Origin of the sequence: Pseudomonas sp. NFACC46-3, from assembly GCF_900114515.1 — a bacterium.
Taxonomy (GTDB): domain Bacteria; phylum Pseudomonadota; class Gammaproteobacteria; order Pseudomonadales; family Pseudomonadaceae; genus Aquipseudomonas; species Aquipseudomonas fluorescens_Q.
The window spans coordinates 1-115,343 of record NZ_FOTH01000007.1; the positions used below are offsets into that span (position 1 = coordinate 1).

At 59.2% G+C, this 115,343-nt stretch carries 106 protein-coding genes; 54 read left to right on the forward strand and 52 right to left on the reverse strand.

The genetic code is table 11. The features are described from left to right. Nucleotides 1-99: 99 nt before the first annotated feature. The 6 genes from BM300_RS09910 to BM300_RS09935 all read left to right on the forward strand — a co-directional run bounded on the left by BM300_RS09910 (nt 100) and on the right by BM300_RS09935 (nt 7,237). Nucleotides 100-1,269 (forward strand): IS4 family transposase, encoded by a 1,170-nt coding sequence (locus BM300_RS09910; protein WP_092462707.1) that lies wholly within the window; start codon nt 100-102, stop codon nt 1,267-1,269. Between the two features lie 397 nt (nt 1,270-1,666). Further along, nucleotides 1,667-3,331, forward strand: coding sequence for an AMP-binding protein (locus BM300_RS09915; protein ID WP_092224627.1), 1,665 nt, complete (start codon nt 1,667-1,669; stop codon nt 3,329-3,331). Between the two features lie 16 nt (nt 3,332-3,347). Further along, a complete protein-coding gene (locus BM300_RS09920) occupies nt 3,348-4,109 on the forward strand; it encodes an SDR family NAD(P)-dependent oxidoreductase (protein ID WP_092224457.1) in 762 nt (253 codons plus the stop codon). A 16-nt stretch (nt 4,110-4,125) separates the two neighbouring features. Next, nucleotides 4,126-5,313, forward strand: coding sequence for an acetyl-CoA C-acyltransferase (locus BM300_RS09925; RefSeq protein WP_092462833.1), 1,188 nt, complete (start codon nt 4,126-4,128; stop codon nt 5,311-5,313). A gap of 9 nt (nt 5,314-5,322) precedes the next feature. Then, nucleotides 5,323-6,450 (forward strand): acyl-CoA dehydrogenase, encoded by a 1,128-nt coding sequence (locus BM300_RS09930; RefSeq protein WP_063321224.1) that lies wholly within the window; start codon nt 5,323-5,325, stop codon nt 6,448-6,450. Nucleotides 6,451-6,463: 13 nt separating this feature from the next. Further along, nucleotides 6,464-7,237, forward strand: a complete 774-nt coding sequence (locus tag BM300_RS09935; protein ID WP_063321225.1) for an enoyl-CoA hydratase — start codon at nt 6,464-6,466, stop codon at nt 7,235-7,237. 433 nt (nt 7,238-7,670) lie between these two features. Here the strand turns inward: BM300_RS09935 and BM300_RS09940 are convergent, their stop codons facing one another. The 11 genes from BM300_RS09940 to BM300_RS09990 all read right to left on the reverse strand — a co-directional run bounded on the left by BM300_RS09940 (nt 7,671) and on the right by BM300_RS09990 (nt 18,321). Next, nucleotides 7,671-8,822, reverse strand: a complete 1,152-nt coding sequence (locus BM300_RS09940) for an acyl-CoA dehydrogenase family protein (protein WP_092224459.1) — start codon at nt 8,820-8,822, stop codon at nt 7,671-7,673. 3 nt (nt 8,823-8,825) lie between these two features. Beyond that, nucleotides 8,826-9,932, reverse strand: a complete 1,107-nt coding sequence (locus tag BM300_RS09945; RefSeq protein WP_092462709.1) for an enoyl-CoA hydratase/isomerase family protein — start codon at nt 9,930-9,932, stop codon at nt 8,826-8,828. A gap of 134 nt (nt 9,933-10,066) precedes the next feature. Beyond that, nucleotides 10,067-10,774 (reverse strand): HPP family protein, encoded by a 708-nt coding sequence (locus BM300_RS09950; RefSeq protein ID WP_092346437.1) that lies wholly within the window; start codon nt 10,772-10,774, stop codon nt 10,067-10,069. Nucleotides 10,775-10,951: 177 nt separating this feature from the next. Next, nucleotides 10,952-12,331 (reverse strand): UDP-glucose dehydrogenase family protein, encoded by a 1,380-nt coding sequence (locus BM300_RS09955; RefSeq protein ID WP_092462711.1) that lies wholly within the window; start codon nt 12,329-12,331, stop codon nt 10,952-10,954. 93 nt (nt 12,332-12,424) lie between these two features. After that, a complete protein-coding gene (locus BM300_RS09960; protein ID WP_092462713.1) occupies nt 12,425-13,159 on the reverse strand; it encodes a metal-dependent hydrolase in 735 nt (244 codons plus the stop codon). 3 nt (nt 13,160-13,162) lie between these two features. Beyond that, nucleotides 13,163-13,978 carry a fatty acid desaturase family protein gene (locus BM300_RS09965; protein WP_256575820.1) on the reverse strand — a complete coding sequence of 272 codons (816 nt, stop codon included), beginning with the start codon at nt 13,976-13,978 and terminating at the stop codon, nt 13,163-13,165. Nucleotides 13,979-14,055: 77 nt separating this feature from the next. Then, nucleotides 14,056-14,844, reverse strand: a complete 789-nt coding sequence (locus BM300_RS09970; protein ID WP_092462717.1) for a hypothetical protein — start codon at nt 14,842-14,844, stop codon at nt 14,056-14,058. Nucleotides 14,845-14,937: 93 nt separating this feature from the next. Next, a complete protein-coding gene (locus tag BM300_RS09975) occupies nt 14,938-15,858 on the reverse strand; it encodes a LysR family transcriptional regulator (RefSeq protein ID WP_092462719.1) in 921 nt (306 codons plus the stop codon). Between the two features lie 58 nt (nt 15,859-15,916). Then, entirely contained in the window at nt 15,917-16,450 is a 534-nt protein-coding gene (locus BM300_RS09980) for a hypothetical protein (protein WP_092462721.1), read from the reverse strand. 39 nt (nt 16,451-16,489) lie between these two features. Further along, the gene (locus tag BM300_RS09985; RefSeq protein ID WP_092462723.1) at nt 16,490-17,281 is read right to left on the reverse strand and encodes a putative hydro-lyase; all 792 of its coding nucleotides are present in this window, start codon (nt 17,279-17,281) and stop codon (nt 16,490-16,492) included. A gap of 92 nt (nt 17,282-17,373) precedes the next feature. After that, the gene (locus BM300_RS09990; protein ID WP_092346427.1) at nt 17,374-18,321 is read right to left on the reverse strand and encodes a LysR family transcriptional regulator; all 948 of its coding nucleotides are present in this window, start codon (nt 18,319-18,321) and stop codon (nt 17,374-17,376) included. Between the two features lie 262 nt (nt 18,322-18,583). On the opposite strand from BM300_RS09990, the gene BM300_RS09995 reads away from it, so the two are divergent. From BM300_RS09995 to BM300_RS10005, 3 genes are all read left to right on the forward strand, one after another. Continuing rightward, nucleotides 18,584-19,867 (forward strand): MFS transporter, encoded by a 1,284-nt coding sequence (locus tag BM300_RS09995; RefSeq protein ID WP_170862041.1) that lies wholly within the window; start codon nt 18,584-18,586, stop codon nt 19,865-19,867. Nucleotides 19,868-19,986: 119 nt separating this feature from the next. After that, on the forward strand, nt 19,987-21,225 hold the full coding sequence (locus BM300_RS10000; protein WP_092412967.1) for an OprD family porin: 1,239 nt from the start codon (nt 19,987-19,989) through the stop codon (nt 21,223-21,225). Nucleotides 21,226-21,391: 166 nt separating this feature from the next. Next, on the forward strand, nt 21,392-21,964 hold the full coding sequence (locus BM300_RS10005) for a phosphoglycerate mutase family protein (RefSeq protein WP_092346425.1): 573 nt from the start codon (nt 21,392-21,394) through the stop codon (nt 21,962-21,964). Here the strand turns inward: BM300_RS10005 and BM300_RS10010 are convergent. Next, nucleotides 21,953-22,633: a class I SAM-dependent methyltransferase gene (locus BM300_RS10010; RefSeq protein WP_092224478.1), complete on the reverse strand. Its 681-nt coding sequence runs from the start codon at nt 22,631-22,633 to the stop codon at nt 21,953-21,955. The genes BM300_RS10005 and BM300_RS10010 overlap by 12 nt on opposite strands. Before the next feature lie 63 nt (nt 22,634-22,696). Then, nucleotides 22,697-23,326 carry a LysE family translocator gene (locus tag BM300_RS10015; RefSeq protein WP_072345288.1) on the reverse strand — a complete coding sequence of 210 codons (630 nt, stop codon included), beginning with the start codon at nt 23,324-23,326 and terminating at the stop codon, nt 22,697-22,699. Between the two features lie 155 nt (nt 23,327-23,481). Between BM300_RS10015 and BM300_RS10020 the strand changes: the two genes are divergently transcribed. The 9 genes from BM300_RS10020 (at nt 23,482) to BM300_RS10060 (ending at nt 32,911) form a co-directional block, all read left to right on the forward strand. Continuing rightward, nucleotides 23,482-24,858, forward strand: a complete 1,377-nt coding sequence (locus BM300_RS10020; protein ID WP_092346419.1) for an XAC2610-related protein — start codon at nt 23,482-23,484, stop codon at nt 24,856-24,858. Between the two features lie 200 nt (nt 24,859-25,058). Further along, nucleotides 25,059-25,913: a MurR/RpiR family transcriptional regulator gene (locus BM300_RS10025; protein ID WP_092143349.1), complete on the forward strand. Its 855-nt coding sequence runs from the start codon at nt 25,059-25,061 to the stop codon at nt 25,911-25,913. Nucleotides 25,914-25,951: 38 nt separating this feature from the next. Then, nucleotides 25,952-26,491, forward strand: a complete 540-nt coding sequence (ddpX, locus tag BM300_RS10030) for a D-alanyl-D-alanine dipeptidase (protein WP_092143352.1) — start codon at nt 25,952-25,954, stop codon at nt 26,489-26,491. 162 nt (nt 26,492-26,653) lie between these two features. Continuing rightward, nucleotides 26,654-28,234, forward strand: coding sequence for an ABC transporter substrate-binding protein (locus tag BM300_RS10035; protein WP_092346417.1), 1,581 nt, complete (start codon nt 26,654-26,656; stop codon nt 28,232-28,234). A 76-nt stretch (nt 28,235-28,310) separates the two neighbouring features. Beyond that, nucleotides 28,311-29,327, forward strand: a complete 1,017-nt coding sequence (locus BM300_RS10040) for an ABC transporter permease (RefSeq protein WP_003201952.1) — start codon at nt 28,311-28,313, stop codon at nt 29,325-29,327. A 1-nt stretch (nt 29,328) separates the two neighbouring features. Further along, on the forward strand, nt 29,329-30,210 hold the full coding sequence (ddpC, locus tag BM300_RS10045) for a D,D-dipeptide ABC transporter permease (protein ID WP_092143359.1): 882 nt from the start codon (nt 29,329-29,331) through the stop codon (nt 30,208-30,210). A gap of 2 nt (nt 30,211-30,212) precedes the next feature. Beyond that, nucleotides 30,213-31,202, forward strand: a complete 990-nt coding sequence (locus tag BM300_RS10050; protein WP_092143362.1) for an ABC transporter ATP-binding protein — start codon at nt 30,213-30,215, stop codon at nt 31,200-31,202. Beyond that, the gene (locus BM300_RS10055; protein WP_092462725.1) at nt 31,202-32,170 is read left to right on the forward strand and encodes an ABC transporter ATP-binding protein; all 969 of its coding nucleotides are present in this window, start codon (nt 31,202-31,204) and stop codon (nt 32,168-32,170) included. Before BM300_RS10050 ends, BM300_RS10055 begins: the two co-directional genes overlap by 1 nt. A gap of 207 nt (nt 32,171-32,377) precedes the next feature. Continuing rightward, nucleotides 32,378-32,911 carry a carboxypeptidase-like regulatory domain-containing protein gene (locus BM300_RS10060; protein WP_139232353.1) on the forward strand — a complete coding sequence of 178 codons (534 nt, stop codon included), beginning with the start codon at nt 32,378-32,380 and terminating at the stop codon, nt 32,909-32,911. Here BM300_RS10060 and BM300_RS10065 read toward each other — a convergent pair. Next, a complete protein-coding gene (locus BM300_RS10065; RefSeq protein WP_092462729.1) occupies nt 32,906-34,819 on the reverse strand; it encodes an HNH endonuclease family protein in 1,914 nt (637 codons plus the stop codon). The two genes, BM300_RS10060 and BM300_RS10065, sit on opposite strands and share 6 nt — an antisense overlap. Beyond that, nucleotides 34,816-35,496 (reverse strand): peptidoglycan-binding domain-containing protein, encoded by a 681-nt coding sequence (locus BM300_RS10070; RefSeq protein WP_092143374.1) that lies wholly within the window; start codon nt 35,494-35,496, stop codon nt 34,816-34,818. The genes BM300_RS10065 and BM300_RS10070 overlap by 4 nt, the downstream gene beginning before the upstream one ends. Nucleotides 35,497-36,068: 572 nt before the next feature. Between BM300_RS10070 and BM300_RS10075 the strand changes: the two genes are divergently transcribed. Both BM300_RS10075 and BM300_RS10080 read left to right on the forward strand, forming a co-directional pair. Beyond that, a complete protein-coding gene (locus BM300_RS10075; RefSeq protein WP_092462731.1) occupies nt 36,069-36,479 on the forward strand; it encodes a hypothetical protein in 411 nt (136 codons plus the stop codon). Nucleotides 36,480-36,673: 194 nt separating this feature from the next. After that, complete coding sequence (locus BM300_RS10080; protein ID WP_092346405.1) at nt 36,674-37,429, forward strand: hypothetical protein; 756 nt, start codon at nt 36,674-36,676, stop codon at nt 37,427-37,429. A gap of 119 nt (nt 37,430-37,548) precedes the next feature. Here the strand turns inward: BM300_RS10080 and BM300_RS31675 are convergent, their stop codons facing one another. Then, complete coding sequence (locus BM300_RS31675) at nt 37,549-37,845, reverse strand: HNH endonuclease (RefSeq protein ID WP_092346403.1); 297 nt, start codon at nt 37,843-37,845, stop codon at nt 37,549-37,551. A gap of 419 nt (nt 37,846-38,264) precedes the next feature. On the opposite strand from BM300_RS31675, the gene BM300_RS10090 reads away from it, so the two are divergent. Next, nucleotides 38,265-38,672, forward strand: a complete 408-nt coding sequence (locus tag BM300_RS10090) for an ACT domain-containing protein (RefSeq protein ID WP_092346401.1) — start codon at nt 38,265-38,267, stop codon at nt 38,670-38,672. A 102-nt stretch (nt 38,673-38,774) separates the two neighbouring features. After that, nucleotides 38,775-39,368: a hypothetical protein gene (locus BM300_RS10095; RefSeq protein WP_092346399.1), complete on the forward strand. Its 594-nt coding sequence runs from the start codon at nt 38,775-38,777 to the stop codon at nt 39,366-39,368. Nucleotides 39,369-39,428: 60 nt separating this feature from the next. Here the strand turns inward: BM300_RS10095 and BM300_RS31350 are convergent, their stop codons facing one another. Next, on the reverse strand, nt 39,429-39,563 hold the full coding sequence (locus BM300_RS31350) for a hypothetical protein (protein WP_256571890.1): 135 nt from the start codon (nt 39,561-39,563) through the stop codon (nt 39,429-39,431). A gap of 968 nt (nt 39,564-40,531) precedes the next feature. Beyond that, nucleotides 40,532-41,032, reverse strand: coding sequence for an Lrp/AsnC family transcriptional regulator (locus BM300_RS10100; RefSeq protein WP_092346397.1), 501 nt, complete (start codon nt 41,030-41,032; stop codon nt 40,532-40,534). 118 nt (nt 41,033-41,150) lie between these two features. Between BM300_RS10100 and BM300_RS10105 the strand changes: the two genes are divergently transcribed. The 3 genes from BM300_RS10105 (at nt 41,151) to BM300_RS10115 (ending at nt 44,882) form a co-directional block, all read left to right on the forward strand. After that, nucleotides 41,151-42,185, forward strand: a complete 1,035-nt coding sequence (locus tag BM300_RS10105; protein WP_092462733.1) for a histone deacetylase family protein — start codon at nt 41,151-41,153, stop codon at nt 42,183-42,185. A 50-nt stretch (nt 42,186-42,235) separates the two neighbouring features. Continuing rightward, nucleotides 42,236-43,291, forward strand: coding sequence for an ornithine cyclodeaminase (locus BM300_RS10110; protein ID WP_092346393.1), 1,056 nt, complete (start codon nt 42,236-42,238; stop codon nt 43,289-43,291). A gap of 175 nt (nt 43,292-43,466) precedes the next feature. Continuing rightward, on the forward strand, nt 43,467-44,882 hold the full coding sequence (locus BM300_RS10115; RefSeq protein ID WP_092346391.1) for an amino acid permease: 1,416 nt from the start codon (nt 43,467-43,469) through the stop codon (nt 44,880-44,882). Between the two features lie 106 nt (nt 44,883-44,988). Here the strand turns inward: BM300_RS10115 and BM300_RS10120 are convergent, their stop codons facing one another. Further along, nucleotides 44,989-45,783, reverse strand: a complete 795-nt coding sequence (locus BM300_RS10120; RefSeq protein WP_092462735.1) for a DUF4238 domain-containing protein — start codon at nt 45,781-45,783, stop codon at nt 44,989-44,991. A gap of 100 nt (nt 45,784-45,883) precedes the next feature. Then, nucleotides 45,884-47,872, reverse strand: coding sequence for a hypothetical protein (locus BM300_RS10125; protein ID WP_092462737.1), 1,989 nt, complete (start codon nt 47,870-47,872; stop codon nt 45,884-45,886). Between the two features lie 327 nt (nt 47,873-48,199). On the opposite strand from BM300_RS10125, the gene BM300_RS10130 reads away from it, so the two are divergent. Continuing rightward, entirely contained in the window at nt 48,200-48,745 is a 546-nt protein-coding gene (locus BM300_RS10130; RefSeq protein ID WP_092224509.1) for a hypothetical protein, read from the forward strand. A gap of 42 nt (nt 48,746-48,787) precedes the next feature. Here BM300_RS10130 and BM300_RS10135 read toward each other — a convergent pair whose 3' ends face one another. From BM300_RS10135 to BM300_RS10165, 7 genes are all read right to left on the reverse strand, one after another. Beyond that, nucleotides 48,788-49,423 (reverse strand): hypothetical protein, encoded by a 636-nt coding sequence (locus BM300_RS10135; protein WP_092224511.1) that lies wholly within the window; start codon nt 49,421-49,423, stop codon nt 48,788-48,790. A gap of 170 nt (nt 49,424-49,593) precedes the next feature. Then, nucleotides 49,594-50,094: a lipocalin-like domain-containing protein gene (locus BM300_RS10140; RefSeq protein ID WP_092462739.1), complete on the reverse strand. Its 501-nt coding sequence runs from the start codon at nt 50,092-50,094 to the stop codon at nt 49,594-49,596. Between the two features lie 71 nt (nt 50,095-50,165). Continuing rightward, nucleotides 50,166-51,488: an NTP/NDP exchange transporter gene (locus BM300_RS10145; protein ID WP_092462741.1), complete on the reverse strand. Its 1,323-nt coding sequence runs from the start codon at nt 51,486-51,488 to the stop codon at nt 50,166-50,168. Between the two features lie 67 nt (nt 51,489-51,555). Further along, nucleotides 51,556-52,548, reverse strand: a complete 993-nt coding sequence (locus BM300_RS10150) for an oxidoreductase (protein ID WP_256575824.1) — start codon at nt 52,546-52,548, stop codon at nt 51,556-51,558. 105 nt (nt 52,549-52,653) lie between these two features. Then, the gene (locus tag BM300_RS10155) at nt 52,654-52,914 is read right to left on the reverse strand and encodes a DUF2790 domain-containing protein (protein ID WP_092143427.1); all 261 of its coding nucleotides are present in this window, start codon (nt 52,912-52,914) and stop codon (nt 52,654-52,656) included. 130 nt (nt 52,915-53,044) lie between these two features. Continuing rightward, complete coding sequence (locus BM300_RS10160) at nt 53,045-54,418, reverse strand: heavy metal sensor histidine kinase (RefSeq protein ID WP_092224521.1); 1,374 nt, start codon at nt 54,416-54,418, stop codon at nt 53,045-53,047. Beyond that, nucleotides 54,418-55,122, reverse strand: coding sequence for a heavy metal response regulator transcription factor (locus BM300_RS10165; RefSeq protein WP_092143433.1), 705 nt, complete (start codon nt 55,120-55,122; stop codon nt 54,418-54,420). The genes BM300_RS10160 and BM300_RS10165 overlap by 1 nt, the downstream gene beginning before the upstream one ends. A 549-nt stretch (nt 55,123-55,671) precedes the next feature. Here BM300_RS10165 and BM300_RS10170 point away from each other — a divergent pair. The 8 genes from BM300_RS10170 to BM300_RS10205 are packed head-to-tail and all read left to right on the forward strand — an operon-like array spanning nt 55,672 to nt 64,477. Continuing rightward, on the forward strand, nt 55,672-57,897 hold the full coding sequence (locus BM300_RS10170; protein WP_092143436.1) for a type VI secretion system Vgr family protein: 2,226 nt from the start codon (nt 55,672-55,674) through the stop codon (nt 57,895-57,897). Between the two features lie 16 nt (nt 57,898-57,913). Continuing rightward, entirely contained in the window at nt 57,914-58,369 is a 456-nt protein-coding gene (locus BM300_RS10175; RefSeq protein ID WP_092224523.1) for a DUF6484 domain-containing protein, read from the forward strand. 12 nt (nt 58,370-58,381) lie between these two features. Beyond that, nucleotides 58,382-59,524 (forward strand): DUF2169 family type VI secretion system accessory protein, encoded by a 1,143-nt coding sequence (locus BM300_RS10180; protein ID WP_092462745.1) that lies wholly within the window; start codon nt 58,382-58,384, stop codon nt 59,522-59,524. Further along, nucleotides 59,521-60,585, forward strand: a complete 1,065-nt coding sequence (locus BM300_RS10185) for a 3-oxoacyl-ACP synthase (RefSeq protein ID WP_256571885.1) — start codon at nt 59,521-59,523, stop codon at nt 60,583-60,585. The genes BM300_RS10180 and BM300_RS10185 overlap by 4 nt, the downstream gene beginning before the upstream one ends. Next, nucleotides 60,582-61,496, forward strand: a complete 915-nt coding sequence (locus BM300_RS31530; protein ID WP_072345251.1) for a DUF4150 domain-containing protein — start codon at nt 60,582-60,584, stop codon at nt 61,494-61,496. Before BM300_RS10185 ends, BM300_RS31530 begins: the two co-directional genes overlap by 4 nt. Continuing rightward, a complete protein-coding gene (locus BM300_RS10195; RefSeq protein ID WP_170862042.1) occupies nt 61,496-62,362 on the forward strand; it encodes a hypothetical protein in 867 nt (288 codons plus the stop codon). The genes BM300_RS31530 and BM300_RS10195 overlap by 1 nt, the downstream gene beginning before the upstream one ends. Nucleotides 62,363-62,377: 15 nt before the next feature. Then, nucleotides 62,378-63,637, forward strand: coding sequence for a TIGR02270 family protein (locus BM300_RS10200; protein ID WP_092462750.1), 1,260 nt, complete (start codon nt 62,378-62,380; stop codon nt 63,635-63,637). A 60-nt stretch (nt 63,638-63,697) separates the two neighbouring features. Beyond that, nucleotides 63,698-64,477, forward strand: a complete 780-nt coding sequence (locus BM300_RS10205) for an SDR family NAD(P)-dependent oxidoreductase (protein ID WP_092462752.1) — start codon at nt 63,698-63,700, stop codon at nt 64,475-64,477. A gap of 69 nt (nt 64,478-64,546) precedes the next feature. Here BM300_RS10205 and BM300_RS10210 read toward each other — a convergent pair whose 3' ends face one another. Then, complete coding sequence (locus BM300_RS10210; RefSeq protein WP_092346369.1) at nt 64,547-65,428, reverse strand: LysR family transcriptional regulator; 882 nt, start codon at nt 65,426-65,428, stop codon at nt 64,547-64,549. Between the two features lie 152 nt (nt 65,429-65,580). Between BM300_RS10210 and BM300_RS10215 the strand changes: the two genes are divergently transcribed. Further along, nucleotides 65,581-66,789, forward strand: coding sequence for an MFS transporter (locus tag BM300_RS10215; RefSeq protein ID WP_092462755.1), 1,209 nt, complete (start codon nt 65,581-65,583; stop codon nt 66,787-66,789). A gap of 20 nt (nt 66,790-66,809) precedes the next feature. On the opposite strand, the gene BM300_RS10220 is transcribed toward BM300_RS10215, so the two are convergent. From BM300_RS10220 to BM300_RS10255, 8 genes are read right to left on the reverse strand one after another with little or no spacing between them, the layout of a single operon-like run. Further along, entirely contained in the window at nt 66,810-68,129 is a 1,320-nt protein-coding gene (locus BM300_RS10220; RefSeq protein ID WP_092462758.1) for an MFS transporter, read from the reverse strand. Continuing rightward, nucleotides 68,126-69,367: an acetylornithine deacetylase gene (argE, locus tag BM300_RS10225; protein ID WP_092143494.1), complete on the reverse strand. Its 1,242-nt coding sequence runs from the start codon at nt 69,365-69,367 to the stop codon at nt 68,126-68,128. The genes BM300_RS10220 and argE overlap by 4 nt, the downstream gene beginning before the upstream one ends. Nucleotides 69,368-69,390: 23 nt before the next feature. After that, nucleotides 69,391-70,338, reverse strand: coding sequence for an EamA family transporter (locus tag BM300_RS10230; RefSeq protein WP_092462760.1), 948 nt, complete (start codon nt 70,336-70,338; stop codon nt 69,391-69,393). A 46-nt stretch (nt 70,339-70,384) separates the two neighbouring features. Next, nucleotides 70,385-71,668, reverse strand: a complete 1,284-nt coding sequence (locus BM300_RS10235; RefSeq protein ID WP_092462762.1) for an ATP-grasp domain-containing protein — start codon at nt 71,666-71,668, stop codon at nt 70,385-70,387. Between the two features lie 9 nt (nt 71,669-71,677). Then, nucleotides 71,678-72,535, reverse strand: a complete 858-nt coding sequence (locus tag BM300_RS10240; RefSeq protein ID WP_092462764.1) for a TauD/TfdA dioxygenase family protein — start codon at nt 72,533-72,535, stop codon at nt 71,678-71,680. After that, on the reverse strand, nt 72,526-73,683 hold the full coding sequence (locus tag BM300_RS10245; RefSeq protein ID WP_170845950.1) for an NAD(P)/FAD-dependent oxidoreductase: 1,158 nt from the start codon (nt 73,681-73,683) through the stop codon (nt 72,526-72,528). The genes BM300_RS10240 and BM300_RS10245 overlap by 10 nt, the downstream gene beginning before the upstream one ends. A gap of 13 nt (nt 73,684-73,696) precedes the next feature. Beyond that, nucleotides 73,697-74,818: a pyridoxal phosphate-dependent aminotransferase gene (locus BM300_RS10250; RefSeq protein ID WP_092462766.1), complete on the reverse strand. Its 1,122-nt coding sequence runs from the start codon at nt 74,816-74,818 to the stop codon at nt 73,697-73,699. Between the two features lie 27 nt (nt 74,819-74,845). Continuing rightward, entirely contained in the window at nt 74,846-75,490 is a 645-nt protein-coding gene (locus tag BM300_RS10255; RefSeq protein ID WP_238992595.1) for an iron-containing redox enzyme family protein, read from the reverse strand. A gap of 366 nt (nt 75,491-75,856) precedes the next feature. Here BM300_RS10255 and BM300_RS10260 point away from each other — a divergent pair, with 366 nt between their 5' ends. From BM300_RS10260 to BM300_RS10315, 12 genes are all read left to right on the forward strand, one after another. After that, on the forward strand, nt 75,857-76,414 hold the full coding sequence (locus BM300_RS10260; protein ID WP_092462768.1) for a helix-turn-helix domain-containing protein: 558 nt from the start codon (nt 75,857-75,859) through the stop codon (nt 76,412-76,414). 314 nt (nt 76,415-76,728) lie between these two features. Beyond that, on the forward strand, nt 76,729-77,670 hold the full coding sequence (locus BM300_RS10265; RefSeq protein WP_092143515.1) for a hypothetical protein: 942 nt from the start codon (nt 76,729-76,731) through the stop codon (nt 77,668-77,670). 29 nt (nt 77,671-77,699) lie between these two features. Then, nucleotides 77,700-78,095 (forward strand): hypothetical protein, encoded by a 396-nt coding sequence (locus BM300_RS10270; RefSeq protein ID WP_092143518.1) that lies wholly within the window; start codon nt 77,700-77,702, stop codon nt 78,093-78,095. A 22-nt stretch (nt 78,096-78,117) separates the two neighbouring features. Next, entirely contained in the window at nt 78,118-79,440 is a 1,323-nt protein-coding gene (locus tag BM300_RS10275; RefSeq protein WP_092143521.1) for a hypothetical protein, read from the forward strand. Continuing rightward, nucleotides 79,440-80,504: a polyprenyl synthetase family protein gene (locus tag BM300_RS10280; protein ID WP_106215856.1), complete on the forward strand. Its 1,065-nt coding sequence runs from the start codon at nt 79,440-79,442 to the stop codon at nt 80,502-80,504. The genes BM300_RS10275 and BM300_RS10280 overlap by 1 nt, the downstream gene beginning before the upstream one ends. Before the next feature lie 22 nt (nt 80,505-80,526). After that, nucleotides 80,527-82,161: a hypothetical protein gene (locus BM300_RS10285; RefSeq protein ID WP_092462770.1), complete on the forward strand. Its 1,635-nt coding sequence runs from the start codon at nt 80,527-80,529 to the stop codon at nt 82,159-82,161. A gap of 9 nt (nt 82,162-82,170) precedes the next feature. After that, nucleotides 82,171-82,881 (forward strand): hypothetical protein, encoded by a 711-nt coding sequence (locus BM300_RS10290; RefSeq protein WP_092462772.1) that lies wholly within the window; start codon nt 82,171-82,173, stop codon nt 82,879-82,881. Between the two features lie 20 nt (nt 82,882-82,901). Beyond that, nucleotides 82,902-84,017: a hypothetical protein gene (locus BM300_RS10295; RefSeq protein WP_092462773.1), complete on the forward strand. Its 1,116-nt coding sequence runs from the start codon at nt 82,902-82,904 to the stop codon at nt 84,015-84,017. Nucleotides 84,018-84,088: 71 nt separating this feature from the next. Then, entirely contained in the window at nt 84,089-85,030 is a 942-nt protein-coding gene (locus BM300_RS10300; protein WP_092143533.1) for an exonuclease/endonuclease/phosphatase family protein, read from the forward strand. Nucleotides 85,031-85,066: 36 nt separating this feature from the next. Further along, a complete protein-coding gene (locus BM300_RS10305; protein ID WP_092462775.1) occupies nt 85,067-88,975 on the forward strand; it encodes a hypothetical protein in 3,909 nt (1,302 codons plus the stop codon). A 149-nt stretch (nt 88,976-89,124) separates the two neighbouring features. After that, nucleotides 89,125-89,598: a (2Fe-2S)-binding protein gene (locus BM300_RS10310; RefSeq protein ID WP_072345188.1), complete on the forward strand. Its 474-nt coding sequence runs from the start codon at nt 89,125-89,127 to the stop codon at nt 89,596-89,598. A gap of 12 nt (nt 89,599-89,610) precedes the next feature. Next, nucleotides 89,611-91,848 (forward strand): xanthine dehydrogenase family protein molybdopterin-binding subunit, encoded by a 2,238-nt coding sequence (locus tag BM300_RS10315; protein ID WP_092462777.1) that lies wholly within the window; start codon nt 89,611-89,613, stop codon nt 91,846-91,848. A gap of 46 nt (nt 91,849-91,894) precedes the next feature. Here the strand turns inward: BM300_RS10315 and BM300_RS10320 are convergent, their stop codons facing one another. The 6 genes from BM300_RS10320 to BM300_RS10345 form a co-directional block, all read right to left on the reverse strand. After that, a complete protein-coding gene (locus BM300_RS10320) occupies nt 91,895-92,803 on the reverse strand; it encodes an AraC family transcriptional regulator (RefSeq protein WP_072345184.1) in 909 nt (302 codons plus the stop codon). Between the two features lie 240 nt (nt 92,804-93,043). Further along, on the reverse strand, nt 93,044-93,790 hold the full coding sequence (locus BM300_RS10325) for a YkgJ family cysteine cluster protein (protein ID WP_072345182.1): 747 nt from the start codon (nt 93,788-93,790) through the stop codon (nt 93,044-93,046). Between the two features lie 227 nt (nt 93,791-94,017). Further along, on the reverse strand, nt 94,018-95,091 hold the full coding sequence (locus tag BM300_RS10330) for an alpha/beta fold hydrolase (protein WP_092462779.1): 1,074 nt from the start codon (nt 95,089-95,091) through the stop codon (nt 94,018-94,020). Between the two features lie 60 nt (nt 95,092-95,151). Beyond that, nucleotides 95,152-96,522 (reverse strand): epoxide hydrolase family protein, encoded by a 1,371-nt coding sequence (locus BM300_RS10335; RefSeq protein ID WP_092462781.1) that lies wholly within the window; start codon nt 96,520-96,522, stop codon nt 95,152-95,154. 37 nt (nt 96,523-96,559) lie between these two features. After that, entirely contained in the window at nt 96,560-96,817 is a 258-nt protein-coding gene (locus tag BM300_RS10340; protein ID WP_092462783.1) for a DUF2790 domain-containing protein, read from the reverse strand. A 179-nt stretch (nt 96,818-96,996) separates the two neighbouring features. Beyond that, complete coding sequence (locus tag BM300_RS10345; RefSeq protein ID WP_092224631.1) at nt 96,997-97,959, reverse strand: AraC family transcriptional regulator ligand-binding domain-containing protein; 963 nt, start codon at nt 97,957-97,959, stop codon at nt 96,997-96,999. 67 nt (nt 97,960-98,026) lie between these two features. Between BM300_RS10345 and BM300_RS10350 the strand changes: the two genes are divergently transcribed. Further along, nucleotides 98,027-98,881 (forward strand): sterol desaturase family protein, encoded by an 855-nt coding sequence (locus BM300_RS10350; RefSeq protein ID WP_092143551.1) that lies wholly within the window; start codon nt 98,027-98,029, stop codon nt 98,879-98,881. Further along, entirely contained in the window at nt 98,878-99,471 is a 594-nt protein-coding gene (locus BM300_RS10355) for an NADPH-dependent FMN reductase (protein ID WP_092412982.1), read from the forward strand. Before BM300_RS10350 ends, BM300_RS10355 begins: the two co-directional genes overlap by 4 nt. A gap of 28 nt (nt 99,472-99,499) precedes the next feature. Here BM300_RS10355 and BM300_RS10360 read toward each other — a convergent pair whose 3' ends face one another. Continuing rightward, nucleotides 99,500-101,011, reverse strand: coding sequence for a methyl-accepting chemotaxis protein (locus BM300_RS10360; protein WP_092462786.1), 1,512 nt, complete (start codon nt 101,009-101,011; stop codon nt 99,500-99,502). A gap of 180 nt (nt 101,012-101,191) precedes the next feature. On the opposite strand from BM300_RS10360, the gene BM300_RS10365 reads away from it, so the two are divergent. Further along, entirely contained in the window at nt 101,192-102,340 is a 1,149-nt protein-coding gene (locus BM300_RS10365) for a MalY/PatB family protein (protein WP_092462788.1), read from the forward strand. Nucleotides 102,341-102,465: 125 nt separating this feature from the next. Here the strand turns inward: BM300_RS10365 and BM300_RS10370 are convergent, their stop codons facing one another. Beyond that, complete coding sequence (locus BM300_RS10370) at nt 102,466-102,870, reverse strand: VOC family protein (protein WP_063321290.1); 405 nt, start codon at nt 102,868-102,870, stop codon at nt 102,466-102,468. A 187-nt stretch (nt 102,871-103,057) separates the two neighbouring features. Here BM300_RS10370 and BM300_RS10375 point away from each other — a divergent pair, with 187 nt between their 5' ends. Continuing rightward, nucleotides 103,058-103,915, forward strand: coding sequence for an SDR family oxidoreductase (locus BM300_RS10375; RefSeq protein ID WP_092462790.1), 858 nt, complete (start codon nt 103,058-103,060; stop codon nt 103,913-103,915). A gap of 171 nt (nt 103,916-104,086) precedes the next feature. Here BM300_RS10375 and BM300_RS10380 read toward each other — a convergent pair whose 3' ends face one another. From BM300_RS10380 to BM300_RS10390, 3 genes are read right to left on the reverse strand one after another with little or no spacing between them, the layout of a single operon-like run. After that, complete coding sequence (locus BM300_RS10380) at nt 104,087-104,530, reverse strand: DUF421 domain-containing protein (protein ID WP_092224573.1); 444 nt, start codon at nt 104,528-104,530, stop codon at nt 104,087-104,089. Between the two features lie 7 nt (nt 104,531-104,537). Then, the gene (locus BM300_RS10385; protein ID WP_092143570.1) at nt 104,538-105,056 is read right to left on the reverse strand and encodes a hypothetical protein; all 519 of its coding nucleotides are present in this window, start codon (nt 105,054-105,056) and stop codon (nt 104,538-104,540) included. Between the two features lie 11 nt (nt 105,057-105,067). Continuing rightward, nucleotides 105,068-105,568, reverse strand: coding sequence for a CinA family protein (locus BM300_RS10390; RefSeq protein ID WP_092224576.1), 501 nt, complete (start codon nt 105,566-105,568; stop codon nt 105,068-105,070). 168 nt (nt 105,569-105,736) lie between these two features. Between BM300_RS10390 and BM300_RS10395 the strand changes: the two genes are divergently transcribed. Then, nucleotides 105,737-106,348, forward strand: coding sequence for a Yip1 family protein (locus tag BM300_RS10395; protein ID WP_092462791.1), 612 nt, complete (start codon nt 105,737-105,739; stop codon nt 106,346-106,348). Between the two features lie 51 nt (nt 106,349-106,399). On the opposite strand, the gene ligD is transcribed toward BM300_RS10395, so the two are convergent. From ligD to BM300_RS10415, 4 genes are read right to left on the reverse strand one after another with little or no spacing between them, the layout of a single operon-like run. Then, entirely contained in the window at nt 106,400-109,006 is a 2,607-nt protein-coding gene (gene ligD, locus BM300_RS10400; RefSeq protein ID WP_092462793.1) for a DNA ligase D, read from the reverse strand. Continuing rightward, nucleotides 109,003-110,166 carry a carboxylate-amine ligase gene (locus tag BM300_RS10405; RefSeq protein ID WP_092462795.1) on the reverse strand — a complete coding sequence of 388 codons (1,164 nt, stop codon included), beginning with the start codon at nt 110,164-110,166 and terminating at the stop codon, nt 109,003-109,005. The genes ligD and BM300_RS10405 overlap by 4 nt, the downstream gene beginning before the upstream one ends. Continuing rightward, nucleotides 110,138-111,148: a methyltransferase gene (locus tag BM300_RS10410; protein WP_092462797.1), complete on the reverse strand. Its 1,011-nt coding sequence runs from the start codon at nt 111,146-111,148 to the stop codon at nt 110,138-110,140. Before BM300_RS10410 ends, BM300_RS10405 begins: the two co-directional genes overlap by 29 nt. Nucleotides 111,149-111,158: 10 nt before the next feature. Beyond that, nucleotides 111,159-112,544: an iron-containing redox enzyme family protein gene (locus BM300_RS10415; protein WP_092462835.1), complete on the reverse strand. Its 1,386-nt coding sequence runs from the start codon at nt 112,542-112,544 to the stop codon at nt 111,159-111,161. 354 nt (nt 112,545-112,898) lie between these two features. On the opposite strand from BM300_RS10415, the gene BM300_RS10420 reads away from it, so the two are divergent. Then, a complete protein-coding gene (locus BM300_RS10420) occupies nt 112,899-114,236 on the forward strand; it encodes a cation:proton antiporter (RefSeq protein WP_092462799.1) in 1,338 nt (445 codons plus the stop codon). Nucleotides 114,237-114,384: 148 nt separating this feature from the next. On the opposite strand, the gene BM300_RS10425 is transcribed toward BM300_RS10420, so the two are convergent. Next, nucleotides 114,385-114,921 carry a hypothetical protein gene (locus BM300_RS10425; protein WP_092224588.1) on the reverse strand — a complete coding sequence of 179 codons (537 nt, stop codon included), beginning with the start codon at nt 114,919-114,921 and terminating at the stop codon, nt 114,385-114,387. A gap of 153 nt (nt 114,922-115,074) precedes the next feature. Here BM300_RS10425 and BM300_RS10430 point away from each other — a divergent pair, with 153 nt between their 5' ends. Continuing rightward, nucleotides 115,075-115,305 carry a hypothetical protein gene (locus BM300_RS10430; RefSeq protein WP_063321299.1) on the forward strand — a complete coding sequence of 77 codons (231 nt, stop codon included), beginning with the start codon at nt 115,075-115,077 and terminating at the stop codon, nt 115,303-115,305. Nucleotides 115,306-115,343: the final 38 nt, after the last annotated feature.

Consider the following 115,343-nt stretch of genomic DNA (forward strand, 5'->3'; position numbering starts at 1 on the left):
GTCACTAGTGTCCGGTAAAAACTGAAGGGGGAGCTTGCTCCCCCTTGCTGTGCCTGCGTCTTAAGCAATAATCAGGTTTTTCAGACTCGATTTTCGCCCATGTTCAGCAGCACGCGATTTGCACAAATGCTCCAGGCCCTTCCTCATCAGCTCTTCAAGGCAGCCGTCAAACGCTGTGGTGCTGATCGTTACGCTAAGCAGTTCACTTCCTGGGATCTACTTATCACGCTGATTTACGGTCAGCTTGTCCAAGCTAAAAGCTTGCGCACGTTGGCGACAGCTTCACAGTCGCTGGAACCCCATCGTTATCACCTAAACGCCAAGAACATGGTGCGTTCAACCCTTTGCGATGCCTTGAGTAAGCGCAGCTCTGAACCGTTTCGCCTGGCCTGCGAGCACCTGCTTCAAGGTGTTGGTCGCAAACAGCGCAAGTCGCTCGAAGCGATGATCACCTTGATCGATTCGACCTCAATCAGCCTGCGTGGACCCGGTTTTGACGAATGGACCACCGCGACGAAAACCCGCATAACTCAAGGCCTGAAGGTGCATGTGGCAATCGATCCACGGCAAACAGCCCCGACTTACGTGAACATCACCGCCGCCAACGTCAACGATCTGAGCGATGCCCTGACCATGCCTCTTGAAGCGGGTATGACATACGTTTTCGATAAGGGTTACTGCGACTACAACTGGTGGTACCAGATCGATCAGTTGGGCTCTTTCTTCGTCACACGGCTGAAAAAAAACGCCAACCTGAAGCAGGTAGAAAGCTTGAGAAAAGACGATGCACCGGAATTCATTGAGGCAGACGAATCGGTGCTGTTCGGTAAGAAATACCTGAACACTCGACGTCCGAATCACTATCAGGATCAGGCTGTGCGCCGGATTCAGGTTCGTCGAGACGACCATGAAACGCCACTGGTGCTGGTTACCAATGACTTCTCTCGCTCAGCTGAGGAGGTCGCTGATCTGTACAAACAACGTTGGCAGATCGAGTTGTTTTTCAAGTGGATCAAGCAAAACCTCAAGTTAAAACGATATTTCGGCTTCTCCGAAAATGCCGTTCGTCTGCAGATCTACAGCGCCTTGATTACCTACCTTTTGCTGCACCTTTATCAGCACCGCTCAGGATGTTCGGGGCCTATTTCAGACTTTGCTATTAGGCTGACCCACAGCTTGTTCGAACGCCCATTGAGCATCGAACGCCTTGAAGACCGAAGGCAGAAGCAAACAGAGCTGAAGGCTACCCAAGGTAACCTTCAGCTCTGAAAAGATTTTACCGGACACTAGTGACGCTCCTGGGTGGGAATGTCGCCAGGGACGCCGGAAAAGGTTTACTCATTCACATGGACGCATCCTTTGTAGTGGCTGAAAACTGCCCTGTGGCGAGGGATCTTGCTCCCGCTGGGGCGCGGAGCGGCCCCAAAACCGGACAACCGGGTGTGTCAGGCTGATTGAGTTGACTGCTTTGGGGCGGCTGCGCAGCCCAGCGGGAGCAAGCTCCCTCGCCACAGGGGGGGCGACAGGCAACACACCCCTGAACCATGGCCAAACCAGTCAAGCAACTTGAAAGCTTTGACCATTGCCGCCACAGCCCTTCGGCGCGAGTATTTGCCTGCTATCCACGGTTCCCCCAACCAATAAAAAACACAGAGGGATGCTGGTCATGCGCGATTATTCGTCCGCCACTTCGCAATTCGATTACCTGCAAACCGTCAACGCCGCGCTGCACGGCTCGCTCGAGGCGCTCAATGCCTGTGTCGAGTGTTGCGACCGGCATGCGTTGCCGGGGCGCATCGCCTTGTTCTGGGAGGGCCGTGACGGCAGCGATGCGACTTGGACTTACCGTGACCTGCAGGACAACGCCGCGCGGTTCGCCAATTTCCTCCGCGCCCAAGGCGTCGGCAAGGGCGACAAAGTGGCCGGCCTGCTGCCGCGCACCGCGGAACTCTTGATCGTTGTACTCGCCACCTGGCGTATCGGAGCGGTGTATCAACCGCTGTTCACCGCATTCGGGCCAAAGGCCATCGAGCACCGCGTCGGCAGCTCGGGCGCACGGATCGTCGTGACCGACGCCGTCAACCGTCCCAAGCTCAATGAAGTCGCCGGTTGCCCCACCATCGTCACGGTCGGTGGTGAAAAGGGCCAGGGCATCGTGCGCGGCGACTACAGTTTCTGGGCCGAAGTGGCGAACCACTCCAGCCAGTGCGAACCGCTGATGCTCACCGGCGAAGACCCGTTCCTGCTGATGTTCACCTCCGGCACCACAGGGCCTGCCAAGGCGCTGTCGGTGCCACTCAAGGCCATCGTTGCGTTCCAGAGCTACACCCGTGACGCGGTGGACCTGCGACCTGAAGACGCCTTCTGGAACGTCGCCGACCCCGGTTGGGCCTACGGCATTTATTTCGGCGTGACCGGGCCGCTGGCCATGGGACATCCGATTACTTTCTACGATGGCCCGTTCACCCTGGAAAGCACCTGCCGGGTCATCAACAAATACGGCATCACCAACCTGACCGGCTCGCCCACTGCCTATCGGCTGTTGATCGCCGGGGGCGAGCAGTTTGCCCGCTCGATCAAGGGCAAGCTGCGCATCGTCAGCAGCGCTGGTGAGCCGTTGAACCCGGAGGTGATCCGTTGGTTCGCCGATAATCTGAACGTGGTGATCCACGACCATTATGGCCAGACCGAACTAGGCATGGTGCTGTGCAACCACCATGGGCTGGAACATCCGGTACATCTGGGGGCGGCCGGTTTTGCCTCGCCGGGCCATCGGATCGTGGTGCTGGATGAAAACCAGCGCGAGCTGGGCGTGGGCCAGCCGGGCATTCTCGCGGTGGACCGCAGCCAGTCGCCCATGTGCTGGTTCGCCGGTTACGAAGGTGCGCCGACCAAGGCCTTCGTTGGCGACTACTACTTGAGCGGCGACACCGTGGAGCTTAACCCCGACGGCAGCATCAGCTTCGTCGGCCGTAGCGATGACGTGATCACTACCTCCGGCTACCGGGTCGGTCCGTTCGACGTGGAAAGTGCGCTGATCGAACACCCGGCCGTGGTGGAAGCGGCGGTGATCGGCAAGCCCGATCCGGAACGCACCGAGCTGGTGAAGGCCTTCGTGGTGCTCAGCACCCAATATCGCGCCTCACCGGAGCTGGCCGAGGAATTGCGCCTGCATGTGCGCAAGCGCCTGGCGGCCCATGCGTATCCCCGTGAAATCGAATTTGTCAGCGACTTGCCGAAAACCCCAAGCGGCAAGTTGCAGCGCTTTATCTTGCGCAACCAGGAAATCGCCAAGGCTCAAGAGGCCGCGGCGCAGAACGTTTCAGCTTGAACCCAAGGAAACCATGATGCAGATCGACAACAAGATTTTCCTCGTCAGCGGCGGCGCGTCCGGCCTCGGCGCGGCCACCGCTGAAATGCTGGTCAAGGCCGGCGCCAAGGTGATGCTGGTGGACCTCAACGCCGACGCCGTGGCCGCCCAGGCGCAAAAACTGGGCTGCCAGAGCGTGGTGGCCGATATCAGCAACGAAGCGGCGGCTGAAGCGGCGGTCCAGGCCACGGTCGATGCGTTCGGTGGTCTGAATGGCCTGGTGAATTGCGCCGGTATCGTGCGCGGCGAGAAGATCCTCGGCAAGAACGGCCCCCACGGGCTGGACAGCTTCAGCCAGGTGATCAACGTCAACCTGATCGGCAGCTTCAACTTGCTGCGCCTGGCGGCTGCGGCCATTGCCGAAACCGAGGCAGACGCCGATGGCGAACGTGGCGTGATCATCAACACCGCTTCGGTAGCGGCCTTCGACGGCCAGATCGGCCAGGCCGCCTACGCGGCCTCCAAAGGCGCCATCGCCAGCCTGACGTTGCCAGCCGCCCGTGAACTGGCGCGCTTCGGTATCCGGGTGATGACCATTGCCCCGGGGATTTTCGAAACCCCGATGATGGCCGGCATGACACCCGAGGTGCGGGATTCCCTGGCCGCTGGCGTGCCGTTTCCGCCACGCCTTGGGAAACCGTCCGAGTACGCGGCGCTGGCCAGGCATATCATTGAGAACAGCATGCTCAACGGCGAGGTGATCCGTCTCGACGGTGCCTTGCGTATGGCAGCCAAATAAGTAAGGAGGATTCATGATGTCCAACGATCCTATTGTCATCGTCAGTGCCGTCCGTACCCCCATGGGCGGTTTCCAGGGCGAACTGAAAAGCCTCACCGCCCCGCAACTCGGTGCCGCCGCCATCAAGGCCGCCGTGGAGCGGGCCGGTATCGCGCCGGGTGCGGTTGAAGAAGTGCTGTTCGGTTGCGTGCTCGCCGCCGGCCAGGGCCAGGCACCGGCACGTCAGGCCGCACTGGGCGCCGGGCTCGACAAGTCGACCCGCTGCACCACGCTCAACAAGATGTGCGGTTCGGGCATGGAAGCGACGATCCTGGCCCACGACATGCTCATCGCCGGCAGCGCCGAGGTGGTGGTGGCCGGCGGCATGGAGAGCATGTCCAACGCGCCGTACCTGCTCGATCGCGCCCGCGGCGGTTATCGCATGGGCCATGGCCGGGTGCTTGACCACATGTTCCTCGATGGCCTGGAAGACGCCTACGACAAAGGTCGGCTGATGGGCACTTTCGCCGAAGATTGCGCCGAGGCCAATGGTTTGAGTCGCGAGGCCCAGGATGCCTTCGCCATTGCGTCCACCACCCGCGCCCAGCAGGCGATCAAGGACGGCAGTTTCGATGCCGAGATCGTGCCGTTGCAGGTCATGGTCGGCAAGGAACAAGTGACCATTCGCCACGACGAGCAGCCGCCGAAAGCGCGGATCGACAAGATCGCCTCGCTCAAACCGGCGTTCCGCGAGGGCGGCACGGTGACGGCGGCCAACGCCAGTTCCATTTCCGATGGTGCCGCAGCCCTGGTGCTGATGCGCCAGAGCCAGGCTGCCCAGCGTGGCCTCAAGCCCCTGGCGGTGATCCACGGTCACGCGGCGTTTGCCGATACTCCGAGCCTGTTTCCCACCGCACCGATTGGCGCCGTGAAGAAGCTGATGCAGAAAACCAGTTGGTCGCTGGATCAAGTCGACCTGTTCGAAGTCAACGAAGCCTTTGCCGTGGTCGGGCTGGTGACCATGGACAAGCTGGAGATTGCCCATGACAAGGTCAACGTCCACGGCGGCGCCTGTGCGCTGGGCCACCCGATTGGCGCGTCTGGCGCACGGATCCTGGTGACCCTGCTGTCAGCCCTGCGCCAGAAGGGTCTCAAGCGCGGCGTCGCGGCGATCTGCATTGGTGGCGGCGAAGCCACGGCCATGGCCGTCGAATGCCTGTATTAAGGAATTACCATGCTTGCGACTGAAGAACAGACTCAAATCCGCGACATGGCCCGGCAGTTCGCCGAGGAACGCTTGAAACCGTTCGCCGCCGAATGGGACCGCGAGCACCGTTTTCCCCGGGAAGCCATCGATGAAATGGCCGAGCTGGGCTTCTTCGGCATGCTGGTGCCGGAGCAGTGGGGCGGTTGCGACACCGGTTACCTGGCGTATGCCATGACCCTGGAAGAAATCGCCGCCGGCGACGGCGCGTGCTCGACCATCATGAGTGTGCACAATTCGGTGGGCTGCGTGCCGATCCTCAAGTTCGGCAACGATGAGCAGAAGGCGAAATTCCTCACGCCCCTGGCCAGTGGCGCGATGCTTGGTGCCTTCGCCCTGACCGAGCCCCAGGCCGGTTCGGACGCCAGCAGCCTCAAGACGCGGGCGCGGCTGGAGGGGGATCATTACGTGCTCAACGGTTGCAAGCAGTTCATCACCTCCGGGCAGAACGCCGGGGTGGTGATTGTGTTTGCGGTGACCGATCCGAGCGCAGGCAAGCGTGGCATCAGTGCGTTCATCGTGCCGACCGATTCGCCGGGCTACAGCGTCGCGCGGGTCGAAGACAAACTCGGCCAGCATGCCTCCGACACTTGCCAGATCCTCTTCGAGGATTTGAAGGTGCCGGTGGGCAATCGCCTGGGGGAGGAGGGCGAGGGCTACAAGATCGCCTTGGCGAACCTGGAAGGCGGGCGCGTGGGCATCGCGGCGCAAGCGGTGGGCATGGCCCGCGCGGCGTTCGAAGCGGCCCGGGACTATGCCCGGGAACGCTCCAGTTTCGGCAAGCCGATCATCGAACACCAGGCCGTGGCGTTCCGCCTGGCCGACATGGCGACCCAGATCGCCGTGGCCCGGCAAATGGTGCACTACGCCGCTGCCCTGCGAGACAGCGGCCAGCCAGCGCTGGTGGAGGCCTCCATGGCCAAGCTGTTCGCCTCGGAAATGGCTGAAAAAGTCTGCTCCATGGCATTGCAAACCCTGGGCGGCTACGGTTACCTGAACGACTTCCCGCTGGAGCGCATCTACCGCGACGTGCGGGTCTGCCAGATCTACGAAGGCACCAGCGACATTCAGCGCATGGTCATTTCGCGCAATCTTTGAACAGGAGTCCTGCATGAGCTACGAAACGATTTTATTGGAGATCAAGGACCGCGTCGGCCTGATCACCCTCAACCGTCCCCAGGCCTTGAACGCCTTGAACGCGCAGATCGTCAGCGAACTGAACCAGGCGCTGGATAGCCTGGAGGCTGATCCGAAGATTGGCTGCATCGTGCTGACCGGCTCGAAAAAAGCCTTTGCCGCCGGTGCCGATATCAAGGAAATGGCCGAGCTGACCTACCCGCAGATCTACCTGGACGACCTGTTCAGCGACAGCGACCGCGTGGCCAACCGTCGCAAGCCGATCATCGCGGCGGTGAACGGTTTTGCCTTGGGCGGTGGCTGTGAGCTGGCGTTGATGTGCGACTTCATCCTGGCCGGCGACAACGCCAAGTTCGGCCAGCCGGAAGTCAACCTCGGCGTGCTGCCAGGCATGGGCGGCACCCAGCGCCTGACCCGGGCGGTGGGCAAGGCCAAGGCCATGGAAATGTGCCTGACCGGGCGCTTCATCGATGCCGTGGAGGCAGAGCGTTGCGGTATCGTGGCGCGGATCGTACCGGCCGATGAGCTGCTGGATGACGCACTGAAAACCGCCGCGTTGATCGCCTCCAAGTCGGTGCCCATCAGCATGATGGTCAAGGAAAGCGTCAACCGTGCGTTTGAAGTCAGCCTGTCCGAAGGCGTGCGTTTTGAGCGGCGTGTATTCCACGCCGCGTTTGCGACGCAAGATCAGAAAGAAGGCATGGCGGCATTCGTGGCCAAGCGCGCGGCGGAGTTCCAGGACAAGTAAGGCGGCCACCCCATAACCCGTGGCGAGGGAGCTTGCTCCCGCTCGGCTGCGCAGCAGTCGCAAACCGGATCATGTGGTTCGGCTGAAAAAATGCAGAGGCCTGCTTCGCAGACCAGCGGGAGCAAGCTCCCTCGCCACATTGGGTTTGTGTAGAGCCGAAATTGGAGCTCGACCAAAGTCCCTGTGGGAGCCGGGCTGCTCGCGATGGCGTCAGCCCAGACACCCCATAACCCGTGGCGAGGGAGCTTGCTCCCGCTCGGCTGCGTAGCAGTCGCAAACCGGATCATGTGGTTCGGCTGAAAAAATGCAGAGGCCTGCTTCGCAGACCAGCGGGAGCAAGCTCCCTCGCCACATTGGGTTTGTGTGGAGCCGAAATTGGAGCTCGACCAAAGTCCCTGTGGGAGCGAGCCTGCTCGCGATGCTTTCCCAGCCATCACACCAGGTAGTGTTTCAACTCCCGAGCGATGACCATCCGCTGTATCTCGCTCGACCCTTCATAAATCTGGGTAATCCGCGCATCGCGGTAGTAGCGTTCCACCGGATAATCCTCGAGATACCCATAACCACCATGAATCTGTATGGCCGAGGAGCAGACTTTCTCGGCCATTTCCGAGGCAAACAGCTTGGCCTGGGAGGCTTCTGACAGGCAAGGTTGGCCCGCGCTGCGCAGGCGGGCGGCGTGGAGGATGAGCAGGCGGGTGGCGTTGATGCGGGTGTGCATGTCGGCCAGCAGGTTGGCGATGCTCTGGTGCTCGATGATCGGCTTGTCGAACTGGACGCGATCACGCGCGTAAGCCAGCGCCGCTTCGAACGCCGCGCGGGCGATGCCCAAGGCTTGCGCCGCGATGCCGATGCGGCCGCCTTCCAGGTTGGACAGGGCGATGGCCAGGCCTTTACCGCGAGCCCCCAGCAGGTTGGCTTCGGGGATGGTGCAATTGCTCAAGGTGACCGCGCAGGTGTCCGAGGCGCGGATGCCCATTTTGTGTTCGGTGCGATCAACGATGAAGCCCGGCGTATCGGTGGGCACCAGGAACGCTGAAATGCCTTTCTTGCCCAGTTCCGGGTCCGTCACGGCAAACACGATCGCCAGTTTCGCTCGCTTGCCATTGCTGACGAACTGCTTGGCGCCGTTGATGACCCATTGGCCATCGCGCAATTCGGCCCGGGTGCGCAGGTTGTGGGCTTCGGAGCCGGCCTGGGGCTCGGTCAGGCAGAAGCAGCCAATGGCCTGGCCACTGGCGAGGTCGGCCAACCATGTCTGTTTTTGTTCGTCGGTGCCGAAATTCAGCACCGGCCCGCAACCCACCGAATTGTGGATGCTCATCAGTGCGCCGGTAGCACCGTCGCCTGCGGAGATTTCCTCCACGGCCAGGGCATAGGCGACGTAATCGACGTAGGTACCGCCCCATTCTTCCGGCACTACCATTCCCAGCAGGCCCAGCTCACCCATCTTCGCCACTAGGCCGTCGTCAATCCAGCCGGCCTTTTCCCACGCCTGGGCATGGGGGGCGATTTCACCACGGGCGAAGTCCCGGGCCATGTCGCGGATCATCACTTGTTCTTCGGTCAGTTCGAGGTCATGCATGGCTCAGTTCCCGTGGTCGTCGAAGCCCTCGAAGAAACTCGTCACATGGTCGGCGTCCAGCGCCTCCAGGGTCGGCGGGTTCCAACGCGGGTTCTTGTCTTTGTCGATCAGCAAGGCGCGTACACCTTCGATCAGGTCACCGCGTTCGAACCATTGCTGATCCAGATGCAGTTCCAGGGCAAAACAGTCTTCCAGGCTCAAATGCCGACCGCGCCGCAGCATTTCCAGGGTCACGGCCATGGCCAGGGGAGAGCGGCTGTCCAGCAGGTCAGCGGTCTTTATTGCCCATTCATGGCTGTTGGCGACGGTGACCTGGCGCAACTGCTCGACCATGCTCGGCACGTCGGGCAGGCCAAAGAAATGATCGATGGCTGGCCGCAGATCGGCCAGGGGCGGGGCAGGCAGCTGTTGCACACCGAGTTTGGCCAGCAGGCTCTGCAGGTCCTTGAGTGGCGTATCACCCCACTCCAGGCGATCGAGGCGCGCATCGAGCTGTTCAAGCTTGCGACTGTCCAGATACCAGTCGGCCAGCCCGCAATACAAGGCGTCGGCCGCGCGGATCTGCGCGCCGCTGACGCCCAGGTAGATCCCCAGTTCGCCAGGAATGCGCGGCAGGAAGTAGCTGCCGCCTACGTCCGGGAAATACCCGATGCCGACTTCCGGCATGCCCAGGCGGCTGCGCTCGGTCACCACCCGCAGGTCGGCACCTTGTGCCAGCCCCATGCCGCCGCCCAGCACGAAGCCATCCATCAAGGCGACGATTGGTTTACGGTAGTGATGAATCGTCAGGTCGAGGGCGTATTCCTCGACGAAGAAATCTTCATGCAGGGTGTCACCCTGCTTGTGGCTGTCGTACAACGAACGGATATCGCCGCCGGCGCAAAACGCCTTCTCGCCCGCGCCCCGCAGCACCACGGCGCGGATCTGTGGGTCCAGGGCCCAGGTATCGAGTTGTTGCTGCAAGCTGCGCACCATGCCCAGGGTGAGGGCATTGAGGCCGGCGGGGCGGTTCAGGGTCAAATGGCCAATGTGATTGCGAACGTCGACCAGCACCTCATAGGCCGCGGTGTCGAGGGTTCCCGCAGCGTGTGATGAAACCTGAGCTGTCATCGCTAACTCCCTGCTTTTATTCTTCTTTATGAATTGTGTCGCGCGTACCTATTCAGGATCGTAACAGTGCAAATTTGCATTGCACAACCGGGATACGTGCAGGTCCTTTCTGCATATTTATAGCAGCCGCAGGCTCAGCCGCGACTAGAGAGAACCTCCGCGATGCTGCGGCGCTTGGCATTTCGCTCGCTGGCGTGGATCAACTGCTCAAGATCTTCCGGCGTGACGTCAAAGAATGCTTCCATTTCCGCCAAGGCCAGTTTCAGGTCTTCGGCTGTGATCGCCTGGCGGTCGACGGGAGGGTGGTCAGCCGGTATGACGGCCACCGGTTCGCTGGCACGCTTGGGATAGCGCACCCGCGTCAGGTTGTTATAGGCCAGCGCAAAGGCCAGCAACCCGGAACCGGCCAGCATCGCCGCACCAACGGCTTGCCAGTCCAAGGCAATGATAGACGGGGCGGCCAGCACCAGCGTCGCCGCCAGGGCGCCTGCCGGCGGATGCAAGCAACGCAGCCAGCACATCAACACCAGCGCCATGCCCGCCGCCAGGCAGGCGCTACCCAGCGTACGGCCCAGTACATGGGCCACCAGCAGCGCGACGACCGACGCACACAGGTAACCGCCGACAATCGACCAGGGCTGGGCGAGGGCGCCCGATGACACCGCAAACAACAGCACCGCCGAGGCGCCGAGGGGGCCGATCAGGTGTTGCGCCACCTCGAGGCCGAATACCTGGCCACAAAGCCAGACACTGAACATCGTCCCCAGCGCCATGCCGATGGCGGCGCGGCTCCACTCGGTGGGACGGGTATTGATAGCGGCGGGGAACCAGCGAGAAAGCATTAAGCGAAAATCCAAAAAACGAACAAAAAAAGGGGCTTACGGGAGAGTCCCAGAAAGCCCTTTAAGTGTTCCAACAGTTGGGGGAGGAACGGTGCACAGTGTGCCGCTCACAACTCTTGCTTACAAATTCATATTAATGCTGGTTGAGTGCATTAATTTTGAGGTAACGCCCACAGGTCACGCGCTTCTCGAAGCCGGGAACCACGTTTGCTGGGCGATAGGCAGGTTGCGCGACTGCCCGCGACCCATCGGGAAATAGGTGAAACCCTTGTCGGCCATGCGCTCCGGATCGAAAAGGTTACGACCGTCAAAAATCACCGGGGCCTTGAGCCGTTGTTGGATCAGGTCGAAGTCCGGCGCCTTGAAGGGTTGCCATTCGGTACAGATGACCAATGCGTCGGCCCCCGGCAACACCGATTCCGGCGTGCCCATCAGCATGAGTCGGGGCTCGTCGGGGTAGAGCAATTGCGTCTGCTGCATCGCCTCTGGGTCAAAGGCTCGGACACTGGCTCCCGCGGCCCAGAGCGACTCCAGCAGGGTACGGCTCGGAGCATCGCGCATGTCGTCGGTGTTGGGCTTGAAGGCCAGGCCCCAGAGGGCGAAGGTCTTGCCGCGCAGGTCGCCCTGGTAGAACGCGTTGATCCGCTCGAACAGCTTGTGTTTCTGCCGCCCGTTGATGGCTTCCACCGCTTGCAGCAGGTCGCTGGAGCAATGAGCCTGCTCGGCCGTGTGGATCAGGGCACGCATGTCCTTGGGAAAGCACGAACCGCCGTAGCCGCATCCCGGGTAGATGAAGTGATAGCCGATGCGCGAGTCGGCGCCGATGCCCAGGCGCACGGACTCGATGTCGGCCCCCAGGTGTTCGGCCAGTTCGGCGATCTGGTTGATAAAACTGATCTTGGTCGCCAGCATGCCGTTGGCGGCATATTTGGTCAGCTCGGCGCTGCGCAGGTCCATGAACAAGACCCGATCGTGGTTGCGGTTGAACGGGGCGTACAGGTCGCGCATGGTTTCGCGCACTTCATCGCGCTCGCAGCCGATCACGATGCGATCCGGACGACGGCAATCGGCGACCGCCGAGCCTTCCTTGAGGAATTCGGGGTTGGAAACAATATCGAACTGCAGCAGGCGACTGGCCTTGAGCAGGCATTTGTCGATGTGCCCCCGCAGAACGTCGCCGGTGCCCACCGGCACGGTGGACTTCTCCACCACAATGAGCGGTTGCTCGCGGTAGCGGGCGACGGCCTCGCCGACGGCCAGGACCTGGCTCAGATCGGCACTGCCATCTTCCCGGGAAGGCGTGCCCACGGCGATAAACAGCACCTGGCCGTGCTGCACGGCGAGCTGTTCGTCGCAGGTGAAATGCAAGCGGCCAGCTTCCAGGCCTTCACGCACCAGCGCGGCCAGGCCAGGTTCGTAAATGCTCACCTGGCCTTGGCGCAAGCTGTCGACCTTGCGCTCGTCGATGTCCATGCACACCACGTCATGGCCCACTTCGGCCAACACGGCAGCTTGCACCAAGCCTACGTAACCACTTCCGAATACGCTGATTTTCATGGCGAACTCCCTGGAACTTTCCGAGCGGGCGACATGCACAACCAGCGTTCGCCGCAGTGCGCTTGGTCCAGAATAAATCGGGGATATTGCAGTTCACTTACAGCCTGCCACCGCAGTCGTTTTCAGCGGAAGAAAGTAGGCGCCCCATCCGCTTGCCAGCAGCACCAAGTTCGCACCATCGCGCAGTAGCAGGCGCCCCGTGGCCCATCCCAGCTGCCTGGCGCTGACGCGGCCGCGGGCCATGTCCCAGCGAGCAAAACCATGCAGATGCCGCAGGACATCGAAGCTCATCAGCGCCGATGCGGCCAAAAAATAGACAATCCGCTGCCAATAAGGGACACCCAACGCCTGGAGTAGATCGGTGGTGACGTGCTGATGAGCCACTTCTTCGGCGCAGTGCCAGCGCCACAGGCGTGTTTGCGGGGAGGTGCTGGTAGACAGCAGCCCACCACTGCGCAAGGCGATCCGCGAGGTGACGGCCGTCACATGCTCGAACGCCGCGGCCAGGGACAGCTGCGCATGGAGTGACAGTTTGGCACGCAGGGCATCGAGGTCCTTTTCGATCTCGCGTTCGTATTTCTTGACGTCAAAACCCTGCCTTTCCAGTTGTTGGTTGTAGAGACGATGGGCTCGCTGGTGGGCGCGTTCCTCGGCCACGAAGTCGCGCGACTGGTTAGCCAGTGGCGAGTTTGGCGGCAACTGCAAAGCGGATGATTGCACCACTGAAATCACAAATTGTTCGCCGGCAGGGAGCAGCACCGAAAAGGCATCGAACAGGTAGGTCCTGATCGGTGTGTCGTTCCAGAAGGGCTCGCAGTTGTTTTTCATGGCTTATTTCCAGAGTCGGGGACCGAGTCGCATCCATGTCGCAACGAACGCGGGCAGCCCTGTCGTGCCACCGGGATTGTCTTTGGCGAGTACCCTCGATTGCGCGTAGGCGTGGAACCAACGGGTTGCCGGCGCATGATGGTGGGTGCGATGCAGCGAACGATGCAGGATCAGCCAGGAGAGGATCTTTGGCAGGCGCACGTCCGTGGTGATCTCACAGGGCGCGCGTCGCGGGCCTTGGGCCGAGATCCGTACGCCATAGTGCTCGGCCTGCGTCAGCCAGAAATCCATCCAGGCAAACAGGCAATAAGGGAGCAGATAGATGCAGACGACCAGTCGAGGCGCCTCATAGAGACCGAACGCCAGCGCAGCCGCAAAAACGCCGATCACGGCGTTGTTCCAGCGCCAGCGCCAGACCGCGTTCGGCGGCAGGTAGCGGCGGGAGATCCTGTTGGTGGAAATCGCCACCCAGAGTTGCTCCGCGGCACCCAGCAGGCTGATCCAGCGGGTCGGCCAGGTCTGTTCGTACATCAAGCCTTCGGGATCATCGGCCTGGCAGGTCTTGCGGTGGTGTTCGAGGTGGAAGTAGCGGTAGCCCACGAAGTTTGCCGCAAAAATGCCCGCCGCGAACACACCCACCGCCTCATTGAGAGGTGTGCCCACAAGGAACTGGCGATGCACGCCTTGATGCTTGATCTCCTGGACACCGATCATCAGGATCGCCTGCAGCACGATCAGCGGTGCGACAGCCAGCCATGTGAATGCCTCCTGCGTCGCCAGCCAGCCGATCGCGGCGGTATTGAGGACGCACAGCAGCATGAATAGGTAGCTGGGAAGATTGCTGCTCGATGAAGGAAAAGCCACTGCACGGGCAACGGCTAGAGCCCGGGAGGTACTCACAGGCACACGAAGACCAGTTTTTTCATGCGTTGCAACCAGGGCAACGGAACTCTCTTCCAGATGAACGAAAGGCCCGACAGCGGCACTTTGCCTTGGAGCAGCACGCCGACATCCAGCGAAGGCTCATGGGGGAAGTAGTTGTCTTTGATGGCGACAATCTTGCGAAAGCCTTTCTTGAAGTAGTACCGCAGCTGTGGGTCCAACGGCACTCCCTGGCGTTTACTCAGGATGTAGTGCGCCTCTGTGAAGCCGGGGTTTTTCGAGCGCCAATCCCTTAGGCCCGGGACAGGAGATCCCAGGTAGATGACCGACCAGCCTTGTTTCAGCGCGTAGGGCCAGAAGAACTCGAAAATCGCATTGGCCGCTTTCGGGTCGACGCTGCTCAGGCTAATGCCAAACAACGCATCCGTTCTGGCCGATTCGTCACCGTGCTGCTTCCTCGCGCAATCTGCCCAGGTCGGACACTGGCGAATATGGTCGTGCCGGGTCGGTTTCATGAACAGCGATGCCCGCGCGGTGCCGCTGCGTGTGCAAAACGCACCGACACTCAGGGCCGGGAATGCGGCGATTCGGGAGGCCAGCATGGCGGCATCGGCCCGCTGGTCGTCCGTCCATTTCCGTTGTTCGAGCTCAAGCAGCGAGGGGATGTCTGCACACGACAGGAACCGGACACAGATCTCTCCTTCACGGGACCTGTCGCTGTTCTGCGCGTCATGCCTGTGTTCCCTATGATTTGGCGTTGTAGCCGGCGCTTCGGGCGTTCTGTTTTTCAGGAATGCTTGCATCAGGCAGATAGCTCACCGATCGAGGGACGGGATCAATCGGTGCCCACGGTATGTCACCGGTGTGAATATCTGATGACGAAATGAATGGGCGGCTCAATTCATATCGAGTCGATACCCGGGCGGTAACTGTGCGACGAATTCGCCGACCACTTCCCGGGTCAGGCTGACGATGTCTTCTACCCGTTCCATTCCCGCGCCGGTCCGCCAACTGGCGACGATGTCCATGACCGATGGCAGCGGCACGCCGTCCACCAAGGTCAATGTGCCTTGGGCCAGTTCGCCGACGACCAGCGCCGCGGGCATGGCGCCAATGCCAAAGCCGTCGCGAACCAGGCGGGTAATGGCCGAGGCCGAGTTCACGCAGTTGATGCGGGGCGAGACGATGTTGGCCGAATGCAACAGGTTGAGAATGTCCTGGTGGGGGCGAGAGTTGCGCGAGAAGGTCACTATGCGTTCCTGGGACAAGTCCTCCAGCGACGCATAGGGCCGGTCATAGGCGGAGCCGGTGCGCACCACCCAGTGCATCGGGTAACGGGTCAGCAGCGCGTTGCGTACACTGTCCAGGCGCAGGATGTCGGTCTGGAAAATGATGTCCTGGTAGCCTTTTTTCAGTTGCGAGCACAGGTTGCTCGCGGTGTCGGCCGACAGTTCGATTTCCAGGGCCGGGTAACATTCCATCAGGCGCGTCACCAAGGGGCTGAGCCAGGTGTGGATCACCGTATCCATCGCACCGATGCGGATTCGGCCACGCACCTGGCGTGGATCCTTGATCACGGCTTTCATGCTTTGCATGGTGTCCATGATGCGCTCGGCGTATTCCAGCACGCGCTGGCCTTCGGAGGTCAGCGATACACCTTTGGAATCGCGCACGAACAGGCGCACGCCCATTTCGTCCTCCAGGGCGGCGATCCGACTGGAGATGGACGCCTGGGTGGTGAACAGCTTTTCCGCGGTGAGGCGAAAGCTCTTCAGGCGGGCGACCCAGACGAAGGTTTCGAGAAACTTGATGTTCACTTGGGGCGATTCCTTGAAACAGTCATGCAAGACTCCTGAAAGCGCACGGGCGGCCTGATCAAAGATCTTCCAGGTAGCGGATAACATCCTGGAGCGCGCCTGAATCCGGGACGTTATCGAGAACCGCTTCAGGCTGGCACCATGGGTACTCCAGTCGCGATACCCAGGCCATGATCATCGGCAGATCGGTTGCCGGCAGCGTCTTCATGTGTTCGATGGTGATGGTCAGTCGCTCGACCAGGCTCGACGCCGGATCGAACTGCCAGTCATACAGGCCACAACCGACGCGTGCCTCGCCACTGTTCTTGTCGGACATTGCCACCAGCCACTTGCACTGGAACGCCTCGGCGTTTGCCGGCGGCGGGGCGGCCAGGCAGAACGTGTAGACGTTTTCGAAGGTCTGGCCAAAGCGACTGACCAACACGTCGCCAATGGCGGTACGGCCTTCGACGTGGTCGGGAAACGTGATGGAACCGGTGCGCACGTTCATGTGCAGCGTAGCAGTCGGCGTAAAAGCCTGATCCAGCAGGTGCGGGCGATTGCCGTCCTTGGCGCTGATGTACTGTTGAATCGATTGCTGAGCGGTGTTCATCGTGTGTCCCTTCAAGTTGAAAACGGCCTCGTCCGAGGTTTACAAATCACTGTTCCATAAGTCCGTCACCAGCATGCAGCCAGGGGCGTGGGTGATGCACAACGGTGGACGTGAGGCCTGGACCACCGATTGAGGCGTTACGCCGCAGGCCCAGAATACCGGGATCTCGTCCGCTTCCACCGGCACGGCATCGCCGTAATCCGGCGAGTCCAGGGATTGAATGCCGATCAGTGACGGATCGCCGATGTGTACCGGGGCGCCGTGAACGTTGGGCATGCGCCCGGTAATCTGGATCGCCTGGATCGCCGCGGCGGCTTTCATCGGCCGCATGGTCACCACCATCTTGCCAGACAGGCGGGCGGTGGGGCGTGTGTCGATGTTGGTCTGGAACATCGCGACATTGCGCCCCAACGCAATGTGCCGCAAACGGATGCCGGCCTCCAGCAGGGGTTGTTCGAACGAGAACGAGCAACCGAGGGCGAAGGCCACCAGGTCGTCCTGCCACAGGTGTTCGATGTCCAGCGGCGCTTCGCTCAACTCGCCGTGGCGGTAGACCCGGTATTGAGGTACCTCGTGGCGGATATCGATGGCGGCGCCCAGGTTACGGAAGAACGGATCGCCTGGCTCGGTCACGTCAAGCACCGGGCAAGCCTGGCGATTGAGGGTGCAGTAGCGCAGGAATTCATTGGCCCAGTCGCCGGGCAGGATCACGATATTGGCTTGCACGCGGCCCTGGCCCAGGCCGCTGGTATGGCCCTGGTACTGACCGGCGGCGATGTTTTGGCGCAGGGCCAGGGGTGTGCATTGCTGCAGTTGTTCGAAGGACATCATTACGGGGCTCTCCAAGCGTTCGTTCGCTACTTTGAGAACACCGTGGCGATGACGTCCAACAAGGAATATTGCTACCCCGTGACAACTAAAAGTTATTCAAGAGGTGGTTGGCCGTTCAGCCCGGGAGCCGCCACCATGCGTTGCGGCCCGACATCAACGGCGTATTGGCTGACTACCTGGCGACTCATCTGGACGATGTTCTCGACCAGTTCCAGGCCGACACCCGCCCGCCACGAGGCGACGACGTCGAGTTGGGGCAGGGCGGTGCCGGGTTCGAGCTGGATCAATTCGCCGCTGGCCAGGGGCTTGGCCACCAGCGCGGCGGGCAGGGCGCCGATGCCGAATCCGTCGCGAATCAATCGGGTCATGGCCGACACCGAGTTGACGCAACTGACCCGTGGCGCATTCACGCCATGGGCGTACAACAGGTTGAGTACATCCTGATGCGGCCGCGAATGCTTGACGAAGGTGATGATGCGCTCGCCGGCCATTTCCACCAGTGACGCGTAGGGGCGGGCATAGATCGACTGGCTGGCGGCGATCCAGTGCATGGGGTAGTGACCCAATTCCAGGTTGCGCACGCTTTCGTGGCGGACCAGATCGGTCTGGAACACGATGTCCAGGTAGCCTTTTTGCAATTGGTCACAGAGATTGCGCGCGGCATCGGCGGTGATTTCGATTTCCACGGCGGGGAAGGCTTGCATCAGCATCGACATCAACGGGCTGAGCCAGGTGTGGATCACCGTATCCATCACGCCGATGCGCACCAGGCCTTGCTGCGCAATGGTGGTGTCCAGTGACTGCTTCAACGCCCGCTGCACTTCGAGCATCTGCTCGGCGTAGTCGAGCACCTTGAGGCCTTCGGGGGTCAGCGAAACCCCGCGCGAATCCCGTACGAACAGGCGCAGGCCCAACTCCTCTTCCAGCGAAGCGATTCGGCTGGAGATCGCCGCCTGGGTGCTGAACATCTTCTCGGCGGTGAGGCTGAAACTCTGTAGCCGGGCGACCCAGACAAAGGTTTCGAGGAATTTGAGGTTCATGAGGGCTCTCTGGGTGCGGGTGGTTCTTATGTTGCAATTGTTTTGCAATTGTCACTCCAGATCGGGCCGTTGGGGCATCAAATTTTCTTATGTCCCATCTGGTGTTTTTCCCGTTTGACGCTGTGCCGATCCGCCACCAAGAATCCGCTCCACGACGCAGCCACTGCGTCCGCATCCCCAACGACAACGCCTTCACAAAAAAATAACGAGGCGTGTCCGTCATCTTCGCTTGCTGCCGCAGGAACCTCCCATGGAAAAGACCATGACTGACTGCGTAACCACCGGGACAGGGCGCACGGGCCCGTTCAGTTGGTACGGCCCCCTGTCGAAAAATGAAAAACGTACATTCTGGAGCTGCAAGATCGGCTATGCCCTGGACGGCATGGATACACAGATGCTGAGCTTCGTCATCCCGACCCTGATCGCGACCTGGGGGATTTCCAAGGGCGACGCCGGCTTGATTGGCACCTGCACGCTGCTGGCCTCGGCGGCCGGCGGTTGGATCGCCGGGATCCTGTCCGACCGAATCGGCCGGGTACGGACCCTGCAATTGACGGTCCTGTGGTTCGCATTCTTCACCTTCCTGTGTGGGCTGGCGCAGAATTACGAGCAATTACTGGTGGCCCGGACCTTGATGGGCTTTGGCTTCGGCGGTGAATGGACCGCAGGGGCGGTATTGATCGGCGAGGTGATCCGCTCCAAGGACCGTGGCAAAGCGGTGGGCATGGTGCAGGCCGGATGGGCGCTGGGCTGGGGGTTGACGGCGCTGTTGTATGCCGGGCTGTTCAGTTTCCTGCCGCCGGAAGACGCCTGGCGGGCGTTGTTCCTGATTGGCCTGGTGCCGGCGCTGTTTGTGCTGGTGATCCGTCGACTGGTCAAGGAGTCGGACACCTTCGAACATGCGGTGCGGCAGCGCCAGGCCAAGCCGGAACTGGGCTCTCGCTGGGCCTTCTTCGAGATCTTTTCCCCCCGGATGCTCAGCACGACGTTGCGCGCCTCGCTGTTGACCACCGGTGCGCTGGGCGGCTACTACGCCATCACCACGTGGTTGCCGACGTACCTGAAAACCGAGCGCGGCCTGAGTGTGCTCGGTACGGGCGGCTACCTGGCGATGGTCATCGTCGGTTCCTACATCGGCTACGTGACCAGTGCGCTGCTGACCGATGCCATCGGCCGCAAGAAGAACTTCATCCTGTTCGCCGTCGGGTCCATGGCCATCGTCCTGGCCTACACCCAATTGCCAATCGATAACACCTGGATGCTCTGGTTGGGCTTTCCACTGGGTTTCTTCGCCTCGGGCATCTTCGCCGGCATGGGCGCATTCCTGACCGAGCTGTTTCCCACCCGCATGCGCGGGTCGGGGCAGGGCTTCTGCTACAACGCCGGGCGTTCCATCGCGGCGCTATTCCCATTGTTCATCGGCGCGTTGAGCAACACCTTGCCCATCGGCACCGGGATCGGCGTGTTTGCGGCCGGCGCCTATGGTGTGGTGATCCTGGCGGCGTTGAGCCTGCCGGAAACCCGCGGCAGGCAGCTCGAGTCCTGACCACCCGTGACGTCCGCGCACAGCGCGGACGCCGCTACACCCCTTAAAACAACAACCATCGGACGCGATTGCAACGCCCCCGAGAGGGTTCGCTCGCGTCCTAAAAAAAGGAGCATGCCATGGGGCATTTCACATCCACCTGGTTTTATACCCCCGCCGGTACGTTGCTGGGCCTGAGCCTGATCGGCGTGCCGAACGCCCAGGCCGACTTCATCGCCGACAGCAAAGGCAGCCTGGAGGCCCGCAACTTCTACTTCAACCGCGACTTCCGCCACGAAGGGGCACGGGACAAGGCTGAAGAATGGGCGCAGGGCTTTCTGCTGCGGATGGAGTCGGGATACACCGCCGGGACCGTGGGTTTCGGCCTCGATGCCTTGGGCATGGCCGGTTTCAAACTGGATTCCGGGGGCGGTACGGCGGGCACCAACCTGCTGCCAGCGGATCGGTCCGGCGGCTCGCAAGACCGCTATGGCGAACTGGGCCTGACCGCCAAAGTCCGTGTGTCCAACAGCACCTTGAAGTTGGGAACGTTGCAGATCAAGGACCCTGCGGTAAGTTCCAACGACACGCGCCTGTTGCCGGGAACCTTCAAGGGCGGCTTGTTGAGCGTGCAGGAAATCGATCGTTTGAAGCTGACCGCCGGGCAACTCACGCAGATCAATTTTGTCGACTCCACCGATTACCAGGACATGACCGCCAACCGCATCGGCGGCAGCAGCGACAAGTTCCAGTTCGCCGGAGCCGACTATCAGTTCCTGCCGAACCTCACGGCGCAATACCGCTATAGCCTGTTGGAAGACATCTACCAGCAGAACTACCTCGGCTTCGTCCACACCGTGGACCTGGGCGCAGGCCAGTCGTTCAAGAGCGACGTGCGCTATTCGCGCAGCACCGAAGACGGCAGTTTTCGCGAACTCGACAACCAGGCTTTCGGCGCCATGTTCACCTACAGCCTGGCGGGGCATGCGTTGGGCCTGGGCTACCAGCGCATGAGCGGCGACGATCCGTTCCCGTACATCGGACGCAGCGATCCCTACCTGGTCAACTTTGTGCAGATCGGCGACTTCGCCAACATCGACGAGCGTTCCTGGCAAGCGCGCTATGACTATAACTTTGCGGCTATTGGCGTACCCGGGTTGACCTTCATGACTCGCTACATCACCGGCGACAACGTCCAGCGCAGCGCACCGGGCGAAGGCAAGGAATGGGAGCGCAACATGGATATCGCCTATGTGGTACAGGATGGAACCTTGAAGGGCCTCGGCTTGAAATGGCGCAACGCAACGGTGCGCTCGAATTTTGGCAACGACCTGGATGAGAACCGGTTGATCGTCAGCTACACGATGGCGCTTTGGTAAAGAGATCGCTGGTAAAACCGATCCTGTGGCACAAGAACTGGCTCCCTCGCCACAGGGTCATCACTCCTTGGATAAAAGGAGCATTGCACTCGATCAATGGCGCCGTTGCCTGTATACAGGTGCGCTTCGAAAGGGATTTTCAAGGCAAAACAAGGGAGCTGTCGCTGTGATTTACCTGATACGCCATGCCACGCCGCTGATCGATTACAAGCCCTGCAATGCGCATTCAGCCAAGTTGCTGCTGGATGAATACAATCAGACCTCGTCCATCGATGAGGGTGAAATTGCCGCATTTCTGAGCCAACCGGATTTGTCCCAAGCGCTTTTGGCGACCGAAGCCAACATCATTTCCTCGCCCGTCAACAGAGCCTACGCGACGGCATGCCGGCTATTCGAAGCCACACGTATCCAACAGGATGCTCGACTACGTGAATACGACCTGCGGTTAAGCAGCATTCCTGTCTTGAAAATGGGCGTGAGGCATTGGTTCGCCTTGCACAGGATCCTGTGGTTGCTGGGGATTTCACTTGGGGCCGCCAGCTGGAAAGCCGAACACCAGCGGGCGCTCGGTGTCGCCGATGAGCTTTACAACAGTTGCGGCGAACCGGGGAAGACCACGATCGTGGTGTCTCACGGCATGTTTCTCAGAACCGTCAGGAAAACCCTGCAAAAGCGCGGATTGCAGGCGCGCAGGGTGTATCGCTCGGGGTGTTTTACCGTCGAGTCGCTAACGCCATGACGAGGATTGCTCGGCCACCAGCAGTAACGACTGCGGCACCGGGCTTTGTGGATGCTGAGGTTCCTGCAGGAGCACCAATCGGAAACCGGCCATGTCCAGGGCATTGAGCCAACTGGACAAGGTGCGGAAGTACCACGGCATACGTTGCCATTGGCCTTTGAACCCATCGAAGGTTTCTTCTCGCCAACCGTCCTGATAATCGCCCGCCGCCACGGTCCATGGATGCAGCGTCTGAACCACCAGCGCGCCACCTGGGCTGAGCAGGGCATTCATCGCAGCGAGCAATGGGATGATGTCCTGGTGCAGCAGGGCGAAGTTGGCGCAGATCAGGTCGTAGCCGCTGCCAACGTCCACCTTCTCCTGCACCAGTGCGTCATAGCTTGCCAGATGCACCGGCGAGGAACCCGCCGCCCGGGCCGCTTCGACCAGCGTCGCGTCGCCATCCACACCGACCGCTTCGATGCCCCTGTCAGCCAGCGCCCGCAACAGCCAGCCTTCGCCGCAGCCCAGATCGAGCACGCGCTCGGGCTGGCGGCTCTGCACCACCAGTAGCATGGCCTGGTCCGTGACCGTCAGCCGGCTTTCGATGGCCCCCGTGCGGATGGCTTCGATCCAGGATTGGGCATTGTGGTGCCAGCTTTGAAGGAGGGTGGTTTCCGAGGACGACATTGATCCAGCTCCGCAATGGATTGGGTAAGCATAGGCCAATCGCTGGCGCAGCGAAGCCAGTGGTCAAAGCGGGCGGTCAAGAAACAACAGGCGTGCGGCCAGCGCTGCCATGACCCCGGCAAAACCATACGTGCCCAGGCGCCTTGAAATCCCGCCGCTTGCCAGCTTCGCCCTGAGCTGAGCGGCGCAAACACCCAACAGCGTATGAAAGACGAGTGCAATCAGCGCCAGCAACGCGCCCAGGAAGATCAACTGCACACTGACGCCTCCAGCCTTGACGTTGACGAACTGGGGCAGGAACACCATGAAGAACAGCAGCGCCTTGGGATTCAAGAGGCTGTTGAGGGCGCCCCGGCAGAAGATTTTCCACAGCGAAGCCACCTGGAGCTGGCTATCCTGAGTCGCTGCTGGCGTTCTCAGTGCTTGCCAGGCAAGCCACAGCAGATAACCAGCCCCGGCCAGGCGCAGGATGTCGAACGCCGGCGCCCAGCTCATCACCAGCGCACCAATGCCCGCGCTGACCATCATCGTCATCAGCACGTCCGAAAAGGAAATGCCAAGGGCGGCGGCAATACCGGCACGCCAGCCGTGGGCCAGCGCATGACTGGTGACAAAGGCCATGTTGGGCCCTGGGACGATCAGCAGAAGCACAACAGCAACCACGAACAGGTAGAGATTGGCGGTATCCGGCATGGGGATCACTCCGTGGGGTGAGCCACGACAGTAAGCGAATGACGAGGAGGGCGTCAGTTACAGTCCGGGCCAATCTGATAGCAACAGTCGTTTCTCGCGATGCATCAAGGCAATCGCTAAACTGCTGGCCCGAATTTCAGCAAGGAAGTGGGTGGATGCGTTCGCTCGTCAGCAGTGTGCTTCTTTCCATGACGCTGGTATCCCCGGTCATGGCCGAGCCAAGGGCGTTTTCGGTGAATGATCGCAGCGGCCAATACCTGGTCGACGTGTTGTTCCCGGAGCCGCCGGAAGACCCGCATCAACTGGCGCACGCCTTTATCACCATTCGCGACAACACCACCCACCAAGCCCTGCAGCAATTGCAGACGCCCGCCGGCAATGTGCCCGTGGACCGCAACGGCAAGGTCGATAACTGGTTACTCGGCCCCCAGAGCCTGTTGTACTTCGATGACTTCAACTTCGATGGCCGCCTGGACTTGGCGATTCGTAACGGCAACGATCCCGATGCGAGTTACAAACCGGCGTTCGATGTCTACCTGCAAGACCCGCAGAAAACCCAATGGGTCCTCAATCCTGCGCTGACGGGTTTGGCAAAGGAGGACAGCAAAGGCATGTTCTCCGTCAGCCCGCTGGACGGTGTCCTGCTTTCGCAAACCGACCGCGACTGCTGCTGGACTCGCGCCACCCACTGGAAAATGCGCGGCGACGAGTTGGTCCTGCTTCACTCAGACACCGAGGAGCAAATCCAGCCGACCGAGGAGGGCGAAAATACCAGCATGCCCAGCGGCTACACGCGACGCACCACCGGTGAATTGAAAGATGGCCAGTGGCTCGAACAATCGAGCCTGGAAGGTCCGGAAAAGGAGGATCCAGTGATTCTTGCCGGAACCCTCGACGCCAGGACCCCGGTAGAGCTCTGGTACCAGGTACAGGGAACCGTGATCATTGGCGAGGTGCGCTACACCCAGGCTGGCACAGGCGAAGCGATCAAGCTGCTGGGAACCCGGGAAGACGCCGACGACGATCTCATCAGCCTCCACGAATACGCCGATGACGGTCGTCAAACCGGTACCTGGCGGATCTCCCGGGAAACAGTCGAACCCTACAATCACACCGGCACCTGGGTCAGCGGCATTCAGGGCGACGACAGCAAGTTGGCGATCCTGCTGCACGATGAAGAACGGGAATTGGATGGCGACAAAATCGACGACGTCGACGCTGACCAGCGCAGCGGCCATTACCAGATGCGCCAGGACGCCCTGGGGCGCGACGCCGACCTGGACTTGAAGATCCTGCCGGACCGCGACGCCAACGGAAAAGAAATCGCGGAATTGAGCGTGACCTTGAAGGGCGGCGTGACCGAGCATCACATCGTACCGATGGAAAGCGAAAACCTGATCATCGTGCGCGAGCCGCAAGTCTCCGAGAAAAACGCTCCGTATCACATTCAATTGGTGAAAGGCTTCGCGGTCATTGGGAACAACGCTGGGCCGGATTCGCAGGAGGGGCTGGGGGTGTATTTGAAGCAGTGAACGCAGCCTCCGTTAGGACGCACCGAAACCGCACTTGCCTCCACCTGTACCCAGCTTATTCATCGAGACCCAGCACAATCACCCGCAGGACGTCTGCTGAAAATAGTCATTGTATTGCTTCGAAATCGAATGTTATTGTTTTAACACGATAGAAATTAATGTCATCGCGGTAACATTTTGCGTTCGGGAGCTCTGAAACCATGGAAAAGAACAGCTTCCTGCAGTTGCTGGAGCGAGAGTTCTCCAACCTGACCCCGACTGGCAAGCGGATCGCCAGTTATCTGTTGGGTAACCCAGAACAGCTTCCGTTCGAGTCGGCCGATAGCATCGCGCAGCAGACCTCCACCACTGGGATTTCCGTAGGGCGTTTTTTTCGATCCCTTGGTTACCAGAACATCGATGAAATCAAACAGAGCCTGCGCGTTGAAACACCCACGTCGTGGCTTATCACTGATCGCATCGGCGCCTTTCGTGCCGAAAGCAATCAGCAAGATGCTCTTGATCGTTCCCTGAGTCGTGAGATCGAGGCCATTCGGTATGTCTACGGTCTAGCGCGCAGCGACGCCTTCGCCGATATCGTGCAACGTATCTACGAAGCCGATGCAGTGTTCATCCTCGGTATTCAGTCCACTCGAGGGATTCTCACAGCGTTCCATAGCCATCTTGAGTACATCCGGCCCAAGGTCTACTACGTCGATGGTCTGTCCGGCATCTACGCAGAAACCCTGAACTCCGGCTTTGCCAATCCCTACGCAATCATTGCGGATTTCCGCGCTTATTCCAGCGTGACTCAGACTTTCTGCGACGCGGCCATAGATAACAACCTCCCATTGGCCCTGATCACCGACCTGCAATGCCCCTGGGCCAGGGACTACCCACTTGACCTCTTGCAACTGAAAACCGATGTCGGGCAGTTCTGGGATTCGCCTGCGCCATTGGCCTGCCTGTTAAATCTCATCGTGTCGGCCGTCGCTGAGAAATACGGGGATCGGCTCGATGAGCGCTTGGCCAAGAACCGTCAATTGCAAAAAGCTTTCGGTCAGTTCGAAGGCTGATCCTCATCGTCCCACCGAATCCCAACTGGAGTATTGGCGTGAACAACAGCCCCCTTGTAGAGATCGATGCCCAGCGCTACCAGCTGCAAATCGATTTGATCTACGCCGGTGCAGACAACCTGGCAGGAAGAGTGATTTATCCAAATGCGCGTTGCCTGTTACATCACCAGGCTGCCGACTGTTTGTCCAAGGCCAGTCAGCTCGCGCGTCAGGCCGGCCTTACCCTTCGCATCTATGACGCCTATCGGCCGCCTTACGCTCAGTACCTGTTGTGGGACGCACTGCCAAACAACGACTACGTGCGTGACCCACATTTGGGCTCCCATCACAGCCGTGGTGTGGCGGTGGATCTGACACTGGTCGGTGCTGATGGCGAACCGCTGGATATGGGCACTGAATTCGACGCAATGGAAGAGAAATCCCACCAGTTCCATCCCGGCTTGCCAGTAGACGTGCAACGCAATCGATTGCTGCTGGTGGGGATCATGCTCGCCGCCGGCTTCCAGGCGATTGCTACCGAGTGGTGGCATTACGAACTTCCGAATGCCGACGATTACCCCTTGCTGGAAGACGTTTAAAACCACTGATTCACCAACAGATAGCACCGCGCAGCCCACGCTCAGTGCGGCTGATAACAATAACAAGACAGCGTTACTTACGTTTCACCTGCAACTGCCCGGTTATAGCTTTTATAAAAAACCTGACGTACTTCCCTCTATCGAATGATCAAGGAAACCGGCATGAACCCAATGAACACCGTGACCAGCAAAACCTTTCCCGGCGCCGGCAAGCTATTGCTGAGCATTTTGTGCAGTGCATTGAGCCTTGGCGCCTGGCAGGCCGCGACAGCGGCTGTACCACAAGACACCCTGGTCATCGGCAAACCCGCTGACCCCCAGACCCTCGACCCGGCCGTGACCTTCGATAACAACGACTGGACCATTACCTACCCGTCGTACCAGCGCCTGGTCGGCTACAAGGTCGAAGGCGACAAAAGCAGCACCGAAGTTCAGGGTGACCTGGCCGAGAGTTGGACCGTTTCTCCGGACAATCTGGTCTGGGAATTCAAAATCAAACCTGGTAACAAATTTGACGACGGCGCCCCTGTAGATGCCGCCGCGGTGAAGTTTTCCTTTGATCGCTTGATGACGCTCAAGCAGGGACCTTCCGGTGCATTTCCGGAGGACATGGTGGTCGCGGTCGTCGACCCGCAGACTATCCGGTTCACCCTGAAGACGCCTTTCTCGCCGTTCCTGTTTACCCTGGCCCACAATGGCGCGTCGATCATCAACCCCGCTGTGGTCAATAAAAGCGCGGACGTCAATGCCTGGCTGTCGAGCCACACCGCAGGCTCCGGTCCCTTCCGCTTGAGCAACTGGCAAAAAGGCCAGTCGTTGACCATGGAGCCCAACACCTACTTCGCCGGCCCCAAACCTGCGCTGAAAACCGTGGTCATCAAAATCATCGGTGAGCCCTCCGTGCGTCGTCTGCAATTGGAGCGGGGTGACCTGGACATCATCGAAGACATGCCCGAAGACCAGCTCGGCGTTCTTGCCAGCAAGCCCGGCGTGGCGGTGAAGGAGTTCCCGTCGCTACGGGTCACCTATCTCTACCTGAACAACAAAAAAGGCCCACTGACCAGCGTCGATGCACGTCGCGCGATCACCGAAGCGGTGGACTACAACGGCATCGTCAAAGGCATTCTCAGGGACAAGGCCAAGCTCCTGAACGGGCCAATCCCGGACGGCATGTGGGCGTATGACAGCTCGTTGCCGCCGATGAAGCAGGACATGGCAGCCGCCAAGGAAAGCCTCGCGAAAACGTCGCAGAAAATCACCAACCTCAGCTACATGTATTCGGACAAGGATCCTAACTGGGAACCGATCGGCCTGACCCTGCAAGCTGCATTGGCGCCACTGGGCATCAACCTCAAGCTGGAAAAGCTAGCCAACGCCACGCTGCGTGAGCGCGTCGGCCAGGCGGACTACGACATCGCGGTCGGTGCCTGGAGCCCGGACTTTGCCGACCCGTACATGTTCATGAACTTCTGGTTCGACTCCAAGATGCAGGGCCTGCAGGGCAACCGCTCGTTCTATAGCAACCCGCAAGTCGACAAATTGATTCGAGAAGCCGCCGCTAATAGCGACACCACGAAGCGCGTCGAGCTGTACCAGAGCGCGCAGAAAATGGTGCTCAAGGACAGCGTCTACGCCTACCTCTACCAGAAGAGCTACACCTTGCCGATGCGTGATTCGGTCAAGGGTTACGTGTTCAACCCCATGCTCGAACAGGTGTTCAACTTGGGCAGTATGAGCAAGTAAACCGACTCCCTCGCGCTGGCCATTCGTGGCTGGCGCGGCTTCTGATTTTCGTCGCGGGTGTTACCGAGGTGCCAAAATGGCCTTCCTGACTTTGTTGCGCAAGCGCCTGCTCGGCCTGTTGCTGGTCGTGTTCGGCGTTTCGCTGATTACCTTTGCAATTTCGCATCTGATCCCGGGTGATCCTGCTCGATTGATCGCTGGCGACCGGGCCAGTGATGCATTGGTGGCCGGTATACGTCATCAACTGGGATTGGATCTGCCGCTGTATCAACAATACGGTCGTTACCTGATGGACCTGGTGCAGGGAGACCTGGGAACCTCGATACGCACCAGCCGTCCCGTTCTGGAAGACCTGCAGACGTTCTTCCCGGCGACACTGGAGCTGGCGCTGGTAGCGCTGGTGCTTGCGATCCTGGCCGGCGTGCCGCTTGGCGTGCTGTCAGCGGTTTATCACAATCGGGCGATTGACCAGATCGCCCGCACGCTTGCAGTCACCGGAATTTCAACGCCGGCCTTTTGGCTCGGCCTGGGCGCAATCGTTCTGTTCTACGGGCATCTGGGCTGGTTGCCGGGAGGAGGGCGGCTGTCCGAAGGGCTTGCTCCGCCGCCGACAATCAGTGGTTTTTATCTGCTCGACTCGCTGCTCGCCGGTGAGGGCGCGCTGTTTCTCGATGCCGTCGAGCATCTGATTCTGCCGGCGGCGACCCTGGGATTCGTGACCTTGGGCGTCGTCGCCCGGCAGATTCGTTCAGCCATGCTTGATCAACTCGGCGAAGACTATATCCGCACCGCCCGCGCCTACGGCTTGTCGCGATGGACTGTGATCCTGCGCCACGCACTGCCTAACGCGCTCATTCCTTCGGTGACAGTCCTGGGGCTGACCCTCGGAGATTTGCTGTATGGCGCGGTGCTGACCGAAACGGTCTTCGCCTGGCCCGGCATGGGCGCCTATGTCGTCAAGTCGATCCAGTCGCTGGACTTCCCGGCGGTGATGGGCTTCGCCATTCTGGTTTCGTTCATCTATGTGCTGCTGAACATGGCCATCGACATTGTGTACCGCGTGATCGACCCACGCATCGGCGAGGTAAGTTGAAATGTCCGCTACCCTGATGGCCACGCGCCGCCCGCGCTGGAACGAAAAAATCGCCTATCTGACCTACCGCGTCCGCCGCAGTCCGCTGACCATGGCGGGCCTGGCGATCACCTGTGTCGTCTTGCTGTGCATGATCTTCGCCCCTTGGCTCGCCAGTCACGACCCCAACGCGCTGAACTTGGCCGAACGCCTGACGCCGCCATCCAGCACCCATTGGTTCGGCACCGACGAAGTCGGCCGCGACCTGTTCAGCCGCGTGCTGTTCGGTAGCCAGCAGTCGGTGGGTGTCGGTCTGTTCGTGGCTTTTGCATCCTGTTTTATCGGCGGGTTGCTGGGGTGCTTTTCCGGGGTCATCGGTGGTCGTTTCGACGCATTGATCATGCGCCTGATGGACATCATGCTGTCGGTGCCCTCGCTGGTGCTGATCATGGCCTTGGCGGCTGCGTTGGGGGCGAGCCTGTTCAACGCGATGCTGGCGATTACGCTTGTACGAATTCCGTCCTATGTCCGGCTAGCCCGCGGCCAAGCCTTGAGCATCCGCGAGATGGGTTATGTCAAGGCCGCCCAAACCTTCGGGGCAGGGCGCTGGCACCTGGTGCACTGGCACGTGGCGCGCAACGCAATGCCGCCATTGCTGGTGCAACTGAGCCTGGATATCGGCAGCGCGATCCTCATGGCTTCGGCCCTGGGCTTTATCGGCCTGGGAGCGCAGCAACCTACGGCCGAGTGGGGTGCGATGGTCGCCACCGGGCGCAACTACATCCTCGATAACTGGTGGTATTCGACCTTTCCAGGCCTGGCGATTCTGATCACGGCCACCGGGTTCAACTTGCTGGGCGATGGCGTACGCGATCTGCTCGATCCACGGCAACAGGGGAAGTGACCATGCAGACGTCGAGTCCAGTATTGTCCATCGACAACCTGAGCCTGGAATTCCCGGCTTACAAAAACAACGTCAAAGCGCTGAACGGCGTGTCGCTGCATGTCAATCCCGGGGAAATCGTCGGCGTCGTCGGCGAGTCCGGATCGGGCAAGTCGGTCACGGCCATGCTCAGCATGCGGTTGTTGCCCGAGCGCAGCTATCGCATCACCGCCGGCAGCTTGAGCATGCTCGGTCGTGACATGCTGGCAGCGCCTGAAAAAGAGTTACTGACGATTCGTGGGCGCGATGCCGCGATGATTTTCCAGGAGCCGATGACCGCCTTGAACCCGACCCGGCGCATCGGTAGGCAAATGCTCGATGTGATCATTCATCACCAGAAGATCAGCGTCGCCCAAGCCCGTCTCAAGGCGATCGCACTGTTGCGCGACATGCACATCGCCAGTCCGGAACAGGTATTGGAGAGCTATCCTTTCGAGCTGTCTGGCGGCATGCGCCAGCGGGTGATGATCGCGCTGGCGTTCTCCTGCGAACCCCAATTGCTGATTGCCGACGAGCCGACAACGGCCCTCGACGTGACCGTGCAACGCCAGGTGCTGTTGCTGTTGCGAGAAAAAGCCAGGCAGCGGGGCACGGCCATCTTGCTCATCACCCATGACATGGCATTGGTTTCGCAGTTCTGCGACCGGGTCTACGTCATGTACACAGGGGCAGTGGTCGAGGAGGGTCGCACGGCCGATGTCATGGGAAATCCACAACATCCCTATACGCAAGGTTTGCTCAATGGTCTGCCGGAAATGGTCGAGCCGGGCCAGCCGCTGCTGACCATTCCCGGTCAGGTGCCGAACCTGGCCTCTTTGCCCGTGGGCTGTACTTTTCAGGAGCGGTGTACATACGCCATGCCGGTTTGTAGCAAGCGCCCGAATCTCAACACTATCAACGGTAATGACCAACGTAAAAGCGCGTGCTGGTTACCGGTCAAGGAGCTTTCGTGATGAACAGTGCCGTCTTTCAACCCATCACCCAAATGGCTCCCACGATTCTTCAACTTGACGATGTTCACGTTCGTTTCCCCGTGAGCAATGACTGGTTGGGGCGACCGCGTGGATATGCCCACGCCTTGAACGGCATTGATCTTCAGGTGCGGGCAGGCGAGACCCTGGGGGTTGTCGGCGAGTCAGGTTGCGGCAAGAGCACCTTGGCCCAGCTGTTGATGGGCCTGCTGCCGCCCAGCAGCGGGGAGATGAATTGGGCCAATCGCAGCGGCGAAGGTCGCAGGAACGTTCAGATTGTTTTCCAGGATCCACAGTCGTCCCTTGATCCGCGTCTGCCTATCTGGAGAATCATCACCGAGCCGTTATACGCCCGAGGCCATGTCAGCCATGCGCAGATGCGCGATGTAGCCGCCAGGGTCGCGGCCCAAGTCGGCATCCGCCCGGAATATCTGGACCGCTTCGCGCATCAGTTTTCCGGTGGGCAGCGTCAACGCATCGCCATCGCCCGAGCCCTTTCGTCAGACCCGGATATCATTGTCCTGGACGAGCCCACATCGGCGCTGGACATCTCGGTTCAGGCGCAGATTCTCAACCTGCTGGCAGAGCTGCAAAGTGCCCGCAATCTGACTTACATCCTGATTTCTCACAACGTATCCGTGGTGCGTCATATGGCTAATCGGGTAGCGGTGATGTACTTGGGGCAAATCGTTGAACTGGGTAGCGTGGCTCAAGTGCTCGATCAGCCACGTCACCCCTATACCCGTTTGTTGCTCGAGGCGGTACCACGACTGGGCGTGCCACTGCACGACGAGCAAGTCGCGGCGCCGACCGAATTACCAGGGAACCGCCGACTACCGAGCGGCTGCTTCTTCCGCGAACGGTGCAGTCTATGCACCACTGGCTGCGAGAAGCCTCAGGCCTTGCTGGGCGATGAGCTGCAGCGTGTGCGATGTCATTTACAGGATTGAGTCACTGAGCACCGGACTTATCAATGGCCTGTAGCAGGGTCTCCATGATAATCATCTAGACTGCTCCTTCATCCTCCTGCCCGGGACTGGCAGCCTATGCGGATATGTTTTTTTTACGGGGCTGATCGCATCGAACTGGGCTCTCGATCCAGCTTTGCTGACGGTCCGTCCATGCAGCAAGGGGGGAGCGGGGCGACCAGGATCGAAATGCGTGAACCGTGGCAGGCCGACAGTTTTATTCACCGACATTTTGCCGGAGCCGATCAGATACACCGTTTGCGCGCGCTGTTATCCGCCCAGGAGTCTCTGGTCCATCTGCTGGATGATCGCGAAGTTCACCGCCAGGTAGCCAGCAAATTATGGCGCGGGGAGCTGTGTGCTTACGTTTTTCCATACCAACGGCCGATGCCGGTTCGCGTACCGGCCTCGGTCGCTGTAGAAGAGGTCGTTGCGCCGGTGTCCGCCGCAGCCCGCAGGCGTCTGCCAGTAAAAGCCTCTTCCGAATCTGCCAGTCGACCTGAGCCGGTGGTACTGACATTCGTGGAGATCGAGTTGTTGGATATGCAGGGGCAGCCCGTTGCCGGGGAATCCTATGTCATTGCATTACCAAACGGGACCCAGCACAGCGGTGTGCTTGACGCGTTCGGACGGGCGAGGGTGGATGGCCTTGATCCGGGCAACTGTCAGGTGACGTTTCCGGAATTGGATCAGCGTGCGGTGGAGCGCTGGAAGGGCTCATGAATTGGACTTGAGACGGATATGCTGCCACGCGGCGTCCAAATTCTGGGGCATGCCGGCGCGTTTGCGCAGCCCGGTGGCCTTGGGCGTGATCCAGGGTTTTGGTGGGGCTGGCAACGGAAATGGCATCACTGTTTCGGGAATATTGCCTATTTTCAGTTTAGCGACGGCCTCGGCAATTTCCTTCAGTGTGACGCGCATGCTGCTGGTGCTGTTGCTCACATCTTCGTTTGCGCAAGCCTGGCACCGACGGTCGAGCTCAGCGGTAAGTTGCTCACCAGCCTGACCGATCCTGACCACTTCGTCGCACCAGGGCGCTGTCTGATTCAAGCTTCGATTCAGGTTGAACGCTTGTGTCGCATGGTTGAGTCTGACGACGATCTGGTTGCAATGGGCAGTGAGGTCTTCTGCGAGATCCGGCCCATATTCCGTCAGGTTCTGGTTCATCGTGTCCATCGCGCTGCTCCATGTATCCTTGTCGCACTCATAGGTTTCCAGGGCATTCCAGACATCAAGGACATCGCGCTCGTGGCTCAGAAAAGCAGTGACAAAAGCCGGGTCGTGACGGGGATAGCCTTTTTGGTCCTTGTAAAATTTGGCGTGCAGAGCCATGACCTTTGCCAGGCGGTCCCGGCAGACGTATTCGATGTGCGTTTGCTCAAATCCGGCATTCCATAACGGGGCATACGCACCAAGGGTGTCACGCGACGCTTTCAGCGCCTCCATGTCCGCTTGGTAAGTAGCCAGGATGACCGCATGCACGCCGAGCCGGGGAAGTTCGTGGACGCTGCGGGTGGCCGGGGCATTCCCGCTTTGTGCGGCCTGCAGCTGAGTGATGTGCTCGCGTGACTGCAGCACGTGTCTGGTCAGCTCCAGGCTCCAGCAGGCAAAGGCATCCATCGCCAACGCCGAAAACGGCGCCTGGGGCGTCGTGGAGTAATACAAGAACTCGATGGCCGAGCGGGTTTGATTCTCCGACACGGGGTAAGCGGTGTAGCGTTTCACTTTGTCGCGCAATGTTGGCACCGTCAGGGTCTTGAACCACTCGTCTCCACGCTGCCATTTCAGGAACTCGATCGTTAGGTCGAGGCTGTGGGTCATCTCCAGAAACACGCCTCGCAACATTGCCAGGTGCCGCATGCGGGCGAACACAAGCTCCTTGCGGTTCAGGCCGAGGACAAGAATGTTCTTGCCACCCCTGTCGCTCGTGGGCTGCATTTGTTGGTTAAGGTCGTCGAGAGGAGCGGGGACGGCTTCTCCCGTCTCTGAATCGAAGCTGATGTGTTCGCGCGGATTCTCGGTGACAGGATTGATCAACACCGGCCTTTCGGCATTGCTCGGGTTGTTCCATGCGTCGTGTCGCGGTGGACCCAAACGACCCCATTCGTTAATGGCTGCCCAGAACTCGTCCTCGGTGTCGAAGTCTTCCAGGCGCGGCGGTGGGGTCGTCAGGTTGTCCGGTATCACGTCGAAGTAGTTTTTCTTGTAGGTCTCATTGCACTCCTTGCATGACCACAAGTGGTTGCTCCAGTCATAAACGTATTGAAAATAGCCGAGGTTATCGAGTGCCTGGCCGCCCACAGGGACGAAACCGTCGTGGCGTTTTTTCGGTCGAAAGTGCTCGACATCCCCGCCTGCGGTGCTCATGAAGCGCGCCTCGCAAAAGGCACACTTGCCATATTGGTCCACCTTCAGCAGCGCCTTGGCGTGAGGCGGCTTGTACTGATCGTCGTCGATGACGATCTTCACCGCGCCTTTTGGAACACTTTTTGTTTTGGCGGTGTTGGTGCCTTTGGTGCAGAGGACCACCATGGCGCCAGCCTGGACAGCTTCCTGGATGCCTTTTTGCATCTCAGCATGCGAGCGCTGTAGCGCGGGAGGGGCCGTTGGCGTTTTGTGAACCTGGATCATAGGGAGGCCTCTCCATGGTAGCCGTGGAGCGTCGCGCGTACGGCATTGCTCAGCAACTCATCGTCGTCAGGCAACCCGGCCTGCATCTTGAAAGCACCGATGGCCACCCGGGTCGCGTCATTCATCTGGCCATCGCATTCGCCGCTGAAGTAGCCGAGACCACGCAAGCGTTGTTGCACGCCCTTGAGGGTGCTGATCGGGTCGAGCGCGCGAAGCCTCAATGGATAGTCGCGGGAGAAGCCGTCAAAGGTTACGCGTACGGTGATGTCATCGGCGGTTGGCTCGAGCGGCCAGACAATATCGCCGTTCGCTTCAGCCGTGCCACGCCCCAGCAGCGTGTCACCACGCAGTACTTCAAAGTGGCGCGCCAGGCCTTGTCCGGCGAGCGCATAAGGACGAAACCGAAGCAAGGCAGGCGTGTTCAGCACGCGGAAAGTGTGCCTTCGCCCGGTGGCGTTCTGTTCGAAGGTCGCTTTCGTGCGCGGGGGAACGAACAATAAATCCCCCGACGCGAGCGTCGTCCCGTCCGGGTGTTGCTGGCGCAGGTTGGCATTGCGTGGGTGATCCCAGAGTGTCGAGCGCGCGTGTCCATAAGCGTAGGCCACGCTGTCGACGCTTTCGGCGGCTCCCAATGCCAGGACGATGCCGTCACCGCCAGGGTCCGATCTGGCATTCATACTGTCTATCCTTGTATGTCGCACTAAGGTCGTGTGTAGGAAATCGCACCCATTCAGCAGGCGATTTAAACCTTAGTACGTTATTTGCCTTTTTGGGAACACGGAGAACTTGGCGACAGTTAGTTGAGGGATATCGATGGCGTCACGGTACAGCATTGAATTGAGAGGATGAGATTGGCTTCAAATCCAGCCATCAATGGGGGCCGTGGGAATACCTGAGAGTACACATAATGTATATTATGTTAAACGGCCTATGGATAAGTGTTTACTCTTTTGCCACCCTTCGTGGAAAGCGGACAAAATTTTCGAACGCACCATGACCTAGCCTTCCTCACGAGAAGCCGCGAGACTCGACTGGCTTCTCATTTGCTAAGCCTCAAGAAACGCTGGCCACCTCATCACATTGCCCCTGCGCAGGTCGCGACATGGACGAGCCGAAACTTTGTCTACAGCCGCAGACCCTAAAAGCGTGGCCAGTGCTAACCCTATAGCGAATGCCCTTTGCGTAGACGAAAGATGGCTATGTAGTATCATTCGCCAAACTTCACTCACACCATCAAGGGATTGTTGAAATGATCTGGGTCATTCTGATTGCCGTCGTAGTCATCGCAGTTTGGTGGGCTCACGCCCAGGAAAAGGCAAAGACAGAAGCACGAGAGGCCTACCAGCGCTCACTGGCGAATCTCAAAGCCGACCCTCGCAACGCAGATTTACGCCAGCAGACCTTGGCACTAGGGCGCGCATATTCAAACCTTATGCGCGACAAGAAAGGCCAAACGGTCTTTGACGAAGTCGCATTGATGAACGACATCAATGCCGCATGTGCTAATGCCAGTCAGCGCTCCCTGGATGTCCATGTAGCAGCGCCGCCTGTGAACGACATCGAAGCGCGTCTACAAAAGCTGTTGTCTCTTAAGGAGCGCAATCTCATTGACGAGGACGAATACAGCAGTCGTCGCAGAGAGATCCTTGAGTCGATCTGAGTCAGGATTTGTTATTGCACTGCATTGAGGACGGGTGGCGATTGGATTTCAGAATCCTGGCCGCCTATCTCGTGCCGATCAGCTTCGGTCTGACTCACTAGACGCCATTCTTCAGGCCCTATGCAGCATTCCCGAGGGCGGCGAAAGGTTGCCGGCGTCCAATCGCGATGCTGTATGAAATTCCGGAAAACCACATGAATGCAGAGCATCACACCGGCAACGACGCTAAAGCCGTCGCTTCAGGACTAGCATCGGGAATTATAGAAAAGATATGGGACTTCAACTGGTGCTTGAAAGCAGTCTACGTGGGCCTGTTTGCTGATATCTCATTGATTGTCTTAACGGGCCACGACCTAGCCAGTTCCTCCTTTGATACCGAAACCGTCCTCACCAACGCCGGCAAAGTACTGTGTGCGTCACTCGTATTCATGTGCTTCGTTTCACTAGTTGTACCGGCCATCGTCCACGTTCTTAATGTCTTGGCGCAGCCTACCCCGGAGCACCATCCGCTCCCACCGGACTGCGTGCGGCCGAGGGACTTGAAAAGGCTGGCGCTTGAAGAGAAAAGTGATTTCTTGCTCAAACTCTGCGTCCAGCACAGTTTGGACGTCAGGGAGGGTCAAGTTAAAAAAAACGATGCAAGAACTCTGCTCACAGGGCTGACGATACTGGTCGCGAGTGACTACATTTTGGGCTACCTGCATCACACCCCATCAATCATGAGGCTGCTCCAATCGCACCTGACCTGGGGGGTAGTTGTGGTATCTCTGCTTGCTCTGTACTACGGGATTGTCTGGACGTATGAACAAGAAGTGAAGGATCGATGGATTTGGTATCCGCCCCTCGCTGAGCAACAACGCCAAGCGCAGAAGGAAACTGAAGATCGCCAGCATGACGCTCATAGAAAGTATCAGGAGCCGCAGCGTGCCTTGCACCAGCCTGATGATTGACCCACATTGTAACTTTGACTATCCCGTATAGTCGTTACACTAGCCGACTGGCGCTTTGCCATATCCGCACCGCCGGTTTTGGGCTCAGCACCCTTGTTTGAGTTTGGCGACGTCAGCAGTCACTGGATCGACTTAAAAGACTGAAAAATCCATTCACGATGCCAGGCAAGATAGTACTCATGCCGCTTCTCGATTTGGGACAGCCGCTGGCGTACGTCAAGATTGAGACGTTGGGCGTCCTCAACGCTCAGCATCGGACTGATGACCAGCTCCCCCGACGCCCCGAAAGTAATCAATCCTTGATCGAAGGCAACGTCTAAGTGAGGAGCAAGCAGCAAGCCATTGAAAGGATCTAGCCGCTCTTCATCATTGGCTCTACTCCAAGGCTTAATATGGGACGCCCATGAATCTCGCAGTTATGATAAAGGTAGAGCTTCATGATGCAGTCTAGGATTTCGGCTCCGGAATAGACGTCAAGTACAATGGGGACCATGATTTACGCCCCAGTAAGTTTCGACAGAACATGGGCGTCTCCGAAGAAATGGTGCGTGAGTTCTACAATGGACTTAAATCAAACAAATAGAACTGGAATCTCCTATTCAATACTCGTTTGAGTGTTGGCGTTACCCTCCTCCCGACTATGCTATTACCGTTATCCACCCCGCGACGGCGGTGGCCACAGCCCCATTTAGGGGTACCAAGAGGAGTCACAAGACAAGATGCCAGACGCCCTCATGCAATATTAGGTTTGCTAATCCCGCATCATGAAATTTAACTTTTCTTATCGCGAAAAAATCCGAGACTGGGGCGTCAACAATCAATAGAGACTTATGAAATGTCGGGTGAAAAATCAATAGCAAAGCTACTCCATGGCATGAGCCCTTTGCTGAATGAGGGTAACTATGTCTTCTGCACTGTCAAAAACAGCAACATCTTGGAGGGGCAGGAAGTGCTGGGGAGCTTTCGGGAGAAGGAAGGCCTGACGGTCATCCTCGAGCAATCCGCAGCTCTGGCGCTGGGTCTTGAATTCGAATATGTCGCCGCCTGGATCACCCTGACCGTCCATTCGGCGCTGGATGCCGTTGGCTTGACGGCTGCTTTTGCAACTGCACTGGGAAATGCTGGCATCAGCTGTAATGTCATCGCGGCTTACTACCACGACCACATTTTTGTGGGCAAAGGTGATGCCCAGAAAGCAATCGAGGTGCTGCAGGCGCTCGCGCGATCTGGATCTGCTGACTAGAAAGCACCTCGAGGCATTTGAACCGGTCCTTCGAGAGCTGAGATGGGCATAATTCCATCGCTTTGGTTAGAATGGCTCCAATGCGATTCGGATATCTATTGAATGACAACAGTTGTATGGGATACGAAAATACTGGCTGCGGATACCTGCCATCGAGTCGCAAGAAACACTTACGGCGAGGATGCAGACAAGATCTTCGTCTCTTCCAAAAAGGTTCTTTTTGAGGGCTCTGAGCTCATCGCCGCAGCCGGTTCCGGCAATGTTTCCATGCTTTCGGATTGGTGGAAATACATCTGTGAGTCGCCGTGCTCCGCTGACGAACTAAAGGAAAAGATGAGAAAGCAAATATCGGGGAATTTGGGGACGCACGCTTTTTTAATCCTGACAGTTGATAAATGCTTTAAGATCGAAGCATCATCAAAAAAAGCAACTTCCTCAGACGTAACTGATATACCCGCGGCTATAGGCTCGGGGGGCGATTCAGCCTTACCACTACTCATCCAGAAATTTGGCGTATTCACTGCGATTGCTCGTGCAGCCAGGATGGACAGGGAAAACACCAATGCCAAAATCACCTGGATCAGCCGCGAGCCTGGTTCAACCACCAAGTATGCTAGTTTTCTGCAAATCGCATGGGCCAGGTGTCAAGAGACGTGGCTGCGGCTCTCCACCTCTAGGTACATCTGGAAGAGATAGCTGATGATAGGCTGTAAAAAAGGGCAGCCCACTCTCATGGGCCGCCCTTAAACACCCGATCTAGCTGCTCCTTATTTCATCAATCCAGCGAATCAACTGGCGACAGCATTCACGAAAAGCTTCGGATGCAGCCAACGCTGCGAGCGAGGAGACAATTTTTTTCAGCCAGTCAGGTGCGCCACGGCGAGTGCTCATAGTCGTAATCCTATGCATGAGCTAATAGACGTGGGTGTTTCAGCCGATATTAATTGCGCACCCATGATAGGTACGGCCGAGGCTCGGCCACGGAAATGGCCGGCGTCAAGCTTGATAACGCTCTTGTCAGTGGCTCATCTTCATCGACGGCCATTGCTAAGAACTCGCATCAGACACCCGATCCTCGAATGCACTGCGCTTCTTCTGCTCTCACATCACGATAGATGGAGAGTTCTTTGGGCTCTCGACTTCGCACGGGGCATACATCGAGAGCGCTATTTTTTGGCTACAAACCCAGCACAGCCGAGGCGTGCCGAATCTAGCGGCTACCGTAAGACGCGGTTAAGGCGCCCCCGGTGGTTTCTTCCTGATAAGCCGATAAGGCCATCGGTCCGTCTACGCGATTCAGGTGCGTGACGCGTCTGTGCTCTGCAACTGATATGAGCGCCTCAGCTGCAACAGGCCCTGACGCCTTGAGCGTGTAGGCACAAGCCGATCCTCGGCAACGCACTACATCATTCTGGGGCGTTGCACTCAACGTGCAGCGCTCCGATTTTTCTGCCCTAACCTAAAGTTCCTTTAGGTAGGGGCACCTAGTAATTTTAGGCCTGGCCATCTCTAATCGCTTGGTACAGCCTGGCCGGCGTCATCGCTAAGCGAAAAGTCTCTCGCTGGCTGATGAGCTATGTTTGGTCTGAAACAGCCCGTTGTTTTGAACATGGAAATCCAGGTTCGCGATGAGCATACAGGCTAGCGAGTGGTGTTTGCCACTGTCTTCGCTTTCCTGAGAGATCAGGCATGCGATGTACTTAGGCTTCGAAATCGAACACTACAAACCGGTCAGCTATTTCCTTCATCGGTCGCCAATGCCCAAGTGACGAGATGCTTTACGTTCACCGGGAACGTTCCTTCGAAGGTGCGGAGCAGTTAAGTGTAAAAGTTGTGCAGAGGGAAGATCGTCAACCCACTCACTCTTTGGTCGATTTGGGTATCGCAATACGGCTACTGGTCTTGACCTCGCGCAACGCCAGGCTCGACTGAATGGATGCAATACCCACCTGGCGCCTGAGCACCTGCTCGATGAAGTCACTGTAGCTATCAAGATCCTCTGCCAACACTTGCAACACGTAATCGGCATCCCCGGTGATCTTGTGACAAGACAACACTTCAGGCAATTGCGCAATCACCGCCTCGAAGGCGTCGGGAGCGTGATCGGCATGGGTGGAGAAACGGATGTGCACGAACGCCATGATATCCAACCCCAGCATGCGTCGATCAAGGTTGGCCTGATAGCCCTTGATCACGCCCGCTTCCTCCATTCTCTTACGCCGGCGCCAGCAAGGCGTGAGGCTTAACGACAGGCGCTCACTGAGCTCGGCGTTGGAAATGCTCGCATCCTCTTGCAGCAATGTGAGTATCGCCAGGTCCGTCTCGTCGAGGCTGATCCGTTTGGATGATTTTTTCTGCATTTCGCAAATCCTGAGTAAAAACGCCCGAAAAAAATAGCAAGCCACGAATATAAAGCAAAGAAAGCGCATCCAGTCCAGAACAGAATATTTGCACTGGCCCACATTAACGGATGCGCAGATGTTTACAGTTTTCAGTGATTCCCACCGTTTGCACCACGGCACCGAATTGAAAGACGGCGTGCTCAAGCCGTCGTTCGAACAGCCCAGCCGGGCCGATACCGTACATGATCGAATCAAGCAGGTAGGCCTTGGCCAGATCGTCGAACCACGGACATTTGACCGGTCGTGTTACGTCAATGCGCACAGCGAGCGCTACGTCAGCTTTCTTGAAAGCGCATGGTCAGAATGGTGTGCGACCGGGCGTACCCACGATGCCTTGCCGCTGGTATGGCCGGTGCGCGATTTGTCCAACGATCAAGTCCCGACTTTCATCGACGGAAAGCTCGGTTTCTTCGCCATGGATGCCGGTTCCCCAATTACCGCGACCACATGGCAAGCCGTAAAGACCAGCGCAGACATCGCCCTCACAGGCCTGGCGCTGATCGATGAAGGCCACGACAGTGCCTTCGCCCTGTGCCGTCCGCCCGGCCATCACGCAGCGCGCGAATACATGGGTGGCTATTGCTATCTCAATAACGCCGCCATTGCCGCACAGCAGGCCATCACTCAAGGCGCGAAACGCGTCGCGGTACTCGACGTCGACTTCCATCATGGCAACGGCACCCAAAACATCTTCTATGAACGCAGTGACGTCATGTTCGTGTCGCTGCACGGCGAACCCACGGTGTCTTATCCGTACTACTCAGGCTTCAGTCACGAAGTCGGCGCCGGCCATGGCGAAGGTTACAACCTCAATTACCCGTTGCCGAAAAACACCACCTGGGAAAGCTATCGCAATGCCCTGCTCCACTCCTGCAAGAAACTCCAGCAATTCGCCCCTGAAGTGCTGGTTATTTCACTCGGCGTCGACACGTTCAAGGACGACCCCATCAGCCACTTCCAGCTGGAAAGCGAAGATTTCATCGGCATCGGCGAGCTGATAGCGAGTGTGGGCTGCCGCACTCTGTTTGTGATGGAAGGCGGCTACATGGTCGATGAAATCGGAATCAATGCAGTCAATGTGCTGCATGGTTTCGAGAGCAAACGCAGCTGAGTCATCCCCTGCCCCGCAACGTTGTTACTACTGAACCGGAGAATAAAAACATGACTCTTTTCTTAGACGTCGATCATGCCGCACGCCTGTTCGCCACAGTGGGCATCCGTCGCGCAATCCGCGAAATGGCGGATTACATCGAAGCTGATTATTCACGTTGGGCGCAGTTCGATAAGTCGCCTCGCACCGCCAATCACTCGGCCAAGGGTGTGATCGAGTTGATGCCGACCGACGATGGCCAGCAGTACTCGTTCAAATACGTCAATGGTCATCCGGACAACGGTCAAAGTAACTTGCTCACGGTCATGGCCTTCGGTGTCTTGGCCGATGTTCGCAGCGGCTATCCAACCCTGCTCAGTGAACTGACGCTGACCACCGCTGTGCGCACTGCGGCGACCTCCGCCTTGGTCGCGAAGTCCTTGGCGCGCCCGGATGCACGCATCATGGCCATCATCGGCAATGGCGCCCAAAGCGAATTTCAAGCCCTCGCCTTCCACGAAATGCTATCGATCAAGGAGTTGCGCATATTCGATATCGATCGCGACGCGTCGCTTAAGTTGAAGCGCAACCTGGCCGCGTTCCCGGATCTTGAAGTCATCCTGGCCGGCTCTGTACAAGAAGCGGTCAAAGGCGCAGACATCGTCACCACGGTCACCGCCGATAAAGCCTATGCAACGATTCTGACGCCCGAGATGATCGAGCCCGGCATGCATGTCAATGCCGTAGGGGGCGACTGTCCGGGGAAAACCGAGCTGCACGCCGAGATCTTGCGCAATGCCCGGGTCATTGTTGAATTTGAACCTCAGACCCGAATTGAAGGTGATATCCAGCAATTGGAAGCCGACTTTCCGGTCGTCGAGTTTTTCCGGATTGTCCAGGGCGAAATCAAGGGCCGCGAGAACGACGCGCAGGTCACGGTGTTCGATTCGGTGGGTTTTGCCCTCGAAGACTTTTCGTCACTGCGCTACGTACTAGACCTGGCCCAGGAGCATGCAATCGGTGAGCACATCCATCTGGTGCCGAAGCCTGCCAACATAAAAGACCTCTACCAAATCCTGGACCAGCAGCCAGCAATCGTCCCCTCACGCTTGCGCACAGTGAGCTGAAAACCATAGGTGATGCCCCTGAGCAAAGTGCCAAGGGGCCACTCACCACTGTGTGTACGCGACAAATCTCGCTATTCACAACCAACCACCGTCAGTAGCCGTTGCATCTCTAACAAATACGCAAGACACCACCTTTCTGCCAAAACTCAAAAACATAAAATCAAGAGGTTTTGTAATGAAATCGACTCCGTCAGGGCTGATTGAACAGCCCGCGCTGCAGCGCACCCTCAGCAATCGTCACATTCAGTTAATGGCCATGGGAGGAGCCATCGGTACCGGTCTGTTCATGGGGTCCGGGAAGATCATCGCCCTCTCGGGCACGTCGATCATCCTCATCTATATGATCATCGGTCTATTCGTTTATTTCGTCATGCGTGCCATGGGCGAAATGCTGCTCTCCAACTTGAACTTCAAAACCTTCGCAGATTTTGCCGGTGCCTACCTCGGCCCGCGCGCAGCGTTTTTTCTTGGCTGGTCGTATTGGCTGAGCTGGAGCGTTGCGGTGATAGGCGACTGCGTCGTGGTCGGCGGATTTTTTCAGTATTGGTTCCCCGATGTACCCGCCTGGATACCGGCCATCGGTATGCTGATGACCCTGTTCGCCTTGAATGTGCTGACGGTCAGGCTGTTTGGTGAAGTGGAGTTCTGGTTCGCGATCATCAAGATCATTGCCGTCATCACCCTTATTGGCGTCAGCATGGTGCTGATTGCCAGCTCCTTTGTATCACCCAGCGGTGTTACTGCATCTCTGAACCACCTGCTGGATAAACAAGCAGCCTTTCCCAACGGCCTGTTCGGTTTCTTTGCCGGTTTCCAGATGGCAATCTTCTCATTTGCCGGCACCGAACTGATCGGCACCGCCGCCGCCGAAACCCGCAACCCCGAAAGGACCCTACCGAAAGCCATCAACTCGATTCCGCTGCGAATTATCCTGTTTTATGTGCTGGCATTGGCCTGCATTATTGCAGTGACTTCGTGGCAACAGGTTTCGCCCAACAAGAGCCCTTTCGTCGAGCTGTTCCTGGTTGCAGGTTTTCCCGCGGCAGCCGGTATCGTCAACTTTGTGGTGCTGACGTCTGCCGCTTCCTCGGCCAACAGTGGTGTTTTTTCGTCTAGCCGCATGCTGTTCGGCTTGGCCAATCAGGACAATGCCCCGGGGATTTTCCGACGTCTGTCGAGCAATAGCGTACCTCTGCTGAGTCTGGCCTTCACCACACTGTTAATGCTCGTGGGCGTGCTGTTGCTTTTCATCGTTCCTGAAGTGATGACCGCTTTCACCATTGTTTCCACTGTATCGGCAATCCTGGTGATTTTTACTTGGTCGACCATCCTTGCATCGTATATTGCCTATCGCAAAAAACGACCTGAGCTGCATGCGAAATCGGCCTACAAAATGCCTGGCGGCGTGCCAATGGCCTGGTTTTCCCTGGCGTTTCTGGCCTTTGTTCTTTGTCTGCTGGCATTGAGACCTGACACCCGTATTGCGTTGATGGTTATGCCGGGGTGGTTCATATGGCTGGCAATTGCTTACCAGCTGACCTGTTCCAAAAAGCCGAAAGCCGCTGCCGGATCTGCAAGCCAATACAGCTGATACGCTAAAGCAATAGCTGGTTAACAGTCTCAGGCGGGCATCAGGACCGCCTGATCACCTACGAGGCTCGATTCAATCAACAGCGTGTAGGGTGCGCAAAGTTAACTTAACCTCGGATGACCCAGCGCTCCGCGAACTTGAACACCATCTCGTTCATCTGCTCGGCGAGCGTTGAAGGCATTTCTCCAGGAATGATAATCGCAGGTTTATCGGAGATATTCGGAAGGAACATTGCCGCCAGCGTTGGCGTGATGGTCATGACAGCGACAGCAGCACCATGCCGGCCTATGTCATAGGCAAATCCGGCATGGTCGGTCCCTCCTGCGAGTGGAAAGCACGGCCAATCCCCAGTGTCCAACCTGCAATGTGGTGAATGCACCAAGGCAACGTGCAGATTTTGAAAGCGGTCTAACAGCGTAGAGTCAAACGCTTGCTGGCCAAAAAAATAGGGTGAGGTAAGGCTCTCCAAGGCCTTTGCCGCTGCTGCAGAGTTGTCCTCAGCGAGTTCTCGCCTGATTTGATCAAGCGCTGCTGGCGTACGAAAATAAGCAGTCCCGGCAAATTCTTTCAGTGCCTTCAAATAGTCAGGGAGACTCATCAAAGCGCTAGCCAAGGTCTGCGCGACAGGTTGCCCAATTTTTAAGGCATTGTCTTCAACAAAGGTAAGGAAGTCACGAGCCCTTCCAAAAGCTCCCTCGTACTCACAAAATTTTCGTTCAAGTTCATTTGTAGGAGGTACAGCTGGATCTTCGTAGTAATATTTCTCCAGGCAAATTTGCTCCGGCTTAGGGTGAATCCGCTTTCCTCCAGCTTTGCCGTCAACCGTTAAATTTCCATTTGAATCAGTCCATGCTCGAAGATAAACCCTGGGTACATAGTGCTGCCGAATGGTTAGCTGCACGTAAAACTCCTATTCAACATTCATAAAAACATTCGTACGAGCGGAACTACCGCATACGGCTCTGCCTAGGACTTCGCCGGACGCTTACGCTTGGTATCGCTTATTCTGAAGCTATGCTTTCGTTGGCATCAATCGAATCAGCAATGCCTGCATGAACCTGAGCAACCGGATGCACGCTTCCGCTGATCCAGTCGTCTTGGATTAACCCTTCTTTAAATCTGGCCTGAGTCAGAACAGAATCATTCGACATTCGAAGCGCTCTCAACCTCGCGGGTGCATAAGCCTCCCATTCCGTGATGTTTTTGATAGGTTGCAACGAAGGGTGTTTTTCTTTTTCATCCTTACGCCAGCCAGGCAAGTCGACGGCATCGCATTGACCATCCGATTTATCGCAGGCTTTTGCTACTGCACACATGGTTCGGTCACCATCTGGCGATTTAAATCCCCTCTGTGACTCGATGGTCGACCAGCCGACCTTTGCTATCGCAGCTCTCTGCGCTTTCTGTAGCGGTAAGATAAAGGTCTCAGTGATCAGCCGAGCGTCCTTATCTTCAATCCGATAGATGAAGTTTCTGAACTTGCCCTTGGTGAGCCAGAATTTATCTGCACTTCTGTTAGTGAACTCACTCAAGGCTTCGTTGCCCTGAGTCATCCGACCAGAGCAGACCTCCGAGAGTTTTTCTGGCAACGGATTTGGGTAAACGAGTTCCCTCACTGCCGAGGGCTTGGTGTTTAAAGCTGTAGTGAAGGCCCACGCCAGATCGGAGTACATGTCCTGCGTTTCGCTAGTGGCCATCTTGCCCGCAGGAATGGGGTCTTGGACTTTAAGTACATTCCGGAAAAATCCCACGCCCGCGGTCGCGAGTACTTTCTTTGGAGTCATCACATCTCCTACCGCTGTGGCTGGGACAAGCCCCCACATAACGACTCCAGAAAACCCAAAGTCATTACCACCGAATGACGTCAACAGCTCATCCGGCTGGCGGAGCTGCCCTTGGCACTTGTCGTACTTAAACTCGCCATAATAGGGGCTGGAGCGCAGCCCCTTTTCCTGTGGGCGGAATGATTTTGAAAGCCCTGGCTTGGTATGCCCATCACATAGCAAAGCGATGGCAGCGTTGAGCTGTGATTTGTTCAGGACAGTCTTGGTGCTTTTATCTTCAACAAGCTCTGTTCGCCGCGGCCGTTTCTCTTCCCTGACTGTTTGATCGATCACTATGTTTCCACCGTCTCGGTTCCAGCCTCGTTGCACCCTGCCGTCATCAAGATTCACAGGAGGATTGATTTGTGCCCTGAAAAAACCATCATATGCTTCGGCACCCGAGCAAGAAAACGATGCGTATCTTACGACCAGGTGATCATCTGAAACTGCTTTTCGCAGGGCATAGAGCGACTGCCAGGAGAGCAGAGATCTATGACAGGCTGTATCCCACCAGTTCGCCGATTCAGTGAACCTGCGGTTGGACTTGTTCCCTGCCAAGAACCAGGACAGGCCTTCCACACTTGTCGTATTCGGCATTCCAGAACCTGGTGCGGGGAGCTTACTGGTAACAGCTGCATGGTCTGGATTCCCCTCTCCAGATGCAAAAGAGTCGCCTACAGCCAGTATCAACTTGGTGGCTATCCTCTGGTCTTTTAGCTCTTCTACTGGCGAATTCCCTACTGACACTGAAATCGTGAATGGCGTCCCCTCTCTCACCTGCGAAACCGTAACTACCGCTGTGCATGGTGCCGCAGTGCCAACGGAAGACCCGTTGATACTCCAGTGGCATGCTTGAGCACTTGCAGCCCCCTTGTAGCTCAAAAGAATGTTATGTGTTGGGCTGAAAAGGCCTTTATTGTTGTATACACCAGTTGCTTCATCCCACCATGTTTCATCGATAGGGAGCAAATTTCTGAGGGACACTGAGTTCTGCGTTGAAAGAAAATCCTCCGCCGTCATGTCGGGCTTCCAAGCTTGCTTTAACTTTTGAAAGTCAGCGGCGTTTTTGAACTGCTGAAAGCCATTTTCGACCGACCAGGTAATTTCGCCCGCCGCCGCCACAATTGGTGCGGACAGCAACGCAGTAACCGCGATGAACCTTCGCATTAGCACCCCTCTCCTACAGCTATCTATAAGCTCTGGATTAGCTATAGCAGGTTCCTCCACTTTGCGGGCGATCCGTATGGGTTGAGTCGGGCTTAAGTCCGAAAGAGCGGCAGCCAAAGTAGCTTTAGCTCTGCAGTGCCCAACGAGCCGCTTATCGAGTCTCACACGAGAGCTTCGCTCTCCAGTCGACCGATAAGGTCGAAGACGGCCTTAGTTTCCCCCTCGTTCTCATGATATCCAGTGCATTCTAAACCGAACTTCACCATTGATAGCTTAGGGCCATCAGTCGATAATCACGCCTTCTAAAAAAGCACATAAGGATTTGCTGTGAAGAAGCTCTACTTGGCTCTACCGTTCTGCGCGCTGGTGCTACAAGGCTGTGGTGTGACCATGACCCGCTATGAACCCAATTTTCAGAACGTTCAGCAGCTCAAGCAAAATGCACCCATGCAGCCCTTGCGCGAAACGCAGGTGAATGCGGATTCAGGTCAAGGGTCGCTGATGGTGCGCCTGAACCCGATTTCGTCGCCCGAGGGCAGCGTTCCACTGCACATCCAGGCCGCGATCAACGATGAGCTCCGCCAGGCGGGTCTGTTGGACCCTCGTGCTGACCGGCAGCTACAGGTTCAATTGGTCAAGAGCCAGCTCACCGCAGGCATGAGCAGCGGCCATGGCGAAGTGGCTGCGCGCTTCACACTGCGTAAAGGTGATCAGGTTTTATACGAAACCACTAAAGATGTGCAGCGTGATTGGGACAGCAGTTTCTTCGGTCCGATCGCCATCCCGGCGGCCGCGAACAACTACAACCCTATGGTTCAAGACCTGCTCAAGAGCTTGTACAGCGACCCACAGTTCACTCAAGCGTTGAAGTAAATCAAAAAAAGAGCCGCGATTGCGGCTCTTTTTCTAGCGGTGTCAGCCCCGTGGAATGCGGGTGTCGACAGCGGAGTATTTTATGCGGTTGTTGTCGACCCAGTTCTTCAACAGCGCGTTGACCTGGCGGTTGAAGGTGTCGGTGATGGCAGCCTTGGGCGTATTACCTGCCAGGGGCAGGAACCAGATGCCCATCCAGGTGTTGATCGCATCATGATTGCTGGCCTTGCCCAACGGCTGGCCCTGCTCGTCCAGGGTTTCCAGACTCATGGTGTACTGGTCGGTGGCCAACGCAGGAATGATCGTGAACGTAAAGCCACTGAGGAACGCCAGGACCATTTGCCCACCGCCTGGCGCATGGTTATAGACCTTCAATCGAAGACTGTAATCGCCTGGTTGCTTCTGGAATTCGTCAAAGACCACGCGCCCAAAAAGCCCTGATTCATCGAAGGTTCGCTTCAGATCGGGCTTGAGCATGTCGCGAGCCTGCGGTACCTCGGTGGCCTTGGCATTGTCGGGATCGCCCTGATAGAAATCGAAATCGACATAGACGTTCGGCTTGTTCGAGTAGCTGGCCATTGAAGGCAGATTCACGGGGGCCACTTCATCTTTGGTGAAACTGGCGCATCCACTCAGGCTCAAGGCCAAGGCGAGGCCTATGGCTTTTGCAAATTGCATATCGACTTCCTTGCGTAGTTTTACTAATGCCGCTCATAGAGAGGGGAACGAATTCTAGCGGGATCCGCTTAAAAGCAAAAGGCCATCATGTGATGGCCTACACTCATTTGTTTCGTCCTTGAACAAGCTGGCTGAACCCAGGCATGTCCAGCATGGAAGACGCTTCGGAATTACTTTACGCGCTCCCAGACAATGTGAACCTTCGCCCCATCCGGGCGCCGAAAATCTTCTACCATCCGATTGCCATCGACCTTCAACTGCAGGTCGTCCCGGGTGCGCACAGCGCCCACCCAGTTCGGGAACGTAGACCCTTCGACAGTGTTGCCTGTGAACTCACCGTTCCGGTCGACGGTATATCGCCCGAAAAAACCGATGCTCCCCGCCATTGCTGCCCGGTTTTCTTCATCCGTGCCTTCGCCACGAACGTTGGATCGAAACGCCGGCACACGTGGATCCGTGAGTACTTCGACAAATGTCAGCTCTGGCGTGAAGACGAGCCAACCATGGGGATCGGGGCCATAAGCATCCGATCTACTGCCCTGGCTCTCAACGGTTGCACTGACCATGCGCCATGTCCCGACCAAGGCGTTTTCCTTGCCCGCAAACGCTGTGGAGAACGCCGAGAAAGCAACAACCGCTACGATCGCCAGTACCGTGTTTTTCAGACTCATCCGCTTCACCTTTCCTCGCCGCAACGACGCGGCAGACAATAGAGTGGGTTTCATGCTGGTGGGTACGGTGTTCATGCCCTGGCCGAGATGGTCGCCAAACGTAACTCCCGCAACGTGGCATTATCCGCCCTCCGCCCCAGTTGCCAGCCCAAGTAACCCCACAGCAGTGCACAACAGGCGCCGATTATCGCGGCCAGACCGGCCCCCTGCCCTAGCAGGTCGAGCAGACTCTTGGCCCAGCCGCTCATGGCGTCACCCGCGCGATAAACCACGGTGTCGATGAAGTTCTTGGCCTTGTATTTACTCTCGGCATCCAGCGACGCGAACAGCATTTCCCTACCTGGCCGGACGAACGCGTACTCACCGATTCGTCGCACGATCATCACCGCCGCCAGCAGAGCGAACCCCGGCGCCAACGCCAGGCCGAGGAAGCCGATGCACATGAGCAGCGGCACGACGGCCAACAAAGCACGCACCCCCAACTTCGGCGCTATGCGGCCGGTGATGAACAGCTGGGACAGTAACGCGCCCGCCTGCACGATGATGTCGATGGTGCCGAAGATGCGTACCTGCGCCTGGCGATCCGGATAATGCTCGGCCACCAGGCGCGCCTGCTCGAAATAGAGAAAGGTACTGACCGTCGCCAACAGCACCACGAAGCCGGCGATCCCCAGCAAGTAAGGTGACCTGAGCACCGTCGTCAACCCGCTGAACGGATTACCGTGCAATGGCTGTTGGGGGCTCTGCGTCGGCGCGGCACCGGGACGACCAGCCCCGCCCGTTTCGCGCCACCCCATCAACGCCCGTTTCAACACCAGCGTGGCACCGAGCAACAAGGCCGCCAGAAACATCAATCCCGAGGCGCCGAGGGGGTCGATGAGCAGCGCGCTCAGGGCCGGCCCCAACAAACCGCCGACGCTGGCGCCCGCGGCGATGAAGGCGAACAGACGCTTGGCCTGCTCGCTGTCGAATACATCTGCCATCAGGCTCCAGGCCACTGACACGACGAACAAGTTATAAACCGAGATCCAGACGTAAAAGACCCGGGCCAGCCAGACACTGTCTGGCTGGAACTGGAACAACTCGACGAACATCAGCAGGTTGAAACCGAAGAAGCCGTACACCCAGTCGATCAGGCACAGGCGCGGCACTCGGGAACTGAGCCAGGCGAACAACGGCACGGCAGCCAGCATGACCAGGAAGGTCGAGGTAAACAGCCATTGCAGATTCTCCACCCCTGCCGCGATACCCATCGACTCACGGATCGGGCGCAGCATGAAGTAACCGGTGAAGAGGCAAAGGAACAGCAGGAATCCGCACAACGCTGGACGTAACTCGCCGTCGCGGGCGTTCAGGGCGAGACTCAGGCGGTGCAAATAGGAAGGCGTGCTCATAGGGACTCCGGGGAGACGGCAAAGGCAAAGGTCAAGCGCGGGACGGACGCCCGCGCCCAGGGTTGCATCAGCGATAGGTCACGCCGGTCAGGCGCTCGGAGACAGCCCAGAGTCGCTCGGCATCCGCCTGCGTGTTGGCGGCGGGCGGCGTCTTGGCGAAGCCCAACGGACCGCGTCGTTCATCGTCACCGGTCGGGCCGTAATAAGCCCCGCCTACGGCTTGGGCAGCCGTGGCGGCATATAACGTGGGCAACGCCCCTTGTGCTGCCGAGTGGTACGCATCGCGGTCCTTTGCCCAGCGCCGACCGAACTCGCTGTCCAGGCCTGGCCCCCGCGCGACCAACTCGGTGACCGCAACGCCGGGATGCGCCGCCATGCTGCGAATTCCCCAGTTTTCGGCGTCACTGCGCCGCTGCAAGGCAAAGGCCCAGTGCAGGATGGCCAGTTTCGATTGTGCGTAAGCCGCGTAGGGGTCGTACTTCTGCTCGCTCTGCAGATCATCGAGATTCATCGCGCCGCGCGCCGCGGCAATGCTTGACAGGCTCACCACACGGGCATCCTCGCTTTGACGCAAGAGCGGCACCAGCAGGCCGGTCAGCGCGAAGTGCCCCAGGTAATTGGTGGCCAGTTGAAGTTCAAAGCCATCAACAGACGTACCTCGCTCGGGAGGCGCCATGACGGCGGCATTGTTGATCAACACGTCGAGGCGCGGCAGTCGCTGATTGAGCCGCTGGGCCAGGCCGCGCACCGATGAAAGATCAGCCAGGTCCACGTTCTCGAACTGCACCTTGGCGTCGGGCACGGACTCGCGGATACGCGCAATGGCCTGTGCGCCACGCTCCGGGTTGCGCGCGGCGATGATGACCTCGGCGCCGGCACGCGCCAAGGCCAGCGCATCCTCGTAGCCCATGCCGCTGGTGCCACCGGTGATCAGGACAATCCGGCCTTTCTGGGACGGTATGTCGCTGGTCGACCAGTCTGGTTTCGGTGTAATGCGATCGGAAGCTTCGATACTCACCGTACTGAGCAGCGCGACGCCCGCGACGAGGGTTCTCGCCATTCTCGCAAGCCGATTCATGGTGCTCGTGCGGCCAATGGCGGGGGGTGTTCTATTCCACATGGTGATGGTCCCTGTCTGAAGAAATGAACCGGCATCGCCGGACGGTCACTGTTTCGAGCACGCCTCAGCCAACTGCAGAAAGCTGATGTGTTTCTTTACCCCCTGGGTGTTCAAGTAGGTCATTTTGGCTTGTACGACCTCGCATACCGGCGATGTCGCCTCCTCGATATGAATGACCCTGGCGATGTCCAGCGGCATGCCATATTCGTAGGCTGGGAACTGCGTTTGCTCTTTGGCGAGCAGCGGCGAGCCGCTCAAGGAGATGACTGCCAGCAGGCCGGCAATCGACAGGTTTCGAATGTTCATAGTGGGCTCCACGACACTGTCCTCGTTGGGATGGTCGTGGCACTTTAGGCGGGGGCGACTGACGTCAAGGTGACTGCTGGCTGACGGGAAGATGTCAAACGCGGGCGGACTTTACTCCCAGGGACGACGACTAACGCACGGTCTGGTTCATCAAGGAAAATCCGAAGGTATTGAGCCCGTTTTCGCTGTGGGCAAACACGCGTCCACCGTGCATGGACGCCACCGCACGCACGATGGAAAGGCCCAGCCCATGGTGCGCATCGCTTCGCGCCCTGGCGGTGTCGGCGCGATAGAAACGCTCGAACAAACGCTCCAGGTGCGAATTGTCGATGGGCTCTCCGGCATTGGAAACGCTCACCTCGACCTGCATGCCGTGGCTGGCCAGCGTCACCGTGATGGTGCTTGTCGGCACCGCGTAGCGCGCCGCGTTCTGTATCAAATTGGCCAGGGAGCGGTGAAAGAGGCGGCGGTCGATGCATACACGCATGTCGCCTTGGATCACCACGCTCAGCTGTTTGTCATGCAAGACCGGCTCCAGATACTCCACCGTCTTCGCCGCCTCTTCATAAAGCGAGACGTCACTGAGCTCGGTTGCTCGTTGCCCGCTCTCGGCCCCGGCCAGGAACAGCATGTCATTGACGATGGTGCCCATCCGCTCCAGCTCTTCGAGGTTCGACTGCAACAAGTCCTGAAGCTCGCTCACCTCACGCCCGTGGGCCAATGCCACCTGGGTCTGTCCGATCAGGTTGGTCAGGGGCGTTCGCAGCTCATGGGCCACATTGGCATTGAACCCTTCGAGCTGGCACCAGGCCGCTTCCTGGCGCGCCAAGGCGCCGTTGAATGACACCGCCAGTTCCTGCAATTCGCCAGGTAGCGCTTCGGTGTCCAGTCGCTGCTTCGAATCCCCCGGCGGCAGGCTGTTGGCTTGACGGCTCAAGCGCCTCACCGGTCCCAGGCCAAAACGCGCGATCCAGTAACCGAGCAGCGCAACCAGCCCGATGCCCAACGCCGAGGTCAGGATCAATATCTTGGTGAAGTGGTCCAGGGTCTTCCTGAACGGCGTCGAGTCCAGCCCCACGATAAAACGCAGTTCCGGACGGTTGCCCATGGCGGGAATGGTCTTGAGCAACACCATCATGGGGCGCTCTCGGTCAGGTAGATCCAGGGTAAAAAGCCCATCGGAGCGCTTCGACCAATCCTGGCCATCCGGCATCGCCCCGCCGTAACTGAAGGCCGGGTTGTCTACCAGGATCCAATAGCGCACTCGTTCATCCGCGGGCGTCAGGCCGTCGAGCTTCTGGCGCAAACCGACCCAGAATGCTGGCGAATCGTATTTGGCTAGCACCGGGTCGAGCACGGAATGGCGCAGCACCAGCTCGTTTTGCATCTGCTCATCGAGCGATTGCTTCAAGGAACAGCGCAACAGCGTCGCACTGATCGACATGATCAGCAGGACAGCGAGGGCGAACATCAGGGCGAGCCGCTTGGCGATCGATCGTTTCATCAAGGCGTACCCGTTTGCCTGCCATCTGCCTCTCGGCTTTCCAGTACATACCCCATGCCGCGGACGGTATGCAGCAGCTTGCGCGGATACGGGGCATCTACCTTGGCGCGGACGCGCTTGATCGCAACCTCGACCACGTTGGCGTCACTGTCGAAATTCATGTCCCAGACCTGCTCGGCAATCATCAACTTGGAAAGGATCTCGCCTTGATGCCGCGCCAACAGGCTCAACAGACAGAACTCCTTGGCCGTCAGGTCCAGCCGCAGCCCGCCCCGGGTCACCTTGCGCGCTTGCAGGTCGACCTCCAGGTCGTCGATGCGCAAATGCGTCAGGTCGGCCGAGTCACCTGCGTGACGACGGATCAAGGCCTGGACACGTGCGACGAGTTCGGCAAATGAAAAAGGTTTGCCCAGGTAATCATCGGCGCCTTCGCGCAGCCCGCGAATGCGATCATCCACCGTCCCCCTGGCCGACAACATGATGACCGGGGTTTTCTTGTGCAGGCGCAGGCCTTGCAATACGTCGTAGCCGTCTTTGCCCGGCAACATCACATCCAGGATCACCACGTCGTAGTCCCATTCCAGTGCGTAATGCAGGCCATCGATACCATTCGTGGCAACGTCGACAATGTAGCCAAGCTCGGTCAAGCCACGATGGACGTAGGAGGAGGTTTTTTCTTCGTCCTCGACAATGAGCAAACGCATCGGGTAACGCCTCTCTTAAAACGGTGCCACAAATTAGGAGACCCAATAGCCGATCCCGATGTTTGGCTGGGTGCTGATGCTTCAAGCCCCCAGCAAGATCGCCTGGATGTACATTTTCCCCAGTCTAGGCTGCGAAGGTGTCCGCAGGCTGACCGCTTCCTGACATTCTTGTCAGAAAGGTTGCAAAGGCCGAGTCCGTCACTCTCATAGTGTTATTCGATTTTGGAATGACAGTTATAGCTAACGAAACTACGTAGACGACCTTCCGTCACCTATCTTGACGTCAGGTATCCGTCCCATTCCGGGCGATGCTCGGAACGTTATCTAACGGGCTCCAGACACACGTCAATCCGCAGGATGAGGATCTGCTCGTACGTTCAGTTCGATTGAAGACCGCAATACCGATAAGGAGATCCCCCTGTGGTGGATGTGCAGCAAGTGTTGGACTCGAATTCCCCTGGCATCCCCTATGGCGACGACTATGCGTGCGACGCCACCTTCTTTACCACGGCCGACTGACGCCCGAACACGAGCCAAAGGAAGCCGTTCATGGCAATCACCCAAAACAACCGTTTGGTGCAGGTCGACAGCCCCCTCGGCGGCGATGTCTTGTTGCTGCAAAGCATGGAGGGCAGCGAAGAGCTGGGGCGATTGTTTCACTACGAATTGGACCTGACCTCCGAAGACCGGACAATCACGTTCGACCAATTGCTGGGCAAGCCGATGGGCCTGACCCTGGAGCTGTATGACGGCGGCAAGCGCTATTTCCACGGCATTGTCTGCAGTTGCCGGCAATTGACCGGCCACGGTCAGTTCGCCGGTTACCGCGTCAGCTTGCGCCCGTGGTTCTGGCTGCTCACGCGCACCTCCGACTGCCGGATTTTCCAGAACAAGACGGTGCCGGACATCATCAAGCAGGTGTTCCGCGACCTCGGCTTCTCCGATTTCGAGGACAGCCTGAGCGGCAGCTACCGCGAATGGGAATATTGCGTGCAGTACCGCGAAACCAGCTTCGACTTCGTCAGCCGGTTGATGGAGCAGGAAGGCATCTATTATTACTTTCGCCATGACAAGTCACGGCATGTCCTGGTACTGGCCGACGCCTATGGCGCTCACTCCACGGCGGCAGACTATGAATCGGTGCCCTTCTATCCGCCCGATCGGCAAATGCGCGAGCGCGATCATTTCTACGACTGGCAACTGGCACGGGAAGTCCAACCCGGCTCGCTGGCGCTGAACGACTATGACTTCCTGCGCCCACGCGCCAGCCTCGAGGTGCGCTCCAGTGTGCCGCGTACCCACACCAACGCCGACTACCCGCTCTACGACTACCCCGGTGAATACGTCCAGAGCAACGATGGCGATCATTATGCGCGTACTCGCATCGAAGCCATCCACAGTCAGTTCGAGCGTGTGCAGTTGCGCGGACGCGCCCGCGGCATCGGTTGCGGTCATGTGTTCACGCTGACGGGATATGACCGTGCAGACCAGAACCGCGAGTATCTCGTGGTGGCCGCCCGTTATCAGATTCGTCAGGACGCCTATGAAAGCGGACAGTCGGACGTCGCCGAACAGTTCGTCAGCGAACTGGACTGCATGGATGCCAACCAGGCCTTCCGAACTCTGCCCCTCACGCCGATTCCCATCGTCCGTGGACCGCAGACCGCCGTGGTGGTGGGGCCCAGTGGCGAGGAAATCTGGACCGACCAATATGGCCGGGTCAAAGTGCATTTCCATTGGGATCGCCATGACCAGTCCAATGAAAACAGCTCCTGCTGGATTCGTGTTTCCCAGGCCTGGGCCGGCAAGAACTGGGGATCCGTGCAGCTCCCGCGGATCGGCCAGGAAGTGATCGTCAGTTTCCTCGAGGGCGATCCGGATCGGCCGATCATCACCGGCCGCGTCTACAACGCCGAACAGACCGTGCCCTACGGGTTGCCGGCCAATGCCACCCAGAGCGGGGTGAAAAGCCGTTCAAGCAAGGGCGGCTCACCGGCCAACTTCAATGAAATCCGCATGGAGGACAAGAAAGGCGCCGAGCAGCTGTTTATCCACGCCGAGAAAAACCAGGACATCGAGGTCGAGAACGACGAGACCCACTGGGTTGGCCATGACCGCCGCAAGACCATCGACAACGACGAAACCGTGCACGTCAAACACGACCGCACCGAAACCGTCGATAACAACGAAACCATCACCATCGGTGTGGATCGCACGGAAAAGGTCGGCAATAACGAAACCATTTCCATTGGCGTGAACCGTACCGAGAAGGTGGGCAGCGACGAGAAAATCACCATTGGCGCCAATCGCACCGAGAACGTGGGCAGTAACGAGACCATCACCATCGGTGCGGACCGCACCGAAAAAGTCGGCGCCAACGAAAAAATCAGCATCGCCAGCAACCGCACCGAGGACGTGGGCGGTAACGAGACCATCGGCATCAGCGGCAACCGTAACGAAACGGTCCAGGGCAACGAAGGCATCGAGATCAGCGGCAACCAGAGCACCCAGATTGGCCAGAACGAATCCCGCGACGTCGCCCAGAACCGCACCACCAACATCAAGCAGAACGACAGCCTGGACGTTGGCAAGCACTTCTCCCTGACCGCCGGCGACTCCATCAGCCTGACGACGGGCGACGCCAGCATCACCATGAAGAAGGACGGCACGATCATGATCAGCGGCAAGAACATCACCATCGACGGCTCCGGTGCCATCAAGATCAAGGCCAGCAAAAACGTGGTCGTCAAAGGCCAGAAGATTCTGCAGAACTAGCCATGGAGTAGGCGCTATGACCGTTGAATACCACCTCCCCGCCTCCTCCTCCACGCCAGCGCGCGTGGAGGGCGTCGTGATTGGCGTGCTTCTGGATGTGCCCAAGGCGGACGCCCCAGTGGTGGCCTTCCCCGGTTGCCCCGCTGATACAGGCCTCGCTGCGCGCACGACCACACCGCTCACTCGCGAGGACATCGGCGCCCAGGTCGCGCTGATGTTCGAGGCCGGCGACGTGGCCCGACCGCTGGTGATCGGCCGCATCCAGCGCCTGCCGCAAACCGCCGCGCCTGCCGTCGCCCAGCTGGACGGCGAGCGCTTGGAATTCACCGCAGAACGGGAAATCGTCCTGCGCTGCGGCAAGGCGAGCATTACCCTCACGCGCGAAGGCAAGGTGTTGATCCGAGGGGCCTACCTCTCGAGCCGATCGTCTGGTGTGAACCGCATCAAGGGCGGCTCGGTACAGATCAACTGAGGCAGTGACGCCATGGAATTGGTAAACAAGACCCGCCTGGTCGGCGGCTATACGACTTCAACCGATAAAACGGGCCGTGAATGGCTGGTCGTGGTGGCGAAAGGGACCTACGGCATTCCAGATCACCCTGGACATCCGCCGCGCCTGCTTGAACAACAGGTTCCGCTGATCATGGCCGATGTATTCCCAGGGGAGCCCTGCGAATCAGCCGCGTTATACGAAAACGATTTTGCGCTGCACAAGCCCCGCTGCGATGTTCTGCTTAATGGCCACTGCCACGCCCCCAACGGTGAGCCGGCAACAGAGGTGAACGTAGCGCTGAAAGTGGGGGCTCTCGTCAAGGCATTCAAAGTGATTGGGGCACGAAACTATGAGGATAGCGCCCTCTCCCACTCAATAAGCAGACCTGTTCCATTCACCACAATGCCGATTACCTACGCGCAGGCTTTCGGCGGCGTGGATCGCACGCATGCAGACCCGGCCAAACACAAATGGTACCCATGGAACCCGGTTGGAGTCGGATTTTACCCCGCAGCGAGCAGTGTCCAGACCAATGGCTTGCCGCTCCCAAATACCGAAGAACTGGACAGGCCGGTCACCGCTCCCCACGAACATTACAAGCCAATGGCATTTGGCCCGATTGGTCGGGCATGGCGGCAGCGTATCCAATGGGCCGGCACTTATGATCAGACGTGGCTTGATCATCAATTTCCATTTCTTCCCGAAGATTTTGACGTGCGCTACTTCCAATGCGCACCCGAGGACCAGCAAATCGATTTTCCCCGTGGGGGCGAAGAAGTCGCGCTGCTTAACCTGAGTGATAAAGGCCGCTCGGCATTCAGGCTTCCGGCAAATCTGAAACTCGCGATGCTTGTCGTTTTCCACGACGACAGCACACGGGAAGCAGCCGCTGTGGTCGACACCATCATTCTTGAACCAGACGCGAATCGCCTGACGCTGACATGGCGAGCTTCTTCACCCCTCGGGCGCAACATCAGGGAGGTGTCCAAGGTCATCGTCGGGCAAACCGCCGCTCAGTTCGAACAGGCCAAGGCCAACGAAGAACGCATGCGCGCGAAACAACACTTCAAGTCATTGGCTCAACTCATCGCGTGGACAAAGGACGCCTATCCTCCCGCGGAAGAGGAAACATGACCTCCATGCAGGGGCACGCCCTCTTCATTACCAGCATGGGCATGGCCTGCCCCGTGGGCTTATGCGTCGCCAGCGCCTGTGCTGCCAAGCGCGCCGGGCTGTCAGCACTCCAGGAGCTTCCGTTTTTTGACAACGCGTGCGAACCGATCATCGGCGCGGCGGTGCCCAGCCTTGACCTGGCTTTGCCGGCAGCAGCGCGCATGTCCGAGCTCATGCAGCATGCACTGGTCGAGTTGATACAGGGTGCGCCGAAGCTGGATTGGACAGAAGTGCCATTTCTCCTGTGCCTGGCTGAACCGGAGCGCCCCGGAATCAATATCAGGGAAATAGCCCAGGCCGTCATACAGGACGTATCTTCCAAGTTGGGCATACGGTTCCATCCAACGCATTCCAGGGTCATCCCCTCCGGCCATGTTGCCGGCATGCATGCCCTTCATGAAGCCAGTCGATTAATGCAGGAAACACGGGTCCCCGCCTGTGTGGTGGCGGGTGTTGACTCGCTGCTCAGCGCCTTGACGCTGCAGTGGTTGGACGAGCATCGCCGGCTGAAAACGGCCACTCACAATGACGGCTTGTTTCCTGGTGAAGGGGCTGCGGCCATCCTGATTCAGGCCTATCGGCAGCCTGGCACCTGCTTGAAAATCTCAGGCCTGGGCTTTGGGCAAGAAGAGGCGCCTCTTTTGTCGAGCAAACCCCTGCGAGCAGGCGGGCTGACCGACGCTGCTCGTACGGCACTCGCCCAGGCCAAACTGGGTCTGCATGAAATTGATCTGCGTCTGTCCGATGTCACGGGAGAGCAATACGGGTTCAAGGAACTTCCGCTGATGGAGGCCCGGCTTTTTCGGACAGTGCGAAAAGAGGATCAGCCACTGTGGCATTGGGCAGAGGCCATGGGTGACACCGGGGCCATTGCTGGAATCGTCCAATTGATACTCGCCGACCAGGCCTTTCGCAAAGGCTATGCACCGGGAACCACCGCGATCTGTCTGAGCAGTGCCCTGGCCGGTGCACGCGCGGCGGCTGTCGTGCGCGACCTTAGCCAGCCAGAGGGGGACCTATGAGCTGCGACGTTTACGCAAACGGCGATGAGATTGCATGCAAAGCGGGTGGCGGCAAGGTCATCGCGGCGTTCCCGGATGTCTGCCTGACACCACCGCCACCTCCGGGGGGACCCATCCCGGTGCCCTATCCGGACACTTCGTTTTCCAAGGACATGAAGAAAGGCAGCAAGACCGTCAAGATCGAAAACAAGGAGATCATGTTAAAAAATCGCTCCTTCTATAAAACCTCCCCGCTGGGCGATGAAGCCGCCACAAGAAGTCAGGGGGCCGGTGTCATCACTCACGTCATCACCGGCAAGACCTATTTTGTTTCATGGTCAATGGATGTTCTTTTCGAAGGCCAGAACGTAGACCGACATACCGATCTCACCACATCGAATCATGCCAGCCCCGCAGCGAATGCGGCCGTGCCCATGGTCAACACCGCCAAATACAGTCCGGTGCAACAAGACGCCAAGGTACCGGGCAAACACAAATGTGAATGTTGCGGCGGCGCGGCGCACTCCAAGGCTCAAGCGAACGGGGAGTACATGACGGAAGACCAGTTCTACGGCACCGCAGAAAATCCCAAGAATGCAGCCGTCCTCGCCAAAGTCCGGGCCAATCCCAAGTGCAGGCACCTGTTGCCACCCGCCGGAAAGCAACCGAGCGGCTGTAATAAGTACTACGTAACGAGCAAACGAGAGAAAGCCAACATTGAAAATGATTGGGCGATTAACCGGCCAGGCTATATGCGTTGGAAAGAAGTGGGCCAAGGAGAGCCGGTGGCGCATAGAGTCCCCAAGGCGGCCGGAGGTTGTCCGTCCGGGCAAGGGAATCTCGCCCCTACTGGCAAGAAGTGTGAGAAGCTCGAAGGAGAGCTGAGCGCACTTCAAGAGACACGCATCAATAGTTTTCCAAGGCCCGAATGATGAAAGCCTCTATTTACAAGCACACCCAAAGACCCGCTTTCCTTCAAGACAGCTTCTATTGGAAAGGACGCGGATATCACTACAGCGGTAGCGCTCCGGCAGAAGTATTGTCACCTGACGGATGGATGAGCCATGACCCGTGGATTGCACTTGCTGCGATTCTGGAGCATGCCAAGCGTGGAAATTACAGCCATGTATCCCAACTGCGCAAATGGATAGTGGACCCCGATTGCGATCCGACGCTGGTATCGGCCTGCCTCGGTCTGACCGCTGATGCAGGCCTCGACACTGACCTGGATTTCCTGGCCGAACTCATACTCGAAGGCCCCACTTACCTTCGCATCGAGGCGTGCCTGGCAGCCCAGTGGTCTGGTGTGCTGTGGTTGATACCTTTCATGGTCGAGGCATGGCGTACGTTTGCGCGTCGGGCCGACCGTGCCGCCGTGGAAGCCAATTTAACCAATCTTCTTGACCCCATAGAAAACGAACCCGAGTTTTTTGACAGTGGCCTGAACGAAGTCGACTACAAAGCGGCTGTCGATTCACGACTTAGCCAACTGCAGGACGCTTATGGCAGCGATCGCTGCTCAATTTCCGGGGGGATGCCCGTCGACATGAACAAACAAGTCTGGGTCATGAGAAAGTTCCTGGTTCCTTCAGGCACTGACGAATGGATCGATTGGAGCAACTTTCTCATCTGGAGGCGTAAATTCGAAGTGTATTCCGGCGTCGACTGTTCCAGCTTCTACGGAAAAAACGGCGAGTTTCAACCGCTGAATGCGGCCGCTGTCCTGGACCGATACATGGCCTCTCCCCTGCACTTCGAAGTCGGTAAACGTTACTTCTTTGGAAACCTGGTGCCGTAACAAGACAGAGACGTCATGGTCCCCATCTCATCAATGATCGAGCAACATGCCGAAGAAGCTTGCTTCCTCATCCTCCTGCACGATCATGCCGTGCGCGCGCCCCACTATGACCTTGATGACCTCGGCAAACTGGACGAACGCATCGACGCTCATCTCGATGGCCTGCGTATTGCCGGCTCAACAAGCCTGGAGATTCTGCTGACCCAGTTGGGCCCGCACAGCGTCGGAGAGATGTTCGCCTGTGTGCTGCTGGCCTTCGAGACGGCCAATGCGAAGGTGCTGTCGCGGCTCAGCGAGCACTTGAGAAGTGCCACGGAAACTGAACGAGGTTACCTGATGGCCCTGGGGTGGCTCGACTGGGAGCGGATATCGCCCTGGATCGAGCGCATGCTCGCCTCCCCCGAGCCCTTGTTTCACCGCCTCGGCCTGGCGGCCTGCGGCATGCATCGCCAGAATCCCGGCCCTATCCTGTTGACCGAACTGTCCCACGCCGACCCCAGCGTGCTGGCACGTGCCGCCCGCACGGCTGGCGAGCTGCGCCGGCGTGACCTGCTGCCGGCGATTCGTGCACACCGCCAGCATGAAGACGCCGCCACGCGCTTCTGGGCCAACTGGGCCACCACCCAAATGGGCGACCAGCAAGCCTTGGAGGCTCTGCGCTCATTCGCCGAGCAACCGGGCGAGTTCCAGTACCGCGCGCTCTGCGTACTGCTGGCCTGGCAAGAACGCGAACCCAGCATCGCCTGGATACGGCAATGGGTACAGGATCCCCGGGATCGGCGCATCGGCCTCCAGGCCCTCGGACTGCTGGGCGATCCGGTCTGCGTGCCCTGGTTGATCCAGCAGATGAGCGACCTGCCCTATGCCCGCGTCGCCGGCGAGGCCTTCAGCATGATCACCGGCGCGGACCTGGCGTTGCTCGATCTGGAATTGCAGGCCCTGCCGAATTTCGATGCGGGCCCGAACGACAACCCTGAAGATCCCAATGTCGCCATGGACCCCGATGAAAACCTGCCCTGGCCCGATTCACAGGCAATCGAAAGATGGTGGCAAGCCAATAGCGGACACTTCCAGGAGGGTACTCGTTATATGCTGGGATTGGCCCATAGTGAACACAGCTTTCAGCAAGCCCTTGTCCGCGGCCAGCAACGCCAACGCATCGCCGCCGCCTGCGGTCTCGCCCGCTTCCGGCCAGACGTGGCGCTTTTCCCTACCAACGCACCGGCCTGGCGGCAAAAGCGGTTGTTGGGGATGACGGCGGTGTTCGGGCGTTGATCAGGATGTTCATATAGCGCGCCGACGCCTGGCAATCACTTACCCCCCTTTGGAGGCACCATGCCAAACGCAACTGGACAGAACCCTGTGGCACTCATCAGTGGGGTTGGAAGTGAGATCGGAATCGGCATGGCGATCGCCCGCAGACTGGGTACTGCAGGCGTCAGACTGATCGTCACCGCCAGCAGTGCACGCATCAACGATCGAGTCGCAGAACTGCGCGCCGAAGGGTTCGAAGTCGAAGGACGGGCCCTCGATCTTACCGATGAAAACCAGGTACGTGAGTTTATGGCATGGGCGGAGTCCGTCTGGGGGCAGATCGATATTCTGGTCAACAACGCGGGCATGGCGATGCAAGGCAGCCCGGAGTTTTTTTCCGACGTGGCAAGCATGGATCTGCACACCTGGAACCTGACGCTGGCGCGAAACCTGACCACGGCCTTTCTTCTTACCCGGGCAGTTCTGCCCGGCATGCGGGCGCGTCGTTATGGGCGCATCGTCAACATCAGTTCCACGACCGGCACCCGCTGCAGCAACCCCGGTGAAGCGGCTTACAGCGCCGCGAAGGCCGCGATGGTCGGAATGAGCATGAGCCTGGCGCTGGAAGTCGCCCAGCAAGGGATCACGGTGAATAGCGTCGCTCCCGGCTGGATCACCACAGGATCGACCACTCCAGAGGAAGCCAAAGCGGCCGAATACACGCCGATGGGCCGGGCGGGACGTCCCGAAGAAGTGGCGGCACTGGTGGCTTTCCTGGCTTCTTCAGAGGCGAGCTACCTCACGGGGGAAGTTATCGTCGTGGATGGCGGAAACTGCCTGGTGGAGAACAAGGCCCCTTGATCTGAATCCGTGGCCAGCACCTTTCCCATGGATGAGGGAGCGAGCTTGCTCGCGATTGCGGTGGTCCGGTCACTTGAACAACTCACTGCTCATGAAATCAATGAACACCCGCAGTTTCGGCGCCAGGTGTTTGCTTGAGGGCCAGAGCATACGGAAGGTGCTTTGATGCCGATTGAAGTCGTCGAGGACGGTGACCAGTTCACCGCTGGCGATGGCATCGCGCACGGTGAAGTCCGGCACGCAGGCAATCCCCAATGCATCGCGCACGACGTACAGCAACGCCTCGGTGGTGTTGCAGACCAGGGTGGCCGGCAGGTTGAGATCCGGCTGCCCCTCCCCGTTTATCGGCCAGACCTGCATCCTGCCAGTACTGGGAAACTTGTAGAGCAGGCAGGCATGGCGCAGCAGATCCGCCGGCACCTGCGGCGTGCCGTGTTCGGCGAGGTACCGGGGCGAACCGACCACGACGAGCTTGAACGTGCCCAACGGACGGGACATCAGCCGGGAGTCGTTCGGTTCTCCAGTCCGAACGACGACATCGAAACCTTCCTCGATGATGTCCACCAGCCTGTCGGAGAAATCCAGGTCCAGTTCGATACTGGGGTAGCGGCGCATGAAGGCCATCAGCGTCGGCATGACCAAATCTGCAACCAGCGGCAAACTCACCCGCAGTTTGCCCCGTGGCGCTTGGCGGGTTTGCGACAGTTCCAGTTCGGCCGCTTCGACTTCGCAGAGAATACGCCGGCAACGCTCGAGGAAAAGCGTCCCTTCCGCCGTCAGCGTGATACTGCGCGTGCTGCGATGAAACAGCCGCACACCCAGCCGTTCCTCGAGCCGGGCGACGCTTTTGCCCACTGCCGAAGACGAAATACCCAGCGCCCTGCCCGCCTCTGAAAAGCTGCGGGTTTCGGCCGCGCGAACAAAAAAATCAATCCCGCTCAGTGATTCCACGCCAGGCTCCAATTGCGGACATTTTTTCCGATGTGTTGCGCACTCTAGCATTCTTGTCTCGCCAAGGAGGGGCACTTACCGTGGTCGGCACTTATCAATCTGCGATTGACGCCGCTATCCGGCGGGTCAGAAGCGTTCCAGGCAGGTGACACATGACGATTGCCAATACCCATATCGACGCCGATGCCGAGGCTGTCCCGGACACCGCGCCGCTCCCTATCGGATCACTGTTTGCCCTCGCACTGGCGGCATTCGTGACCATCCTCACCGAAGCCTTGCCCGCCGGTCTTCTTACACAGATCAGCGAAGGGCTGGCGATCTCCGAAGCCCTCGCCGGCCAGTTGGTCACGGTCTACGCGATCGGTTCCTTGCTGGCGGCCATTCCATTGACCGCCGCGACCCAAGGCATGCGACGCAGATCGCTGTTGCTGATGGCCATCGCCGGTTTCGCCGTTGCCAATACCGTCACGACGTTTTCTACCCATTATGGTTTGACCATTGTCGCGCGCTTGCTGGGGGGCGTATCGGCCGGGCTGCTGTGGGCCTTGTTGGCCGGTTATGCCGCCCGCATGGTGCCCGAAAGCCAGAAAGGTCGAGCGATTGCAATCGCCATGGTGGGCGCGCCCTTGGCGTTATCCCTGGGCGTCCCGGCTGGCACGCTGCTCGGCAATCTGGTCGGCTGGCGAATGAGCTTCGCCCTCATGAGCCTGTTCGCCGTGGCCTTGATGGTCTGGGTACGACTCAAGGTGCCTGACTTTCCCGGGCAGGCCTCCAGCAAACGTCTTGCCCTGGGCCAGGTCTTCACCCTGCCCGGCGTTCGTTCGGTGTTGTTCGTGGTACTGGCTTTTGTCCTGGCGCACAACATTCTCTTTACCTATATCGCTCCGTTTCTGACGGCGGCAGGCCTGGGCGAGCGAACGGATCTGGTCCTGTTGGTCTTTGGCGTCGCATCGTTGCTGGGGATCTGGGTCGTCGGCGTGCTGATCGATCGCCATCTGCGGGCGTTGACGCTCGCAGGTACGGTGTTGTTCGCCCTTTCGGCCATGATGCTCGGGGCAATGAACGACAGGCCTGCGGCGGTGTATATCGCCGTGGCCGCCTGGGGAATCGCTTTCGGAGGGGCTGGGACGCTGTTCCAGACGGCCATCGCCAAGACTGCCGGAGACGCGGCGGATCTGGCCCAGTCAATGCTGGTCACGGCCTGGAACCTCGCCATTGCCGGCGGCGGGATCGTCGGCGGCATTCTGCTCGATCATCTGGGGGTGGTGGCGTTTGCGCCGGTCCTGGTCGTTCTCCTGCTGCTGACGTTGGCGGTGGTGGGGTCTGCCAGGCAGTACGGGTTTGCGAAGCGCGTTCAATGAACAGGGTGAATCAACGTCACTCAAGTCTCATGCTCTGCCGTCAGCGCCGGGGTGGCGTTTGCCCGGTATTTCGACAGGCTTACCCAGGCCAGCGGTATCGCACTCAGGCAGGCCGCCGCAAACAACCAGTGGGCCGCCGCCAGGGCATCTCCGCTCTGGCGGTAGATCAGGGTAATCAGCGCAGGCGTGGCACTGCCGAAGAGGGTCACCGATAAGGCGTAGGCCAGCGAGACACCCAAGGCCCTGACCTGCACCGGAAACAGCTCTGCCAAGGCCGCCGCAGCCGGCCCGGTGTAAAGCACCATCAACACTGCCAGCGCGCATTGGAAGATGATCAGTGTCTGGAGACTGGGACTGTTGTTCAGCCATACGAACCCTGGGTAGGCACAGAGCGCGACCCCCACGGCACCGATGAGCATCACGGTGTAGCGCCCGATACGGTCCGACAGCAGTGCCGTTAACGGACACAGCAGCGTGATGAGGCCGACCAGCACCAACCCCAGGTAGGCCTTGTTGCGCGGAAGCTCAAGCACCATCGATGCATAGGTCGGGATGAAATTGATCAATTGTGTCGCGACCGTCCAGAGCACGACGATCAACACCCCCATCACGAGGTTGGGCAGATAGGGGCGAAGGCTAGGCCCCTTCCCGGCCATCGCGTGCTTATCTTGATTATCGAGAAAGCGGCGCAGCGGCTCGCTTTCCTCGAGACTGCGGCGAATTTTCAAGCCTGCGACCACGACCAGCAGTCCGAAGACATAGGGCACGCGCCAACCCCACTCATCCAACTGGGCGGGCGTCAGCGCGCTCGACAACAGACTCGCACTTAAACCGCATAGCAGGAATGATCCGGCTTGCGCCACTTGTTGGCTGGACGCAAATAGCGCGCGGCGGTCCGCCGGTGCTGTCTCGACAAGATAGGCCAGCGCGCCACCGATCTCTCCTCCTGCTGCAACCCCCTGCAATATGCGCGCGACGACAACGCTCAGCGGTGCCCACCAACCGATGGTTTGGTAGGTCGGGCATACGGCGATGATCAGGGTCCCGGCGCCCATCAGCATGATGGACAGCGTCAGCGCGGCCTTGCGCCCCTGGCGATCGGCATAGCGCCCCATCAGCAGCGCGCCCAACGGTCGGGCCACGAAGCCGACGGCGAGCGCCAGGTAGGACGCGAGCAACGACATCAGTGGGTCGGAAGCCGGAAAGAACGCTGCGGCAATCTGCAAGGAGAAGATCGCAAACAGGGTGAAGTCGAACCATTCCAGTGCGGCGCCCACGCTCACCGCCAGCACCAGTTTCCTGCGTTCGCGCCCCTGGCTATCCAAGGCTGTGGCGCTCATTGCGCAGCCCCTGCGGGAATTGGCGGCAATGGCTCACAACGTGCCAGGCGGCGCAGGAACTGTTCACAGGCCTTGAGCTGGGCCAAGTCCACATACTCGTTCACTTTGTGCGCTTGCTTGATGCTCCCTGGGCCGCAGACGATCGTGGGGATCCCAGCGGCCTGAAACAGTCCGGCCTCGGTGCTGTACGCCACTCGCTGTCGGCCATGGGCCATTGAGCTAGCCTCGCGGACCCACTGCGCGAATGCCTGGTTGCCCTTCTCATCCAACCCCGGAGTATGCAACGTGTGGGAAAACTCGATGGACGCCGCCCAAGCGCGATCATCCGTCTCACTGTGCATGGCCTGCTTGGCGTCGTCCTTGATCTGTACCAGCAGTTGCTCGGCATCACATCCGGGCAGGTAGCGAATCTCGAAGTCAAAGCTGCATTGACCGGGAATGACATTGCCAGCGACACCGCCATTGACCCGGCAGACCTGGACAGTGGTGTACGGGACATCGAACCCGCTGTCCAACGGCCCCTGTGAAAGCCGCCTGGCCACGTGCTGAAGCTGCATCTGTACCCGCGCGGCATAGTCGATAGCGTTGACCCCCTCGTTCGGCAACGAGGAGTGCGCCACCTTGCCATGGACACAGCAATTGATTTCGTGACGCCCCTTGTGGCCGATCACCAACGCCATTGAAGTCGGCTCGCCGACAATGCAACCGGCGGGCTCCAGCTGCGCCTGGGTGATGAACGGGGCCAGATGTTTCGCCCCCATCGCACCCACTTCTTCGTCATAGGACAAGGCCAGGTGAAAGCTTTGTCGTGCAGAGGCCATCAGCTCGGGAACCATCGCCAGCACCACGGCGATGAACCCCTTCATGTCTGAACTGCCACGACCGTAGAGCCGGTCCTGATCCAGATAAGCGCTGAACGGGTCCTGCGCCCAAGCCTGGCCCGCTACCGGCACCACGTCAGTATGTCCGGACAGGATGATGCCCCCGGGGCGTGGCGGTCCAAGGCTGGCAAACAGGTTCGCCTTGCGCCCGGAGGCGTCCGGTAGAATCTGGGCCTGTACCCCGAAACCGTGCAGGTACCCGCTCACCCATTCGATAAGGTCCAGATTGGAGCGGTCGCTGACAGAAGGGAAACCGATCAAGGTTCGTGCGATTTCCAATGTGCGTGCCAGTACGCTGCGGTCGTCATTCGAGCAAGCGTCTGCCGCCCCCTGCGCAAAGGCCAAGGAAAGAGTCATGGGATGCTCCAGCAAACAGAAGTCTATTTTTGAAGGGCAACAGGCATAGGCCCTGAATGAACAACGCGCCTGTCTCGCGAAAACCAGACGTTGGACAACAACACCGCCACGCACACCACCGTAACCAGGACGGGAACCCAAGGGCTATGCCAGGTGGAGAGCACGAACTCGGCGGCCAAGGCAATGACCGGCACGCAAGGCGTGAGAATGGACACCCGCCCACCTCCCAGGTGCTCAATGGCAAATTGCAGGGTAAACACCGGAATCAGCACGCTGACAAACGCCAGCTTGATCAACTGGCCGAGCATGGCGGTATCCAGCGTGAGCAGTTGGTGCAGATTTTCCCGGCCCACCCACCCTGTGACGATCAATAGCAGGAAGAACCTGACGCACAGGATATCCATGGCGCTGTACTTGCTGTCGCGGTTCAGTCGAGCCGAGCAGAACACATAGATCCCGCCCGTGATCCCGGCGACACTCGCCAGGGCAATGCCCTCATGCAAGTTGACCAGGCTTACCTGGGCCGTGACCCCAAGCGCGAGACGCATAAGGACCAACGCCATCAGCGACAGCAGGATCAGCAGCGCGCCCAGCCAGCGGGAACGACTGACCGAGGAGCGCGCCACCAGCATTTCACAGACCACCACCACCAGCGGCATCCAGCCCTGATAGATGGCCGACTCCACCGACGCCTCGATGCGCTGCAATGCCATGAACATCAACCACCAACTGAACAACGTCAGCACATTGAGCAGCAGCACGCCTCGCCATTCCTCGCGCAGCAGGCGAAACGGGTCATGACCCCGCAAGGTATGCACCAGGAAAAATACCGCCCAGGCCATCAGGAAGGTAATGAATGTCAACGCCGCCCCACTGATGCGGGTGAACGCCACCATGACCCAGACGGCCGAGAGCGCCGTCGAGATGCAGTAGACCGCCATGCTGACGGCACCGAGTATTCCTGTCTTCATGCCTGCTCCTTGAGAAAAACCTGTGCTTGGCGCCCTACCTGATCGATCAAGCGGTTCCCGGCTCCAGCACTTCCACCTGGGTCGGTACGTAGTGCTGCAAAGCCTCGAAGTCGGCGCGAAGTACCTTTGGGTCTGCGTTATACAAAGTCAGGATGCCCGCGGTATCGGCCAGGGACCGGGAGTCCACCACCATTCCGGGGGCGACCCGCCAGTCGATGTTGTAGATACTGGAAATGGGGGGCTCGTTGAGCTGGCTGATCCGGCCTTTGCGCAAGGGCAACAAGGCGGACACCACGTTGTTCTTCTCGTTGGGCTTGATGTCATCGAGTGCTGCGGCGCCGGCTGTGAGGTAGAGATTGGCGTCGATCAGGTTGATGTCGCTGTTTTTCTCGTGGTACGGCACCCCGATGCCGCCAGGTACGCGTGCGGCAATTTCCAGGAACACCGGATAACCGCGCTTGCGGTCCACGAAGACCTCGTGGTGCGTCGAACCGTTGCGAAAGTTCAGGGCCGCAATCACGTCCCGATTGAATGCCTCCAGGGTCGCCTTGAGCGTGGGGTCGGCCACGGGAATCACGCTCAAGGGCTTGCCTTGGACGAAGTCAAAGTTGGTGCAACCCAGTTCCAGCACACCGCAGTAGCGGATTTGACCGTCGACCACAAACGAGTCGCATTGGAACATGTCGCCGTCAATGAACTCGTCCACCTCGTAATCAAAATGATACGGCGAGGCCAACACTTGTTCGCGGGCCTTGATGAATTCGGCCTCGCTGCGAATGATCGACACCTCGAAACTGCCCGCCGCATTCACCGGCTTCAGCACCAGGGGCAAACCCAATCGCGCCGTCAGATCGGCGTAGTAAGCCTGCGGCTCAGCCGATAGCCGTACGTGATCCAGTGGCACAAACTCGGGAATGCGTATCCCCTTCTGGCTGACCGCGTGTTTCATCAGCACTTTGTCGCGAAAGTTCGCCACGATCGCCTGTGTATCACCCTCTAATCCGAACTCCTCGCGCAACTGAGCCGCCAGCTCAACGTGGCACTCTTCCTGGCAGAAAATACGCAATGACGAAGTATTGCCCTGCACGGCTCGCAGCTCATCGCTGATGATGCTGCGACATTGGTCATGGTCCAGCAGCGGACGGATGTTGCGCTGCAGGTCGGCATCGACGCGCACAACCTGTGAGACATTACGCTCGAGCGCGGGCGGCAGGACGTCGGCATGATAGGCGATCAGCACTGTCCGGCAATCTCGACCCAGCGTCTGCAACGCCTTCTCGGAGGCAAAGTTAAGGTAATGGGGCGTCAGGAAAACGATGGTCTGGATCATAGTAGTGCCTCACTGGAAGTCGACGTTCATGCGATAGAGAAGGCGCGCATCGGCGCCCCCTTCACTTTTGGGTATTGGCGGACCTTTATGCAGCGTTGAGAGGTTGTCCCAGATGACGATGTCGCCTGGGCGGTAGGCATGCCGATAGCGCGGTGCGTGCTGGACAAGGAAGTCGACCAGGCTGTCGAGAATGCGATGGGACAGTGCAGGCGTCACCCCTTCTATTTGCATGGCCGTTGCAGCCGGTGCATACAGTGACGCCGTGCAAGCGAGCGGGTGTTTGTACACCAGGGGGTGGACCACGGTGTTTTCCAGTGCGCCAGCCTCCTGGGAATTGAGCTGTTGCACCGCGGCGTCGGCATTGCGCAGCGCGTCGCGATTGCCGAAACGGTGGTGAACCCGCAGGTTTTCCAGGTCGAGACCTTTCAGGTACGGCGGGCAACCTGGGCTTTCCAGCCACTGGCGAACCTGCTGCAGGCCTGCGACACAATCGATGAATTGGGTCTCGCCGTGTTGGTCGGGTACACGTACCGACAGCAGTGACGTGAACACCGTGTTCGCCGATTTGTACGACATGTCGGTGTGCCAATACCCTCCTCCTTCATGCACGCCCAAGGCCTGGCCGTCCCGATGCAGATTGGTCACAGTCAGCACTTCCCGATAATCCTCGAGGCAGTACTTGGCCAACACATGATGGACAGGCGAGCCCAGCCTGCGCATCAACTGCACATAAGGGGCGACGCTGACGTCCTGGTTGGCGATGACCAGTACCTTGGCCTGGGCGATGGCCTGCTTGAGCGCCGCTGCCGACTGCCCGAGCACGTCGCCAATGTCCAGGCGTAGCGGCTGGAACATCCTCACGCCCATGACCGCAGTCCTTCTCGCAGCGATATGGCGGCACTCATTTCCGCAGCTGCCGGCACCATCGTGTTGATCGACGCATAACCTGAGGCAGCACCCGCGAAATACAGGCCTGCGACAGGGCTTTTCCCATCCTGGTGACAGGTAAAGCCGGTTTGCTGGTTGAGCAGTTGCGGCCAGTCGGTGGCGGGGAGTTGTGCGGTGACGCCGATGGCCGAAACAAGGCATTGCTCCTTCGCCGACACATCCAAATGCAACTCATGCCCGTCGGATGCCTGGGCGGCGACCAACCGGCCCGCCTCTTGAGCCTTGCGACAGGAAGCCTGGAGCAGCGGATGGCCGTTGAGTGACGCCGGAAGGTCCATGACGACCTTGTCGCCATCCTGGTGAATGCTGTTGTAGGCATGTAGCCAGATATTGGCCCGGCCCGTGCTGCTGGCGCTGTTGAGCGGCCCTTGAAAGGAACTGGACGAAGTCTTGGCAATCATTTCCAGCGTGCGCTGGCTCAGGGACCTGAGAGCAAAGCGATCATCGGTCTCTTGGGGATATAGCCCCAGATAGGATTTGATCAGGATCGACACATTGCGGGCGAACGGCGCCAGGAGCAGTGCGATCTGGAACGCACTGTTACCACTGCCGAAGATGACCACATCTTGCTGCAGGAAACGATGGGCCTGGCCCCGCGCAACCATTTGATAGACGTCAAAGCAATTGAACCAATGGGCACTGGGCATTTCGAAGGGCGGCGCCTTCGGGCGAATCCCGGTTGCCAGGATAATCTGCTGTGCACGCAAGGAACGATGCTGGGAACCCGGGGCCAGGCTCACCTCGAACAGCCCCTGGACCTTGCTGACGGTGACCACCCGTTGCTGGATCTTGGTCAATTGCAAGGCTTCAAAGTTACTACGGATGTAGGCTGCGTATTCCTCACCGGTGGGGCTGACGCACAACTTGCGCATGAACCTTTGCAAGGGATAGGGCGCGCCTTCGATCTCCAGTTCATTGCAGTAGGACTGCAATGGATGATCGCCCATCATGCCCATGCACCCCCCGAATACATCGCTGATGACAGCGACTTTCAGGCCCAGATCAATCAGCCGGATACACTCGCTAAGCCCTGCGGGACCGCCGCCTACGACAATGACGTCGAACACATGCTGCTCCATTTCAAAAACCCTCCAGGCGGGCACAGGCTTGATCAACAATAGGTTTGGCTACCGAGAAAGAGAACCTCACATAGGTGGGGCATGACCCCTGGTAGAAGGGCGTCGCGGGCAATGGCATGACACCGCAACGAGCGGCCAGGTGTTGACTGAATTCAACGGGGGACAATAAAGGCGCCCGCCGTGAATAGTCGGCCATGATGTAATGGCCGCCCGCCGGTAACCGGACATCCAGCCCGGCGGCCATCAGCGCACCTGCCAGGCGATCACGTTTGTGCTTGTAGTGCTCACGCAAGCTGTCCAGTCGCCCGGCGGTCAACTCATCGAGCAAAACAGCAACGGCCGCCTGTATGGGGGTGGGTTGGCAATAGCTCAGGTAGAGGTGGTGGGCATAGGCTCGCTCCGTGAAGGTTGCCTGCGCGCATAACCAGCCGATTCGCACGCCCGTCATGGACAACAACTTTGAAGCGCTGCCTGCCACCATCATGGGAATCTGCTGGCTGGGGTAGCGCGCCGGTGTGTCAGCGTCGTACTGATAGTGACGATAGGCTTCGTCGACAATCACCATGAAATCATGGTTTTTTGCCAGCGCCACCAGGTGCTGCCAATCATCAGCGGACATGCACCACCCTGTCGGGTTATGGGGCGTATTGAGCAGCAGTATGCGAACACCCGCGCGCAACTGCTGTTCGAGCAGTGCCCAATCGGGGCCGATCGACTCCCCTACCGACAACGGCACTGCAACAAACTCCAATCCCAGCAACGTGGCCATTCCTGGGTAGTAGGGATAAAAGGGCTCAAAGAACGCGACCCGGCTGCCGTACTGCGTGGACGCTGCGTACAGGGCCAAGTACAAGGCCTCGGTACAGCCACTGGTTACCAGCACTTCGCTGTCGGGCGCATAGCCGGCACTGTGGGCCGCAATGCTTTCGCGCAAAATCATTTCGCCGCGTGGGTCGGCGTACTGCCAGCCCGCCCTGACCTGGCGGGCCAACGCCGCATTCATGGCATTGTCAAACAGGGGTTCAGGAAGCCCTTGCGAAAGGTTCAGCGCTCCTGAGGATGCTGCATATGCACTGGCATCCCTGAAGGGCGCCACTCGACCAATCAATGTCAAATCATCCATGACTTCCCGCCCCCTTGTATTGATTGGTCAGGCGTGAGTGGCTATTCGGTTGAGTCCTTGCCAGAAACGGGTCAACAAGTTCAGTACATCGGCAGCGCCCTCCAGAATATTGTTGCCGTTGTCAGTGTCCCGGGCCGCCTCCATGACCGCGTCACTGATCCATTGCACATGATCGGTTTCTACCAGCATGTGCAGATAGAAATAGGTGAAGTCTTCGTGTTTCCACCCGCTGTAGAGGCGGAAGCCTTCGTACAGGTTGGCGATCATCGGAAAGCCGAACTCTTCGATAACGTAATGAGCACCAATGGCATGCTCTGTCGAACCCTCGAGGAAAATTCGACGCAGGCCATCGACCAACTCACTGGCTTCGGGAATATATTCAACCTTCTTCCAGTCATCCAACGTGATGCCAACGCCGGCAAGTACACGCTCGAACATGATGAAGTGTGCCTCGCCTACCCCATCGCCCAGCTCGGACACGACCGTGCGCGCCAGCTTCATCCGAATCACTTCGCTGTCGGTGCGGTGCGAGGTACCCGCCAGGATCTGGGGGAACGTACGAATGTAATAAAAGTACTGCTGGAACACTTTCTTCAGCGTTGCCTTGGGCAGCGGGGCCTGTCGAAAGGTTTTATAGAACGCATTGGTGTTGATCCCCGAAGCCGTGATCATTCCTTTAATCGAATGAATGATTTGCTCACCCGTTAGACAGCCTTGTTCCATTTGCTGAGCCGGCATAGATCCCCCCAAATACGATAAGGTAGCTTGGATGGCCGCGACGGAATGTCGCTGCGCGTTTCAGATAGTAAACAAGCAATTCACGCAAACAAATTGATACTTTTAATCGAAGGCGTTCCGAACAATAGATTTATTTTTAAACATGAAAATCGTGATATTAATTCCATTTAGAATCAATTGATTATGAGTTGGTATTATTTTATCGCACAAAAATAGAGCATTATATTTTTTTTGCACCAGCAAGATGCATGTCGGGCGCTAAGCTCAAATTAAATCACCCCGATTTGGAAGTCTTCTATAGTGAACAATCAACCCATTGACATCGCATTCACCATCAAAGCCGAGCGAGCCGCCCGGGAATGGTCCATCGGCGAGCTCGCCCAGCTATCCGGTGTATCGAAGGCAATGATCAGCAAAATTGAAAACGCACAAGTCAGCCCGACGTCGACGATCCTGGGCCGGTTGTCGGGAGCTTTCGGCTTGCCCCTCTCCACCCTGTTGCATCGAGCCGAGGGACGCTCGGGACTTCTGTCAAGGGCGGCGGAGCAACCGCGTTGGGTCGACCCGGAAACTGGCTACGCGCGCCAGCAAGTCTCCCCGCGGGAGGGCTGGCCACTGGAGCTCATCAGTGTGCAACTGCCTCCGGGCGTGCGTATCAGCTACCCGGCCACGGCCTATGCGTTCCTTCATCAGCAGGTGTGGGCCACGCAAGGCACGCTGACGTTTACCAAGGGCACCACCACCTACATCCTGGAGCAAGGCGACTGCTTGCAATTGGGGTTGCCTGAAGAAGCCTGCACGTTCGAAAACGCCACATCGCAAGTGTGCGAATACGTCATAGCCCTGATTCGCAAGTAGCAACCGCCCCATCGGTGCCCGCCTGCACACCGACCGCACTATCCAGACGTTCATCCAGGGCGGCGAGCGCACGGCATTCGCGCAATATGCTTATGTAGACCGGGAGGTGAATCGTCGCGCAAGAAGCCGGAGTGTCCCGCTACGGTTTCTTGCGAAATGGGCGGGTGCCAGAGGTATCGATAAGCGCTGGCATTTCTTATATCTGGCCGAACCGACGCCTCTTAAACAAATTTTTAAGAAAAAAGGTGGACTTTTAAAAACCTGCTACATTCGAGTGTGAGATGGATTCTCACAGACATCAGGAAGGTACAGGGATGACCAATTTCGACGCTGCCGCAGGCATCAGCGTGACGGAGCTCAACACCTTGTTGGGCGAGTATTACCAGAATGCCCCCAGCACTAATGACCCATTCAAGGGCAGCCTGCCCAAAACCCTGCCAGACCTCGGAGCAGTGACGCTGACTTGGGATGTCGGTGCTGCGCCTAGCCTTGCTTTCGGCCCTCCCTCCCCGGCTATCTGGAATGCCGCGCTTGCGCCGAACGGCGAAACCAATGGTTCCCAGAGCATCCCTTTGCCCAGTTTGCCAATGGTCCAACTCACCTTGCCGATGCTGACGGCCAGCTACACGCTGGGTACTGCGCCCGCGGTAGGCGGTACCGCCCCGAGCGTAGTGGTCTACGCCACGCTCACCTTTACGCCGGGAACACTGGCACTCGACTTGGTGGCAGTGTCATTGGACGAGAGCAAATTCTCCGCGTGGGACATAGCCATATTCAACCTGATGCTGTTGCCGCAGATATTCACCTCTGCTAATCAGATGCTGGCCCTCGTGCACCTGCCCAACCTCGATTGGAACGGGGTGACACTCAACCCTGTACAGCTGCAACTCACTGCAAGCTATTTGCTCGGTGCGACGACGCTGACCACCAACACCAATGCGCTGGATATCGACGGAGTAACCTGGCCCACCGATCCGGTGTTCGTGATCGCCAGCAATACGCTGATCAACGCGGCAATGGCTGTTTTCTTGAAGCCTTACCAGGGGTATCCGTTCTCCGACAGCGGCGACTTCAAGAAACTGGCCGATTGGAGCTACAACGGCTCGATCTCCTCGCTCTCGGCCACAGTCAAGCAGGTGGCCCCCTTGACCATCAATGCCCAGTTGAGCGCTTCGCTCAACGCGCAGGCCACCCTCACTGCGGCAGGCATGGCCCTGGCGGCGGCAGGTTGTGCCCTCGGTGCGGCCCTGCTGTAACCCTCAAATTCCTTGCCGGAGCAACGCCCATGTCGAGCATGTTTGATTACGATGTTTCCATCAGTCCTTCGCCCGCCGAAATCGATCTGACCGTGGCAGTCGATGGCGTCGCTATCAGCGCGACGATAACGTCGGTACCGTCGCTGACGTTTAAATTGACGCCGACAGGAAACCTGGTCCAGAAGATTCTGTCCGCGGTTGCCTATCCCATTGCGACCCTCATCGCCGCAGAGGTCAAGGACAAACCCAAGGACGCGTTGCAAGGCAAAGTCGAGTCCATCGGCTCAGTGCCCAACTACGATACCAATGGTATCCGCATCGCCCCCAGCGCTCTGACCTTGGGTAGCGTCAACATCGGCGATAGCCCGATGTTGAAAATCGTCGCGACGCTGGCGATCACCAATCTCCCCTCTACCAGCGTCTGATCTGCCTACGAGAGCGCATCGCATGCCTACTATCGACGACTTCCTGCCGAAATTGACGGCTGCCTCCGGCACAGCTTCCTTGGCCGCTACCCTGCCCCAACAATTTTCGGTATCGGCTTGTGGCCCCTATCCGTTGGCCAGCCATGTGGACATTCCCAGCAATTCCAACGGTGGCGAATTACTGCTGGCATTGAACGACATCTCGGTGTCGCCAGTGACGTTGTTATCCATCGTTCCCGACCATGATCCCCGCCGTATCGTGGTGACCCTGGCGCCGATGCAACTGAACGGAACCTACGAACTGTTTGGCCTGGAAAGTGCGAAGGTGCAATTGGATACCGGTGGATTGATGGCGCCGCTGGCAAGCTTTGCCGTGGGTGCGAGTACTGTTGATGATACCGATCCACCGACTATCACCGAGAAACAGTATGACCAGCTGCAGCAAGCCAACGATCAGCGTACCCAGTTGAATCAGACTGCAAACGGCCGCTCCCTGCTGGATATGTTCAACCAACACAACGACGCCTACAACGCTGTCTTCACTACCAATGCACGTTTGCGCAAGCTCTGGATAGGCGATGGCGCCACCGAGCAGATGTCCGACTATACGTCCCAGGCGTTGGATACACCGGGCATGCCGGTCAATCCAGCGATCACGGACAAGTCCTTTGGTACGACGTCGCAGTCCTACAATGAGAACGCGTTAGCGCAACAACTCAATCTCTACGGCGCCTGTTATCACCCCTACCCCGAGGCCGCGACGGCCGCGCTGACTTTTCAGACGCAAGTTGCCAACGCCACCCAAAACACCCAGCAGAATGTGGTGCCTATGACCGCCCAGGCTGTCTATAGCGCTGTCGATAAAGCCTCGCCTGCGAATCAGGCAAACTTCCTGTTGCAGACCCAGGGCCTGGAAAGCGCGTTGTCACGGATCCTCGAAAATAGCCATGACGATACCGACCTGGATCTATGCGCCCAGCACGGTTTCATCATGGACGCCGAGACTCAGGCGCGTGTGCAGTCCATCTATGCCGAATCATTGCGTCTGCACGACCCCAAGCGCCGCTTGCCCCTGCATAGCGGCCCCTTCTCCAGTTCGCTCGCGCAAAGCCGCTTCGTCTTCGCCCTCAGCGAGCAGCCCGATGGCGCGCTGACGCTCAAACTGCAACGCAGCAATTTGAGCGTGCCGGCTCTAGACCTTGACAGCGCGCAGTGGCAGGGCCAGGCCGGTGAGGTCGGTCGCTCGCGCCTGGGCAGCGCCAACTTCATCCGAGGCATCCTCGAAGACCGCATTGCCAGCCAACTGACTCGCGTACTGCGAATGCTCGCCAGCCAGGAGGCATGATGTCGGCAAGCGACTCCATTGCTGTAGTCATCGCGCAACAGCCGACAGCATCGTCGGCATCAGTGTACGCGCGCATCAGTGAAGAACTGCTGGCCGAAGACCTCGTGCGTTTCCGGCAGGAAGTGGAGCTGGCGTTGGAACCGCAGGCGCCCTACCTCACCGACGTGGAACGGCAGATGTTTGCCGGCGGTAAAAAGATACGCCCCTTGGTCATGCTCCTGTCGGCGCGGCTCATCGCGCAGAATGGGCCTCTGCCCGACAAGGTCTACAAAGGCGCGGCATCGCTGGAGATGCTGCATGTGGCCACCTTGATCCACGACGACATCGTCGATGAGGCTCAGCTGCGACGCGGACTGCCATCGGTGTCGGCGGCTCGCGGCAGCAAGACCGCGCTGCTGATCGGCGATCTGCAATTCGTACAGGCGCTTCGCGGGTTCGCCACCGCCGTGGATACCGAGCGCGACATGACCTTGGTGCGGTTGGTGTTGGATACCGCGTTCGATATCTGCCGAGGCGAGTTGGACGAATTGGACCGGACCTTGCCCGAGGATCACGATGCACGCCTGGCGCGCTATTACCAGACCATTGACCGCAAGACCGCAGTCTTGTTTCGGTTGGCCTGCCAGGGGGGTATCGATCTGGCCGGTGGGCGTAGCCGTGATGCCCGCCGCGGTGGCTTCTTCGGGCGCGCCTTGGGTCGTGCGTTCCAGATCATGGACGACGTGCTCGATGTGGTGGAGTACGAAAGTTCGGCGGGCAAGCAGTCAGGTATCGACCTGTTACTGGGTCGACTGTCGCTGCCGCTGATCTATGCGATGGAGACGCTCGGCCCGACACATGCAATCAGCCAATCGCTGCGCGAAGGCACGCCATTGACGGGGCATCGTTTGGGCGATGCATTGGACGACTTGCGTGATTGTGGCTGTATCGACAAGGCCTACGCGGCTGCCCGGCGCGAAGCCTTGCAGGCGCTGTTCTATCTCGAGCCATTTCCTCCAGGCCGCTATCGCGACGCACTGGAGGAACTGGCACTACACGTCGTTGACCGCCCATTGAACGGCTGACCCTGCACCTGACGGAGCACCCATGAGCACCTTGATGAGTTTTTTTCTCGACACGCTGCAACCGTGCCTCAACGACCCGGACAATGCAAAGCTATGGCTGCCCAAGCAACTGGCGGAGATGCAAGGGGGGGATGGAAATCCGGTGCTGCCGGTGCATGCCGACGAGCAGGATCTGGGCTATCTGACCGGCGACAATGGCAACTATATCGCCCAGCGGTTCGCCAACGTATGGTCACTGATGAACGACGAAGACGCCGTGCCCGATCCCCAAAAACCGTATCCGTACCTGAGTCTGTCTGCAGTCCTGGTGGACGGTTTGCAAAACATCTTCGTTAATCCGTCGTCCTCCACACTCACGGGCCAAGGCTACTCCATCACCCTGCCATTGCTGTTCAATTACTATAACGGCCCCTCGGGGCAGACACATTTGCCGCCGCTGACGATGTCTGGCAACTATCGCATCGACCAGTCGCTCCTGATCGGGGACGCTCCCGACACCTCGACCACTGACATCATCGGCACCGGTGCGTTCACTGTCGCGTTCAGTGAATGCATGTTGAACGCGCAGGTCAGCGTGACCATCGAAGGCAGCGCCGCAACCCGTTCCCTGGCCATCGGGGTGAGCGACCTGAAAATCACCAACGTCAAGGGCGGTTCCATCACGCTGAACTTCACGCAACTCACGCTGGATGGCGACCTGACGGGCAAAGATGAGCTGATTGAGTTGATCAGGCAGGCGCTCAGCGCTTCCCAAGGCCAGGCAGCCATGGTCGGCGCGTTAAGCAGCATGTTGAATTTGCCCTCCAACCTGCAAAGCGTCAACGACATGCTCGGCACACAGGCCGAGAACCTCATGTCCAGTGTGTTCGGCCCCCTCCCTGCCCAAGGCCTGCCCAATGACGACAGTGGCCAGGACGCGGCCTCGCCCGTGGACCTGTTCCTGTTCGATCGCACACGCGTGGCGCTGAACGAAGCGAACAGTAACTGGTATCTCCCGTGGCAACTCGCGTGCTCGTCGGATCCGGTGCTGGAGCCTTATTCCAATCCTCAGATCGACATACCCGATCAGACGTATGGGGGGCTGAAGTACACCAACATCCAGTTGACCAAACTGACGCTTTCGGGCGGTTCCAACGCTCAGGCACCGCTGTCGGCGGTTAAGCTCAGCACTCCGCGGATTGCCGCCACGCTCAATTTCGGCGCCCTGGCAGAGGGGCCGGTACGGCAGCTCGACCGCCCGGGCCCGACGGTCAGCCAGCCGGTTCCACCGGCACCGCCGCTCACCGTGAACGCCGGGTTCTCGCTGACCCAGCAGGGCCTCAAGCCAGTCCTACTGCAGGGCACCCTGACCGCGACTGTGGTCAACCTGCAAAGCTCGCTGACGATCACCCCGTCAGGCGCCGATGTGAATGCCTTGACGCTCACGATCAGCGATATCAGCGCAAACCTGGACAGTGCCCAGATAGATGTGTCGGTGACGCTGACGCCTCACGATGTCTCACTGGAGCAGATCATCGGCCGCTTGTTCCAGAAACCCGAAGTCCAGTCACAGATCGCCAAAGCGCTGAACAATGCGCTCAGCGCCCAGGCGCCGCAGCTATCGGAAGAGTTCAGCCAGATCGCGCGTAAAGCCATCCTCAACCAACTCAACAGTTAGGAGAACATCATGTCCGACAGTCAACTCGTCCAATTGCTGGAAAACATGCTATTGACGCCCACCTCCGACTTCTACCTGTCCTCGATTCTCTACAACCCAGACGGTAGCGCCCTGGACCCACTGACCATCGCCGAAGTGGACCTGGGCTCATTCACGATCGAAAAGATTCCGATCGACATCGTTATCAAGAAACTGCATATCCTCGGACTGAGCAACAGCCAGGTGAAGCTCGATAATGGAACCGACCCCGAGATCGTCGTCGACGGCAACACCGTGACCTTCCATGGCAAACAGCCCAATACACAGGATGGGTACCAACGCCCCCCCGCCGTACCCAACCAGATCCAGGCCAATGGCGAATTGCACGTCAACCTGAACCACGTCGACATGCCACCGGGTACTTTCAGCCTGACCATCAACCACGTCGATGACCTGACCGGGGTCTTCAGTGCTACCGAGGCGGTGGATGGACAGCTCGATACCGCAGTCGTCAACTTCAGCGCGTTGTCGGTCAATCCGGTCGTCGGCAATGGCAACATAACGATCGATATCGATCTGGCGACCGTCTTTAAAGCCACCATCAACCAACTGCTCAATGAGGACGCCAACCAGACGAAGCTCATCGCCGCGCTCAACGGCCAGCTCTCCAACCCCAATCTGCTCGCCAGCCTGTCGCAGGTCGCCACCACGGAAGCCCGCAAGGCCTTGGCCACTATCTGATTGAAAAAGGAGTTTCGACCATGTCCACCGATTTCATCGCGGGCCTTTCGCAATCGTTATTGAACAACGCCAGTGAATCCATTTTTCCCACCATCGCGCCCAAGCTGAGCGACACCGCAAACATCCCCGACGCGAACGCGAGTTTGACCTGGAGCGTATCTGCACCACCGACATTCAGTTTGGCCGCCAGCGGTAGCGGTCAAACTTTCATGGTCAGCATGCCGGTGGAGCTGTCCGTGACCGTGGCCGGCGGGGACCCCACCAGCAGCACAGTCGGTGCCAATGCCAGTGCACGGGCCACAGTAGATGGCAACGGTGTGGTGCGTCTATCAGTGACCGATATCAACTTTGTCACCGATGATCCGTTTGTGAACGAAATCCTGGACGCCTTGAAGAGTGATATCGCCAGCAGGGTGAACAGCCTGATATCCGCCATCGCCATACCGCTGGGGCCCGTCAACGGTATCACCTTTGCCGGATACGCCCTGTTGATCGATGGCGGCAACGCCTATGCGGCCGGCGGATTGTTCTCGCCGGTGGCGATCAGCCAAAAGCAACCGCCATCCAATGGCGGCTTCAACCTGGTACTCACCGAGCCGCTGATCCAACAGGTCGTCGCCAATCTGTGGTGGAGCACAGTACAGAAGACCTATTCGGCCAGCGGTGCCGTCGTGCATCTCAACAGTTACAGCGCTTCGGTCAACAACGGTAACCTGACGCTGACGCTCAACTTGAGCGGTAGCTACAGCTTGGGCCCGGCAGACTGGGATATTTCCATCAGCCCAGTCACCGCGACGCTGCAGGTGATAGTCGATGCGCAACGTAACATCCGTATAAACGGCGGCAGTGTTTCTCGCCCATCGGTCAACATCACGCCCTCCAATTTCTGGGCATGGATGGCGACGTTGGGCGGTGGTGTGATCTCCTCCATTACCCTGGCGATCCTCAACGATGTGGTAGGAGGCCAGATCCAGGAAACGATCCAAGGCCAGTTGGCCCAGACCCTGCTGCAAATACCGGATCTGAGCGGCAATTTCGAAGGTTTCACTCTGCAGGTGACGCCTGAGAACCTGAGCATCACAGGCGTGGGCAATCAGATCCTGCTGACAGGTACCGCCAGCGTCACCGCCAGTTGAACGATATCCCGGCGGAACCAGCGTTGACACCGCCGGGATACCGAAATCGCCTTCACATGGAGTGAACGTCCATGCCGGAAATCGCCGATTACATGTCATGGAATATTGAAAGCCTGTCCTCGAAGAAATGCGCCAAGGACGTCTTTCGCAACGTCAACGTCGCGGCCTGGATCGCCGTGCTGATCGACGAGATGCAGGCCAACGTCATCGGCGTCATGGAAGTAACGCTCGGCACGGGTGAGCAAGCGGTGCAAGTGCTGGTCCAGGCCATCAATGATCGCAAGAAGCTTGTAGGCTCAGGCAGCAAGTGGAAATACGAGGTGTCGCAGCGAAATATTGAAGTCGCCCATACGTTCGCCCGGCGCGCCGACAAGTACGCGTTGCTTTGGGACGATGCAAACGTCAGCGTCAGCAACATGGCCGTCGCCACCAGCACCAAGGTGATTTTCGCTGACCGTAATCCATTGTTCTGGAACATGCAGGCCAGAACCGCAGGCAAGCCCAAGGAACTCAACTGCCTGCTCTGGCATGCCCCCCAACCCAAGTATCACAAGAAAGATGCGACCATCCAGTTGCTGGCAAATCTCAGCGAAGAGATCGAGATCAACACGGGCAACACGGCCTTTTTGATCTCTGGCGACTTCAACTACAACACAGCCAATGCCGCTACCTATGCGCCTCTGACCAGCCTGAAGTTCTCCGGTATATTCGACGGCGAAAAAACTACCCTTACCTCGTTGAAATCGTTCGTCAATGACATCGCCAATCGCCAGAAAATGATCCAGAAAGGCGATGTTGACGACGCCTTTTTGGCAAGCGCCTACGACAACATATTCATCCGTGGCATCACCTCCAATTGGGAACTCAAGGTCTGCGTTCCCAACGTCGTCCTCCAGGAAATCATGGACAGCTTCACCTTCATGATCGTCACCCGCATGCAGCTGCAACTGGCAATGAAGAATGCCAAGATCATCAGCGACCACATGCCTATCGTCATGACTCTCGAAGAATAACCCCAGCGAACTTCGCTCTCTGATGAAGAAATGGCCATGGATATCCAAACGCTTCGCGAGAACCTCAAGATTGGGCTGGACGGGACGACAACCATCGTTGCCAGTACGGTGACCACGGCAAAATTCGCCGACTTTTACGGGCGCATTTTCGACCATCAACCGCTGACCATTTCCAATGCGAGCATCGGTCCCGACGACGCCGGCAATACAGTGCAGCGCGTCGGCACCGCCTCGCTTTTTCGCCAAGTGGCTAACGCTCCCGTAACAGCCACGTTTGTGCTCGACCCGCAAAGCGGCGACGTCACTGTCCAGTTGATGTTCACTTTGATTGGCACAGGACGAAACTGGAAATTTTCCGACAGTTTCCCGGATCTGCCCGTCAGCTTCGACTTCAGTTCCAGTGTCACCGCTCCCCAGACGTCGGCGCTGGACGATCTCACGCTGACCTCGGCATGGTTCTATGCACTGACCGATGCCACCGTCGTTGATATCGACTTGGGCTCCACCAAGACGCCAGTGTCGCTGGACGCAGGGCTCGGTTTCGCCGGCATCGTTGAGCTTAGAGGCGTACTGCTGGCGCTGGAACATCTGCTGGACGTCAACGACCGTTTCGCGATCGGCGGAAACATCGTCGAACCGTCCGTGCAGGTGTCGCCGTTGCGCGAGATCGTTAACAATTTCCCATGGAAAGAGCAAAACTCGCCGCCGGGCATCAGTCTGTTCGTGGACCTGGGACTGGACGTTTCCATTTCCGAAAAGCTTGCGCTTACCCAGACGATCTTCTCGATCTACAGTCCTTTGAGTGCGAAATGGTGGATGGCCAACCCCAGCTATGAGCCATTCATGGCGATCAGTGGTGCGCTGACGATACCCAGTGCCGGCCTGACCGTTGAGCTGTCATCGAAGATTCCCAAGGGCACTCGCAAGCTGGTGATCACCGGAGAATTCAGCGGTTTCACCTTGAGCAATCTGGCGGACCTGCTGGACCTGGCAGGCACCTCGACGCTAATCGACTACCTGCCGGGGCCACTGCAAGACGCCCTGCATGATGCCGGCAAGCTGCAGTTGCTGGACGCGGCGATCGCGCTGACGGGGTCGGGCACCGGCCTTAGCGTCGACTATGTCTACCTGACCGTTGGTATCCCGGACGCTCAATGGAAGCTGCTGGGCGATGAGTTTCTGCTCGAATCCATATCCGTTGAGTTCCATGTCACCCTGCCTTTTATCAAGCCTGCACCGGGTGCTTCGATAAATGCGTTGTTCCTGATCGGTAATGCCGCCCAAGTAAACGTTAGCGCAGGCTATCCTGATTTCTTCATTGCCGGCGAACTGGAGGACGCGGTTACGCTGCCGCTGCAGGCGCTGGTCACGCGGTACCTGCCGTCGATCCAGCCACCGGCCGATCTGACGATCGACATGCTGTCGGTCAACATCGATAACCAGGCCGGCTACAACTTTTACACCGAAATGGCCGACTCCCCAGGGTGGGTCATTCCACTGGGCCCGCACAACCTGGCCATCGAGGACATTCAATTCGGCTTGTCAAAAGGGCTCGGGGCGAACGCTAAGACCTCGGCTCAGTTTGCCGGCGGGCTGGTCTTCGACGACAACCTGACGCTGGCCATGTCTTACGATCCCACTCAGGGGCTAGCGTTGCGGGGTGCCCTGCCCCAAGTCACGTTGAATGGGCTGATCAGCTGGTTATGCAACGCCAAAGATGTATTGCCCAGTGGGCTTGGCGACTTGACGTTTACCGACTCGACGTTGTTGATCACCAAGAACGAGGATCAATTCAAGCTTTCGTTCGGAACCCAGGTTGCCAACGCCGGCTCGCTGGCCTTCGAACTCCTGGACCAACAAGGCACCTGGGGCTTTGCTCTGGGCCTGGACTTGTCCCTGTGCAAGCTGTCGGCGCTGCCAGGACTTTCATCCATCCAGGCATTCCTGGACATCTTTCCCATTGCCGGCGAGCAGGTGGTGATCGTTTCCACGCTGAAGAAGTCAGATTTCACCTTTCCGGCTTTGGACCTATTTCAAAATCCGCAGATCAAGTCAAAACAGATCACTATTCCGGCCTGGTCAGGTGGACTGCAGGAAGGCTTCTACTTTTACGCGCAGACCCAATTGAAGCAAAACAGGATCCTGCAAAACCTGGCCAGAATGCTGTCCATTTCGCCAGACACTAACCTGAATGCGGGGATATTCATTGGCACCGATGCCGGCACCCAGGCACGGCTTTTCGCAAATATCAGCACGGTGATCAATCGTTCGGTAACGCTCAGTGGGGCCTTGGGTGTTCAGATACAGGCCGAACAGGTTGAGTTCTATCTGACCGCCACCGCTCGCGCCACCCTCGAGTCGCAACCGGTGCGCTTCGATGTCAGCTTGGCAGTCGTGGAAAACGGCGCATTCGTATCGGGCGACATGGTGGTTGAAAACGATAATGGCACCCTCGACTTCTCGGTATTCAAGCTCAAGAGCTTGGCGTTCGAGCTTGGCATTTCCTTCGAAGGCGAACCTTCGATCGGATTTGCCGCCGAACTGGATATAGCCGACATCGATAGCGCCTTGGCGGTGTTCATCGACACCGTGCAACCTAGCCAGTCAATGGTTGCCGGCGCTGTCAGCGACCTCAGCCTGGCCAAGGTCTTTGACGAGTTGACCGGTGCTACTGCCTCGGACTTGCCCGGTTTCCTGCGCGATGTACTCACCCAGATAGCGGTGGGTCGATTGCACAGCTTCGACAGTGACTGGCAGACCTACCACGATGCCCTGAACCATTACGACCTGGCCAAAATTCGTGAAATGTTCGCCGCCGGTGGCGTTGACCTGCCCGCGGATAGTGGCCAGATCCAATTGATTGTGAACACGCCGGACCAGATTTGGTACCTGCTCGATCTTTCCACGATGTACCACTACGAAATGCAGCGTAACGGGGGGCAGATCTCGGTGTCCCTGGAGGCCCAACTGTACGTCGTGCCTCAGCCAGTCAGCATCGCCACATTGACGTTCCCACAGGGCTTCCACATTTTTGCCGATATCCAGTTTCTGTGGATCCGAGAACAGATCAAGGTCGAGGTCATGCCGCAAAAAGGCATAGCCTTCAATGTCGAAATGGCGCCAATCGTCATCGGCAATGACAAGCTGTTCAAGCTCACGGGTGCCCAGGGCTCGGGCGGCCCTAGCGTGCTGCTATGCACCTTCTCGGACGCCACTAACCCGCAACCGTCCTATCGAACGCCCGCATTCATGATCTCCGGTGAAGCTTATCTACTGGGTATCGGCCCGCAAATCGATATCGATATTCGAGCTGACCATTGTCACTTTGAACTCAAGGACACCACCCTCGGTGGCTCGACCTTCAACCTACAGGCCGATATCGACGGTATCGACTCAATCAACGCACAAGGTTCGGCCAGCGTCGGTATTAACGAGTCCATCGATCTTGGACCACTCGGCACGCTGAGCATCGACGACACCATCAATGCCGACCTGGCCTTCGGCACCACAGGCCAGGGAATATTTGCCAACGCCTCGTTCAGCTTCACCTTGGCCAGCAGCACGCATGACATCGCCAGCTTCGACCTGGATGTCGACATCGGTCCTCTGGAAAATCTCCCAGGCATCCTGCTGGAGAAGATCAAACAGTTCTTTGTCGGATTGTTCCAAGACGCGAAGAAATGGTTGGAATACGTCTATCAGGGCATCCTGAAGGGCATTGAAGGGATCGAGCAAATCGGCAAGATCCTCAGAGACACCTTCAAACTTGCGTGGAAGCAGGCCGCCATCTTCCTCCAGGCTGTGGGCTATGCGGCCGAGGACGTGGAGAAGATGTTGATTGCAGTCTTCGACAAAACCGTCGAAGAAGCGCAAGAAATCGTCGACTTTCTGTACAACAGCATCAAGAATTGCGCGATGAAGAGCGGCTTGCTGGCCGTTGCATGAGAAATGCTACCGAAGGCCATTGGTAGCTCTTTCATGGCGCTCCAGTCAATTTGCAAGATTAGGCAATCATCCGCCCGGATCGTGCAATCGCTCCCAAACATAGCTTTCTATAGTTAACCAGAGCCAAACCATCCGGAGCTGGTACCCCTATGAGCGCCCTCAACATCAATGGCCGTGAATACACGGTCGACGTAGACCCAAGCACCCCGATTCTTTGGACCTTGCGCGACACGCTGGGCATGACCGGCACCAAGTTCGGCTGCGGCGCGGCGTTGTGTGGCGCTTGCACCGTGCACCTGGATGGCCAGGCCATTCGTTCCTGCGTGACGCCCATTGCCGCCGCCGAAGGCAAGAAAATCACCACCATCGAAGCGGCAACCAACGGCAGCGATCCGGTCGGTAGCGCCGTGCACGATGCATGGGTCAAGCATGATGTGGCGCAATGTGGCTACTGCCAGAGCGGCCAGATCATGAGCGCGACCGCTTTCCTCAAGGCCCAACCCAAGGGCAAGCAGCCCACGGCCGCCGAGATCGACTCGGCCATGGCCGGCAACATCTGCCGCTGTGGCACCTACGCCCGTATCCGCGCCGCGGTGGCTGATGCCGCCAAAGCCCTTGCCTGATCGGAGCAGACCATGTTGAACGAGATCTTTCCGAACGAGCGCCCTCGCGCCTTGCAACTCCTGCTTGAACGCGACGAGGCTGACAGCCCCGCTACGCTGCCGCGCCGCAGTTTTCTCAAGATCGTCGGCATCGGCGGGCTGGCCTTGGGGGCGTTTCCACACCTGGCCATGGCGCAAGAGACCAGTGGCGCCGCTGTGCCGCTCAAACCGAGCCAGCAACCCTCGGCATTCGTGCAAATCGCGCCCAGCGGCGAAGTGACGGTGACCATCAACCGCCTGGAATTCGGCCAAGGCGTGCAGACCGGCTTGCCGATGATTCTTGCCGAAGAACTCGATGCCGACTGGAGCCTGGTACGCAGTCGCAACGGCAACAGTGACGCCGCCTACATGGACCCGAATTTCGGCATTCACCTGACCGGCGGTTCCAACTCGATCAAGAACAGCTACACCCAGTACCGCGAACTCGGCGCCCGTGCCCGCGCCATGTTGCTGAGTGCCGCCGCCGCGCGCTGGAACGTGGACGTGGCGAGCCTGAGTACCCAGGCCGGCACGGTCCTCGGCCCGGCAGGCCGTAAAGCCAGCTACGGCGAACTGGCCGAAGCCGCGATGGCGATGCCGGTGCCCGAGCAGATCACGCTCAAGGATCCCAAGGATTTCCGCATCATCGGCCAGGCCACGACACGCATCGACGCCAAGGCCAAGAGCAGCGGCCAGCAGGATTTTGGCATCGACATGCATCTGCCGGGGCAGCTCACCGCTGTTGTCGCCCGCCCTCCGGTGTTCGGCGCCAAAATCGCCTCCCTGGATGACAGCGCGGCACGTGCCACGAAAGGGGTAAAAGCCGTGTTGCGCGTACCCCTGGACGGCGGTGCCGAAGGTGTTGCGGTGGTCGCCGACAGTTACTGGCAGGCAAAGCTGGCACGCGATGCGCTGAAGGTGGAGTGGGATGCGAGCGCTGTAGAAAAAGTGGACAGTGAGAAACAATTGGCTCAATACCGGGAACTGGCCAACCAGCCCGGCCCACTGCACTTTGATGCCGACATGACGCCACTTGCTGGCGCGCCGCATCAACTGGACGCCGAGTTCGTGTTTCCCTACCTCGCCCATGCCCCGATGGAGCCCCTCAATTGCACCGTGCAGCTCGCCGGGGATGGCGCTCAATTGTGGGTCGGTACGCAGTTCCCCGGCGGTGACGGTGCCGCGGCCGCCAAGGTGCTTGGCCTCAAGCCAGAGCAGATCCAAGTGAACGTGCAGACCGCCGGCGGTGGTTTTGGCCGGCGCGGCGTGCCCACCAACGATTTCGTCGTACTGGCTTGCGAGGTCGCCAAGGCCGCGCGCACCGCCGGGGTCAACGCCCCTATCCGCACCCTTTGGAGCCGGGAGGACGACATCAAGGGCGGTTACTATCGGCCCATGCACCTGCACCGTGCGCGCATCGGTTTTGACGACAGCGGCAAGGTGCTCGCCTGGGACCACGCCCTGGTGGGCCAATCGATCATCACCGGCACCGTGTTTGGCGGGCGAGTGAAAAACGGCATCGACCCGACCGCCACGGAAGGCCTGCGTAATCCGTATCCGCTGCCCATGCGGCTGACGGTTCATCACCCCAAGCTCAACGTGCCCGTGCTGTGGTGGCGCAGCGTGGGCTCCACCCATACGGCGTTTGTGATGGAAACGCTGATCGACGAGATCGCCCGCACGACCAAGCAGGATCCAGTGGCCTACCGGATGAAGCTGTTTGGCGACCAGAGCCCACGCCATCGCGAGGCGCTGCAATTGGCCGTGGACAAGAGTGCGTATGGCAAGCGCCAGTTGCCGGCGGGCCATGCCTGGGGCGTGGCGGTCCACGAGTCGTTCAGCTCGGTGGTGGCCTACGTCGTCGAAGCCTCGGTGCAGGACGGTCGTCCGGTGCTGCATAACGTGACGGCCGGTGTGCACTGCAACCTGGCGGTCAACCCTCGCAGTGTCGAGGCCCAGGTCCAAGGCGCGGCGCTGATGGGATTGTCGATGTGCCTGCCAGGTGGCGCGATCACGCTGAAAGATGGAGTGGTGCAACAAAGCAATTTTGCTGACTTCAGCGTGCCGCGCATTACCGACATGCCGACATTTGCCGTCCACATCGTGCCCAGCGCCGAGCCTCCTACGGGGATGGGTGAACCCGGCCTGCCGGCACTGGCCCCCGCTTTTGCCAACGCGGTGGCGAGCCTGACGGGTAAACCGTTGCGTGAGTTACCTTTCAAATTGGCGTGACAGGCGTGTGAGGCTGTCTGGCCGCAACGCCAGACAAGCCTCACGATCACAAGCGAATGCGCTTGATATCCCGCTGCGGTGGCGCGCCGAACAGGCGGCTGTATTCACGGCTGAACTGCGAGGCACTTTCATAGCCAACCAAGCCCCCTGCACTGCTCGCATCGACATTCTGGCTCAACATCAACTGCCGAGCGGCTTGTAGCCGCAGCTGCTTCTGGTATTGCAACGGACTCATTCCGGTCACGGTGCGAAAATGCTGGCGAAACGTGGATGGACTCATGTGCGCTTGTGCCGCCAGATCGTCCATACGCAACGCCTGGCGAAAATTCAGTTTCAGCCAGGCAACCGTCTTGGCGATGTGCTGGCTGGGTGACCCGGCAGCGATCACATGCAGCAACTGTGGCGCGTGGGCACCGCTCAACAGGCGCGCGATGATCTCTTCCTTGATCAGCGGAGCGACTGTCTCAAGCAGCGACGGTTCCTCCAGCAGGTCTATCAAGCGTCGCAGGGCGTCCAGCACCCTGGTATCCAGCGCTTGTACGGTAACCGGTCGAAACGCGTCGTCCCTCATGCGTTGTGACAACTGCATGCGCTCGGCCACTTGCATCACCATCGTGCTGTCGAATCTCAGCATCATGCCCAGGAACGGCTTGGCGACGCTGGCTTGGGAGATGTGGGAAATGACCGGCAGATCCACGCAGGTCACCATCGACTGGCCCGGCGCGTAAGTCAGTATCTCGTCCCCGAGCATGGCTTGCTTGCGGCCCTGCAAGGTCACACCGAGACCCAGGCCATAGATGCAGTGCGTCGGCGCGGTGATCGCGTTGCGCCGATGCAGGCTCAAGCCGGCAATGGCGGTGATCTGGTCGCCCTCGCTGGGCACAAGCTGGCTGACCGAACCGGCCAGGCGACTGATGTCGCTGACGCCCTGGTCGCAGTTGAAGTCGGTGTGCACATTTCACTCCTTGGAAACATCGGACCCACGACTTGGTGATGCGAACACTGTTCGCCATCACCGTAAGTCGTTGATTAATATGGACGCAGTATGCTGGGTCGGCGGTTCGAGTCGCTTGCCTGATTGACGCAATTTCTTACTCGATTTAACGATCCGTAGCTCGCATCAGTCACCTCGGGCCAGAAATGACAATATGTTTCAGGAGTTTGGGGGGCACAAAGTGATGGTTTGGCTGGGTGCCTAAAGATTCTGGAAGATGTAGCCGGTTGACCGTTGATCATCCAGCGCGACCCCCACTTGCAGCAGGCGTTGGGCCAGGGCCGGCGTTTCGACCCGCACTTTCCAATCCAGGCCTGTCGGTGCCACGGGGGCGCGATCGTAGCGAATGATCGCTTCAGTCAACTGCGCCCTATCAGGCAAGTACACCGCCAACGCGTTGCCCTTCCAGGCGGCGACGTTCATGCCCATCGCTTCACACAGCGCAATCTTGGCCTGGGCATCGTCCCTGTCCGCCTGGCGGGAGCGTTCGATCTGATCGGCCAGGATCGGATCGACAACGCGGTCGCTGAACAAGACCTCGCCCGTCTCCCAGACCTCAGGCGGACAGACCTTGTCGGCAGGACGCAAGGCAATGAGCGGATTGATTTCCATCGGATAGATTCGACAGACCAGCGGCCGCTCTTCATAGATGCCGCAACGACCATCGTCGCCGAGATTGCGGCACTGCGTCAGCGCATTGCCCGCCAGTACCGCCACGACTCGAATCTGGGCATCGCCACTGGTGACGGCCACGGCCCGTTGGGCGCTGTGGGCGAATTGCCTAGGCTCGGAAGGCCAGGTTGACTCATCGAACGCTTCCAGTATGACCGCCACCTCATGTCCGCGGTGTAGCCACTGCCTTGCCTCATCCAACGTCAGTGGAATCAGCCGCCCCTTGCAGCAGATGCCGCAGCCGTTGCAGGCAAAGCGGATCGTGTTGTTTTCCATATCAAGCACTCGCACACGTGTTTTCGATGGCCTACAGAAGTCCCCGCCACTCGGATTCAGCTGTGGCAGGGCCTCAGGGCCGCGAGAGTATGTGGAGCGAAACGCCTATCCGGTTGCCGGATTCGCCGGCATGTTTGCCTGATCCAAGGTGATTTCAGGTATCAGCCTTTGGGAGGCGAACCCGTTGTTTCGGGTTCCCCTTCACTTCAGATGCCGGGAACGCGGCTTCACTGGAGGTGATCGGCGTCGATCACGGCCTGGGCGAACGCCCGCGGTGCTTCTTGCGGCAAGTTGTGGCCGACACCGCCATCGATCAGGCGATGTTCGTATTGGCCAGTGAAACGCTTGGCATAGGCTTCGGCGGGCGGATGAGGAGCGCCATTGGCATCACCCTCCAAGGTGATGGTCGGCACGCTGATCGACGGGAACGTCGCCAGTTTCTTTTCCAGCGCATCGTATTTGGCCTCGCCCTTGACCAGGCCCAGGCGCCAGCGATAGTTGAAGATTGAAACGGCGACATGATCGGGGTTCTGCAAAGCGGCGGCACTGCGCTCATACGTTGCGTCATCGAAGTTCCACTTGGGCGACGCCAGCTTCCAGATCAGTTTGGCGAAGTCGTGGGTGTTTTTCTCGTAACCGAGGCGGCCGCGCTCGGTCGCAAAGTAGAACTGATACCACCACTGCAGTTCGGCGGCCGGTGGTAGCGGTGTCTTGCCGGCCTCCTGGCTGCCGATCAGGTAGCCACTCACCGCCACCAGCGCCTTCACCCGCTCCGGCCAAAGGGCCGCGACAATGTCGGCGGTGCGTGCGCCCCAGTCATAACCGCCGAGCACGGCCTGCTTGATCTTCAGCGCGTCCATGAAATCAATCAGATCGCTTGCCAGTGCAGAAGGCTGGCCGTTGCGCAGGGTCTTGGCCGACAGGAAGCGCGTGTCGCCATAACCGCGGGCGTACGGTATCAGCACGCGATAGCCCTTCTCTGCCAGCGCTGGCGCCACATCCGCGTAGCTGTGAATGTCATAGGGCCAACCATGCAGCAGGATGACCACCGGCCCATCGGCGGGACCGACCTCGGCATAGGAAACGTCCAACAGGCCAGCCTTGACGTGCTTCAACGGGCCGAACGAGGTGTGACTGCCCGGTGTAATGGCGCCGATGGTGCTGGCAGGTATATCGGCGGCGTTAGCCTGCGACGAAGCGAAGCCCAAGGCGCCCAATTGCATCATCGCGAACACCAGGAGGGCTGGGGTGAACAAGCGACCATGGCGCGCTGCGGATGGGTGGTTCAGAGTCGTGTCCATGTGAATCTCTCTTACGAATGGCGGGTGAGCGGCTCACGGTTCTGAGCCGCCAGGAAAGGTTTAATGAGCGGTCTGGGCGACGGTGTTTTTCGCGGCGCTACGCAATGGCCGGAATGCCTCGCGCAACTCTTCGCTGAACAATTGCGGCTGCTCCCAGGCAGCGAAATGGCCGCCCTTGCTGACTTCGTTGAAGTAGGACAGCGACGGGTAGGCGCGCTGGGCCCAGGTTTTCGGTGCGCGATAGATTTCGTGGGGGAACACGGTGATCGCTACCGGGACCTTGATGTCAGCGGTTTTTTGCGCCACCGCACTGAAGTTATTGTTGTTGTTCTCCCAATAGAAACGGGAGGACGATGCGCCGGTGTCGGTCAGCCAGTACAGGCTGATGTCGTCGAGCATTTCATCGCGACTGAGCACACGCTCAGGCTTGCCTTCGCTGTCAGTCCAGGCGGCAAATTTCTCGTACATCCATGCCGCTGTGCCCGAGGGCGAATCTGCCAGCAGGTAACCGATGGTCTGCGGCCGGGTCACCATCATTGCGCCGTAGGCTGCATTGCGGCCGAAGAAGCTGCTCAGCGAGTTGTAGGCAGTGCGTTCTGGAGCGCTCAACCCGGCCGGTGCCGGTTCGCCGCTGGTGATCGGCTTCACCAGCTCCGGCGGCACGGTCGCCGGCATGTTCAAATGGATACCCAGCAAACCGGGCGGCGCCAGGCGGCCCAAGGCGTCGGAGATGACCGACCCATGATCACCGCCCTGGGACACGTAATGGGTGTAGCCGAGGCGTTTCATCAGCACGTCCCAGGCCTTGGCCACGCGGTCCGGGCCCCAGCCCAACTCGGTCGGCTTGCCGGAAAAGCCGTGACCTGGAATCGACGGAATCACGACGTCGAAAGAGTCCTCGGCACGCCCCCCGTAGGCGGTTGGATCGGTCAACGGGCCGATGGTCTTGAGGAACTCGAATTGCGAACCCGGCCAGCCATGGGTAAGGATCAGCGGCATGGCGTTGGGATTGCGCGAACGCACATGAATGAACTGGATGTCGACACCATCGATCGTGGTGATGAACTCGGGCAATGCATTGAGCCTGGCCTCGGCCTTGCGCCAGTCATAACCGTTGCCCCAATACTTCACCAAGTCCTGTACCTGGGCCAGTTGCACGCCCTGGGAAACGTCATTGACGGTTTCCTTGTCCGGCCAACGGGCGTCGGCAATGCGCTTGCGCAGTTCGGCCAGCTTCGCGTCATCGACATGGATGCGGTATGGGCGGATGGCCTCGGATTGAGACGATTGAACCGTACTGGCTGGCGCGACCGCGGCGGTGGCCGCCCAGGCTCCCGGGCTGGCAGCGAGCAGTGCGAGACTGAGCGCACTGCCCCTGGCGGTGTGAACCAGGCAACGGTGCCAGGCGCAAACGGATGAAATTGCAAGCATGATGACTCTCCTTGAGTGAGTGGCCCACGGACCTGGATCAATTGTCCTGAGCGCAGTCCTGGGCGACGGCGTCGTAGTCCAGTGCCTGGATCTGGCCGGCCGAGTCCAAATAGGTCATGCGTGTCTCCACGACGCCGCAGCTCGAGCCTTGCTTGACCGAAAGCACCTTGGCGACATCCAGGTGGTCGCCATACATGTAGGTGTGAGGCTTGATGCTGTCTTGGGCATTGGCCACGACAGCGCCAAGGCTCAATGCGGCAAACAGGGAAGCGATGCCGAGGTTTTTCCAGTTCATGATGTTATCTCCGACGTGGGGTGAGCCAATGAGACGGCTGGGGCTGTCTCGGTGGGCTCATTTGACGTCGGCCAGGTATCGCGCATGTGTCAGCGACGGTCTTGAATGAAATCGTCCGTATCAACAATGGCCTTGGATACACAGAGATACATTCGTATCGGGAGGGCTCGCTGATTGCCTTACTTCACCGCACGCCATCTGCTTCGTGCATGCAGGTACGCGGTCGTATCGCTGTAACCCAGCTGAGCGGCAATCTGCGCCGGGGATTCGCCCTGCATTTCCAAAAGCAACTCCAGTTCGCCGCGAACCTGGTCGAGCAACTGCCTGAAGGTCGTGCCTTGTTCCTCAAGGCGCCTGCGCAAGGTTCTCGGCGTCTGGTGCAGTGCTTGCGCCAGATCGACCAGCGTTGGCGTTTCGCCTTTGGCCAATGATCGCCGGACACCGTCGGCCAGCCTGGCCGACCAGCCGGTGAAACTGCGGTGCGCGGCGACCCGGCGGTCGAGCTCCTGGGTCAACAGCTCCAACATGCCGTGATGACGCGTCTGCATCGGCAGGCGTGCGCTTGGGGCATCGAAATAGAAACGGTTGTCCGGGCAGTCGAACTCGATGCGGTCTCCAAACCATTGGCTGTACTGTTGGTAATACGAGGGCCGCGAATGGGCGAATCTGGCGAGAATCGGCTGTATGTCCTGTCCCGTTCCTCGCCGTAATTGCGTAACGGCCATTACGCCATAGTGCTCTACGACGTACCGCGCCAAATCCCCCGGCGCATCGACACTCAACTCGACGCCCAGGCCGTTTTCGTCATTGAGCAAGCGCACCGTGTCCGTATCCGAGGCGAGCGCGGCGTAGCGTGCCCAAAGCTGCATGGCCGACAAGACGTCAGGGCTGTACAGGCAAAGATAAGCCAGGACGTGCCAGTCCTGAGGCGTAAATAGCTCAAACAGTTTCAAGCCGATCGCCGGATCGACGCGCGCCGCTTCGCGCCAGAGCTGATCCAGCTCGATCAGGTTGTAGTCTTTTTGCCTCCCGCCAGCGTGACTGTCCAGGAAACGCTCCAGCACCTGGCCCAATTTGCCCCGGTGAAAGCGTTGGGGTGAACGATTGACCGCTTCTCGCTCGATTCTGTCCGTTTCGCGCATTGGGAGGGCTGACTCGCTGGCTTCTAATGAAATGGCATTGCCCGCTGGGGCCTTAATCGAGAGTGCCATGAATACAACAATGCTCGCCAATAATCCTTCTGTCGTCGTGGCCGGGATATTCCTCGCCTTCATTTTGCTGGAACTTGCTTGCTCGGCCTTGCGCCAGTCATCGGGCGGCAGGCGTGATGTACTGATTGAAGTCATCGGCTCCGGGATCCTGGTTGCAATCACCTTCCCCGCCGTCATGTGGCTGAGCGGCAAGTTGCTCAGCCTGGTTGCCCCGCAGATGAAGGACGCGCTGGTGGCGATCCCCTGGGTCGCCGGGTTCGTGTTGTTCCTGTTGCTGGACGACATGACTCAATACTGGTGGCATCGCCTGACTCACCGGGTTCCCGCCCTCTATGCGTTGCATCGCGCCCATCATTCCGCGCCCTACATGAGTGTCCGGATCGTTTATCGCAACAACAGTTTTTATTACCTGCTCATGCCCGGGATCTGGCTGTCCGGCATGCTGATCTACCTGGGCCTCGCGCCGGTCTACTACGTTTACCTGATCATCAAGATGACTGTTATTTTCGCGGCGCACAGCAGTGTTGCATGGGATGACAAGCTTTATGGGGTTCGTGGTTTGCGGCCCGTGGTCTGGCTTCTGGAGCGGATAATTTCCACCCCATCCACCCACTCTGCCCACCATGGCTTGACGGCCGAGGACGGTGTCACTCATTACAAAGGCAACTTCGGCAACCTGTTGTTTCTATGGGATGTGCTGTTCGGGACGGCAAAAATCACGCGCCGACGCCCGCCAGCCTACGGAATCGAGCACCTGTCACCGATCAGTTGGCAAGAGGAATTGTTCTGGCCCGTCGTGCGCTCACGCCGTACCGCGCCCAAGGCCAGCGCACAACCGGAGGTGACGCAATGAGCCGCCACATCGTTGTGCTGTCGGGTTCCAACCGCGGGGACAGTCAGTCGCTCAAAGTGGCGCGTTATCTGCGCCAGCGACTGACGGATCTCAACCTGTGCGACGCCAGCGACTTGATTGACCTGGCCGCCTGCCGATTGCCGCTTTGGCCGGAAAAAGACCGCGATGAGGTGTGGCGTGCCCAACAATCGATCCTTGCCAAAGCGACAGCACTGATCGTGATCAGCCCGGAGTGGAATGGCATGGCCTGCCCCGCGCTGAAGAACTTCTTCCTCTATGCGGGGACCAAGGAGCTCGGGCACAAACCCGCGCTGTTGGTGGGCGTCTCGGCTGGACTTGGCGGCGCCTATCCCATCGCCGAGCTGCGTGCGTCGAGCTACAAGAATTGCCGGATCATGTATTTGCCGGAACAGCTGATCATTCGGCAGGTGGAGTCGATGCTCAACGGCCAGGAGCCGGCCCACGAAGACGACAATCGCATTCGGGGGCGGGCTGATTGGGCGTTGCGCATGCTCTGCCAGTACGAAGTTGCGTTTCGCGAGATACGGCTGACCCTCGAACATCCTCCGGCGTTTGCTACCGGTATGTAGGCGCGGTGGTCACTGCAGATCCTGCCGCTCAGAGCGTCCCGGCTTTGCCATGAAACGCTTGCCCCAACACCGCCAAACGCTCTGCCAACGGCGGCAAGCACTGACTGCTGCGAGTCAGGATGCCAATGTTGTCGGCGTTGCGCTCAGCCACGGCCTGGACGCTCTGCAAGCGCTCATTGATCCCCATCGACGCCTTGGATTGTTCCTGGGTGGTAGTGGCGATCAGGTCGTTGAAATGGTTGATCACTGCGATGTCTTCCACCACGGCGTGGAGCAGTTGTGAAGCGAGTTGGCTGGCGGACACGCAGCGCGCCACTCCATCCCGGCTGTCTTGCATGGCGACAGCGGCCTGGCGGCTGCCCTGCTGCAGCTTGGCGATGATCTGCTGGATTTGCGTGGTGGACGTCGAGGTCTTTTGGGACAGGGTCCGGACTTCGTCGGCCACCACCGCGAAACCACGGCCCTGCTCGCCGGCCCGAGCGGCTTCGATGGCCGCGTTGAGGGCCAGCAGGTTGGTTTGTTCGGCGATACCATTGATCACATCCAGCACCTGGCCGATCTGTTGCGCCTGTTCAGCCAGGACTTGCACGGTTTCGTTGGTCAGGTTGATGCGCCCGGCCAGCTCGACGATCTCTTCTCGGGTCTGGTCAACCGTGCTGCGCCCGCGGTTGACCTGCTCGTTGGCCTGGCCGGCACGCTGCAAGGTCTGGTCGACATGGCCGGCGATGTTCTCCATGGCCTGGACCAGATGGCTGATCGCTCCGCTCATCTGCGCCACTTCATCGAGTTGGTGGCGGGCGCCGGTTTCCAGGGTCTGGCCGACTTGGGACAGGTCCTGGCCCAGGTCCGAGAGGTTTCGGGTGTCGCGCACCACGCCGTCCACCAGTTGGGTGACCTGCTGGAGGAAATGATCGAAACGCTCGCTCGACGAGACCTTGACGCCCTCGTTGTGCTGCCTGCCAGCGTCGTTGCTCAATTGCGCGGCCGCCACCAGAACCTTATCGAGCACATCCTGGTTTTCCGTGGCGTCGGCCAGGCTCTGGTTCGCCAGGTAAACCAGGATCACACTTTCCACTACCACGTAGAACGCGTGGAGAAAGACCATCGACCAGCCACCGTGGGTATCCATCACGAACACCGGATAACCCTGGTGTTGGAGCCAGTGAAAACCGAGGTGATGAACCGCAATGGTGGCGGCGGCCACGACAATCGGCAGCCAGTCACGGTAGAACGTCAACACGGCCAGCAGCACGAAGATCCCGAAGTGGAATTCGATCACACCCTGGGTCTGGTTGATGTGCAATGCCGCCATGACCATCAACGCCACCGCGATAACACAGCGCATGGCCCGAGTGCCCACCAGGACGCGATAAAGCGCGGTGCTCGCCACGCAGGTTGTCGCTCCGACCAGCAGCGCCTGGGTAAACGTCGAGTGCAGGAATGCCAGGCTCAGGGAATACAACAACGTGAGCCAAAGCAGCCCCAACATGATGCGATCGGCTCTACGGTGGTGATCGTTAAAGCGCACGGGCGATGTCATGGGGGTCGTCCTTTTCAAAGGCCTGGAGGGTCCGTTACCAATGCCGTTCACGTCTTTGGGGCGTTTCGACAGTGAACTGTAACTGATTATCATCAGTTGGTGGCACTACGCCACCAAGCTTTTCTCACTGGCCTTTGCTTTATGATGTTCGCCATCTCATGACTGACTGATGGAACCCCCATGACTTTCGATTTCGACACGGTATTGGAACGCCACGGCACCGGCAGTACCAAATGGAGCCGCTACCCGGCCGATGTGTTGCCGATGTGGGTCGCCGATATGGACTTCCCCGCCCCACCCGTGATCATCGACGCGCTGCACAAGCGCCTGGAACATCCGATGCTGGGCTACAGCGTGGCCCAGGACGATCTGCGCGCCGCCGTCGTGGCCGATCTGTGGAGCAAGTACGCCTGGCGCGTCGAGCCCCAGCAGATTGTGTTCCTGCCGGGTGTCGAGCCGGGCTTCAACATGGCCCTGCATGCCTTGGTAGAGCCCCAGCAGAATGTCGTGGTGCAGGTGCCCAACTACCCGCCGCTGCGCAACGCCCCAGGTCACTGGCAGTTGAACAAAGTGGAATTGCCATTCCACCCGGTCAACGGTGAATTCCACACGCCATTGGCTGCGTTGCGCGAGGCCTTGCAGGGCGGTGGCGCGCTGTTGCTGAGCAATCCTCACAACCCGTTGGGCAAGGTGTTTGACCGCCAGGAACTCAAGGCCGTGGCAGACATCTGCCTGGAGCAGGACGCCTGGATCATCTCCGACGAAATCCATGCCGAACTGTGCTTCGACGGCCGTGTGCACATTCCAACCGCCTCCCTCAGCCCGGAGATTGCCGAGCGCACCATCACCCTGATGTCCGCCAGCAAGGCCTTCAATATCGCCGGGTTGAAGACCTCGTTCGCCATTATCCAGAACACCAAGCTGCGCGAACGGGTCAACAGCGCCCGGGCCGGCATGGTCGACAGCGTCAATGCCCTGGGCCTTGAAGCGACCCGTGCGGCCTATAGCGAAGCCGGTCCGTGGCTAGAGGCCCTGAAGGCGTACCTGCAAGCCAACCGCGATTACCTGGTCGATGCAGTGAACACTCGCCTGCCGGGCATCACCATGACCGTACCCCAGGGCACTTACCTGGCTTGGCTGGATTGCTCCGGGTTGGGACTGGATGACCCGCAGGGCTTCTTCCTGAAAGAAGCCAAGGTGGGGCTGAGTGCCGGCCTGGATTTTGGCGACGACGCCGGTCAGTTCGTGCGCTTGAACTTCGGCTGCCCGCGGGCGCTGCTGGAGGAAGGGATCACGCGGATGGAGCGCAGCCTGAGGGCCAGGGGCTGATCCTGTGGCGAGGGAGCTTGCTCCCGCTGGCCTGCGAAGCAGCCCTCAGATAGGGGCCGCTACGCGCCCCAGCGGGAGCAAGCTCCCTCGCCACACAAGCTCCTGGCCGCAATGGGGTCTGTGCTTTATTCATGCATATCCGGCGCATGGACAAAGCACAGCTTGTTGCCCTCCGGATCGCGGCAATAGGCCCCAAAATAGCCTTCGCAATACTGCGGCCTCGGGCCGGGAGGGCCTTCGTCGGAGCCGCCCATGGCAATCGCCTGCTCCCAGGCAGCACGCACGGTTTGCGGGGAGTCCGCGGCGAAGCTCACTTGCATGCCATTGCCCCACGTAGCGGGCAGGCCATTGAAAGGCAACTGGACGAAAACCTGGGGCCAATGCTTGCCGGGCTGACGCCAGCCTTCTCCCGGCGGGCCCGAATCATTTTCGCCCTCGATACGCTCCAGCCCCAGGCAGCCGAGGACTGCATCATAAAAAGCGACCATTGTCGGCAGGTCGCGCGCGCCGATCTGTATGTGGCTGAACATTGCCCTGCTCCTTAAACGACACCTGTACTCACATTGGAGAATACAGGCCCATCCAATGTTCGCCAGGCCCCTCTATTCGCCGACGAAACACGCCTTACTACGCTCATCGACTGGCCGGACAATTCGACCGAACTCTGCCCGAAAACCCAAAGTCCACCCTCCATCGCAACCCACCTGGAGAACGACGATGGTCGACTACCCTTTCCCGCCTTTCCCTAAACAAAGCCAGCCGGTGCCCGGCAGCCAGCGCAAAATGGACCCTTACCCGGACTGCGGCGAACAGAGCTACACCGGCTCCGGACGATTGGCGAACAAAATCGCCCTGATCACCGGCGCCGACAGCGGCATCGGTCGTGCCGTGGCCATTGCCTTCGCCCGTGAAGGTGCGGATGTGGCGATTGCCTACCTGGACGAGCATGAAGACGCCCGGGAAACCGCACGCTGGGTCGAGCAGGCCGGGCGCCAATGCCTATTGCTGCCCGGTGATCTGGCGGACAAAGGCTTGTGCCGCAAGATCGTCGATGAAACCGTCGCCCGCTTCGGGCATATCGATGTCCTGGTCAACAACGCCGCGTTCCAGATGACCCACGAAAACCTGGAGGATATTCCCGACGAAGAATGGGGGCGTACCTTCGATATCAACATCACCGCGATGTTCAGGATCTGCCAGGCCGCCGTGCCGCACATGAAGCCGGGTGGCTCGATCATCAATACCAGTTCGGTCAACTCCGACATGCCCAAGCCGACGCTGCTGGCCTATGCCACCACCAAGGGCGCCATTGCCAACTTCACCGGCGGCTTGGCGCAAATGCTCGGCCCCAAGGGCATTCGTGTGAACAGCGTGGCACCCGGACCGATCTGGACGCCGCTGATCGTGGCGACCATGCCCGAGGAAGAAGTACAGAATTTCGGCTCCCAGACACCCCTTGGCCGCCCTGGCCAGCCGGTTGAAGTGGCGCCGATCTATGTGCTGCTGGCCTCGGACGAAGCCAGCTACATTTCCGGAGCCCGTTATGGGATTACCGGAGGCAAGCCGATGCTCTGATCAAGGTTGGGACTGCTTTTGTGGCGAGGGGATTTATCCCCGCTAGGCTGAAGCAGCCCTAAAAAGCTCACCTGGTATATCAGGCTGATCCCGAGTGTTGGCCTATTGGGGCTGCTTCAGCCCAACGGGGATAAATCCCCTCGCCACAATGAAGTTCGCCAGCACTCGGGGTTACTCCTTGGCAATCACCGAAATCTTCCCATTGCGCTCGATGATCGCGAACTTGATCTGCTCCAGGGCCTCGATGCCCTGGCTGGAGCGTGCCGCCTCCATGATGTCCGCCTCCACCAACCGCGCATGACGCATCCGCCCGTGCAGAATTCGTCCGTCCTCGACGATGATGGTCGGGCCACCGTCGATCAGGCGCGAAACCCATTGGGAGCGCAGTTTAAGCAATGAGAAGCCGACATCGATGGCAATCAGCGTCACGATCACCATCAGCGCGTTGGTCATCGAGAAATCATCCCCCAACAGCGCCTGTTGAGTGGCCTCGCCGATGATCATCAACAACACGAAATCAAAGGTGGTGATTTCTGCCAGCGAACGTCGCCCGGCGATCTTGAACAACACCATCAACGCCGCGTACATCACGGCCGCTCGCAGCACCGAATCCATAGGTCACCTAAGGAAAAATGAACTGATTGAAACTCACCGAGGCACCGCCAGGGGTTGCGATGCGGCTGTGATAGGTCCCGAAACCGTCGCCGAGCAATGACAGGTGCAGGCTGGCCTGCCCTCGTTCATCGGCCTGTACCCAGAGGGTCATGCCCTGCCCCGCGCCCGCCGAGCGCAGCGGTGCAGGTTGCAACGCTTGCACCTCGAAACCTTCCAGCCAATCGCCACCCAACTCGACTTCCAACACGGCGTTGGGCTGGCCCTTGAGACGGATGACCAGGACGTTGCTGGAGCCGTTGCGGTGGAAGGCCTGATACTCGACGCCCAGGCTGCCGTCGTCGCTGTGCAGCTCCCGGTTGCTCAGCGGGCCACGGGAGAACAGCCCCAGCAAGGCCAGGATCACCAACAGCACCAACACGTACCAGCCAACTCGCTCGAAACGCCAGACCTTGTGCTGGAACGCCATGTCTTCGCATACCGGAAACTGGCGGCTGCGGTGGTCGTCCTGCTCGTATGGATCGCTCATGGCCCGCCCTCCTATCGCCGCTCGCCGGCCATGGCGCGCTGGTGAAAGCCGGGCAGTTGTTGCAGCACGTATTCGGCGGCCCACAATTGCACCTGACCGCGACTGCCGAAGAAGCGCACGCAACGGCTGAACAGTGCTCGCTGACCGTCCACATCGAACGCCCAGGCAAAGCAGACGGTGCCGGCGGGTATTCCGTCCTTGTCGTCTGGCCCGAGCAGACCAGTGGTGGCCACCGCCGCATTGGCATTGGCATCGTGCAAGGCGCCGAGGGCCATTTCCTCGGCGACTTCACGGCTGGTGAGATTGAAGGTCTCGATGGTGCGCGGGCTGACACCGAGCAAGCGCTGCTTGGCCTCAGGGGAGTACACCACATAACCGCTTTCGATCAGTGAACCACTGCCGGGCACCTCGGCCAGCAATGTGACGATCTGTCCGGCGGTGCAGGATTCGGCTGTGGTCAGGCGCAGGTCATGATCGCGCAAATAATCAACCAGGATTTGGGCAACAGTCATGGCAGACGGTCCTTCGGGGATGCTGATGGGTTGACCTCTACCGTTGTGTTTCATTCCCTTTATCGCCCCGTCGGCCAGGACCAGCAAATAAATGAAACCCGAGCCTTTTTCTGTACCTCAAACTCCATAAGGGCCTCATGCAGAGGCCGTCCTGATCAGGAGGTCGTCATGTCCGCACCTTTCGTCAAACTGTTCACGCAGCCCGAATTCGCCTGGGCCGACATACGCGAGCAAGAACAGGCGCATCCACGCCATTACCTGGCTCATTTGCTGCTGCTCGCGCTGATCCCCGCGGTATGCCTGTTCATCGGCACCACTTGGACCGGATGGAGCCTGGCCGAAAACGAAACGGTACGACTCAGCAGTGCCAGCGCGCTTCAATTGTGCGTGCTGCTGTACGTGACCATCGTCGTCGGCGTCACGTTGATGGGCCTGTTCATTCGCTGGATGTCCCGCACCTTCGACGTCCGCCCGACGGTCAACCAATGCATCGGCTTCGCCGCCTATACCGCAACGCCGTACTTCCTGGCCGGAATCTTCGGGCTTTACCCGAGCCGCTGGCTGGCCGTGGCAGTGCTTTTACTGGCGTCGGCCTACTCGACGCTCCTGCTGTTCGTCGGGCTGCCCAAGTTCATGGGCCTCAAGAAGGAACAGGGCCTGCTGTATTCGGCAAGTGTCTGGGGCGTGGGCCTGCTGGTCCTGGTGACGATCCTGGTGGAAATGATCCTGCTCTGGTTCAACTACCTGCAGCCGGAATATATGCGTGTCCCGGTGGGCTGAATGCGTTTTCGGGGTGCACAATGCCGATGACAGCGGCTTGAGGTGATCCGGTTAAACTTTCTTCATACCGATACGCCTGCGCATCTCAGCCGTAATACTCTGCCGAGCTCGCTTGAGCCCAGCCCAAGGCTCATGCCCAACCTCCGCCAGACGCTCATGAACATTGTGCACGTTCCACAAATTCGCCCCCTTGAGCTCGGCCACCTCCTCGCGAAAGATCGGCACCGACACCGGCAACCCTTCCCGAGTCCGGGCGGCATAAGCGCAAATGGTGGTAGCGCCCAACCCATTGCGCAGGTAATCGATGAAAATCCGCCCTACCCGATTCTTCGGCCCGGACACCGCCGAAAAACGGTCTGGCAGCAGCTTGGCCATGTGACTGACAATCGCATGACTGAACCCCTTGACCTCGTCCCAACCCAGTTTGCGCGTCAGCGGCACCACCACATGAATGCCCTTGCCGCCGCTGGTCTTGAGGAACGCCTTGAGGCCTAGTTCATCGAGCACCGACAAGGTGAGCTGCGTCGCCTCGACCATGCTTTTCCAGGGCAGCGCCGGGTCCGGGTCAAGGTCGAGGACGAAGCGGTCGGGCTTGTCCAGATCGACAGACGTGGCATTCCAAGTGTGCAGTTCCACGGTGCTCATCTGCACCGCGCCGATCAGCGCCTCGGCGTTGTTGATGATCATCACCGGCTGCCCGGTCAGTTCCTTGTCCAGGCTGGTGATACCGGGAATCGCCAGGCGCTCGGGGTTCTTCTGGAAGAACAGCTCACCGGCGATGCCATCCGGCGCCCGGACCAAGGCGACCGGGCGGTCTTCCAGTTCCGGCAGGATGAATTCGGCCACGCTGGCGTAGTACTCGGCCAGTTGCAGCTTGGTGGTGCCGCTGCTGGCGTCAATGACCCGATCCGGATGGGTGATGCGGACCTTGCCGTCCAAGGCCGGTGCCTTGGCCTTGCTCTTGGTCCTGGCCGGTGTCGCGCCAGGCTCATCCTTGGCTTTGTTTTTTTTTGCCGTAGCGTTTTTTTTCACGGGCTTGGCCAGCTCCTGGGTAATGTCCTTGGCCGGCTTGTCGTCGCGCAAGCCATGGAAAACCGCATGGCGCACCGAGCCGTCCTTGGTCATTTCGGCAAAGGCCACTTCGGCCAGCAGCTTCGGTTCGAGCCAGTGCACGCCCTTGGCTTCGTAACCGGTGGGCGGGTTCACCACGGCGGCCTTTTTCGTCTCCAGGGGCAGCAATTGCTGGTAGATGCTTTTGAGGGTGGTTTCGTTGAACCCGGTGCCGACCTTACCGGCGTAGCGCAGCTGGCCGCTGTCGGCATCATGCAGCCCCAGCAGCAATGCACCAAAGGCGCTGCGAGCGCCCTTGGGCTCGCTGAAGCCCACCACCACGAACTCCTGGCGATTCTTGCACTTGAGCTTGATCCAGTCGTTGCTGCGCCGGGACACATAGGTGCTGCCGACGCGCTTGCCGATCAGCCCCTCCATCTGCATCTGGCAGGCGCTATTGAGCAGCGCTTCAGGGGTTTCTTCAAAGGCATCGGAAAACCGCAGCAAAGGGCTTTCGTTGGGCTCCAGCACGGCCGCCAAGGCGGCCCGGCGCTCTTGCACCGGCACTTTGCGCAAATCCATGCCGTTGAGGTAAGGCATGTCGAACAGGTAATAGGCGATCTTGCCGCTGCTGCCGGCCTCGAAGGCATTCTGCAAGGCCTGGAAGTCCGGCACGCCTTGGTCGTTGGCAACCACCATCTCGCCGTCGAGCCAGGCCGATTCCAAGCCCAGTGCGGCCAAGGCCTCGGCCTGTCTTGGCAATTTGTGGGTCCAGTCATGGCCGTTGCGGGTGAGCAGCCTGACGCCGCCGTTTTCGATCCGCGCCATGACCCGGTAACCGTCGAACTTGATTTCATAGAGCCATTCGCCGTCGGGCGCGCTTTCCACCAGGGTCGCCAGTTCCGGCTTGAGGGTGTCTGGCAGCGGCCCGGCGACCGCACCGCTGAGGGAGGTTTTCGAGGTGCGCTTCGGCGATTTCGGCTGCGCGGCTTTTTCCGGTTGTTTCACCGCTTTGGCGCCAGCCTTGCCTCGACGCTTGGGCACGAGGGTGCGATCGCTGAGCACGCTGTCCGGCTCGGCCTGGACCACGTCGTATTCGCTTTCGGGGCGGGCGGCCTGGTCCTGGTGCTTGATCAGGAACCACTGCTCCTGCTTGCCGGGCATGTGGGTGCGCACCAGGTTCCACAGGCCGCTGAGCTTTTCCCCTTGCAGCTCGAACTTGAGCCGGCCTTTTTCATAGGCCTCGTGGGGATCCCCCTGGGGAATCCAGACGCCCCGGTCCCAGACGATCACGTCACCGGCGCCATAATGGCCCTCGGGGATGTTGCCTTCGAACGTGGCGTAATCCAGCGGATGGTCTTCGACATGCACCGCCAGGCGCTTGGCTTTCGGGTCCAGGGAGGGGCCTTTGGGCACCGCCCAGCTCTTGAGTGCACCGTCCAGTTCCAGCCGAAAGTCGTAATGCAGCCGCGAGGCGTCGTGTTTTTGAATACAAAACTGCAAGGCGTGGGCAGTCTTCGCCGATTTGCGCGAGCGCTTCGCCGCCGGCTCCGGAGTGGCGGCGAAATCCCGCATGCGGTTGTAGTCATCCAGGGTCTTGCTGCTCATGGACCACCAGCCACCTGTTGCAACGCCGGATCGGCGACCGGCAGCCCGACGGTTTCCGCGAGCAATTGATCGACCACGCGGCCCAGGGCCTGTTCGACGGAATCGCCCAGCAACAGCCCCTGTTCGAAAAGGACGATTTGCCGGTCGGCGCTGGTGCCTTCCTGCACCATGCGGCGCACCTGCCCGAATACGTCCTGGACACCCAGCTCTGCTGCGGTCTCACCGAAGGTTTGCTCGGCCAGGGTCAACCATTCACCGATCAGCATCGGCTGCTCCTGCCCCTCGACGATGAACTCCGCGAGAATCCCATGACGTTTGGCCCGCCAGCGATTTTCCTTGAGGACCCACTGGGACATCTGGCTGTAGTTGGCGCCAGGCCGGCGCTGCGCCACGGCATGGGCCACCATCAGGCGAAACAGCGAAGCGAGGCACAGGACGTCGTCGACCCGAGGACAGGCATCACAAATGCGCAGTTCCAGCGTGGGGTAACGTGAGGAAGGCCGTATCACCCACCAGCAATCGCTGGGTTGGCGAATGGACCCGGTACGCATGAGCATGTCGACGTAGCTGGCGAACGCCGACTCATCTTCGAAAAACTCCGGCACGCCCATGCGTGGCCATTCATCGCAGGCCACTTGTCGATAGCTGCTGAAGCCACTGTAGCCACCGTTCCAGAACGGTGATGAAGCGCTCAGGGCCAGGAACATCGGCAACCAGGGCAGGATCTCATTCATGACCCGCACTCGATCCTGAATGGCCGGAACTTCCACATGGATATGCAGGCCCGACAGCACGCTGCGCCTCGCCACCCGTTGGTAATCATCGAACAGTTGCTGGAAATGCAGCTCGTCGGTCGGCTGCAGTACTTGGGTCGTCATCGGATGTGAACCGGCGCTGAGCAGACCCAGGCCATAGGGTGCCAACCGCTGGTTCAAGCCCGTACGCACCTGGTTCAGGTAATCGGCCGCCTCTGACAGGCTGCGAAAGATGGGCGATGCCATCTCGACCTGGCACAGGAACATTTCATGGGCGAAATGCTTGCCCAGCTCGGCCTGGCAAGCTGCGATCGCTTGTGCGGGTGGCTCGCCTGGCATGCAACGGGTTTGCAGATCGGTGATGAAATACTCCTCTTCAATGCCGAATTTCATGCGCCTGTTCATCGATAATCCCTCCGATAACCCCGCCGATACCTGCGCCAATGCGGGTTACAACCAACGCCACCACGGCGATCCGTTCCACATCCTGATAACCCGGCGTCAGCAATTCCTCACCAAACACGTCCGGGTCCAATTCCTTGTAGGTCCAGCCGAAATCCGCCGAGTCACGCCATTGACCCAGCGCTTCCAGGAACGGGTCGCGCCCATCCACCATCGCCACGCCGGTGTAGAGCACCAGCGAGCCGCCCGGTGTCAGCCGGGGCAAGGCCTGTTCGACGATACGCAACGACAACCCGGCGCCCAGGGCGCCGCCGCCATGGCGATAGGCGCGCTCGGATGGATCAGCCATGTACGGCGGGTTGGCGACGATCAGGTCGAAGCTGCCTGGCACGTCCTGCAGCACGTCGCTGCGAGCGACCTCGACATTGCCCACCTCGGCCAGCGCGGCGTTCACGGCGCTCAGGCGCAAGGCTTGCGGGTTGATATCCACCGCCATTACTTGCGCTTCACGCCGGGCGCGGGCAATCACGATCGCACCGACGCCGGCGCCACAACCGATGTCCACGGCGCGATGTACCGCCGTGAAGCTCTGCTGCAGATGAGTATGGATCAGTTGGGCGAAACGGTAGCTGTCAGGGCCGAAAAACACCGCATCGGTGGCCTGGGTGGGGAACGGCGAATGAGCGAACAGCAAGCCATCCAGGCTCGACCAGCGCACCCGGCTGCGCAGAAGGCCGTCGCGCTCTTCCAGCACATGGGCTTCTTGCAGTTGCCGCTGTTCATCGGCACTGATCAGTCCCGGCGCAAATGGCCGCGACCAACCGAACACGTCCCGCAAGGTCTTGGAGCGTTCATTGCCGGGTCGCTGGTTGACTCGCTCGTGGGTCAACGGCGTTGGGGTAATGAAACGGTAGCCGTCGGCTTGCAGGCGCCGGCCCAGTTGCAACAGCGCAAGGTCCCGCTCGGACAGGCGTTCTTCATTCATGCAGGGCTCCCTAACGAAGTGCGGACTTGAGTTCGATGAACCGACGAGTCGCCAACAGGCCGGCCGGATGGCTATGACGCCGAGCACAGAGCCAGGGCATCAGAACCTGCATCTGCTCGTTGGGCGTCCGCCCTTTCAGTGCCTGTAGCAAGCTTTGTACATCGGGATCGTCCATCGGCGTCGTCGGCTCGCAAGCAGCAACCGGAGCGCGCCGGACGCCGGATCTTGTGCCCTCGTCCAGCCAGTCACCGGCTATCCAATCGTGCAGCAGCTGTTTTTCGTAGGGGCTGAATACCCCGAACATGGCCGCTCCAGCCCCGTTGATCAGCGTCCAGAAGCGGCTGTTCTGCGGGTCTTCATGGCGTTTGATCCAGCCTTTGTTCTGCATTGCCGCCAAGAATCCTTCCAATTGGCCTGGCGCCGAAAGCCACTGGTTGACGGTCTTGCCTTCGAACTTGCAGTAATCGGAATGCATGTGCTGGCCGAACGGGCGTTTGCGTTCAAGCATGTCCAGCACTTCGCGGGTCAGGTCGAATGAACCGATGATGTCCCGGCTGCCCTGCCCCAGGTCGTTGAGGCGATAGCCCAACGTGACCCGGTGCCAGAAGGCTTCACGGTCGGCTTCCATCGGCATCAGCTGCAGCAGCCCTTGTACGGCCTTATGGGCGTGGCCGGTGCTGGCGTTGTCGATGGTGACATGAAGGGTGAAATAGTACGGATCGATGTCCAGCTCGCTCAGCTCGTAGGCGCTGATCAGCAGATGCAGGGGCAATTGCTCATAGCCCAAGTTGTAGCCGATGACTTCTGGCAGGTATTCGTCGCCGGCGTACCCCAAGGCCAGTTGCACGGCGCCTTGCAGATAAAGGGCGTCGTCGATGTCCGGGGCATCCGACAGATCGTGTTCGGCGAGCAATTTTCGATAGAGCACCACATGGTTTTGCGCGGGATGACCGTCCCCCAGTTCTTCCAGGTAGGTGCACAGCAACCCCTCGAAACGATGGTCGTGCCAGTGCTTGACCACGCCATATAGCCAGGCGCCGTCCACCCGTTTGGTCGGCGCCACAGCCTGCAGGAAGTACAAGGCGTGGGCCTTGCTGCTGAAGAACTCCCGCGCGCCGCCATTTTTGCGCCGCTCCAGGTAGTCAGCGTATTGCCGGGCCACACCGGCGCTGTGCTGCTCGACCCAGGCCAACAGCGCCATGGGGTCATCGGGCATCTCCTGGGGAAGCGCCGCGGCCTTTGCGATGCATTCCCGGAGGAACGCCTGGGCGACGGCTTGCTTGTCAGCGTCGTCGGGGCCCTGGAACAGTCGTTCATAGCATTGGCGCACGTGCCCGTCAGGCGTAACAGGGTGCACGGTTCCCGGCTGGGATTGGAGGGGTGTCAGCGCAGTCATAAGGGCCTCTTGGGTTTCGGCGGACGCTGAATCAGCACGTCTCTTCTGTTGCAGAGCACCGGCAACGACGAAAAATTCCGTTGGGTTGAAGGGCAGGCGGATAAACGGGTTGTCCATTCACGAGGGGAACCCTCGTTTCGCTCCAGCCCTCGAATACTGAGAACCACCCCAGCTGTTGAATGTGGCAACGGCGCTGTTGGGGCGAGGGAGCTTGCTCCCGCTGGAGGCGAAGCGGCCCATGCAAGGGGGCGCGGTCAAAAGGTTTTTACGACTGCTTCGCAGCCGAGCGGGAGCAAGCTCCCTCGCCACGGGGTTCACTTGCCGGCTGTACCACGCGCTATCCAAGGAGCAACGATGACTTTCACGGTATGGGTAGCGGTGCTCGGTGCGGTGTTGCTGACCCTGGCCCTGACCTCCTCCTATCTGCGCTGGATGCCGGTCACCACCTCGGCGATGTGCCTGGTACTGGGCATTGCCATCGGGCCGATGGGATTGAATGTGCTGAAGCTGGACATCAGCGACTCGGCGGTCTGGATGGAACACCTCACGGAGGTCGCGGTGGTGTTTTCATTGTTCGTCAGCGGCCTCAAGTTGCGTTTGCCCCTCAAGAACCGTACCTGGCGTGTCGCCTATGGTCTGGCCGGGCCGGTGATGATCCTGTGCATCGCCGGCCTGTGCCTGGCATTGCATTATCTGTTGGGCCTGGGTTGGGGCGTGTCGATGCTGATCGGCGCGATGTTGGCACCTACCGACCCGGTGCTGGCGGCGCTGGTGCAGGTCAATGACGCGCGGGATGACGACCGGGTACGTTTCGGCCTGTCGGGCGAAGCGGGACTGAACGACGGGACGGCATTTCCTTTTGTGATCCTCGGCCTGTTGATGCTGCGTGAAGACGGCAGCGATTTTCTCGGTGAATGGCTGCTGCTTAACGTCCTCTGGGCGGTGCCGGCCGGTTTGCTGGTCGGCTACTGGATGGGCCGCGGCATTGGCAAGCTGACCTTGTCGATGCGCATCCGGAATGCCGACAGCACGCTGTCGCCCAACGACTACCTGGCCCTGGCACTGATTGCCCTGGCTTACGTCGTGGCCGAGTGGATCCAGGGCTATGGTTTTCTCTCAGTGTTCGCCGCCGGCCTGGGGCTGCGCCAGGCTGAGGTCAAATCCACCGATGAAGCGGCGCCGCCGGCAGAACACCTGGTGCAACCGGTGGTGGGCCACGAAACCGTCGATCCCCAACAGGCTGTCCTGGGCGATACCGAGTCGCTGGACGATGGTCAATTGGCCGCAGGGGTCATGATGAGCGACATGCTCGCATTCGGCAGCCTGGTGGAGCGATCGATGGAAGTGTTTCTGGTCACCCTGCTTGGGGTCGTGCTGGCCAACCATTGGGACTGGCGGGCCTTGGCGATCGGTGCCCTGCTGTTTGCCGTCATCCGCCCGTTGAGTGTGCTGGCATTACCTTGGGGGCGATTGCTCGACGGACCGCAACGGCTGCTGATCGGTTGGTTCGGCATCCGCGGGATCGGCAGCCTGTTTTATTTGTTTTTCGCCTTGAACAACGACCTGCAGCCGGAGGTAGAGCAACTGTGCATCAACCTCACCCTGTCGGTGGTGGCCTTGAGTATTTTGGTCCATGGTGTCACGACCCAACCGACCCTGGCATGGTATGAGCGCCACAAGCAGCCGAGGTGAGGCACTGCGGCAGGAGATGAACGCTGTTGTGGCGAGGGAGCTTGCTCCCGCTCGGTTGCGCAGCAACCGCAAAGCTTGGGGCCGCTTCGCAGCCCAGCGGGAGCAAGCTCCCTCGCCACAATGATGTTCGTCCTCAAGATCGTGTGGCTCAACCGCCAGGATCGCCCATCTGGATATAGACCGAATACACCCCCAGCAATACCCAGAAGGTGGCGAAGATCCATGGCGTACGCACCGAGAACAGCAGCGACTTGCGGTAGCCTTTGTGCGTCGACTCCCGCTCGTTGAACAGCGGTGACTCGTCGTAGGCCAGGCCCATCAAGGGTTCGGCGCGCAATAACTCGCTCTGTTTGAAATGCCAATGATCGATGATTTCGTAGGCCGCCTTGATGCCCGGCCAGGCATTGAGCGAGCTCAAGAATCCCAGCAAGGCCAGAAATGGCGGCACGATCAGCGTGAACAACTTGCCCCACTCCGGGTTCAGGTTGGCCATGCACGAAGCAAAGGCGATCACCAGGAAAGATTGGGCGGCCAGGTAAGCATCGGTTCGGTTGGCCAGGATACTGGTTTCGTACTGGATTTCCCGGCGATAGAAATCCAGTCGTTCCTTGGGTGAACCGAACAGTGTGGCGTTGTGTTCCGTCAGTTCTTCTTCCGGGGTTGGCCCGGTGAGTATTCTGGGCATTGCGAAGGACGAGCCTCTCTGATGATTCGGATTCATTAGAAGAACCCGACGCACGGCAAGTTCAAGCCAATGGACCGCAGGTGCATCCAACATCCGGGGAAACGCTCCCCAACCGCCAGGGTCTCTAGTTCGTAAGGGCAAGAGGACGCTTGTGTGGACTATCTTGGATGGGTGCAATGGCCAGCGATGCTCGTCACGGTGCTGGCCGCCTGGTTGATCGGCTCACGCCAACCGCGACGCCGGATGGCGGGATTCAGTTGTTTTATTGCAAGCAATATTCTGTGGGTGATCTGGGGCCTTCATACCCACGCGTATGCGTTGATCGTGTTGCAGTTTTGCCTGTGTGCGATGAATTTGCGGGGGTTCAAGAAGAACACTGAATAAGCGCCTGCTCTTGTGTGGCGAGGGAGCTTGCTCCCGCT

Coding starts and splice junctions, on each gene's coding strand:
- BM300_RS10265 (WP_092143515.1), top strand. CDS start 76,729: ATGACCAATTTCGACGCTGCCGCAGGCATCAGCGTGACGGAGCTCAAC.
- ddpC (WP_092143359.1), top strand. CDS start 29,329: ATGTCCGCTACCCTGATGGCCACGCGCCGCCCGCGCTGGAACGAAAAA.
- BM300_RS10090 (WP_092346401.1), top strand. CDS start 38,265: ATGTCGGGTGAAAAATCAATAGCAAAGCTACTCCATGGCATGAGCCCT.
- BM300_RS09920 (WP_092224457.1), top strand. CDS start 3,348: ATGCAGATCGACAACAAGATTTTCCTCGTCAGCGGCGGCGCGTCCGGC.
- BM300_RS10165 (WP_092143433.1), bottom strand. CDS start 55,122: ATGCGTTTGCTCATTGTCGAGGACGAAGAAAAAACCTCCTCCTACGTC.
- BM300_RS10135 (WP_092224511.1), bottom strand. CDS start 49,423: ATGCAATTTGCAAAAGCCATAGGCCTCGCCTTGGCCTTGAGCCTGAGT.
- BM300_RS09910 (WP_092462707.1), top strand. CDS start 100: ATGTTCAGCAGCACGCGATTTGCACAAATGCTCCAGGCCCTTCCTCAT.
- BM300_RS09925 (WP_092462833.1), top strand. CDS start 4,126: ATGTCCAACGATCCTATTGTCATCGTCAGTGCCGTCCGTACCCCCATG.
- BM300_RS10160 (WP_092224521.1), bottom strand. CDS start 54,418: ATGAAACGATCGATCGCCAAGCGGCTCGCCCTGATGTTCGCCCTCGCT.
- BM300_RS10310 (WP_072345188.1), top strand. CDS start 89,125: ATGAGCGCCCTCAACATCAATGGCCGTGAATACACGGTCGACGTAGAC.
- BM300_RS10335 (WP_092462781.1), bottom strand. CDS start 96,522: ATGCTTGCAATTTCATCCGTTTGCGCCTGGCACCGTTGCCTGGTTCAC.
- BM300_RS10050 (WP_092143362.1), top strand. CDS start 30,213: ATGCAGACGTCGAGTCCAGTATTGTCCATCGACAACCTGAGCCTGGAA.
- BM300_RS10315 (WP_092462777.1), top strand. CDS start 89,611: ATGTTGAACGAGATCTTTCCGAACGAGCGCCCTCGCGCCTTGCAACTC.
- BM300_RS10010 (WP_092224478.1), bottom strand. CDS start 22,633: ATGTCGTCCTCGGAAACCACCCTCCTTCAAAGCTGGCACCACAATGCC.
- BM300_RS10250 (WP_092462766.1), bottom strand. CDS start 74,818: ATGGATGATTTGACATTGATTGGTCGAGTGGCGCCCTTCAGGGATGCC.
- BM300_RS10295 (WP_092462773.1), top strand. CDS start 82,902: ATGTCCACCGATTTCATCGCGGGCCTTTCGCAATCGTTATTGAACAAC.
- BM300_RS10230 (WP_092462760.1), bottom strand. CDS start 70,338: ATGAAGACAGGAATACTCGGTGCCGTCAGCATGGCGGTCTACTGCATC.
- BM300_RS10280 (WP_106215856.1), top strand. CDS start 79,440: ATGTCGGCAAGCGACTCCATTGCTGTAGTCATCGCGCAACAGCCGACA.
- BM300_RS10115 (WP_092346391.1), top strand. CDS start 43,467: ATGAAATCGACTCCGTCAGGGCTGATTGAACAGCCCGCGCTGCAGCGC.
- BM300_RS10015 (WP_072345288.1), bottom strand. CDS start 23,326: ATGCCGGATACCGCCAATCTCTACCTGTTCGTGGTTGCTGTTGTGCTT.
- BM300_RS09955 (WP_092462711.1), bottom strand. CDS start 12,331: ATGAAAATCAGCGTATTCGGAAGTGGTTACGTAGGCTTGGTGCAAGCT.
- BM300_RS09980 (WP_092462721.1), bottom strand. CDS start 16,450: ATGAACACCGCTCAGCAATCGATTCAACAGTACATCAGCGCCAAGGAC.
- BM300_RS10380 (WP_092224573.1), bottom strand. CDS start 104,530: ATGGATTCGGTGCTGCGAGCGGCCGTGATGTACGCGGCGTTGATGGTG.
- BM300_RS09990 (WP_092346427.1), bottom strand. CDS start 18,321: ATGAACCTCAAATTCCTCGAAACCTTTGTCTGGGTCGCCCGGCTACAG.
- BM300_RS10305 (WP_092462775.1), top strand. CDS start 85,067: ATGGATATCCAAACGCTTCGCGAGAACCTCAAGATTGGGCTGGACGGG.
- BM300_RS10220 (WP_092462758.1), bottom strand. CDS start 68,129: ATGAGCGCCACAGCCTTGGATAGCCAGGGGCGCGAACGCAGGAAACTG.
- BM300_RS10150 (WP_256575824.1), bottom strand. CDS start 52,548: ATGGCGAGAACCCTCGTCGCGGGCGTCGCGCTGCTCAGTACGGTGAGT.
- BM300_RS10355 (WP_092412982.1), top strand. CDS start 98,878: ATGAGCCGCCACATCGTTGTGCTGTCGGGTTCCAACCGCGGGGACAGT.
- BM300_RS10180 (WP_092462745.1), top strand. CDS start 58,382: ATGGAATTGGTAAACAAGACCCGCCTGGTCGGCGGCTATACGACTTCA.
- BM300_RS10325 (WP_072345182.1), bottom strand. CDS start 93,790: ATGGAAAACAACACGATCCGCTTTGCCTGCAACGGCTGCGGCATCTGC.
- BM300_RS10385 (WP_092143570.1), bottom strand. CDS start 105,056: ATGAGCGATCCATACGAGCAGGACGACCACCGCAGCCGCCAGTTTCCG.
- BM300_RS09995 (WP_170862041.1), top strand. CDS start 18,584: ATGACTGACTGCGTAACCACCGGGACAGGGCGCACGGGCCCGTTCAGT.
- BM300_RS09915 (WP_092224627.1), top strand. CDS start 1,667: ATGCGCGATTATTCGTCCGCCACTTCGCAATTCGATTACCTGCAAACC.
- argE (WP_092143494.1), bottom strand. CDS start 69,367: ATGACTCTTTCCTTGGCCTTTGCGCAGGGGGCGGCAGACGCTTGCTCG.
- BM300_RS10195 (WP_170862042.1), top strand. CDS start 61,496: ATGAAAGCCTCTATTTACAAGCACACCCAAAGACCCGCTTTCCTTCAA.
- BM300_RS10100 (WP_092346397.1), bottom strand. CDS start 41,032: ATGCAGAAAAAATCATCCAAACGGATCAGCCTCGACGAGACGGACCTG.
- BM300_RS09945 (WP_092462709.1), bottom strand. CDS start 9,932: ATGACAGCTCAGGTTTCATCACACGCTGCGGGAACCCTCGACACCGCG.
- BM300_RS31530 (WP_072345251.1), top strand. CDS start 60,582: ATGAGCTGCGACGTTTACGCAAACGGCGATGAGATTGCATGCAAAGCG.
- BM300_RS10025 (WP_092143349.1), top strand. CDS start 25,059: ATGGAAAAGAACAGCTTCCTGCAGTTGCTGGAGCGAGAGTTCTCCAAC.
- BM300_RS10070 (WP_092143374.1), bottom strand. CDS start 35,496: ATGAATGCCAGATCGGACCCTGGCGGTGACGGCATCGTCCTGGCATTG.
- BM300_RS10020 (WP_092346419.1), top strand. CDS start 23,482: ATGCGTTCGCTCGTCAGCAGTGTGCTTCTTTCCATGACGCTGGTATCC.
- BM300_RS10415 (WP_092462835.1), bottom strand. CDS start 112,544: ATGACTGCGCTGACACCCCTCCAATCCCAGCCGGGAACCGTGCACCCT.
- BM300_RS10290 (WP_092462772.1), top strand. CDS start 82,171: ATGTCCGACAGTCAACTCGTCCAATTGCTGGAAAACATGCTATTGACG.
- BM300_RS10215 (WP_092462755.1), top strand. CDS start 65,581: ATGACGATTGCCAATACCCATATCGACGCCGATGCCGAGGCTGTCCCG.
- BM300_RS10275 (WP_092143521.1), top strand. CDS start 78,118: ATGCCTACTATCGACGACTTCCTGCCGAAATTGACGGCTGCCTCCGGC.
- BM300_RS10370 (WP_063321290.1), bottom strand. CDS start 102,870: ATGTTCAGCCACATACAGATCGGCGCGCGCGACCTGCCGACAATGGTC.
- BM300_RS09960 (WP_092462713.1), bottom strand. CDS start 13,159: ATGAAAAACAACTGCGAGCCCTTCTGGAACGACACACCGATCAGGACC.
- BM300_RS09935 (WP_063321225.1), top strand. CDS start 6,464: ATGAGCTACGAAACGATTTTATTGGAGATCAAGGACCGCGTCGGCCTG.
- BM300_RS10205 (WP_092462752.1), top strand. CDS start 63,698: ATGCCAAACGCAACTGGACAGAACCCTGTGGCACTCATCAGTGGGGTT.
- BM300_RS10255 (WP_238992595.1), bottom strand. CDS start 75,490: ATGATCACGGCTTCGGGGATCAACACCAATGCGTTCTATAAAACCTTT.
- BM300_RS10080 (WP_092346405.1), top strand. CDS start 36,674: ATGAATGCAGAGCATCACACCGGCAACGACGCTAAAGCCGTCGCTTCA.
- BM300_RS10425 (WP_092224588.1), bottom strand. CDS start 114,921: ATGCCCAGAATACTCACCGGGCCAACCCCGGAAGAAGAACTGACGGAA.
- BM300_RS10105 (WP_092462733.1), top strand. CDS start 41,151: ATGTTTACAGTTTTCAGTGATTCCCACCGTTTGCACCACGGCACCGAA.
- BM300_RS09940 (WP_092224459.1), bottom strand. CDS start 8,822: ATGCATGACCTCGAACTGACCGAAGAACAAGTGATGATCCGCGACATG.
- BM300_RS09970 (WP_092462717.1), bottom strand. CDS start 14,844: ATGCAAGCATTCCTGAAAAACAGAACGCCCGAAGCGCCGGCTACAACG.
- BM300_RS10360 (WP_092462786.1), bottom strand. CDS start 101,011: ATGACATCGCCCGTGCGCTTTAACGATCACCACCGTAGAGCCGATCGC.
- BM300_RS09985 (WP_092462723.1), bottom strand. CDS start 17,281: ATGATGTCCTTCGAACAACTGCAGCAATGCACACCCCTGGCCCTGCGC.
- BM300_RS10350 (WP_092143551.1), top strand. CDS start 98,027: ATGAATACAACAATGCTCGCCAATAATCCTTCTGTCGTCGTGGCCGGG.
- BM300_RS10345 (WP_092224631.1), bottom strand. CDS start 97,959: ATGCGCGAAACGGACAGAATCGAGCGAGAAGCGGTCAATCGTTCACCC.
- BM300_RS10095 (WP_092346399.1), top strand. CDS start 38,775: ATGACAACAGTTGTATGGGATACGAAAATACTGGCTGCGGATACCTGC.
- BM300_RS10185 (WP_256571885.1), top strand. CDS start 59,521: ATGACCTCCATGCAGGGGCACGCCCTCTTCATTACCAGCATGGGCATG.
- BM300_RS10145 (WP_092462741.1), bottom strand. CDS start 51,488: ATGAGCACGCCTTCCTATTTGCACCGCCTGAGTCTCGCCCTGAACGCC.
- BM300_RS10405 (WP_092462795.1), bottom strand. CDS start 110,166: ATGAACAGGCGCATGAAATTCGGCATTGAAGAGGAGTATTTCATCACC.
- BM300_RS10395 (WP_092462791.1), top strand. CDS start 105,737: ATGTCCGCACCTTTCGTCAAACTGTTCACGCAGCCCGAATTCGCCTGG.
- ligD (WP_092462793.1), bottom strand. CDS start 109,006: ATGAGCAGCAAGACCCTGGATGACTACAACCGCATGCGGGATTTCGCC.
- BM300_RS10240 (WP_092462764.1), bottom strand. CDS start 72,535: ATGGGCGTGAGGATGTTCCAGCCGCTACGCCTGGACATTGGCGACGTG.
- BM300_RS10000 (WP_092412967.1), top strand. CDS start 19,987: ATGGGGCATTTCACATCCACCTGGTTTTATACCCCCGCCGGTACGTTG.
- BM300_RS10375 (WP_092462790.1), top strand. CDS start 103,058: ATGGTCGACTACCCTTTCCCGCCTTTCCCTAAACAAAGCCAGCCGGTG.
- BM300_RS10420 (WP_092462799.1), top strand. CDS start 112,899: ATGACTTTCACGGTATGGGTAGCGGTGCTCGGTGCGGTGTTGCTGACC.
- BM300_RS10035 (WP_092346417.1), top strand. CDS start 26,654: ATGAACCCAATGAACACCGTGACCAGCAAAACCTTTCCCGGCGCCGGC.
- BM300_RS10300 (WP_092143533.1), top strand. CDS start 84,089: ATGCCGGAAATCGCCGATTACATGTCATGGAATATTGAAAGCCTGTCC.
- BM300_RS10235 (WP_092462762.1), bottom strand. CDS start 71,668: ATGATCCAGACCATCGTTTTCCTGACGCCCCATTACCTTAACTTTGCC.
- BM300_RS10340 (WP_092462783.1), bottom strand. CDS start 96,817: ATGAACTGGAAAAACCTCGGCATCGCTTCCCTGTTTGCCGCATTGAGC.
- BM300_RS10110 (WP_092346393.1), top strand. CDS start 42,236: ATGACTCTTTTCTTAGACGTCGATCATGCCGCACGCCTGTTCGCCACA.
- BM300_RS31350 (WP_256571890.1), bottom strand. CDS start 39,563: ATGAGCACTCGCCGTGGCGCACCTGACTGGCTGAAAAAAATTGTCTCC.
- BM300_RS10390 (WP_092224576.1), bottom strand. CDS start 105,568: ATGACTGTTGCCCAAATCCTGGTTGATTATTTGCGCGATCATGACCTG.
- BM300_RS10365 (WP_092462788.1), top strand. CDS start 101,192: ATGACTTTCGATTTCGACACGGTATTGGAACGCCACGGCACCGGCAGT.
- BM300_RS10055 (WP_092462725.1), top strand. CDS start 31,202: ATGAACAGTGCCGTCTTTCAACCCATCACCCAAATGGCTCCCACGATT.
- BM300_RS10060 (WP_139232353.1), top strand. CDS start 32,378: ATGCGTGAACCGTGGCAGGCCGACAGTTTTATTCACCGACATTTTGCC.
- BM300_RS10410 (WP_092462797.1), bottom strand. CDS start 111,148: ATGAATGAAGAACGCCTGTCCGAGCGGGACCTTGCGCTGTTGCAACTG.
- BM300_RS10200 (WP_092462750.1), top strand. CDS start 62,378: ATGGTCCCCATCTCATCAATGATCGAGCAACATGCCGAAGAAGCTTGC.
- BM300_RS10330 (WP_092462779.1), bottom strand. CDS start 95,091: ATGGACACGACTCTGAACCACCCATCCGCAGCGCGCCATGGTCGCTTG.
- BM300_RS10170 (WP_092143436.1), top strand. CDS start 55,672: ATGGCAATCACCCAAAACAACCGTTTGGTGCAGGTCGACAGCCCCCTC.
- BM300_RS10065 (WP_092462729.1), bottom strand. CDS start 34,819: ATGATCCAGGTTCACAAAACGCCAACGGCCCCTCCCGCGCTACAGCGC.
- BM300_RS10125 (WP_092462737.1), bottom strand. CDS start 47,872: ATGCGAAGGTTCATCGCGGTTACTGCGTTGCTGTCCGCACCAATTGTG.
- BM300_RS10285 (WP_092462770.1), top strand. CDS start 80,527: ATGAGCACCTTGATGAGTTTTTTTCTCGACACGCTGCAACCGTGCCTC.
- BM300_RS10155 (WP_092143427.1), bottom strand. CDS start 52,914: ATGAACATTCGAAACCTGTCGATTGCCGGCCTGCTGGCAGTCATCTCC.
- BM300_RS10270 (WP_092143518.1), top strand. CDS start 77,700: ATGTCGAGCATGTTTGATTACGATGTTTCCATCAGTCCTTCGCCCGCC.
- BM300_RS10175 (WP_092224523.1), top strand. CDS start 57,914: ATGACCGTTGAATACCACCTCCCCGCCTCCTCCTCCACGCCAGCGCGC.
- BM300_RS10140 (WP_092462739.1), bottom strand. CDS start 50,094: ATGAGTCTGAAAAACACGGTACTGGCGATCGTAGCGGTTGTTGCTTTC.
- BM300_RS09950 (WP_092346437.1), bottom strand. CDS start 10,774: ATGCTTTCTCGCTGGTTCCCCGCCGCTATCAATACCCGTCCCACCGAG.
- BM300_RS09965 (WP_256575820.1), bottom strand. CDS start 13,978: ATGCTGCTGTGCGTCCTCAATACCGCCGCGATCGGCTGGCTGGCGACG.
- BM300_RS10075 (WP_092462731.1), top strand. CDS start 36,069: ATGATCTGGGTCATTCTGATTGCCGTCGTAGTCATCGCAGTTTGGTGG.
- BM300_RS09930 (WP_063321224.1), top strand. CDS start 5,323: ATGCTTGCGACTGAAGAACAGACTCAAATCCGCGACATGGCCCGGCAG.
- BM300_RS10040 (WP_003201952.1), top strand. CDS start 28,311: ATGGCCTTCCTGACTTTGTTGCGCAAGCGCCTGCTCGGCCTGTTGCTG.